This is a genomic window from Bradyrhizobium sp. B124 (assembly GCF_038967635.1).
Classification (GTDB): domain Bacteria; phylum Pseudomonadota; class Alphaproteobacteria; order Rhizobiales; family Xanthobacteraceae; genus Bradyrhizobium.
On record NZ_CP152413.1, the window covers coordinates 1975949 to 2087870 of the forward strand.

Genomic DNA, 111922 nt, shown 5'->3' on the forward strand with positions numbered 1-111922 from the left:
CGCGTAGCCCGTCAGGGCGAAGCGTGGTGGGGGAGGCAGGACTCGAACCTGCGAAGCCATGAGGCGGCTGATTTACAGTCAGCTCCCTTTGCCACTCGGGACACTCCCCCGTCCAACAGCATCAGACCGGCCGCGCGAGTGGCGGCGGACCGGTCATCGAAATGACGCTGATAACCGGCCGACCCGAAGCGGGTGCGCGGTCGGGCGCGTTTATGGGCGAAGGCGGTCCCCAAAGTCAACCAAGCGGGCCGCCTATTTGGCATACTTTTGCAGGCTGTCGCGATCTCTGTTCCAAACGAGCAATTGCGGCGGCTAGATTCTTGTTTTTGACGCGTTTTCTTCACGCGAACCGCCCTCCCACTTCGCTCGAAAACGCTGTGTAAATTGCCAATGATCGAGAGCCGTGACACAAGCCTCACATGAGCGACCGCGACCGCAAACCCAATTTCCGAGGCAAGGGCGGTAAGCCCTTCCAAAAAGGGCCGAAATTCGGCCGCCCGCCGGCCCGGCGGGAGCGCGAATCCGGTTCCGACGGGCCGGTGATTCTATATGGCTGGCACACGGTGGCGGCCGCGCTTGCCAACCCGGACCGCCAGATCCGCAAGCTTTACCTCACCGAGAACGCCGCCAAGCGCCTTGCCGACGAAAACATCGCGACCCGGGTCACCCCGGAGATCGTCCGGCCCGGCGATATCGACCGGCGCCTCACCCCCGATGCCGTGCATCAGGGCCTTTTGGCGGAGGCCGATCCCCTGCCCTCGCCCGGCATCGACACGCTGGCGCAGGAGGGCATCGTGCTGGTGCTCGACCAGATCACCGATCCGCACAATGTCGGCGCCATCCTGCGCTCGGCAGCGGCATTTGCGGTGAAGGCGATCGTCACCACCGCCCGCCACAGCCCGGAGGCGACCGGCGTGCTGGCGAAGTCCGCCTCCGGCGCGCTCGAGCTGGTACCGATGGTGACCGTGCAGAATCTGGCGCGCGCGCTGAACGAACTGAACGACCACGGCTTCCAGACCGTCGGCCTCGACAGCGAGGGCACCGAGGATCTCGGCAAGGTTCAGTTGCAGCAGCCGATCGCGCTGGTGCTCGGCGCCGAAGGCAAGGGCTTGCGACAATTGACGCGCGAGACCTGCCGCGTCGTCGCCCGCCTCGACATGCCCGGCGAGATCAAGAGCCTCAACGTGTCGAACGCCGCTGTGCTCGCACTCTATATCGGCGCCAGCCGGCTCGGGCTGATGTAAGCGAAAACGCCCGCTCGCTTGACACGAACGGGCGCTGATATCTTTTCGATCGATCGTTGGATCAGTAGTAGCGGCGCAGCACCGGATGGCCGTAGCGATGCGGCGCGTAGCCGTAGCGGTGCGGCGCGTAGCCGTAGCGATAGCCGTAGTGCGGACGGTAGGGCCGATAGTGATGGCGGTAGCCGTAGTGGCGATAGCCGTAATACGGGCGGCCATAACCTTGGCGGTAGTACGGACGCGGCGCCCAATTGCCCGGGCCGGTGTAGCTCGGTCCCTGGTTGACGTAATAGTACTGCTGCGCTGCATCGGGGTAGGCCGCATCCGGGTCAGGCAGGCGTTCGACTGCGCCGTAACCGCCATAGCCGTAGCCGTAGCCACCGCAGCCGCCGCAGCCATAGGTCACGGCAGGCGCGGCATAAACCGGCGCACCGCAAGGGTTGAAACCGCACGCCATTGCGGGCGCGGTCACCATGACGGCCACGGCCGCAATCAGTCCTTTGATCATTTGACGCATTACTCTCTCCTGATGGTCTCTCTGTTCGTCGCTTAGCTCTTGGTGGCTATGAAGGCGCCCCGCGAGGGGCTGTTGATTTGGGGCAGTTGATTTATGGTCCTCGGGGACGCGGTGGCCGCGGGACCGGTCCCGGCAGCGGCTGCGGCCCGTTGAATTGCGGCGCGTAGATCACCGGCGGCGGATCGACCGGCACGCTGGACTGCGCCGGCAGTGGCGCTGACCGGGCCGACCACGATTCATGATAGCTCTCGGCCGGCTGCGGCAGGCGGCGGTTGGCCGGCGGCTCGATCTCGAGGCGGCCGTAACCCGGCATGTGGCCGAGGCTCGGATAATAGTGGCCGACATTCGGCTGGGGATCGATCGGGCGGCCGCCATAGACGGTCGGCACCATCGAGTCGTTGCGGGCCAGCCCCATGGCGCTTTCGACCACGGCGTAGGACGCGTCGACGCCATTGATGATGATGGGCACGCCGGGGCGATTGGGCACGACGATGTCGAAACCGCCGCCGGCCAGCGCCGTCGAGGTCATCGCAGCCAATATCGCCAGCGCAAGACTTCCGCGCATGTTCTACCCAGCGTCCCGAATTGTTCCACCCGCAGCCTAATCCAACGGCTTGGCGGAAGGGTTAAGGACGCGGGCCAAACTGGCGGTAAGCCTAACGCGTAAGCATCGGCATGCGGTCAATGCGGCCGTGCGGGATCAGAAATCGTTAACGGCGGTCCGGCGCGGGAGCATGATCCGGAAAAGTGCGAAGCGGTTTTCCGAAGAGATCATGCTCAAACCAAGAGCCGTTGCTGCGTCAGGTGAAGGCATTCTCGATGATCGAGTGGATGCCGATCGCAATCGTGACCGCGCCGACCGCCATTTGCAGGCCGCGATTGGCCCAGGTCAGCCAGCGCGCGGAGGCCGCGAGCGGCACCGCGATCACGCTGGACAGCACGCCCATCCCGATCATCGAGCCGACGCCGAACAGCGCAACATAGCCGAGCCCGATCACCGGGTTTGGGGCCTGCGACATCGTCAGCACCAACAGCGCCGCCGAGCCCGCCATGCCGTGCATCAGGCCGACCAGCAGCGTCCGCCAGCGGAAGCCGTGGGCGTGGCTGTGCGCCGTGCGGACGTGCGGGCTGGTGGACGCAAGCGCCACGGTGGACGCACGCGCCACGGTTTCGCCGGCATGGCTGTGGGCGTGGAAATGCGTCATGCCGTCGCCATGCGAATGGGTGTGGAAGTGCACGCGATCGCGCCACAGCCGCCACCACACATGCGCGCCGAGACCGACCAGCATGACGCCGACCGCGGTCTCGATCGGCTGCGCCACCGTCGCGGGGATCGCGTGCCCGAGCAGGATCGCGGCGCCGGCGAAGACAAACAGAGTGAGCGTGTGACCGAGGCCCCAGGTCAGGCCGTGCCTGACAATGTCACCGACATGGGTACGGCGCGCCGCGATGCTCGATACCGCCGCGATGTGATCCGGCTCCAGCGCATGCTGCATGCCGAGCAGAAAGCCAAGACTCAAGATTCCGAACATCAATCCCCCGCGCTGGCGCGTGACGGCAGATCAAACACCACATCGCTGACCTTGTCAGGCCGGCACCTCGTCAAACCAGCACCTCGTCAAACAGGCCTTGCATCGCCGACCAGGCGCGGCGGTCAGCCCGCGCATCGTAGAGCGCCGCCTTCATGATCGAGCCGTCGGCGGCCGGGTTGGCAAAACCGTGCAGCGTGTTGCCGTAGCTGATCACCTGCCAGTCGGCAACCTTGGCGGCGCGCATCTCATTCTCGAACGCCGCGACCTGGTCGGAAGACGCCAGCGGATCGTCGGCTCCGGTCAATACCAGCACGCTCGCCCTCACCCTACCCGCTGCCGCAGGCTGCGTGGTCGAGAGCACGCCATGGAAGCTGACGACGGCCTTGAGATCGGCGCCGTCGCGTGCGAGCTCAAGCACGACCGTGCCGCCGAAGCAGAAGCCGATCGCCGCGCAACGGGTAGCGTCGACCTCGGGCAATGCCGTGAGCGTCGCGAGCGCGGCGCGGGCACGTGCGCGGAGCGTAGCGGGATTGGTGCGCAAATGACCGATCAGCGTCATTGCCTGCTGCAGATCGGCCGCCTGCCGCCGTTCGCCGAACATGTCGGCGGCGAACGCCACATAGCCACGCTCGGCAAGCCTGCGCGCCCGCTCCATCGCGAAATCGCCGAATCCGAGCCCTTCGTGGAACACCAGCACGCCCGGACGTTTCACGCCGCGGTCCTCGAACGCAAGATAGCCGCGCAAACTGGCGTCGCCGGCAGCGTAGTCGACGTCACCAGTGTGCATGCAATTCTCGTTAAAGACCGCATCATCCGGAACGCATCATGCGCGAGAGTTACGGAACTTCACACTGGTTTGAACGCAGGGCAAGACCGCGTCGGAACGGTCGCGGCACGGCGAGATTAGCTCTCCACGACGACAAGAGGAGAATCTCGCATGACACGACTCAAAATCCACGGTGCCTTCCTTGGCGCAGCGGCCCTGCTCGCATCCGTGCTGGCAGGCCCTACGATGGCGCAACAGACGATTGCCACGGCTATGCGCTGCTCGAACGCCAATCCGGACGCCCGATGCCAGGCGATGGGATCAGACACCGCCTATCGCCATCATATCTATCGGCGGGACCGCGACTGGCAGAATCCAGGCTGGCAAGACAGTTACAATCGGGTTGACCCTGGCCCGTTCGGGCCCGTCGACGCCGCGGCCGGCGTGGTCGGCGGCGCGGTCGGCACGGCGGCTGCGATCGCGACCGCCCCGTTCGGCGGCCCCGACTATGCCCGCACCCCGATCGGCGGCGAGGAATATGCCCGGCAGAACGGCTTTGTCTGCACCCCCGGCACCTGGTTCCGCGGCGGCGACGGCCTGCGACATCCCTGCCAGTAGTTCAGGCGAACCGCTGACGCGCAAAAGGCGGCCTTCGGGCCGCCTTTTTGCCGCCTGGCCGGTGGAGGCGAAGGGTCGATCCCAACCTCCCGGGTTCTGGCCTTCAGGTTCTGGCCCCGGCGCACCAAGTCTGCTATGCGAGCGCGCAAATCATACCCGTGTCGCCGGCTTAGCTCAGCGGTAGAGCAGCAGTTTTGTAAACTGAAGGTCGGGGGTTCAATCCCCTCAGCCGGCACCATCTTTTCACGAAATCAATGAAGCGGGTCAGTTGACCGTGCCCCGGTACGGGGTACCCAACGTGGTCGCTTTGGAGGCCGGAGCGTTGGACAACCGGTGGTGGAGGCTTGCACTCGCCGAAAACATCCCGCAAAATTGCGCAACAGGGAGCCACAAGCGGATTTCGGGCAGGCACCGGATGACGGAAAAGCAGTTGCGGGTGAGGACGTCGTTGCTGAAGGCAATGCTGCTGGTCTCTGCCCTGCTGATGGGCTACTCGGATCTCATCACCACCAACGAGATCCTGCAGCGGGGAATGGGCGAGCTGAACCCGTTCATGTGGCTCACCCAGGAGTGGCTGGGTGAATGGTGGCTTGTTGCCAAACTGGGATTGACCTACCTCGTGATATGGTTGCTTTGGCACGGCAACAGCGAACGTCAAATGGCTTATGTGGTGGCCCTCATTGCACTGCCCGTCTACAACAATCTGTTCATCCTCGCGGGCGCCAACTGAGCCGACCTTGCGGTTGTGCTGACGAGCCGCCGGTCGCGCTGCTTGGCAGAGTTGCCGAAGCTCGCTGTTTCACAATGGACACGGCCAGACGCGGTTCTGATAATGGACTGGTCCTACTATCTCGTCGGCGTTGCCGTTGTCCTGCTCCTGGTTGCCTATCGCCTGCATGGCGGGCTGTACAGGAAGGACAAGCTGCGCGACGAGCGACTGAATCGGCTGATCGATGAACGCATCGATCGCCTGGACCTGAAGCGCGACAAGCACGAGCCGTCCGAGCCATGAAGACCGGCGGACCAGGCCTCGTCGCGCGCAGCTTCAGTCGGCCGAGATCGACCGTCGACCGCAGCAGCCCCGCCAGCTCGTCGGAGAATACGGCAGCTCCGAGCATGGCGAAGCGGACTTTGTCGGCGGCGAACTGACCGCAGCACGGTTCTTCGACGCAGATGCCGACGCAGTCCGCTGCTGCAAATCTCTTGATGATCCCGTGAATGCCGACCGTGCCGCCGCCGGTGTTGCCTTCAAACCGAAGTGCCTGGGCATCGAGTCCTCCATCCATATCGACACGGCTTGCGCCGCGCGTTGTCCTTTGACCAAGCCGAGCATGTATTCGCGGTTCAATCAAAGAGACTCGCTTGGATTACCCACAACGTTTAACGGAGGCCGTAGTCTTCCGGTCTCCACGAGATGACTCACACCGTCTACGGCACGCACGGGAGTACGCAAGGCACGGGTGACTCGTCGAATGAGCCTCGCTCGCTCGCCAGCAAGGTTGGATGATGACCGTCATCTCAGCATGCTTCGCGAAACGCAACCCAAGCGCGCCGCGGATGTCGGCGATCATCCAGCCTAGCCGGTCGATATCGACCGCAGCCGGGAACAGCCGGACGCCCTGTGCATTGGCAGGAATCGTGGAATCGTCCCCGTAGCATCCCCCATCCCTTGCCTTGTTTCTGTCCTTGCAGCCCGAAACGCGGTATGCAGAATGTAGGATGGGACTCAGCCAATGACCTATTTGATCCTTGCCCGGGACGGCACCAGTCAAATCGTGCTGAAGCGCGACAGCGAAGACGCGGCCGAGAAGAAGGCGCGCGAGCTGAAGGAGATGGGTTGGTTCGAGGTCGAGGTCCGCGAGGACAAGGCCGGCCACCCGGTTACGGCTACGGTGACCGATCGGCCCAACACCCTTCAATGACGCCTGCCCTTCATGGCGTCTTCCCTCCATGACGGCTCGATGAACCTTTGCCGGACGGCCCTTACACATGTGTGAGGAGCCTACGATGTCCGACACAGCCCATTATCGCTTCCAGTCCGATCAGGCGCGACGGCTGGCCCGCCAGGTCACCGACGCCGCGGTGCGCGAAAAGCTGCTCGAAATGGCCGAGGAGTATGGCCGCTACGCCGACCAGATCGAAGCCCGCAGCATCGAACCGGCACCTGCCCAGGCGATGGCTCATTAGGCTCAGCCCGCCCGCTCCCGCCGGCGCACCGGGCCGATCGCGGCCAGGAAGCACCTCGCGAGACCGACGACCCAAGCTTTCAGGTCTGCTCTTGACGCACTTTCTAAAGCCTGCCGCCAAACCGCGCGAAAGCGTCTGAGGATTTGTTCGGAACATTATGCGCCCTCACGCGATTTTCCCCGCATGAGGGTTCGCGAAATCAACCGCAATTTACTCTTTCTGGGCAGCTTCACGCTGCTGAGCGTGGCCGCCGCCGGCATCGTCGCCCTGCTCGATCCGGCGCCCGCGCCGGCCAGCGCCGCGCCCCGGCCGGCCGCGAATCAGGCGCCGGTCCCAAGCCAAGCACCGGCCCAGACGCCGGTCCGGATCGTCGGTACCCCGTTCGTCCCGAACACCAATCCCCGCCAGCGCTGACCGCCCTCGCGCCCAGGCACGTCACAATTTTGTCACCGCGCCTGCAAAACAGGCGTCTTCATCAACCATCATGATGGCGAGTGCTTGATTCCGCGGGGTTGCTCTGATGCAATCCGCGCGCTCAAGGTGCGCCATGAAGTGGATGAAGGAACGCGATCTCCTGATCGCGCAGACAATGGCTTTCGTACAGTCGGTGAAGGGCAAGCTGCCCGACGCCGAGCTGCCGACGGCTGCCCCGCGGACCGCCGTGCCACCAGCACCTGCCCCGCTGCCCGCCACCGCGTCGGTCGAGGCAGCCTTTGACGCAGAGCCAGCCTTTGACGCAAAGCCCGCCGTGGAGGCAAAGCCCGCCCTGGAGATCAAGCCTGCGGCCGAGGTCCAAAGGGTGGTCATGCCGCCGCCGCTGCCGGTGCCGACCGTGCTCGAGGGCCTGCCCCCCGCGCCGCCGCCTTTGACGGTGACCGTCGTGGAAGTCCCGCCGCCGGCGCAGCCGCCGCAATTTGCCAAGCTCGACATCAGCGGCGACTTCGGATCCGAGGTGCGCGAGCGGGTGGCCAATTTCCGCGCGCAGCAGCAGCGTTTCCTCAAGGAGCGCGAGGAATACTGCACCACGACCATGGCCAAGGTCCGCGCCGCGATCCGCGACAACAGCGAGTTGCCGCGCTCCGGCAAGTAACCGGCCCCCGTTCTCCGGACGTTTTCCGAGCCTCAGCCCCGCGCGCCCGATTTCACCGGCTCGGTCAGGAAGCGTCCGCTCGATCGCGTCGGTGCCGGCTCTTCCATGGCATCATCGGCAGGCTGCTGGTCTTCCAGCATCGATCGCAAGCCGGCCACCGCCTGGGTCATGCGCTCGGCGAATTTGGCCGCGGCGCCATCGAGGAACGCCCTGTCCTTCGGCTTCGGCTTGGCGATCCGCAGCTCGAAACGGGACGTTCCGTCCGGGCCGTCCAGAACGGCGCGGGTCATGATGATGCGCGGCGCTCCGGGCACCGGCAGCGTGATCCCGACCGTGAAGTAATCGTCCGGACGCCAGTCGAGCGTCTCCTCGACGTTGGTATGGTTGCCGTGCGCGCAATGGTTTTTGGTGCCGACACCGCGTCGCCCCTTGCCTGACTCCTCGATGATGTCGTCGGCATCCCACCATTTCATCCATTGCCCGGGCACGGTGATGAACTCCCACACCGTTTGCCGCGGCGCGGCGATGTCAAACTCCAGGATCGCGTAGGCGTCTTCGCGCGTCACCTCCAGCCGCGTTTGCGCGTCGTCCTGCTGCCACGCCGTCTCGAGATCGCGGGCCCACAGCGTCACGTCGCCGATGATGTCGATGGTTTCCTGATGCGGGATCAGACCTTGCGCCACCGGGTCGACGCCCATGGCACGGATCGCCGCGTCGCTGTAGAGCGCGTAGGCACGCCCGCCGACCTTCTCCCCCACCGTGTTCTTGAGCAACCGGTGGACCAGAATGACGTCGCGCCCGGCGAGCTCTTCCCTGCCGCCCATCTTCTGCTTCACCATCTCGCCGTGATGGACGACGAATTTGAAATCGAGATCGCCCATCGCGACGCAGGCCTTGCACTCGCAGGTCGAGGCCTGGCGAACGTCGCGCAGGCGCCGGCGGAATTTGAAATAGGCGCCCTCGATCGCGTCCTGCAGCAGCGAGCCGTCGATTGTCCCGGTCGAGTAGACGAAGGCGGCGTCGCCCTCGAACTTGGCGAGGCGAAACGGCGGGCGCAGCCCTTTCACCACCACGTCCATGAAATCGGCGATGATATCCTGCGCGTGGTCGAGCTCGACCGCCGCGAGGAAGTTGGTATAGCCGGAAATATCGGCAATCGCGAAATATGCCGCTTCAGCCTTCGGAAGCATGGAGACCTCCCGCGTAACCTTTTCGTGCGATGACGCAGTCTGTCACACCGCGCCATACGAGGTCGAGGGCGGCGTTAGGGCGCGGTGAGATTGCGTCGAACAGCCACCGAGATGCCGCTGCGCTCCCTCTCCCCGTTCTTACGGGGAGAGGGTTGGGGTGAGGGGCCGCCGCCACGGATACGATGATAGCTGCGTTTGCGGAGACTCCCCCTCACCCGGAACGCATCTAACGATGCGTCATAGCCGAAGCTCGGCTTCGGCGTTCTTGAGAGCGGCCGCCGAAGGCGGCCTATGCCTCTCCCCGCACGCGGGGCGAGGTGAAGCCACCGCGTTTAGCCGCCGCCGATCTTCTCCAGCACCGGCAGCAGATGCTTCAAGAACTCGCCCGGGTTTTCGCTCATCGGGAAATGCCCGAGGCCCTTCATGATGGTGGCCTTGGCTCCGGCAATGCTGTTTGCCACCGCCAGCGTCTCCTCCGGCGTGCAGGAATAGTCGTACTCGCCCGACAGCAGGAACAGCGGGCAGCGCTGGGTGTCGATCTCGGCGACGCGGGCGCGGATATCGCCGTCGATCTTGTAGAAATAGAGGTCGCCCTTGAACACGCCGGGCCCGCCCTGCATGTAGTGCCACAGTGTCTCCCACCGCTCTTTGTCGGGCGCGTCGGGCCCGACCAGGCCCGAGACGATGGCGGCCGCGACCTCGCCGCCATGCACGTCCGGCCGGTGCAGGAAATTCAGGTCGTAATAGGGATCGACATGCGCGCCGGCCTGCAGGCCGATGATCGCACGGAAGCGTTCGGGATGCTCGAGCGCGAGATGCAGCGCGATCCGGCCGCCGATCGAGCAGCCGATCACGATCGGCCTGTGGAGGTCGAGCGCCTCCATCACGGCCAGGATCATCGCCGTGTATTGCGCCGAGGTGAGCTGGTATTCCTCGTCGTGCCAGCCCTGGGGCGGCGACGACTTGCCGTGCCAAGGCATGTCGAAGGCGATGACGCGATGGTTGCGCGTGACCCGCGGATCGTTCATCAGGCCGCGATATTGCCGCCCGTCGGCGCCCGCAGTGTGCAGGCAGAGCAGCGGCGTGCCCTCGCCAGCCTCCTCGACATAGACGCGGTGCGCCCGGCCGGACAGTTCGAGATGCATGTAGCGGCCGATGATCGGTTCGAATGTGGCGCTCATGCGGTCGCTCCCTCGCGGCGCAGCTTGCCGAGCGCCTCCTTGAAATAACGCAGGTTCGCCATGAAGATCTGCAGCTCGCCCTCGGCCTTCAGCACACGGCGCTTGATCAGCGCCATCAGGTCGTTCGAGCCCGGCGGCGGCCGCTTTTCGCAGAACCGGTCCCACTCCTCGTCCGAGGTGCGCAGCGCGAAGGACGACGACGGCATCACGAACGGGCCCCTCGTCACAGCGACGATGCGGCCCTCATGGATCGCGATCAGCCAGGCGGCCTTGCCGATCTCGAGCAGGAAAGTCGTGGTCAGGTAGCGGCCGCGCCGCACCAGGCCGGCGTCGCAATTGACCCGTTCCTTCAGCATCTCGATCATGACAGCTCCACCCCGATCGCGGCCCGTCCGCGCAGGCCGCAGCGGGCACTTCTGCCGACAATGATGGAAGGAATGGCTGGGCCGTCAATCGTTACAGGCGTCGCGCGGCCACCGCGTTTTCGCGTGGGCCGCTACATGCAGGCTTTGGCTGGAGCCAAATTTCCCTAGAGCCACGACCAGACCAGCGCCACGTTGGCGGCACAGGCTGCGAGCAGCACAACCGCAAGCGCGAGCTGCACGCGTTCGTAGGGGGGCTGGTGGATCGCTCTCATGGCTCGGAGCATCCGGCGATTCTACCCGAGGAGTCCCAGAGATTCTTTTTTCCGGGGTTTACCGCTCATTAAGGACTCAGGCCCTCCGGCAAAAGGTCCGAAATGACTCATGTTTTCAGATGCTTGCCCGAATCCAGCTCACGGTTCCGTGATCGGAACGGCGATCTCGTGTGAAACCCGGGACGGGGCCCTGGCGTTGTCGGTTGTTTGGGGAAACGACGAATGCCGTACGCGCTATTCTACCAAGACGCCAAGCTGAGCAAGGCCTACCCGACCGAGGCCGATGTCTGGAAGCTTGCCCGGAAGTCGGGCCTGGTGGTGGATACCGTCTCCGAGGAGGAGAAGTCCTCGCCGCGCCCGGTGCTGGACAATGACTACGAAATCCGGCCGTGCCAGCCCGAGCCGAACGAGGACCCGGCCAAGAACAAGGCCGATGCCGATCGCGAAGCACGTCTGGAGCCGCGGTTGAACTGAGGGACAGTGGGTCGTCCGGTGCGCATGGGCGGACCGGATGCCGGATGCAGCCGTCGTGCTGCCGTTACGGGGTCGCCGTCGCCAGCGACGCCTGTTCGGCGGCGAGCGACACGCAGATTTTCCGCCGATGCAGACCGCGGATCGACCCGGTCACCTTGAGCACCTTGCCGGCCGTGCAGGAGGCGTCCTGCACGAACACGACCTCGTAAGGCGCAAGCGCCAAGGGTTCGGATTTGAGGATGGTCTGGGCGAAGCACGGCACGGAGACCGCAGAGATGATCAGCCCTAACGCAAAGCTACGCATGTTTGTTTGTCCACCAGCCCGGCGATCCCACAATAGCGCATCACGATGAAAGTTCCGTGCAATGCAGGAAATTATTTTTTGCATTGCACGATCAGGCCTGAACATCGGGTGAATGTGGGTGCGCGGGCCCGCGGCAGGCCAACAAAGCGGCAGGCCAACAAAAAGGCCGACCCGAAGGCCGGCCTTTCGATCTCGATGATACGAAGACGCGATCAGTAGCGGGAGCCCACCGGACCGCCCCAGCCGAAGCGGTAGTTGACCCCGAGCTTGACGGTGTGCTCGTCGTTCCGGAAGCTCGCACCGACAATGTCGGCCGGACCGCTGGTGAAGGTCGTCTTGCCGAAATTGTAGTACTGGTACTCGGCCTTCGCCGACCAGTTCGGGGCGAACATGTATTCGAGGCCCGCGCCGACCGTGTAGCCGTCCTTGTGACCGCCATCGGTGGTGAAGGCCGCCGGCACGCCGCCGACCGACGCCGTGATGTTGTTGTTGTCGCGCCAGGCGTAGCCGCCCTTGGCGTAGAGCAGCGCCGGACCCCAAGTGTAGCCGAGGCGGCCGGTCACCGAACCGAGCTGGTCGGTATTGCCGGTCACGACCGTTCCGGCGGGGAACGTCAGGCCATTGTTCGAGGAGCTCGGCAGCCAAGAGTACTGCGCCTCGACACCCATCACCCAGTTGGGCGCGAACTGATAGTCGAAGCCGCCCTGCACGCCACCCATAAAGCGCGCGTCGCTGCCCATCAGATTGGTGCCGTCGGTGAACGCGCCGCCGACATGGCCGCCGATATAGAAGCCGGTCCAGTTGTAGACGAGCGCCGGGGCGGTATAGGGCGGCGGTGCCTTGGTATAGGTCCGGGCCGGGATATCAGCCGCAAATGTCGGGCCCGCAAGGGCGGCCAGCGCGACTGTGCCGAGCAAGAACGTCTTCATCTCTGATCCCCGTTACGAACGCTGCGCTGTTAAGCCAAACAACGTGACGCCAATTAGGTTGCTTTGGGGCAATGCCTGACCTGTGATGTTTCCGACCTGTGACAGGGTCGCAACAACGCCCGTTTGTTCCTTGGCACAGAAGGTTTTTTCACGGGTTAAGCAGCCGCATTTCGGCTGTATGTAAGTCGCAAACGGCTAAGGTGAAGTTCAGCGCTCCCCGAAAAGTGATCGGAGTTCGCTAACGGTCTGCTCAGGCTTGCTGCTGCGACGGCCCGCTGTGCCCCAAAGCGCGATGAGATCGCGCTTTGGCTCCTTGTTTGGGCATGATCTCCGCGCAAACGCTACACGTTTGTCGCGAGGGAAAACCGGTTCGCACTTTTCCGGATCATGCCTAGCGCGCCATTTTTTCCAGATCCGGAAATGCCGCGTAGGACGCGCCGGCGCAGGGCTCGGCGGCGTTGTCGAGGATGCGGTCGAGCCGGCCGTCGACGAACAGGACGCCGCGCTCCCGGGCCGGGCGGTAATTGCCGTCGGTATCCTTTGCGCTGTAGCGCAGGCAGACCACGTAGCGCAGCCGGCCGCCGACCGTGCGCTGCACCGGCTCGGCAATCCCGGCTTCGCGGACCCCGACCGGATTGTTCAGGTAGGTCCGCATGAAGGCCAGGATCTGGTCGCGGTACCGGTCCGGAAACGGCTGGTTGGCGACGCCGCGATCGTCGGTGAAAGTGGTCGAGCTTCCGCCGTCGTCGCTGGTGAGGCAGCCGGCAAGCGGGATCGAGAGCAGCAGGATCGCCGCCAGTTTTGATGAAGTCCGCAAACGACGCTGTTTCATGAGTCCCCGGCCGCGTCTCATAAACCGCCAGGCTGGGAATTCGCAACTCGCTTGTTCCTGCCGAGCCGGCGCCCAGCGTCGCAACGGAAGCCCCGACGCACTCCGGCCCGCCGCCATTGGGGAAGCAATGGACGGACGGGCCGGTTCTGCATCCAAGGGCGCAGCGGGGCAATGTGGATCGAACGACGCCCTTCGGATCAGGCTCAGCCGCGCTTGATCAGCCGCGCTTGGCCGGCACGACGTGCTTGGTGGCGACCTTCGCATGGATGTGCTTGGTCGCATGCTTCGGCGCCTTCACCTTCAGCATGCCCATGTGCTTGTGGTGGCGGTGATGGCGGTAGTGCTTGTGGTGCATCTTGGCGTTGGCGTTGCGCACCTTCGACGGCAGCTGCTCGCTCTTGATGACGGGAGCGGCCTTGGTCGCCGGGGCGGTCGTGGTCACCGGCGCGGGCGCAGCAGTCTTGCCGGCCTCAGCGGCGAGCGCGGGCGCTGCGATCACGGACATGGCGAGCAGCGCGGCGGAAATCGTCTTCAGCATGGTGGTCTCCTCTGCGGGATCGAGAGGTCTCCGGCCGGATGGTCGGCCTCACCGATCAATGCACGTGACCTTATGGGCCGCGCACTGAACCCGTTCTGAAGGGCGCTGACGGTATTCATTCATGTGAATGACATCTTGGTCATGTTGGCCGCCCCCTGCCGGCGAGGATCACGCAATCGTGGGACCGGGCGGGAATGTTCTGCACCCTCGGGTGTTCAAGTCAGCAGGCTTGGGTGTAGGATTACCGAGCACGATCAGGAACGATCAGGAGCAACCAGGAATGAGCAAGTCGCCGAAGTTTCTTTGGAAGTTTTTGGGCCTCGCAGTGCTCTCGATGACGCTCGCCGCCGGGCCGGTCATCTCGGCCTACGCCGCAGGCGGCGACAATCCCTCCCCGCCGGCTTCCGACAGCGGCAGCAAGAGCAAGAAGGCGAAGAAGGACAAGAGCTCCGCGATCGACGATCAGAAGTTCCTGGCCGGCTATCACGCCGCCTATGCCACGATCTACGACAAGCACGACTATACCGCCGCGATCGACCAGCTGAAGGCGCTCGGTCAGGATGACCGTGCCGACGTCGCCAACCTGATCGGCTATTCCTATCGCAAGCTCGGCGACTACAAGGTCTCGCAGATCTGGTACGAGCGCGCGCTCAAGGCCGACCCGGCCCATGTGCGCACCTGGCAGTATTACGGCCTCTGGCAGGTCGAACAGGGCAACCGCGACCAGGCGCAATATCACCTGAACCGCATCGCCCAGCTCGCCGGCACCAGCAGCGACGAATATCGCTCGCTCGCCGCAGCGCTGGAGAAGCCCCCGGGCACCGGCCTGGTTTACTGAGCAGGCGAACCGTTCAAACATCCAGCCGGCGCGGTCATGCAGGACCCGCCGGCTTTTTGCTGGGCCGTAAAGCCGCAGGATGGGTGGAGCGCAGCCTACGGGTAGTGCTCGAGGCGCCGGTCGGGCTTTTGCGGGCGACTCGCGCCGACCGTGCTGCCGTCAGCTGGCTTCGCCGGGTGCGCGGCCTTCGCGATCGGTGGCCCGCCGTCGCCGGTCTGCTTGCTGGTGTTGATCGCCTGGCCGGTGGTGACGTTGGCGGCCTGCCCGGCCCCCGCTGAGCCGGCCGACGGACCGGAGCTCTGCGCCAACACGGTTCCCGATAGCACCAATGCCGCCATCAGTATTGCCGCGTTGACTGTCATGGAGGGGGCCTTCTGCGCACGAATGATGCACAGCAACGCGCCGCTGCCGCGGACGTTCCCCCGGCACCATCATTTAAGGTAAATGCAAGGCGAATTCCCGCGCCCTTGCCACGCCTCGGGCAGCAGCACACGGGGCAGGTGCGGCTCAATCAGCCATGCGCCGCCGTCGGGCTGCGCAGCGCCGCCGCGCGATACTCGGCCCACGCCTGCCGCAGGATTTGCACCGACGAGGTGAGGAATATCATCGCCATCACCGCGGCGACCGCGAGATCGGGCCAGGCGGTGGCCGTTTCCCACACGCCGAGCGCGGCCACCATCACGATGAGATTTCCGATCGCATCGTTGCGCGAGCAGAGCCAGACCGAGCGAACATTGGCGTCACCGTTCTTGTAGGGCAGCAGCAACAGAACGGACGACAGATTCGCCGCAAGCGCCAACGTCCCTATCGCGCCCATCACCTCGGCCTTCGGCACACCGAGAATGAGGGTCTGGTAGACCGTGGAGCCGACGACCCAGAGCGCCATCAGGCTCAGCGAAGTGCCCTTCAGCAGCGCCGCCGACGCACGCATCCGCAGGCCGGCGCCGATCACCGCAAGACTCAGCCCATAGGTGACGGTATCGGCCAGGAAGTCGAGCGCATCCGCCTTGAGCGCCTGCGATCCGGCAAGCTGACCCGCGATCATCTCGGTCAGGAACATCGCGCCATTGATGGCGATGACGGTCCAGAGCACGCGCTTGTAGCGCGGATCGAGGCCGTCAAACACCGGAACGCCGCCCGAGCAGCCACACGCATCAGCCGTGAGGTTGCGATCCAACGCCGGCGCGCCGGCCTTCTTCGGCAACGTCAGCGGCGGTGGCGCACAGCATTCGGAGGTCTTCTGCTCGCAGCAATCGCTCATCGCCTGTCCTTCCAGACGACAGGATAAGGCCGTCCACATAGTGCATTCAAGCCGATCCGCCTGGAACAGCTCTGCTTTGACGATCATGTCTCGTGCTCGTTGCGGCTGCCGGCTGCGCTTCAGCCGACAGCCCATCGCGCGCGAAGCGACGATACGGGTGTCGCCTCACTTCGCCTTCTGGATCGCGGTGACGGTGTAGCCGCCGTCGCCCTCCTGGGCTTCGAACTTGACCTTGTCGCCGACCTTGACCTGCTTGAGCAGCGCGGGATCCTTGACCCGGTAGACCATCGTCATCGGCTCGTCCATGCCGAGGCTCTTGGCCGGGCCGTGCTTGAGCGTGATCTTGCCCGCGCCCTCGTCGATCTTCTTGACCTCGCCGTTGATGGCTGCGGCCTGCGCGAAAGCGCCGCCGAATGTCAGCGCCAGCAAAGCTGCGGCTGCAATCCGGATCATCCTGTTCATCGTTGTCGTCCTTTCCCTCGTTGCTGGTTTCATTTCACGATGACGCGGCCGGTCATCCCGTAGTCGCGGTGATCGGGGATCAGGCAGGAATATTCGAATGTTCCGGCCTTGGTGAACTTCCAGACGATCTCCGCGGTCTTCTTGGGCGCGAGGCGGACGCCGTTCGGATCGTCATGCTCCATATGCGGATGCTTCTTCATCACTTCGGCATGCTTCAAATTCTCCTCGGTGGTCGCGAGCAGGAATTCGTGATCCTCGGTGCCGGCATTCTTGATCACGAAGCGGATCTGTTCGCCGCGCTTGACCTCGATGCGGAACGGCGTGAACTCCATCTCCTTCATCTCGACCTCGACCGTGCGCGACGGCTTGCTCGGATCGCCGGGCTCGCCGGCCGAATAGGATTGGTGACCGTGTTTTTCGTGACCGCGCGACGGCGCCGCGGTGATCGACAGCGCAATGAGCGCAATGCCGATCGTGGTGCGGTGATTCATTGGATTCTCCATTCTGAGTTTGTTGCTTGCTTTTCGTTGGACGGCGCGTCGATCCGCTACATCTTCATTCCCTTCATCGATGGCTTGCTCTTCCGCTCGGGCGCGGCCGGTTGCTGCCGCGCGGGCTCGGCCACTGGCGCCTCGACCTCATAGGCAACGGTGCCCGGCGGATAGTTGTAGGGACCGGGATCGGCGTAATCGTCGCGGCCGAGCCCCTCGCGGATCTTCATCACCGTGAACATGCCGCCCATCTCGATCGGGCCGAATTGTCCGGTTCCGGTCATCATCGGCAGCGTGTTGTCGGGTGCGGGCATCTCCATGTTGCCCATCGCCATGCCGGTCGATCCCATCACCATCGCGTCGGGCGCGAGCTTGCCGACTGCCTTGGCCAGATCCTGGCGCGACACGCCGATGAAATTGCGCACGTCGTGGCCCATCGCATTCATGGTGTGGTGCGACTTGTGGCAGTGAAACGCCCAGTCGCCTGGATTATCGGCGAGCATGTCGAACGCCCTGACGGCGCCGACCGGCACGTCGGTCGTGGTCTCCGGATATTGCGCGCTCTGCGGCACCCAGCCGCCATCGGTGCAGGTCACCGCGAAATTGTGCCCGTGCACATGGATCGGATGATTGGTCATGGTCAGATTGCCGATCCGCACGCGGATCCTGTCGCCGAGCCGGATCGGCATCGGATCGATGCCGGGATAGACGCGGCTGTTCCAGGTCCACATGTTGAAGTCGGTCATCTCATTGACCTTCGGCAGATAGGTGCCGGGGTCGATGAGATAGCTGCTCATGATGAAGACGAAGTCGCGGTCGACGGGACGGAACGCCGGATCGCGCGGGTGCACGATGAACATGCCCATCATGCCCATCGCCATCTGCACCATCTCGTCGGAATGCGGGTGGTACATGAAGGTCCCGCTGTGCTTCAGCTCGAACTCGTAGACGAAGGTCTTGCCCGGCTTGATGTGTGGCTGGTTGAGGCCGCCGACGCCGTCCATGCCTGACGGCACGATCATGCCGTGCCAGTGCACCGTGGTATGTTCAGGCAATTTGTTGGTGACGAAGATGCGGACCTTGTCGCCTTCGACCGCCTCTATGGTCGGTCCCGGCGCCTGGCCGTTATAGCCCCACAGATTGGCCTTCATGCCGTGGGCGAATTCGCGCACCACCGGCTCGGCGACGAGATGGAATTCCTTCCAGTCGCCGTTCATCCGCCATGGCAGCGACCAGCCGTTGAGCGTCACCACAGGCCGGTAGTCGGGCCCGCTCGACGGATGCAGCGGCGGCTGCATCACCGCTCTGTCCATGGTCTGCGCTTCCGGAATGCCGGCAGCCTGGACGCGGCCGCTGACCGCGCTTGCCGTGACCAGCGCCGCGCTCCCCAAAAATCCTCGACGTGAAAACATCTACGTCTCCTCTTAATGATCGCCGGCCGCAGGTGCGGTCGAGGCGATGGCGGATGGTGTCGATGGCGCGGCCGCCGGGCCGCCGCCGTTGATCGCGGTCTGCAGGTCGGATTGCGCCAGCCAGAAGTCGCGTTTGGCATCGATCGCTGCGCGCAGCGAGCCGAGCCGCTGCCGCGCTTCGGTCAGCAGCGCGAACACGTCGACCTGCATGCTGGAGAAGCGCAGCTGCATCTCCTCGGTGATGATCTGCCGCAACGGCAGCACCTCGCGCTGGTAGTGGCTCGCGATGTCGTAAGTGGAGCGATAGACGCGGTACGCGTCGCGCGCCTCGGAGCGGACATTGATGGCCTCCTCGGTCAGCCGGTTCATGGCCTGCCGGTAGGTCTCGGCCGCCTGACGCACCCGCACCTCGCCGCCGTCGAAGATCGGGATCTGGAACTGGACGTCGAAGCCGCGCTCCCTGAACGGCGGGCCTTCCGGATCGCGCGTCCGCCTGTCGATGCCGGCGACATCGAGCAGCGTGACGAAGCGCGTCGCTTCGGTGAGATCGAGCGCCTTGGCAAGCGCGACAATCTCCATCCGCGCGATCTGCAGATCGACGCGATGACCGACCGCCGCGACCTCGATCGACGGCTGTTCCAGTGGCCGCTTCGGCAGCAATGGCAACTTGCTGGGGAGTCGGAAGCCGAGATCGCCGTCCCAGAGCCCGAGTAACCGCGCCAGCCGCTCGCGCGAACTCGCCGCGTTCTGCCGCGCGTTGGCGAGGTCGGCCGTGATCTCGGCGTAGAACACCTGCTCGCGGGCCTGGTCGAGCTTGTTCATGCCGCCGGTCTCGCCAAGTTTTTTGGCGAGCTGCGCGGTCGATTCGGCAGTCGCCTTCGCATCCGTCAGCAGCGCGATCGTCTCGTTCGCGGCCACAACAGCGACATGGGCACGCCGCACCTCGGCAGCGAGCCGCAGGGTAGCGAGCGCGGCCTTGAGCTGTGCCTGGCGGAAGCGCTCGCGCGCGATTTCGGAGCGGGCCGGCAGCGTCGCCAGCGCCAGGATGTCGCCGACCACCTGCCGCTCGACCTCGCTGGCGCCGTTTCCGGTGATGCGTTGTAACGAGAAGGTCGGATTGGGCGGCAGGCTGTCGGCGACGAGGTCCGTCTCCGCCAGCGCCAGATCGCTATAGGCTGCCTGCAAGCCCTTGTTGTTCAGCAGCGCGAGCTGGACGGCGGCATCCGCCGTCAGGTTGCGCGCCAGCAGCCGCTTCACCGCGGCGTCGACGGTCGTGGCTTCGTCTTTGGTACGAACGAAGGCAACGTCCTTGCCGATCGCCTGCTCGGTCACCTCGGAGACGACGCCCATGCCGCTGTCGGGCGAGAACGACGCGCATCCCGCGAGCGCGGATGTCAGCAGCAAGATCGGCACGATGGCCAGATGTCGCATGGCGCCCTCCTACCGATTCGAATTGGTCGGCGGCGTCACGCCGTCGTTGCGCGCGCGCCAGGGCAGCGGCGTCGCCGGACGCAGGCTGCTGTAGGGCGCGATCGTCGAGCGGTCGCCGACGCTGGCGCTGCCCGCCGACGGGTTTGCCGGATCGCCTGCGACGGCAAGCGGCCGGCCGTCGGCCATGCAGCCGGCGAGCGGCGCGGCCGCGATGACGGCGGCGGCCATCCGCGACAAGAATGTGGATGGCGTACGCCGGCCAAGCCTGTTGCCAAGCCGTGTGGCCACGGCGGCGAGTCTCGCCCCGAAATGCGAAAACATGGATCTGTCCCGATCGTCAGATGAATGACAGGCATGCGCACGCGAGCGCGCGGCGCAGCCACGATGTCAGCTGAGGATCAGGCGATGGGGGGACGATAGAGCCGCGCGGGCGCCTCGCTGTGCAGGCTCTGGAAGGCCTCGGCGAGACGGGTCGCGATCGGGTGCAAGGGAGCAGCGACGGACGGAAGATCGGCCGGCAGCGCCGACACGCACATCATCGCGCAGCACGGCCCCGGCGCGTTCTTGCCGTCGTGGCTGTGCTTCACCGGTGGTTCAGCGCCATCGGCGGCGTGATGCATATGCATGCCGCCATGATCGTGGGCGGCATGATCGTGCGCGGCGCCATCCGCATGCACCATCGAGGCATCATGCACCTGTACCGCGGCGGCCGGCTGGACCTCATCGGTCAGGCACGGAAACGGCGCCCCGAACGCGAGCGCGACGGACGGCGCGAGGACGCAAAACAGATAGGCCAGGATGATGGAACATCCCGCCCGTATCCGCCCTGACCTCGTCAATCGCACCAACACTTGCGTGATCGCCCCGAACTCGCCTCGCCCGCACCCCGACAGCAAATCAGTTGACCGCGAACCGCCATCTTATATACCCCCGCAGGGTATCATTCAATCCGGTTTGAACCAGCCGACGAATTCGCAACCCCTGCTACACGCGGTCGCACGACCGGCGCAACGACATCCGCTTCCGGCACCCTCGTGCGAAGCGCCAAGCCCTTCACGACGGCGAAGATCGCGGGAATCACGATCAGCGTCAGCAAGGTCGACGAGATCATACCACCGATCATCGGCACCGCGATGCGCTGCATGATCTCGGAACCGGTGCCGGTGCTCCACATGATCGGCAGCAGCCCGGCCATGATGGCAACCACCGTCATCATCTTTGGCCGCACCCGCTCGACCGCGCCCTCGATGATCGCGTGGTTGAGATCGTCGCGACCGATCGTGCGGCCCTCGGCGACGCGACGCGCGGTGATCTCGGCCAGCGCCTGGTTGAGGTACATCAGCATCACGACACCGGTCTCGGCGGCGACCCCGGCCAGCGCGATGAAGCCGACCGCGACCGCAACCGACAGGTTGAAGCCGAGCGCCCACATCAGCCAGAGCCCGCCGACCAGCGCGAACGGCAGCGACAGCATCACGATCATGGTCTCCGCCACCGAGCGGAAGTTGAGGTAGAGCAGCAGGAAAATGATTGTCAGCGTCACCGGCACCACGATCTTGAGCCGCGCCGCGGCGCGTTCGAGATATTCGTACTGACCGCTCCAGATCACGTAGGCGCCGGGCGGAAACTGCACGGCGGCCTGCACCGCGCGCTGCGCATCCGCGACATAGCCGCCGAGATCGCGATCGCGGATGTCGACATAGATGTAGGTCGCAAGCTGCCCGTTCTCGGTCCTGATCGTGGTCGGCCCGCGCGCCGGCGTGATATCGGCGACCTCGCCGAGCGGCACGGCGCCGCCCGCCGGCATCGGCACCAGGATGTCGCTCGCAATCGCGCCCGGATTGTCGCGCAGGTCGCGCGGATAGCGCATGTTGACGGTGAAGCGCTGCCGCCCCTCCACGGTCGTGGTCACGGTCTGACCGCCGAGCGCAGTTGCGATCGTGTCCTGCACGTCCTGCACCGCGATGCCGTAGCGCGACAACGCCTCGCGGTTCGGCGTGATCTCGAGGTAGTAGCCGCCGAGGCCGCGCTCGGCATAGGCCGACGAGGTGCCAGGCACGCCCTTCACGACCTGCTCGATCTGGCGGGCGAGCTTGTCGATCACCGCGAGATCGGGGCCGATCACCTTGACGCCGACGGGGGTGCGGATCCCGGTCGACAGCATGTCGATGCGCGCCTTGATCGGCATGGTCCAGGCGTTGGAGACGCCGGGGAATTGCAGCGCCTTGTCCATCTCGGCGATCAGGCCGTCGAGCGTGAGGCCCTTGCGCCATTGCTGTTTCGGCTTGAGGTTGACCACGGTCTCGAACATCTCCGACGGCGCCGGGTCGGTCGCGGTCGCGGCGCGGCCGGCCTTGCCGTAGACCGAGACGACCTCCGGAAAGCTGTGGATGATGCGGTCCTGCATCTGCAGCAGCTCAGCCGCCTTGGTCACCGAAATCCCCGGCAGCGTGGTCGGCATGTAGAGCAGCGTACCCTCGTTGAGGTCGGGCATGAACTCGGTGCCGAGCTGCCGGGCCGGCCAAATCGTGACGGCGATCGCTGCGAGCGCGAGCAGGATCACCAGCGTCTTGGCCCGCAACACGCCGTTGATGACGGGACGGTAGATCCAGATCAGGAACCGATTGATCGGATTCTTGTGCTCGGGGACGATCCTGCCGCGGACGAAGATCACCATCAGCGCCGGCACCAGCGTCACCGACAGCAGCGCCGCTGCCGCCATCGCAAACGTCTTGGTGAAGGCGAGCGGCGAGAACAGCCGCCCCTCCTGCGACTCCAGCGTGAAGATCGGCATGAACGACACGGTGATGATGAGCAGGCTGAAGAACAGCGCCGGTCCCACCTCCGCCGCGGCCTCGATCAGGATCGCGACCCGCGACCGGCCGGGCTCGGCCCGCTCCAGGCGCTTGTGCGCGTTCTCGATCATCACGATCGCCGCATCGATCATGGCGCCGATCGCAATCGCGATGCCGCCGAGGCTCATGATGTTGGAGCCGATCCCGAGCAGCTTCATCGCGCCGAACGCCATCAGCACGCCGACCGGCAGCATCAGGATCGCGACCAGCGCGCTGCGGACGTGCAGCAGGAACACGAAGCAGACCAGCGCGACCACGACGCTCTCCTCGAACAGTGTGCGCTTGAGCGTGTCGATCGCCGCATAGATCAGGTTGGACCGGTCATAGACCGGCACGATCTCGACCGACTTCGGCAGGCTGGTCGCGATCTCGTTGAAGCGTTTCTTGACGTTTTCGATCACGTCGAGGGCATTGACGCCGAAGCGTTGCAGCACGATGCCGCTCGCCACCTCGCCCTCGCCGTTCAATTCGGCGATGCCGCGCCGCTCGTCGGGGCCGAGCTCGACGCGGGCGACGTCGCGCAGCAGCACCGGCGTGCCGTTGTCGGTCTTCAGCACGATGTTGCCGAGATCGTTGATGTCCTTCAGATAGCCCTTGCCGCGAATGACATATTCGAATTCGGAGAGCTCGACGGTGCGGCCGCCGACGTCGGCATTGCTGGCGCGGATCGCATCGCGCATCCGCTGCATGGTGATGCCGCGGTCGCGCATCCGCTGCGGATCGAGGATCACATTGTACTGCTTGACGAAGCCGCCGACGCTCGCGACCTCGGCGACGCCTTCCGCTCTGGCGAGCGCGAATTTCAGATTCCAGTCCTGGATGGTCCGGGTGTCGGCAAGATTCAACTCTTTCGACATCACGGCATATTGGTAGACCCACCCCACCCCGGTCGCATCGGGACCGATGGTCGGCGACACGCCGGCCGGCAGCCGCGACGCCGCCCCGTTGAGGAACTCGAGCACCCGCGAGCGCGCCCAGTAGATGTCGGTGCCGTCCTCGAAGATGACGTAGACGAAGGAGACGCCGAAGAACGAGAAGCCGCGCACGACCTTCGACTTTGGCACCGTCAGCATCGCCGTGGTCAGGGGATAGGTGACCTGGTCCTCGATCACCTGCGGCGCCTGGCCGGGATACTCGGTGTAGACGATGACCTGGGTGTCGGAGAGATCGGGGATCGCATCGAGCGGCAGATGCAGCAACGCGTAGAGACCCGCGGCAGCCGCAAAGCCGGTGCCGAACAGCACCAACAGCAGGTTGCGCGCCGACCAGGCGATGATGCGGGCGATCATGGCCGGCCTCCGTCCGTCATCTGGCCGTCGGCTGTTGCCGCTTGCGCAGCGTCGGCCTCGGCGAAGCCCTTGATCGCGGCTTTCAGGTTGCTTTCGGCATCGATCAGGAAGGTCGCCGACGTGACGACCGCATCGCCCTCCGCGATCCCGTCGCGGATTTCGACATAGCCGTCGCCGCGCCGCCCGAGCTTGACCTCGCGCGGCTCGAACCGGCCGTTGCCCCGGTCGATCAGCACGGTCTGCCGGCTCCCGGTGTCGAGGATGGAGTTTTCCGCCACCGTCAGCACCGGCGCCGCGCTGCCAATGTCGATCTCGGCGTCGACATACATGTCCGGCAGCAGCGCGAGATCGGCATTCTGCAATTCGATCCGCACCCGCGCGGTGCGCGTGTCCTTGTTGACCTGCGGATAGATCACGCTGATCTGGCCCATGAACGCGCGGCCAGGATAGCTGCGGGCCCGTACTGCGACCTTCTGCCCGACCACGATGTTGCCGAGATCGCGCTCGGCGACATCGACCAGTGCCCACACGACGGAGACGTCGGCGATCCGGAACAGCACGTCGCCGGGCTGGGCACGCATGCCCTCGATCGCGGCACGCTGCAACACGATGCCGTCACGCGGCGACAGCCACTGGATCGCGAGCGGCACCGCGTGGCTTTTCTCCATCTCGGCGATGATGGACTCGGGAACGTCGAGATTGGTCAACCGCTGCTTGGAGCCGCGTCCGTAGGGCTCGATATTCGCGATCGCTTTCGAGGTCATGGTCGCGACATATTCGGCCGCGGCGGACGACACCGCCGGGCTGTAGATCTCCATCAACGGCTGCCCCTTGGTCACCCGGCTGCCGGTCGTGATGTCGGCGACCTTCTGCACGTAGCTCTCGGCCCGCATCGCGATGACGGAGACGCGCCGTTCGTCGAGCTGGATCGTGCCGGGGGCACGCACGAGCGTGCGGATGCGACGCATCTCCGCCGCTTCGGATTTGACGCCGGTGCGTTGGATTTTTCCGGGCGACAGCGTGATCGAGCCGTCGTCGCTGTCCTCGCCGTCGTAGACCGCGATGTAGTCCATCCCCATTGAATCCTTCTTCGGCACCGGCGAGGTGTCGGGAAGCCCCATTGGATTGCGATAATATTTGACCTTGCGCGCGCCCTTGGCGTCCGCCGGCATCGACATTGGCGCGTCCGGCTCGTCGAAGCTGAGATCGGCGCCGGCGGCGACGGGCTGGTAGTTGCGGCCGTCAGACGTCTTCTTCGGCGTCAGCGAGTAGGACGGCTTGCCGTCCGGATCGCGGAAATAGATCGGCGCGCCGGCTTCCGCCGCTTGCGCAGCAGGAGCAACGAGATTTGCGCCCGGCCACGGCGGCACGCCGCGACCGAGATATGCGACGCCTGCCGCTGCAACGATCGCAGCGGCAACGCCTGCCAGAGCGAGCCGGTTCATTTTCCGGCCGTGACCACGAGCTTGCTTTCGACCGTGCCGGTCTCGCCCTGCACCTTCGCGCCGAGCGACAGCTGCCAGCGCCCGGCCATGCCGAAATTCGCCTTGAACCGATAGGTGCCGGGTTCGGTCCCCGGCATCGGCGTGACCTTGGTGGCCATCTCCTGCATGCCGTCCGGGGCCATGTCGAGCCGCGTCGCGAAGATCACGGCGTCAGGTACGGCCTTGCCGGTCTTGGTGTTCGTCAGCCGGACGGTGACAACCTTGTCCGGACCGGCCTGAACCGTCTGGTCGACGAGCTGGAATTCGTAGTCCTTGATGTCGGCGAGCGCGACAGTGGCGGTGCCAGTCAGCGCGAGGCCGATGAGCGCGGCCGCTACGGCACGCGGCGTATTGAACGACGTCATTTCGTTTTATTCCTCGATTGGATTTGGTCTGCCGCTTGCGCGGCACGCGACGTCCACGCGCCCCAAAGGTCGCGCGGCAGCAACCGGCGCTTGCGGCGCCAGTCAGACCAAATGTCGAGGAGGATGGTCGGGAGGCGGACGGACCAGCCCGTCAGCGACCAGATCGTCATGCGGATGCAATTGCAGCTGCGTCGACGGCCGCACCGCGAGGCCGACGGTCGATGGTCCCTCGTGCAGGACCTTCAACATGCAAATCGCAACCAGCGGACAATCCCGGCAATCATTGCTGTTCTGCTTGTCGGGGCAGCACGGCATATCGGCCGCCATGTCCGACATGTCCGCCATCTGGCTCATACCGGTCAGCGCAGATCCGGCCGCCGCGGGCGTCGCCAGCGGCGCAATTGTCAGGCCTGCCGTCACGAGGACGGCGAGCAGCAATCTGAACAATTGGCGAACATTCATGTCGCCACAGTCTCACAAAGGACGGGCGCTGAAAAGGTCACCCTGTTCACAACTGCACTAGCGGGAGATTGGGTGGTTAATCGTTCATCCCGGCCTGGCGCCCGCATGCCTCGCCTATCGAGACTTCGGGCCGCCGTGATAGCGCCACGGCGTCCGGGCTGCGTCTTGCGCGGTTGCCGACGCCACCGCAAGCGGCGCGAGGATTGAGAAGGCAAGCAGGCATTTGTTGATCGACATCATCGGCTCCATCATTTTCCTGAAGCGCATTGATTTGCGCTTCTGATCATGAGTTCGGAGCCGATGTTTCCCCGGTTACACGCTCACGCCGACGTGAGAGGTCCGATCACTGCCTTTCACCAGCGCAGCAATCGCGGTCCCAATGCCGCGCCTGCAAGTGTGCACAGCACGATCGTGCCGCCGTACCACAGCGCGACAAAGGGCAACGAGTCATCGGTGCAGTGGAGTGCATAGGCGACGGCGCTGACGCCACCTGCGACAAGGCCGCCGAATGCCCCCGCCTGCACCAGATTGGTTGGAGCCGCCTTTCTGACTGCCCAGATCACCACGGCAAACGGCACGATCGCGATGATCGGAACCGAGATGAGGCATTCGAGCCATTGGTCTCCCATGACCATCCTGTCCCAGTGGGAGCTGGGCGCCTGTCCGAGGTTGATGGCGGCAAGCAGCATGATCGCCCCGAACGGGAGTGCGGCCAGTCCAAGCGAGATCTTTCGCTCGCCGCCCGGCCGCGCCAGCCGGGTCAGATAGACCGACGCCGCGCCGACAGTCGCCAGCGCGAATGCGAGCTTCAAAAAGAGGAAGGTCACGGCACGCGGCGTGGTCAGGTCGGCGCGGACGCCAAGCCCGGCAAACACGAGGCCAAGCGCGGCAACCAGCGCCAGCCCGAGCGCGATAGCGACGGCCCGGCCGACCGGCCGGCGATCGACCGGCTCGACATTGTTGCTCAGCGCCGCGATGAGTTCATCGGTCTTCATGGCTTCGTCCTCCCGGCGATCAACGCGGCCAATGCCTTCAGCCCGCGATGAATGCTGACCTTCACACTGGATTCCGACATGTCGCACCGCTGCGCCGCTTCTGCGACGCTCAATCCATCGAGCTTTACGGCCGCGATCGCGCACTGCATGTTATCAGGCAATTGCTTGAGCAATCGCCTGAGGTCGAAGCTGCTCTCGGCGCCGATATGGTCGTCATGGGCTGTGATGTCGTCGGCCTCATCGATCGGCACGTCGGCGCGCGAGGCCCGCGTGCGACGCAGGAAATCGATCAGCTTGTAGCGCGCGACCGCGTGCACCCAGGGCGTCAGTGGCTGTGCCGGGTCGTAGGTGTGCCGCTGCAGGTGAATTGCCAACACGGCCTCCTGCACCAGGTCCTCCGCCTCCGCCGCGCCGCGGCCGGTCCTCGCAAGCTTGCTCTTGTAGTAGGCACGCAAATGCCGGCTCAGGCGCTCGAGCAACGCCCGGTGGGCCGCCGCGTCGCCATCCTGGCTGGCAAGCATCAGTGGCTTGAGCTCGTTTTCCGCGGTCGTCATGCAGCGCTTCTATGGTCTGGTTCGCTGAGGCGACCGGTTTGGTTACAGCCCGATCGGCCGGACCACGAATATTTTCGAAGCCGCGACGGGTCGAGCTCAGTTCGCACATCATCCCGACAGTTTGCGGCTTCATCCCGGCTGGATGAGCCCGTCTTTGGCGGCCGCCGATCACAATCTTGCCAGATGGGGCCTTGACCTGTGCTATCGCCGAAATGACATGAGGGACTGACCAACGGACCCGCGGCCCATGCAACTCGTCTCGACCCTGACCTGTCCGGCCTGCGGATTCGCCGCGACCGAAACCATGCCGACCGATGCCTGCCAGTTCTTCTACGACTGCCGCGGCTGCGGCACCCGCCTCAAGCCGCTTGCCGGGGATTGCTGCGTGTTCTGCTCTTACGGGACGGTCCCCTGCCCTCCGGTGCAGACGCGCGGCGCATGCTGTGGCGGATCAGGGGCAGCCTGAGCCCCCGCCACCGATTTGCCCGGCGGCGCACGCTCCCGCGGCGAAGATGTTTCGGTTTGTCGGCTAGGCAAGCCCGGTCTCGCCGGGGCCAGCATGAAGTAAGCCCCGCGGCCGTCGATTCGAATGCGTCGCGTTAGTAGGACTGGGCGTAGGGTGCGGCATCCAACAGCAGCACACCAAAAAGAAGCACCAGATAGAGCATCGAAAACACGAACAAGCGACGAGCAGGCCGCCTCTCCCTGTCGTGGCTTCGACGCACTTGCCATGCGAGAGAGATCATGATCGCTCCCAGCATCGCCGCGGCCGCGCCATAGATGCCCCCCGCGAATCCCAGTGCATAGGGTAGCAGCGAGATCAGAGCCAAAAGCACGCTATAGAGAAGAATCTGGCGCTTTGTTTCAGTCTTGCCGGCGACAACCGGCAACATCGGCACCCCGGCGCGGGCATATTCTCCGGCAAGATTGAGCGACAATGCCCAGAAGTGGGGTGGCGTCCAAAGGAAGATGATCAAGAACAGGATGAGCGGCTCGAGCCCGACGCTTCCGGTGACCGCGACCCAGCCGATCACCGGAGGGAGTGCGCCAGCGGCACCGCCAATGACGATATTTTGCGGTGTTCGGCGTTTGAGCCACATCGTGTAGACGACGACGTAGAAGAAAATCGTGAAAGCAAGGAGTGCAGCAGCGGCCATGTTCAGCAAAGTGCCGAGGGCCAGGACGGCGCACGTCCCGAGCATCAATCCGAAAACCAGTGCTTCCGGGCGCGATACACGGCCGCCGGGGATTGGACGGATGGCGGTCCGCGCCATCACCGCATCGATGTCGGCATCGTACCACATATTGGGCGCACCTGCGGCGCCAGCTCCCGCAGCTATGCAAGCAAGAGCAACGACGGCGGTGACGGGATCGATGCCCCCTGGTGCGACCATGAGACCGACCAGTGCGGTGAAGACGACCAGCGACATGACGCGCGGTTTCGTCAGTGCGACGTAGTCTCCGATGTTGGTATAGCTCCGGCGAAGAATTGAACGATTGATTTGCACGAGATTGATTCCTCGTCAGTTCGATACTCAAAAGGCCATCGGTTGAAGGCCTTCTTCGCAGAGTCCCAGATGACGTGGCGAGTTCTCAGCCGTCCTGCTTCTAGCTCGCCGGCGCGAAAAACATGACCCGAAGCAGGTGCGTATAGTCGGATTCGAACACCATGATCCCTACAAAAACCAGCACGAGCACCGGCGGCAACAGGATGGCGTAGGCCAACGCCAACCGCTCCCAGGCCATGTGCATGAACACGGCAACGATCAGGCCGGCCTTCAGCACCATGAACAGCAGGATCAGTGACCAGCGGAGATGGCCATGGATGCCGAAGAAGTCGACGAGGTATGAGCAAGTGCTGAGCACGAACAGCCATCCCCAGACCACGAGATAGAGCTTGATCGGATGCTGCTGGCCCTTGGCGTGCGTGGCTCCTGATGCGACTGCGTCGTGCACATACGCGTGCAGCCCATGTTGCGTTGCCTGCCCTTCCACATGTACCGCTGCGTTTGTCATGCGCCAACCTCACCAGAGATAGAAAAAGGCAAAGATGAATACCCACACCAGATCGACGAAGTGCCAGTACAGGCCCATGATCTCGACGATCTCGTAATACCCCCTCCGGCTCGTGAAGAAGCCACGCCGCTCGACGTCGAAGTCTCCCCGCCAAACCTTTCGCGCGACGGCGATCAGGAAGATCACGCCGATGGTCACGTGGGTGCCGTGGAAGCCGGTGATCATGAAGAAGCATGCACCAAATTGCGGCGCGCCCCATGGATTGCCCCACGGCCGCACGCCCTCCATGATCAGCTTGGTCCATTCGAAGGCCTGCATTCCGACGAACGTCGCGCCAAATGCCGCGGTGGCCAGCATCAAGGCCGCCGTTTTGAGGCGATCCCGGCGGTAACCGAAGTTGACGGCCATCGCCATCGTTCCGCTGCTGCTGATCAGGATGAAAGTCATGATCGCGATCAGGATGAGCGGGATGTGCTTGCCGCCGAGATTGAGCGCGAAGACTTCGCTGGGATTGGGCCACGGCACGGTCGTCGACATTCGCGCCGTCATGTACGACAGCAGGAAGCAGCTGAAGATGAAGGTGTCGCTCAGAAGGAAGATCCACATCATGGCCTTCCCCCAGGACACGTGCTTGAAGGCACGCTGGTCCGAGGCCCAGTCGGCGGCGATGCCGCGCAATCCGGGTATCGTTCCGGGCGACGTCTGGGGGGGTGCAAGTGTGGTTTCCGTCATCGCTTCCCGCCTTCGCTAGGTGAGCAACTGGCGACAGATGTCGACCAAATTGTCGGTCCAGCCCGTCAGCAGACCGAGCAAGATCAGCCAGACCAACAACAGGAAATGCCAATAGATGGCGCAGAGCTCCACGCTCAGGCGCATCTGCATCATCGGCGCGCCACGCCACACCTTGGCGGTCGTCCTGCCGAGCGCCACCAGACCGCCCATCAGATGCAGTCCGTGCACCGCGGTGATCAGGTAGAAGAAGGAATTGGCCGGATTGGACGCCACGAAATAGCCGGCGGCCTTCAGCTGCTGCCAGACCAATAGCTGCCCGGCCAGGAAGGTCACGGCGGATGCTCCGCCGATCAGCAGGCCGACGATCAAGCCGTCAATATCGTCGCGTCGCGCGGCCATGTACGCCCATTGCAGCGCTACACTGCTGATGACCAGGACGCCCGTATTGAACCACAACAGCCTGGGCAGGGGCAGCTCCCGCCAGTCCACCATGCTGTTGCGCATCGAGTAAGCACTGATCAGGAGCGCGAACAACGAGCCGACGACCGCGAGAAATACGCCCAGTCCGATCTTCGCCGTCGGCACAGACGAACCGCGCTCCCCGCGAACATCGACGTCCACTCCTTGTTCGAGCCATGGTTTGGCCGCCAGCCGTTGCTGCGAGAGCCACCATCCCGCGATCGCTGCGATTGTAACAGTGAACAGGATGATGGCACTCACGGATGGGCTCCCTGCGTCGCCAATCCGGCCGGCGGTTCATTTTGCGGCACAAAGTCCCCCGCAGCGCCCGGCACGCTGTAATCGTAGGCCCAGCGATAGACGATCGGGAGGTCCTTGCCCCAGTTGCCATGTCCGGGCGGGGTTTCCGGTGTCTGCCACTCCAGCGAGGCTGCTCCCCAGGGGTTGCTGCCAGCCTCTTTTCCTTTGAGCAGGCTCCAGATGAGATTGAACAGGAAGACAAGCTGGGCGAAGCCGACAATCAGCGCCGCCACGCTCATGAACGCATTGAGGTCATGCGCGGATGCCGGGACAAAGGTTGTCTCGCCGATGTCGTGATAGCGGCGGGGCATCCCGAGCAGGCCCAGATAGTGCATCGGGAAGAAGACCGCATAGGCCCCGATGAACGTCACCCAGAAGTGGAAACGTCCAAGCGCCTCATTGAGCATGCGTCCGGTGACTTTCGGATACCAGTGATAGAGTCCGCCAAACACGGCCATGATCGGCGCGATACCCATCACCATGTGGAAGTGCGCGACAACGAACATCGTGTCCGACAGCGGAACGTCCACGACCACGTTACCGAGAAACAGTCCGGTCAGGCCGCCGTTCACGAATGTGATGATGAACGCGAGCGCGAACAGCATCGGTACCGTGAGATGGATGTCGCCGCGCCACAGCGTCAACACCCAGTTGTAGACCTTGATTGCAGTCGGGATGGCGATGATGAGTGTCGTGGTGGCGAAGAAGAACCCGAAATACGGGTTCATGCCGCTCACATACATGTGGTGCGCCCATACGACGAAGCTGAGCGCACCGATTGCCACGATCGCCCAAACCATCATGCGATAGCCGAAGATGTTTTTTCGCGCGTGGACGCTGATCAGATCGGAAATGATGCCGAAGGCCGGCAAGGCGACGATGTAGACTTCGGGGTGGCCGAAGAACCAGAACAAATGCTGGAACAAGATCGGGCTGCCGCCGCCATACTTCGTCAGCTGGCCCATCTCGACCAGCGTCGGCATGAAGAAGCTGGTTCCCAGGAGACGGTCCAGCAACAGCATCACCGAGGCGACGAACAGCGCCGGGAAGGCCAACAGCGCCATCACGGTGGCCGTGAAGATGCCCCACACCGTCAGGGGCATCCGCATCAACGTCATGCCGCGCGTGCGGGCCTGCAGCACCGTCACCACATAATTGAGCCCGCCCATCGTGAAGCCGATGATGAACAGGATCAGCGAGGCCAGCATGAGAACGATGCCCCAATCCTGCCCGGGGGTACCGGAGAGAATCGCCTGGGGTGGATAAAGCGTCCAGCCTGCGCCGGTCGGCCCGCCGGGCACGAAGAACGTCGCGACCAGCACCAGCACGGCGAGCAGGTAGACCCAGTAGCTCAGCATGTTCACGTAGGGGAAGACCATGTCCCGCGCGCCGACCATCAGCGGGATGAGGTAGTTGCCGAAGCCGCCGAGGAACAACGCCGTGAGCAGGTAGATCACCATGATCATGCCGTGCATGGTGATGAACTGAAGGTACTGATTGGCGTCGATAAAGGAGAATGTGCCGGGAAATCCCAGTTGCAGCCGCATCATCCACGACAGCACCAGCGCAACCATTCCGATCGACATCGCCGTGATCGAGTACTGGACGGCGATAACCTTGGCGTCTTGCGAAAAGACGTACCTCGTCCACCAGCTGTGCGGGTGATAGAGTTCGACCTCACCTACTTCGGCGGGCGGGATGCCTGCAACCTCATCAAACGGGATATCGACCATCGGAATAGCCTCCTTGGTCTTCCGCTCAGCGACGAGTTCACCTCATATCCGGCTGATCCTCGTCGGCATGTTCATTCGCGACCAGTCCTGTACGCGGCCTTCGCGACGTCGTGCTGCCCTGACAACTCCGCAAACGTCCGCTGCCTCTCGAGCCACGCGTGGTATTCTTTCGCTTCCTGCACGACGACCCTGCTCCGCATCTGCGCGTGCGCGGTACCGCACAGCTCCGCACAGAGGACGTCGAATGTTCCGGTGCGGGTGGGCGTGAACCAGTAATAGGTCACCGAGCCCGGTATCATGTCCATCTTGGCCCGGAACTCGGGCACGTAGAAATCATGCAGAACGTCAATTGAGCGGAGCAGCACCTTCACCGGCTTCCCAACCGGCAGATGCAGATCGTCGCTTTGAACGACGATGTCGTCTTGTCCGTTCGGGTCGTTGGGGTTCAACCCCAGAGGATTGTCGGGACTGATCAGGCGCGCATCTGACGTGCCGAGCCGGCCGTCTTTTCCTGGAAGCCGATAACTCCACATCCACTGTTGTCCAACGACCTCGACGTCGGTCGCGTCGTCGGGAACGGTGACGAACTGGTGCCAGACGACCAGGCCTGGCGCCAACATGGCGGCGACGCCGACTGCCGTCACGATGCTGAGCCACCATTCGAGCTTCTTGTTTTCGGGATTGTAGGCGGCCCGCCGTCCCTCCTTGTGGTGGAAGCGGAACACGCAGTAGGCCATGAACGCGATGACCGCGCAGAAAACCGCACCGGTGATCCAGAACGTCAGATTGATCGTGTCGTCGATGTAACGCCAGTTTGAGGCGATCGGCGTCCACCACCACGGGCTGTAGATATGAAACAGCACCGAGGCGACCGCAACCAGGAGCAGTACGAGCGCGACAGCCATCCCTCATTCCTCCTTGCCATTGAAGGCTACGGAGACGAACGAAAGGGCGGAGCTCACGTCAAAGGTATGGTGTCAAAGGTATGGTGCCACGTACACCATCACCGTGCCTTTTGCCTCGCCCATTCTGCCGGTCGCGACGCTGGGACATCATGACAAAGGATCAACGTCACGGCCGCAATCTCATCGGAGCTTGGGGGCGTTCAGTTCATTCAAGATGGTACTCGTCGAGCCCGGCGTCAATAGAGGAGTATGTCCCACCTCTGTCCGGCGCGCGTTGGCGCGAATGCATTGCGTGCCGGAGAGCACCGATCGGGACCCGCCATCAGATGGTGCATCGCAAAACCCGGCCTGTGCGATTGCACAATTCTCCCGACCGCGTTCGCCATCTTGCTTCTGCTGCGTATCGGACTAGTTTGATTGGACCGGTTGCGACAGATGTCGTCCGGCAAGCTCCTTCTGGTTGAATCTGATTTGCCGGACTCAGTCGCGATTTTCGCGCATGAGGCGGATGTGCGTGTGTTGATGGCGCTCCGTTCCCCTGCGGGCACAAGCAGCAAGGAGACCGGAACCATGACCACCGTATTCGCACGACCCAAACTGCAATTGTTTGGCGTCTCGACCGCCTTTGTCGTTCGCAAGATCAGCCTTTCCGACCTCGGCGACGCGCTGCGCCTCGGCTGGGAAGACTTCAAGGCCATCCCGACCCACGCCATCGTCCTGTGCGTGATGTACCCCGTCCTCGGACTTGTCCTGTTCAGACTTGTGATCGGCTATTCGGTGCTGCCGCTGCTGTTTCCGCTCGCCGCCGGCTTCGCCCTGATCGGTCCTTTCGCCGGATTGGGCCTCTACGAACTGAGTCGCCGCCGCGAGCGGGGAGAGGAGCCAGGAGCCTGGGATGCAATGCAGGTGCTGCGCGCGCCGTCGTTCGGCGCCATGCTCGAACTTGGCATTCTCCTGTTCGTTCTGTTCGGGGTCTGGATCGCCGCCGCGGACGCGATCTACATTGCGACTTTCGGCTATGCTCCGGCTGCGAGCATCCCTGATTTCGCAGAGCGCGTGTTGACGACACCCGAAGGCTGGTCGCTCATCGTCGTCGGATGCGGCGTCGGCTTCCTGTTCGCCCTGGTTGCTCTGTGCGTCAGCGTCGTCTCGTTTCCACTGATGCTCGACCGCCATGCGACAGCGATCGATGCGATCCGTACCTCGATACGGGCCGTGATGATGAATCCAATTGAGATGGCCGCGTGGGGATTGATCGTTGCGGTATTGCTCGCCGTGGGCTCGCTGCCATTCTTCGTCGGTCTCTGCGTCGTTCTGCCGGTGCTTGGTCATGCGACCTGGCATCTTTACAGGAAGGTGATCGAGCCTGACCCGAATCCTCCACAAGAGGAGCCCCGCCCGCCGATCGGTCACCGCTACGCGGCCGATTTCCCGGCCTCGCTCTTCCCGTGGAGCCGTGAGCGTTAGCGATACCGGCGCGAGCTTGATCGCTCGCAGGGCATGGCGGACGTAGTTGTTGTCGCGCCGATGGCGATTGACGTCTCCCGTTGATTGTCTCTTTGGCGGGAGGTAAAGCACTCGCGCAATCCGACGCTGATCGCGCCGGCGTCTTCCGGTGCGACGACCGCTCCGTTGCCAGGTGCTCATCATGGCTTCTTCCGATGCATTGGCTGCCGTCTTCACTCATATCGAAGCCAACCGCGACAGCTTCCTGCAGCGCCTGATCGCCTATCTGCGCCATCCGAGCATCAGCGCCGAGAACATCGGCATCGCTGAGGTCGGCGCCCTGCTGGTCGAGATGCTCACAGGGATCGGCCTCGAAGCCGGCCTTGTTCTCACGGAGGGTTATCCGATGGTGGTGGCGCGCTGGGAGAAGGCACCAGGCAAGCCGACCGTCCTGCTCTACGGACACTATGACGTACAGCCGGCCGACCCGCTCGAGAAATGGATATCGCCGCCGTTCGAGCCGACGATCCGGGACGGCCGGCTCTATGCACGCGGCGTCGGTGACAACAAGGGCCAGCACCTCGCCCAGATCCTGGCGATCGAATCCCATCTCAAGGTGCACGGCGAACTGCCCTGCAACGTCATCCTGCTGCTGGAGGGCGAGGAAGAGATCGGCAGCCCGCACATCGCCGGTTTCGTGCGCGCCAACGCGCATCTTTTGAAGGCCGATCTTGCCGTCACCGCCGACGGCCCGCGTCATGCCAGCGGCGCACCGACGATCAAATTCGGCTCGCGCGGCGTCGTCTCCTTCGAGTTGCGCTGCCGCCATGCCAGCCGCGACGTCCATTCCGGCAACTTCGGCGGCGTCGTGCCGAACCCGATCTGGACGCTGGTCCACCTTCTCGGCACGATGAAGAACGCGGCCGGTGAGATCACCATCGAGGGGCTGCATGATGCCGTCGAGCCACCGGCGGCTGAGGAACTGGCGGCGATCGAGCGCCTGCCGCTCGATATCGAGGCCGTCAAAGCGAGCCTTGCACTGAAGCGCCTCGACGCGCCTGCCGACCGCCCCTTCTACGACCGTCTCTGCTTCCAGCCGACGCTGACCATCAACGGTTTCCACGGCGGCTATGGCGGCCCCGGCACCAAGACGGTGCTGCCGAACGAGGCCTTCGTCAAATGCGACATCCGTCTCGTCGAGGCTCAGGACGCCGAGGACATCCTGCGCAAGGTCCGCGCTCACGTCGCCAAGCATGCGCCCGAGGTCGAGTTCGTCGCTGCAGACATGGGAATGCAGCCCTCGAAGACACCGATCGCCTCGCCCTACACCGCGCCGCTGCGCCGCGCCTTCGTTGCCGCCCATGGCCAGGAGCCGCTGCTGATACCGGCCGGCTTCGGCAGTCTGCCCAACTACGTTTTCACCAAGCTCCTGGGCATCCCCGCCTTCGTCACGCCCTATGCCAATCCGGACGAAGCCAACCATGCGCCGAACGAAAATATGACGCTGGACTGCTTCTACAGCGGCTTGCGGACCGGGGCTGCATTGTTGCACGAACTCGGCCAGTTCCGGCGCGAGGGCTAGACCCCGCCTGTCGAGGCAATAGAACAAGACCCGTAAGGCCATCGTGCAGGGAAAGCCGGATTGCTGCGGTTACACCTGTGGCCCTACCTCCCGTGCTTTTTGTTGCACCGGACTCATGGGTGCGATCGGCACCCGGCTTTCCCTGCGCCCTCTTCAAGCGAGAGAGCGGAATGAAGAGCAGAACTCGGACAATCATGTCGCGAGAATGCGGTGCCGCGCGCGAGCCGAAGTCACCCTCGGCCCGCGAAGCACAGCTGTGCCATCCCTCAATCGGTCACGTCCGCTTCAACACCGCCGGATCGACTGGCATCTTCCGCAGCCGCTTGCCGGTTGCCGCGAAGATCGCATTGTTGATCGCAGGCACGATTCCCGATGTCCCGGTCTCGCCCATGCCGCCGGGCGGCTCGGTGCTCGGCACGATATGGACCTCGATGGCCGGAGCCTGATCGATCCGCAGCATCTGGTAGCTGTCGAAATTGCTCTGCTCGATGCGGCCGTCCTTCAGCGTGATTTCGCCATAGAGCGCGGCGGTGACCCCGAAATTGATGCCGCTCTGCAGCTGCGCCTGCACCGTGTCGGGATTGACCACGGTGCCGCAATCCATCGCGCAGACGACGCGGTGGACGCGGACCGAACCGTCCTTGGCAACCTCGACCTCGGCGACCTGTGCGAGGTAGCTGCCGAACACGAATTGCAGCGACACGCCGCGGCCGCGCCCGGCAGGCAACTTGCCGCCCCAGCCGGCCTTGGCCGCCGCGAGCTCGAGCGCCGCCTTGGCGCGCGGCGACTTGCCGAGCAACGCCCGGCGATAATCGACCGGGTCCTGCTTGGCGGCCGCCGCCATCTCGTCGATCACGCTTTCGGTGACGAACACGTTGTGCGAGGGCCCGACGCTGCGCCAGAACGCGGTCGGAATGCCGGGCGGCTCGACCCGGACATATTCGACGTGGAAGTTCGGAATGTCATAGACGAGATCGATCGCACCCTCTGTCGTGTCGGGGTCGAGACCGTTGCGGAACGCCGGCGGTGCCCATCGCGCAATGACGGAAGAACCCGCGAACCGATTGTTCCAGGCGACCGGCTTGCCCGATGCATCGAGACCGACCGCAATCCGGTCGCACCAGTACGGCCGGTACATGTCGTGCTGGATGTCCTCCTCGCGGGTCCACACCACCTTGACCGGCGCATCGACCTGCTTTGCGATCTGCACGGCGCGAATGACGCCATCGACCTCGAGCCTGCGGCCAAAGCCGCCGCCGAGCAGATGATTGTGCACCACCACCTTCTCGGGCGGCAGGTCCAGCATCTTCGCGGCTACCGCCTGCACGCGCGAGAGCGCCTGATTGCCGACCCAGATTTCGCAGCCGTCGACGCGAACATGCACGGTGCAGTTCATCGGCTCCATCGTGGCATGGGCGAGGAACGGCAGCTGATAGGTCGCCTCGAGTTTGGTCGCCGCGCCCGCCATCGCCTTGTCGGCGTCGCCGATATTCTGCGCGACCGCGCCGGGCTTCGTGGTGGCGGCTTCGAGCTCGCGCGCGATATCTGACGTGGCGAGCTTGGCGTGGGGCCCTTCGTCCCACTCGATCGTGAGCGCCGCGAGACCTTTCTTCGCCGCCCCCATGTGATCGGCCACCACGGCGACCGCGTCATCGAGCTTCACGATCTGGCGCACGCCGTTGACGGCCTTTGCCGCCGCATCATCCACGCGCTTGACCCGCCCGCCGAACACGGGAGACTGAGCCAGCGTCGCGACCTTCACGCCGGGCGGCCGCGCGTCGATGCCATAGACCGCCGAGCCGTTGATCTTGGAGGGCGTATCGAGCCGCTTGGCCGGCGTGCCGATCAGCTTGAACTCGGCCGGGCTCTTCAGCGCCACGTTCTCCGGCACCGGCATCTGCGCCGCATCGGCCGCCAGTTCGCCGTAACCGAGCTTTCGTCCCGACGCTGCATGATGCACCTCGCCGTTCTCGGCGCGGCACGAGCCGGGTTCGACGTTCCAGCGCTTCGCCGCGGCTGCGACCAGCATCGCTTTCGCGGTGGCGCCGGCTTTGCGCATCGGCTGCCAGGCGCCGCGCATGGCATTCGAATTGCCGGTGGCCTGCACGCCGAGCAGCGGGTTGGCATAGAGCTTGTCGCTCGGCGGCGCGTGCTCGAGCTGAACCTGCGTCAGGCCGATCTCGAGCTCCTCGGCGATCAGCATCGGGATCGAGGTGTAGGTGCCCTGCCCCATCTCGACATAGGGCATCGTGAGCACGACCTTGCCGTCGCCGCCGATCCGAATGAAGGCATTCGGCGCGAAGTCACCGGCGGCCACGGCTCCGCTCTCGCGGCTCGCGAACGGCAGGCTCACGCTGAGCAGCAGGCCGCCGCCTGCGATCGCGCTGGCGCGAAGGAAGTTGCGGCGCGACAGATCGGCGGAGCGCTCAGACACATTGTTCATCAGCGTCATGATCAACCTCCCGACTGCGCGGCTTGCTTGATGGCTTCGCGAATGCGGACATAGGTCCCACAGCGACAGATGTTGCCCGACATCGCGTCGTCGATGTCAGCATCGGTCGGCTTCGGCTTGCCTGCGAGCAAGGCGGCGGCGGACATGATCTGCCCGGACTGGCAGTAGCCGCATTGCGGCACCTCATGCGCGAGCCAGGCGTCCTGGATCTTCTTGCCGGCCGGCGTGTTGCCGACCGCCTCGATGGTCGTGATCTTGGAGTCGCCGATGCTGTCGATCGTCGTGATGCAGGAGCGCACCGCGCTGTCATCGAGATGCACCGTGCAGGCGCCGCACAGCGCCATGCCGCAGCCGAATTTGGTGCCGGTCATGCCGAGCACGTCGCGCAGCACCCACAGCAGCGGCGTATCGCCATCGGCATCGACCGAATGACCGGTCCCATTGATCATGATCTGGAAAGGCATCCTGACACTCCTGTCCTGGTTCGAGACCCGCCCGGACTGCGCCCCTCCGGGCGCAACCGCGACATTCCGAAGCGATCGAACGCGCATTCGCGCCGATTACTCACTTGTGGTAATAAATCCAATTCCAATGCCGCATAAGCGGCGCGATGATGCGCAATGAAATAACCATTGGTTTATAATCCATGGACCGACTGACCAGCATGGCCGTGTTCGCCCGCGTCGCCGATCTCGGCTCCTTCACTGCGGCGGCCAAAGAGCTGCGGATCTCGCCGACCATGATCGGCAAGCATATCCGTTTTCTCGAGGACCGGCTCGGCTCGCAATTGATCAACCGGTCGACGCGGCGGCAGGGTCTCACCGAACTCGGCCGCAGTTATCTCGATCACTGCAAGCAGTTGCTGGAACAGGCCGAGGCCGGCGATGCGCTGGTCGAGGAGGCGTTGAGCGCGCCGCGCGGCAAGCTGCGCGTGGCGACCTCGGTCGCCTTCGGGTCGTACAGCCTGGCGCCCGCGCTCGTCCGTTTCATGAAGAGATATCCGGAAGTCTCGGTCGACCTCGTGCTCAGCGACGGGATGGTCGATCTGCTCGAGGAAGGCCTCGACGCCGCGATCCGCGTCGGCACGCTGACCGACTCCACCATGATGTCGCGCTCGCTGTCGCCCTACACAGGAGTGGTGTGCGCCGCGCCGAGCTATCTCGCCGAACGCGGCACACCAACGCATCCGGGAGATCTCACCCACCATGAATGCCTGCGCTATCCCGGCTGGTCGGACGGGCAGCGATGGACCTTCGTCGGACCGGAGGGCGAAGTGCATGTCGATGTCGCGAGCCGCTTCTTCATCAACAGCGCGTTCGGCATCCGCTATGCGGCGCTGGCCGGCGCTGGCATCGTGCTGATGCGCGACGAACTGCTGGCCGACGATATCGCCGCAGGCCGGCTGCAGGTGCTGCTGCCGAACTACTCGACGCAAGCCCGCGCGCGCCAGATCCTGTGGCCGAAGCACCGCAAGATGACACCGAAGCTCCGCGCCCTGATCGACTTCATTGTGGAGACCTATGGCTGAGACCAATTGACCCGGTGCAATTCGGAAGATCATGTCTCGAGAACGCGGATGTATGACTCACCGGCCAAGCAACACATTCGCTGTCGTCCCGGCGAAAGCCGGGACCCATAACCCCAAATAGCAGTTGTTGCGCGACGCTGGGGCCACGATCTCGTTCATAGTCGAATTCGGTGGTTATGGGTCCTGGCTTTCGCCAGGACGACGAGAATGTTTGCAGCGGGCGGCGCAACAAACTCACTGTCGTCCCTGCGAAAGCAGGGACCCATAACCACCAATGTAAATTGATGCGCGACGTTGGAACGACGAGTCCCGCCTACAGCATCCGCCGCGGCGTATGGGTCCCTGCTTTCGCAGGGACGACGGCGGTATACGTGGCGCCAGCGGCGCAACCCATGCCGCCACGCCAACCCTCACTTCACCAGCGCCTCGACCTCCTTGCGGAATGCCTGGCGCGAGCCGTCGCGGGAGTAGAACATGTGGCCGCCGGGATAGACCGCGAGCCTGGTGCGGCCCGGACCCGCGAAGGCCGGCAGCTGGTCGAGGATGATCTTCGAGGCGAAGTACGGCGTTGCGAGATCGAACAGGCCGTGACCGATCAGGAGCTTCAGCTTGGGGTCGAGCGCCAGCATCTGGCGCAGCTGCGTCACCGATTCCGGCGGGCTGATGCCGTGGCCGAACTCCCAGCCCTTGCTCACGCTTTCGCTGAGCAGATGATACGAACCGTCCGGCCGCCAGTTCAGTCTGCGCGTCGTGAGGTCGACGGCGGCGCTGGTCAGCGGCGCCATCAGCGGATCGCCGGACGGATCGTTGAAGCGGAAGGAGCTGGAGTCCGGATAGGGATCGAAGCCTTCGATCGAGGCATCGTAGCGGCCGGTCACCTTGCCGTTCTTGCGATCGAACTCGCGGCGGAATTCGCTGATGTCGAAGCGGCCGGCGAGCCTGCGGCTCACCGCCGGATCGATGCCGGTCAGGCTCGCGACCTTGTCGGCGAGCCGCGCGGTGGCCTCGGTGTCGGCCTGCCCTTTGACGAGATCGAGCAGGAAATCGCCGCGCGCGTAGCTCTCGACGTCGGCAAGATCCTCGCGCGTCACCGGCCCCTTCGCCTGCCGCGCGACCGCCGTCATGGTCGGCAGGCTCGCGACATATTGCAGGAGGCTGGAGCCGGTATAGTCGCGGAAATCGAGCACCGGCGAGATCAGGATCAGGCCGCGTACGCCGACACCCTGCTGCATTTGCAGATTGCGCACCACCTTGGGTCCGCGAATGCCGCCATAGCTTTCACCGGCAACGTATTTCGGCGAGGTCAGCCGGTCGTATTTCTCCAGCCAGCGGCGGATCACCAGCGCAACCGAATTGGCATCGCCATCGACGGTGAAGAAGCGCTTGCGCGCATCCTCCGAGGTGGTGACGAAACGGCTGTAGCCGGTGCCGACCGGATCGATGAAGACAAGATCGGTGAAATCGAGCCAGGTGTCCGCATTCGGCTGCAGCTCCGGCGAGGCCGAGGCCACCGCTCCGTCGAACGGCAGTCGCCACGGCCCAACATTGCCGAATTGCAGCCAGGCGGACGCGGAGCCCGGCCCGCCGTTGAACAGGAACGTCACCGGGCGGCTCGCCTTCTCGGCACCGTCGAGCTGATAGGAGGTGTAGGCGATGTCGGCGAGCGGCTCGCCCTTGTCGTCGAACACGCGGATCGAGCCCGCGGTCGCGCTGAAGGCGAGCGTGCGGCCGGGCAGCGCGACCGATTGCTTGGTCGTGGAATCCGGCGGCAGGCGGTGTTGCTCGGCGGCAGGCGCGTTGGCCGCGGCATTGGCGCCGGAGCCGGTCTCGCCGCGCCCAGCCCGTCCCTTCTGGCCGCTTGGGTTCTGACCGCTTGGGGCCTGCGCGCTCGGCGACGGCGACGGCTGCGGGGTCTCGTCGTCGGCCCGCACCGCGGTTGCGAGGCAGGCCACCAGCAACGCCGCGGTGAGCTGTGTCGCAAAACTGTTAGCCATGCCGTTCACTCCCTGGGCCGACATTTACGCCTATCACTAGCGAACTGCGCTAGTCTGGCGGCACCCGTTGGGCATCGGGTCTCTCACGGGACCATCTCGACAAGGCCGCCCGGGATGTATAGACGAGCGCGGCGTGTTCCGTGCCAAACGAGTTCGTGAGCGATGGCTAGCTCCAAGCGGTATGACAAGATCGCCTTCGTCGCCAGCGCCAGTGCGGAAGCGCAGACCGCGCTCGAGCAGCTGACCGCGATGTACGGCAACCATTCGGCCGCCGATGCCGACGTCGTGGTTGCGCTCGGCGGCGACGGATTGATGCTGCAGACGCTGCACGCCAACATGCGCAGCGGCAAGCCGATCTACGGCATGCATCGCGGCACCGTCGGCTTCCTGATGAACGAATATTCGACGCACGATCTGCGCACGCGGTTGGCCGCTTCGCGGGAGTCGCTGATCAATCCGCTCCTGATGCGCGCGACCGACATCCACGGCGCGGTGCATCTGCATCACGCCATCAACGAGGTCGCGCTGTTCCGGCAGACCTACCAGGTCGCCAAGCTGCGCATCCTGATCGATGAGCATGAGCGGATGCCCGAGCTGATGGCCGACGGCATCCTGGTGGCGACGCCGGCCGGGTCGACCGCCTACAACCTCTCCGCCCAGGGTCCGATCCTGCCGATCAACGCGGCGCTCCTGGCGCTGACCCCGATCAGCGCCTTCCGGCCGCGGCGCTGGCGCGGCGCGCTGCTGCCGAACTCCGCCTTCGTGGTGATCGAGGTGATCGAGGACGAGAAGCGCCCGGTTGCCGCGGTCGCCGACCATGACGAGGTCCGCGACGTCCGCCGCGTCGAGGTGCTGTCCGACAAGACGATCGCGATGCGGATGCTGTTCGATCCCGGCCACTCGCTCGAAGAGCGAATCCTGCGCGAGCAGTTCGGCTACTGACGGCGCGCCGCCCCACCCTGCCCGGCAACCAATCATTAACCCCGGGCGGGATATGGTTAACGCTGGGTAATACCGCATTGGCCCGGTATGCCCGTTCGGGACCGGACCATGTATCGCATCGATTTCAACAAGCTGCGATTTTTGATTTGCGACGACAATCCGCACATGCGCCGCATCCTGCGGACGCTGCTGCATTCGTTCGGCGCGCGCGAGGTCTATGAGGCCGAGGACGGCGCGACCGCGCTCGAGATGTACACCCATTACGTGCCCGACATCGTCATCACCGACTGGTCGATGCCGATCTTCGACGGGCTCGAGCTCGCGCAGATGATCCGGCAGCCGGAATCCAAGGGCAATCCCTACGCGCCGATCATCATGCTGACCGGCCATTCCGAGAAGCGCCGCGTCACCGTGGCGCGCGATGCCGGCGTCACCGAATTCCTGGCCAAGCCGATCTCGGCCAAGGGCCTCTACCAGCGCATCATGAACGTGGTCGCGAATCCGCGCCCGTTCATCAAGACCAAGACCTATTTCGGCCCCGACCGCCGCCGCAACACCACCAACACCTATATCGGCCCCGAACGCCGCGGCAGCGGCGAGGTCGAAATCCTGCAACAGCCGTCGCTGCTCGAGAAGGCGCGCTCGAGCATTTAGGATATCGCCATGGCGAAAGACAAACCCGGGACGATCGAGGTCAAGAGCTTCGGCACCCACCATGTCATCACGCAGCCGAACCCGCTGCGCAAGGTGCTGCTGCGCGTCCCCGAGAGCGATCTCGATGATCCGGTCGGCCGCGCCGAAAAGGCGCTCGCCGGGCTGTCGGGCGAATTCAAGGAATGGATGACGATCGAGGCCGACCGCCTCTCCGCCGCGCACGACACGGTGCAGCGCGAGGGCTTCAACGACAGGACGCGCGAGGAGCTGTTCCGCGCCGCGCATGACATCAAGGGCGATGCCGCGACATTCGGTTATCCCTCGGCGGCGGCGGCGGCCGAGAGCCTGTGCCGCATCATCGAGCACGCGCCTGACCTCGCCGCGGTGCCGCAACAGCTGATCGCGCACCACATCAATGCCGTTCAGGCGATCGTACGGAACCGCACCAAGCTCGACACCGCGGTCGTGGCCGGCGTGCTGAGCAAGCAGCTCCGCGGCATCGCCGACGAGTTCCTGACCCACGCCAACCGCGACCGCCCCGAGCATCTCGAGGCCATCCTCGCGCCGAGCATTGTGCCGGGCGAATAACAGCGCGCCGCGGCGGCGGCCACGGCTTCAACTATCGTCAATCTCGGGAAACGCGGCCTTCAGGCCGCGATCAGATCGTCGTCGTAAGGCAGCACCGCGATCGCGTCTTCCGCGGCGAGCTCCTCGCAGAACATGCGCGCATCCTCGCGGGCCGATTCCGTCGCAAAGCGGCGCAGCAGGATCAGCAGCGGCTCGGCGGCCGAATGATCGGTCTCGCAATGGGTCAGCACACGCTCGACCATGCGGCGATGCAGCCGCGCCGCACCGTCGCCGCTGTCGACATAGCCGACCTCGTGGCTGGCTTCGAGCGCGACGCGGAACGCCGCGTAGGTGGATTCCGGCAGGCCGGCGCGCCGCAGCAGCGCCTGCAGGCCGTTGCCGCCGCGGTCGTTCAACAGCGCGGAAACCCGGCCATAGGGCAGTCCGGACAGTTCGGCGAGCGCGGCTCCGAACAGGTCGAGATTGCCCGACAGCAGCGCGCGCAGGATCAGCCCGGCGGTGAGCTGGCCGGTGGCGCGCAGATGCGTGATCAGATTCTGCATGTCGTCGCCGAAGGCACGCGCGGCGATGTTCACCGTGGAGCGCTCCTTCGCCTCGCCGGCGATGCGGTCGGCGCGGTCGGCGCCGAGCCAGTTTCGCGCGACGACGAACTGCGCCAGCGTGTCGGAGAGCTTTGCGACCAGCGCGAGCCGCGTCGCCGACGGCAAATCTTCCAGCTGCAGCATCGATTCCCTGATGGCGGCGAGATGGCCGTGGCGCTCGACGATGCGGTCCCAGGAGAATGGCGCGAGGCCGGCATATGGATTTTCGATCAGCTCGAGCGCAGCCGCCGCCGAGCCAACCTCGGCGATCGCCGCGGCGACCGAGGCCGGCAGATTGGCGCGGCGCGCGATCGCGCACTGCATCTCGTCGGAGCCGGTCGCGACGATGTCGACCAGGTCGGCATCGATCAAGAGCGGTGAATGCTCCAGCACCGGCAGCGCGATCGCCGGCTGGTCGGCCGACAGCGCCTGCACGATCGTAGCCGGCGCCTCCGCGCTGTATGCAAACACCTCGGCCATCGCCTGTCGCACCAGCGGCGACGGGTCGTCGAGCAGCATCAGCAGCGCGCCTTCGGCCGCGATGCGGTTGTCCTCGGTGAGATCCGAAATGAGCCAGGCCCGGGCCAACGCCCGCGTCGCCTCTGCCCGCTCGCCCGCTGGTGCGGTCCTAATCCAACTAATGAACTGCCGAACGATCATGGTCCTGCCGGCTTACGCAACGAGACGGCATCGACATACGACGCCACTACAAGGAAAAATAAACCATGACGCTTAACAAAGGGTTCACCATAAACGTTTGGGATTATTGACGTTTCGTTAAGACGGCCACGGCGCAGGGCTTCGCGCGTGCAGCAAGACGGCGCTAGCCGCTGCTGTAGGTGCCGTTCGGGTCGCTGAACAGATCAAGCCGCCCGGGCGCGCGGACCTTTGGCGTCGCCGATGTGGTCAGCGATGCGGAATTGCCCCACAGTTCCTGCACCGCCGGCGAGATCGGCTCCGAACGGTCGCCGCCCTGGTAGAGCGAGCGGAAGGCCGGCGCCGGCTGCGCCGATGCGACGGCCGAGGTCGCACCGGCTGATGAGGCCGCGCGGGCATTCGGGAAGGTCGAGAGATAGGACGCAGTGTCCATGGCCTGCGCCTGTGTCGGCGCAGCGCTTGCGATCGCATTGGGGCTCATGGTGCCGCCGCCCGCCGCTGCAAAGGCCGTGCGCGTGTCGCTTGAATTCGCAGCCGCGGCGTAGCGTGTGGTCAACACCGAATAGACTTGGCTGACGCTGCGCGCGCTGCCCGACTTGTCATAGAAGATCGACTGGTTGGCGGCCGCAGCCTTCGGAAACATCGCAGCCGCATTGGCGCTCGGACTGTCCTCGGCGCTCGAGATCAGCTTGCCGGCGCCGCCGACGCCCATGAAATGCGCCATATAGAGCTCGGCATCGGTCGGACGACGGCCGAGCGTGCCGGTGAGCTTGAAGCTGTTGGATTGCGTCAGCACCGCCGCCATCGACGACGCCGCATCGGGATCGTCGCGCAGCTTCATGACCGCGCTTCGCGCGGATGGATCGCTGACCGAATAGCTGCCGTCGGAGTTCTTGGTGATGGCGTCGGCATACTGGCCGTAGCCGAGCTGGCTTCCGGCCTCCTTGACGGTGCCGAGCCAGGTCTGGTCGATGAATTGATAAAGCCCATGCGCCGACGAGGTCGTGGCGCCCGCCCGCGGATTGAAATTGGATTCCATCTTCGCGGTCGTGAGCAAATATTCGAAGCTGGTGCCGGTGGTCGCGGCCGCCTGCTTGATCGAACCGGCGACCTTCAGGCGCGAAGCATCGACACCTGCCGAAGCCGTCGCATTGAAGAGGTCGACCGCCATCTATCGGGTGCCTTGCCGGGCGCCGGCAATCGGCACCCATGTCCGTTCAACTTGCCGCAATTATGGTTAACGGCGCGTTAAGACTTCCGGCTCAGGGCTGGGCCTCGTAGTAGTGCGCAACCTGGTCGATCTCCTCGGCGGTCATCTGGCGGGCGATGTTGCGCATCTGCTGGCTGATGTCGTTGCGGCGGGCCCCGGACGCAAAGGCCTCGAGCTGCGCCTTGATGTAGACCGCCGACTGGCCGCCGAGCCAGGGGCTTCCCGCCTTGTTGTCGATGTCGCCGTGGCAGGAGCCGCAAGGCGGGATGTTGCGCATCGGGGCCCCCGTCACCACGACCGCCGGCGCGGCACGCCCGGTATCCAGATTGTCCGAAGGCACCCGCGGCAGATAGGCGTAATAGGCCGCAACGTCCTTCATGTCCTGGTCGCTCATCGCTGCCGCGAACGGGCTCATCACCACGTTGACCCGCGCGCCGGACTTGAAGTCGTTGAGCTCCTTGTACGTCACCGCGGCAAACTGCCCGGCAAGGTTCGGTGAATGGGCGTCGCTGACGCCCTGCGGTCCGTGGCAGATCGCGCAACGCTGCGCCAGCGTCGCGCCCCGCCCGATCGAGACCTGATCGACCTTGGTCAGCATCTCCGACGTCATGACGACATTGGAGGTCTTGAAATCCGGCTTGACGCCGGCCTCCTGCACGGCGGCACCCGGCACGCCGGCTGCGCTGCAGATCGCGTCCCAGACGCCTGCAAGCTTGAGGTTGGGTTGCGCCAGCGGCAACCAGATCAGGCCAGCGATGGCCGACAGCACGGCAATGGCGGCCGTGACGCCGACGCTGATGCCGAACCACGGATTGCGCGGGGAGAACAGCGGCTGATCACTCATCGGCCTGCTCCGACATAGACCGCAGGCACGCTGGTCTCCTTCAGCGCCATCAGCTGCACAATCGGGAAGCCATAGTTCACCACGGTGAGACCGACCATCAATGCGAGCCAGAGACCGAACGAGTTGAGCGCGACCGGAATCCGCGCCGGCATGTGCAGCGGTACCGCGAAACGGTAAGCACCCGCCTCGCCCCGCGCGCCGAATTGGCCGCGGATCAGCACAAGCAGGAACAGCAGCCCCGACAGCAGCAGGATGAACCCACCGATCACCGACATCACAACCGAGAAAGCCTGCGGCGAGATCGCCGGGTTGGCATAGTCATAATATGCCATGCGGCGCGGCATGCCGAGAATACCGACATAGTGCCACGGGAAGGTGGTCACGATCATGCCGATGAACCACAGCCAGAGCTGCGTGCGCATCATGCCGAAACTGTCCAGCGCCCGCCCGGTCAGATGCGGCCACAGATCATAGGCGATGGCAAAATACATGATCACGATGGCGCCACCGAAGATCAGGTGGAAATGGCCGGTGATCCACTGCGTGTTGTGCACGGCGGCATCGAGCTGATAGCTCATGTTGATCAGGCCGCCGGCGCCGCCGAAACCGAGCATGACCAGCGACAGCGCCGTCGCCAGCATGATCGGATTGGACCACGGCAGAGCACCGACCCAGCCGAATGCGCCGCGGCCACCGCGCAGGCGGCTCGCGATCTCCGCCGATGCGCAGATCGTGAACACCGTGAGCAGCGTCGGCAGCGCGACGAGGCCGGTGAACACCGAGTGCATGAACTTGAACCCGGCACCGACCTGCGGATCGGCAAACAGATGGTGCACGCCGATCGGCATCGCCACCACGACGAACAGGATGAACGAAATCCGCGCCATCGCGTCGCTAAAGAGCCGGCCGCCGATCGCGCGCGGGAAGATCGTGTAGTAGGCGATGTAGGTCGGGATCAGCCAGAAATAGACGATGGCGTGCAGGGTCCACGAGAAGAAAACGCGCGCCAGCCCCGCATCGATCGTGGACTTGAGCCCGAGCGCGACGGGCAGGATCTGGAACAGGATTTCCAGCGCGGCACCGACCGCGGTCCAGCCCCAGAGCAACGAGCCCGCGACATTGGCGTACATCGCAAGCGGCACCGGCTTGCCCGGATTGTCGCGCTTCCAGATCACGAAATTGGTCACCATCAACGCGACCCAGATCCATGAGCCGACCACGACCATGACGACGCCGATGTAATAGAAGGGATTGCCGACCATCGGCGGATAGAAGGTGTAGAGCACCGAGGCGAGCCCGAGCGACACCGGGATCATCGCGACAACGGCGCCGACGGCGACCAGGAAGAAGCCGGCCCAGGCCCAGCGCCGTCCAACCAGCGCCTTCTCCAGCGAGGCTTCGGTGATCGCGTAGCCGAAGCCCATTGCGATCAGCGTCGGGAATACGTAGCCCATCGCCGAGCCGTGCGCGGTGACCGAGCGATAGTAGAATTCCGGGTTGAAGTGCCAGGCGTTCAACGGGCTGCGCACGAACATCTGCCAGGCGCCGAGCACCAGCGCGACGCCGAACACGATGAAGGCGAGCCAGAAATGCGCCGCGATCAGCCGTCTGTTAGTCAACACAGGTCAGCCTCCGCTTCGCTGCGGCCATGTCGCGGAACGCGGCCTTGTCGATCACCTTGACCTTGCCCCACATGCCCTGGTGGCCGATGCCGCAGAATTCCTGGCATGGCATCACGTGATCGCCCGGCGCCTTGAAGCGTACCGGCAGGGCCGTGACGTAGCCCGGCACCAGCATCGTGTTGATGTTGGTGCCCTCGATCAGGAATCCGTGGACGACATCCGCGCTGGTGGCGCGGAAGGTGATAGGGGTCTCCGCCGGCACCACAACGCATTGCGGCGTGAAGGAATATTGCTGGCCGATGGCGCGCACGGTGACCGAGCCGTCGGCCTCCATTTCGCTGCCGAGATTGCTCTCGATGAATTCGCCGGACAGATGCAACGCCTTGGGATCGGCGGTTTCGACCCGGCCCTGCGGCATCGTCGCCTGATGAATGCCGATATAGGCCGCCACGCCGACCAGCAGGCCGACGATGACGATCGACAGCGTCGCCCAGCGCCGCTCGATCCGTGCGGCAACCGCCTCGCCGGGGCTATGGTCCGTCTCGGTCGCCATCAGGGAGCGCTCCGCGGCAGGAAGACGAGCAGATAGAACGCAAACCACAAGCCAACCACGATGGCCGTCGCAACGCCTGCGACCGCGACCGCGCCGCTCGGGCCCGCGCGAACGATGGTCTCGACGGCCTCGTCTTCCGAGACGGATGCAGGCGGTTGCGGCGAAGATGAGTTGATCATGATCGCTTTCCCCTAGAGCGCGATGGGATCAGGTTGAATCGTCATCACGCCCTGGCTCCTTGTTTGAGCATGATCTTTTCGGAAAACCGCATCGCACTTTTCCGGATCATGCTTTAGTTCAGCGTTGCTGCACGCAATTCGTTGGCCTGCCGCGCCGACACCGGTTCGCCGCGGTTGCCCCACGCCGTTCGAATGTAGGTCACGACCGCCGCAACCTCGTCGTCCGACAGCTTCTGCGCGAATGGCGGCATGCCGTGCGGCATCGGATTGCCTGATGTGCCCGGCGGATAGCCGCCATTGAGCACCATGCGGATGGGGTTGACGGCGGAAACCATCTGGATTGACTGGTTGCCGGCGAGCGGCGGATAGTCCGGCGGCATGCCCTGCCCGGTCGCGCCATGGCAGCTCGCGCATTCACGGTCATAGATCGGCTTGCCGAAGGAGAGCAGCAGGCTGCTCTCGGCCGACGGCAGCGGCGTCGACGGCTTCTCAGGCGAACCGCGCTGCGCAAGGCCCTTCAGATAGATCGCCATCGCGTGCACGTCGTCGTCATTGAGATATTGCAGGCTGTTGTAGACGACCTCGGCCATCGGCCCGTACACGGCGCCCTTGGCGGAGACGCCCTTGCGCAGATAGTCGACGATCTCCTCGATCGTCCAGTCGCCGAGGCCCGTCTCCTTGTTCGAGGTCAAGGAGGGCGCGTACCAGTTCTGCATCGGGATCAGGCCGCCCTCGAAGGCCTGCGATTGCGAACTGCCGCCGAGCGCGTTGATCGGGGTATGGCACATGCCGCAATGGCCGAGCCCTTCGACGAGATATGCGCCCCGGTTCCACTCGGCGGACTTGCCCGGATCCGGCTTGAACTCGCCTTCCCTGAAGAACAGCGTGCGCTAGCCGAGGATCAGCGAGCGGTTGTTGAACGGGAATGTCAGGTCATGCGGCTTGTTGAGCTGCCTGACCGGCGCCACGGTGCGCAAATAGGCGTAGATCGCATCGCTGTCCTCGCGCGTCACCTGGGTGTAGGACGCGAACGGCATCGCCGGATAGACCAGCCCGCCATCGGGAAAGCGGCCATTATGCATCATCTGGTAGAACTGATCCGACGTCCACGTGCCGATCCCGGTCTGCGGGTCGGGCGTGATGTTCGAGGTGTAAAGCGTGCCGAACGGCGTCTTCATCGGAAGGCCGCCGGCGAAGGTCTTGCCTTCACGCGCCGTGTGGCAGGCGATGCAATCGCCGGCACGCGCGAGATACTCGCCCTTGGCGATGACGGCCGGATCAGCCGCCTTCTGCTGTGCGAGTGCGGCGACGGGCGCGAATGCCAGCATCAGTCCGACCAGCAGTCCTGTGGAGGTTCGCGACATCGGCACGATCCCTTCAGTGCGGTTCGCTGCCGCATTCCAGCGGCATCGGAAGGCTGCCTCGCGGCGCGAAGGACGGATCTGCCGGCGCCGGGCGCGACGACAAATAGGCAGCCACGGCCTTCACGTCGTCCTCCGTCAGCAGGCTCGCGACGATCTGCATGCAATCGGGGGCGAGCGCGGTCCGCGTGCCGTAGCGCCAGCCGCCGAGCTGGCCGCTGATATAGGCCGCGCGCAAGCCGAGCAGGCCCGGAATGCCGGGCTCCATACCGCCCAATGCCGGACCATGACAGGCAGAACAGGGCGGAATGCCGTGCTGCGGGTCGCCGTTCTTCACGATCGCTTCGCCGCGCGCCAGGATCTCCTTGCTATCGACCGGCGGGACCGGCGGCGGAAATGCCGGCCTGAGCGAAGCGAAATACTCGGCGATCTTCTTCAGATAATCGTCGGTCTGGAACTCCAGCAGATAGTTCATCGGCGGATATTTCCGCCGTCCATCCCTGAACGCGATCAGCTGGTTATAGAGGTAGCCGGCCGGCTTGCCGGCAAGGCGCGGGAAATAAACGTCGCTGGTGCCCTCGCCTTCGGCGCCGTGACAGGGCGCGCAGGCAAGAACGCGGGCGGCCATGGTGTCGGGTGCGCGCTCGGTTGTCTGCGATTGCGCCGCACCGATCGGCAACCCAGCCCAGGCAAGAAGCGCAAGCAGCGGTATCAGACGATGCGCCACAGTTCACCCCCAGCGCGACGACGATGGGGAATTATAGGCACATCGCGAAAGGGCGAGCAACGGAGCTCAATGCTTCGACGCGCCGCGGCTTGAGTGCGACGCAACGAATTTGATTCAGCTCGACGCGTCGCAATTGATTCATATCCATGCGCTATTTGCGATAGACCTGCGCCGGATCGAACAGCCGCTCGGCGTCGACGAAGGCCAGGCTGACATTGCCACCCTCGCCCTTCACGGCGCGATAGAAGCAGGAGCGCCGTCCGGTGTGGCAGGCCGCGCCGATCTGCTCAACCTTGATCCACACCGCGTCCTGATCGCAATCCATCCGGATCTCGATCACGCGCTGGGTCTGGCCCGAGCTCTCGCCCTTGCGCCACAGCGCATTGCGCGAGCGGCTGAAGTACCAGCCTTCGCCGGTCGCGATGGTCTTGCGCAGGGCTTCGTCGTTCATGTGCGCGACCATCAGCACGTCGCCGGTCGCGGCATCGGTCGCGACGCAGGTCACAAGACCTGTCGCGTCGAATTTGGGCTGGAAGGCCAGCCCTTCTTCGCGGTCGTGATCGTGGGTCGATGCGGACACGGAAAACCTCGCTCGAGAAAACGCGAGGTTACCGGCTCGGTCCTCGCACCAGGGACAGGAAACGCTGCTGCTCCACCGGATTGTCGCGGAACATGCCGGTGAAGCGGCTGGTGAAGGTCGATGCACCATGCTTGGCGACGCCGCGCACCGACATGCAGGTATGCTCCGCCTCGATCAGCACGGCAACGCCACGGGGCTTCAGCACCTCGTCGATCGCGGCCGCGACCTGCGCGGTGAGATGCTCCTGGGTCTGCAGGCGGCGGGCGAAGATGTCGGTCAGCCGCGCTAGCTTGGAGAGACCCACGACGCGCTCCACCGGCGTGTAGGCGATATGCGCCCTGCCGTAGAACGGCATCATGTGATGCTCGCACTGCGAGGTGAATTCGATATCGCGGACCAGGACGAAATCGTCGTAGCCGGCGGTCTCGCCGAAGGTGCGGTTCAGCACCTCGGCGGGGCACTGATGATAGCCCTGATAGAGCTCGTCATAGGCCTCGACGACGCGGCGCGGCGTGTCGAGCAGGCCCTCGCGGCCGGTGTTCTCGCCGATATAGGCGAGCAGCGTCTTCACGGCGTCCTCGGCCTCCGCCCGCGACGGGCGCGGCTGATCGGCACGGACGGCCGCCGCCATGAATTCTGCAGGGTCGAGCTCGCTGGCCTTCGCGTCGGCCGGCTTGTTGGGGCGAATCGGTTTGATCAAGGCGTCCATGTCTTCTCCGTTCGACCGGCCCTGGCATTTGCCCTTGGACCGGATGTGTCACCGGGCAGACGGGGCGGATCGTCGAACCGCCGGGCGCCTGAGTCCCATCTTTGTAGCACCGCCGCGGCGCAAGTGGCCCGCGGTGGAAGCATAGCCGGGCTATGTTTCGGACGATGCGGTTCATATATAGGACGGTGAGACCCAGCCGCCAAGAGCGCCCGGCGCAGCCGGAACCAGGCATCTACCCCCATGCTGAACGACATTTATAACAAGCGGATCATTGAGTTGGCCGGCAATATTCCGCGCCTCGGACGGCTGGCCGAACCGGACGCCAGTGCCACCGCTCATTCGAAATTGTGCGGTTCGACCGTCAAGGTCGACCTCAAGATGGACGGCCCCGTCGTGACGGACTTCGCCCATGACGTGAAGGCCTGCGCACTCGGCCAGGCTTCCTCTTCGATCATGGCAAGCCATGTGGTCGGGTCGACCGCGGATGAGCTGCGCGAATTGCGCGAGACCGTCCGCAAGATGCTGAAGGAAAATGGCCAGCCTCCACAGGGCGGCAAATGGGCCGACATCGCGCTGCTCGAGCCGGTGCGCGACTACAAGGCCCGCCATGCCTCCACCCTGCTGACTTTTGATGCCGTGGTCGACGCGATCGGCCAGATCGAGGCCAAGGCAAAGCAGCCGGCGTAAGCCCGACCGCCAGCCTCAACCTTACTGCCAACCTAGACTACTGCGAAGGCTGGACCGGCGCCGGCGCTGCGGTGCCGCCGGTCGGCACCACGGCCTCGGCGGTCTTGGTCGCCTTCGCGGCCTGTGGCAGCGCCTCGCCTTCCATCGCGCTGCTCGCGAAGCGATCGGGGTTCTTCGGCTTCGCATCGGCGACCGGGATTGCGTTGTCCTGATGCGGCAGCACGTCGGCGACTGCATCCGTGGTGACGAGATTGGTCAGCCGCAATTCAGTCGCCGACAATTCGTGCAAATCTTCCCACGGCGGCACGCTGAGTGCGAGCGACAACAGCTCACCCGCACCACCCATCTCGAAGGTGTATTTGGCAAGACGGCCGATATCGCGCTCGACGATCATCAGGTCCTGCGCGGTGTAGCTGGCGGCCTTGGCGTCATCGGCGCGATCGCCCATCCAGATTTGATGCACCCGGATGTGCGCGGCCGGTGGAACATAGCGCGTCTTGCCCGACAACAGCAGGAACACGCACATCGACTCGCAATAGGCATCCGGCAGCACGCTGGCGCGGTCGCCTTGCGCGGCCGCATTGACAACGCTGGTGCCGACCGTGGTCAGAGCGCCGAGACCGCGGAAGCGGCGGCCGAGCGCGATCGCGTCGTTGACCGAGCCGCCGCTGGAGTCGAGCACGATGGTAGCGCCGCCAAGCTGGCGGCTGCGCGCGAACTCGTCGAATTCCTTGGGGCTATCGGCCGTGATGATGCCGACCGCCGACACCCAGCCGCGGCAATTCGGCTGGCAGGCGATCCAGCTGAACTTCATCGGCAGCTTGCGTTCTTCGAGGGTCGAGCTGGTCTGCGTGGAGTTACCCGCCCATGCGGCGGTGCCGGAAACCGCGAAGCAAAGGGCAACGGCGCCGGTGAGCACCCAACTGCGCAATGAAAGCGAGTTCGCGAGCCTCAATTTGGTTCCTTCCCCCAAGCCCTTGGTGATGCGAGCGGTGGCAATGGCCCCATGGCAATGCGCCACGAATCTGTCATCGGCGCGTAATGGGAACGGTAGCGTTGCTGCCTTGGACCGTCCATAGAGCCCTTGCTGCAGCGCGACCGGTGCTGTGCAATAGTGGCCAACTGTGGCGTAAATATCTGCAATTGAACAGTTCCTTAGCTTGGAACCCCCGCAAGATTACGTACATAGTTGCGTATGTCACCGACCGATCATTCAACGACACACCAACCGCGATGCATGGACTGTGCCACCACCATGCGCCGCATGCCGCGCAACCTTGGCCGCGCCTTGATCTGGATCTACCGGCACACGCTGTCGCCGCTGGTCGGCTACAACTGCCGGCATCTGCCGACCTGCTCGGTCTATGGCGATGAAGCGATCGAGCGCTTCGGACTCTGGGCCGGCGGGTGGATGACGCTGGCAAGATTGCTGCGCTGCCAGCCCTGGGGAACCTCCGGCATCGATAATGTCCCGCAGACGAGGCCGCCGGGGGCACACTGGTATCTGCCCTGGCGCTACGGCCGCTGGCGCGGCGTCAACGACGCCTGATCTGTTGCGGCGCTCCCAAACGCCACGCGCATAGCTGTTCCGGCGGAACTGTGGCGATACTTGGCGTTTGTTTCATCGTCCCCTTGGGGAGGAAACAACAATGCGCTGGAAACTCAGCCACAATGGGCACGATCCCCGGCAGATCGATTTGCTGGCCGTGCTTGCCCTGCTCCTCGTGATCGTTGCCGCCTACGGCTACTTCACCCACAATCCGAACAAGCCGAGCACGACGGCATTCATCGTGCCCAGCCAGAGCGTGAAGTGGTGACGCGCAGAGCGAGCAGCCACAGCGCCGAGCCCCGGACCAGGCGCTGACCTCACCCCATGTGGTGTTGACCACCGAGCGATCTGCGCCGCGCGGCATTGTCTGCATCCCGCATGCACCATAGGCTTCAACCATTGGGACAGATATTTTTCTCGGGGGTGGGCATTGCAGGAAGGCTTGTACAAGCTCGAATTTCATACCGTTCACGGCACCGGCACCGGTGTGCTCTACGCGACGGGCGGCAAGCTGCGCGGCGGCAACTCGGCCTTTGCCTCCGTCGGCAACTACACCCACCGCGGTGACGGCATTCATGTCAAGGTCTCGACCCAGCGGCACAATGCCGATCCCGCCTTCCGGCCGCTGTTCGGGACCGACATGATCACGTTGATGCTGAAGGGCACCGCGAACGGCGACATGGTCGACTTCGAGGGCGAGGCCCTGCAACTGCCGGGCGTGAGCTTCAAGGCGTTCCTGACTCGGATCGCCGATTAACTCACTCAGCGGCGGCAGCGCGCGCGGCCGGCCGCGGCCGCGTCATGACCACGACCGCAAGGGCCGCCGCGACGAAGGCCGTGGCCACATAGCCAGCGCTGTAGAGCCATTCGCGCGCGAACAGCAATCCGCCGACCGCTGAGCCGATGGCCTGGCCGATATACAGCACCGAGGTGTTGAGCGAGACCGACGCCGACGCGAGCGTCGGCGCCGCACCGACCAGACGAACCTGCTGCATCGAATTGGTCGACGCAAAGCCGAGGCCCCACACCGCAACCGAGGCGGCCATCAATGCGTAGGCACCGGCGCTCAGCGCCCAGCCGGCAACGCCTGCGAGCAGCAGCACCGTGAACAGCACCGACGTCTTCCAGGCCCCCCAGGAATCCACGATGCGGGTCGCGATCGCAATGCCGACGAACCCGAAGATGCCGTAGAGCGCGAACACGATGCCGACGCCGTCCGCGTTGGCGCCGGTCAATTTGCCGAGCAGCGGCCCCATGAAGGTGAACACCACGAACTGGCCGGACATCTGCAACGTCGTGATCGAGAGCAGCAGGATGACGGTCGGATTGCGGCCGAGATCGGCCCAGGTCCTCAGGTCGACCGGCGCACCATGCAACCCGCCGGGCAACCGCCACCACAGCAGCAGGCAGCTCACGAGCCCGGTCAGCGCGATCGCGCCATAGGTCACGCGAAAACCGTAACGGCTTGCGATGAAGGTGATCAACGGCAGCCCGATTGCAGCGGCGAGCGACCAGCCGAGGAAGATATAGGCGATCGTGCTGCCGCGCTTCTCCACCGGCACGATCAGCGCCGCGGTGCCTGCCGCCTGTGGCGTGTAGAGGACACCGACCGCGAGCATGACCAGGCGGATGATCAAGAGACTGTCGTAATCCGGCGCGAAGGCCGATGCCGCGTTGGTCAGCGTCAGCACCAGGAGCGTCGCCGTCAGCAGCGCCCGCCGTTCGAACCGGCTGGTCAGCCACGCCGTCACCGGCGAGCCCACGCACAGCACGATCGCGCCGAAGGTGATCAGGAGACCGGCGGCGTGGATCGTGACGCCGAGCCCGTTGGACAGCTCCGACAGCATGCCGGCCGGCGCCAGCACCGAGCAGCCGGTGACGATATTGCCGAGCATCAATGCGGTGGGAGCGAAGCGTTTCACGCCGCGTTGATAGCAGACCCCGAAATCAATGCAACTGCATCTAAATGCATAGCACGTGATCGATGGCACGTGATCGAATGGCGCCGGTTGCGCTCATGGCGACGGCGATGCGGCCGGCACCGCGTTGACGCTCGGCGACACAGCGGCTGGCAACGGGCTCGCAGGCTTCGGGCCGGCGCTCGTTGCCGGGCACGACGCCAATAGCTGCGTCCAGCCCTGCTCCAGCCCGGTCGTGTCGAGATCGAATGTCGCGAAGTCAGGCTTGAGATCGGACTTGATATCGGACTTGGGATCGGCCTTGCCGTCCGACAACGGCGTGCTTTCGCCGATCTGCAGATGCGGGACCGCCAGCATCGTCTTGACGATGTCCGACCCCACCGGGTCGCTCCAGACCTCGTATTTGCCGAACCGCGCCGGCAACCTGCCGAATGCGATCGCCTTGGTGGCGCCGGCCATCATCACCACCGTGCCTTTGCCGACGGCGCCCTCGTCGAACTCGCGCACGAACATCAGCCGCCCGCGATCCCTGTTCTCGCAGAACAGCCGCCACTCCATCATGCGGAACGAGCTGCCGTCGCCTTTTCTCTGCTGCGCGATCTTGCGGACATAGGGCCGGGTTTCCTTCTCCACCGCCCACAGCGTCTCCGGCAACGGCCGCGTATCGATTCCAAATCGATAGAGCTCCGGCCGCGTCAGCACGTGCAGGCTTTCGAACTTCACCGTCCGGATCAGCTCGCTGAGCTCATGGCTGATTCCCATCGCCGCGAGGAACAGGTTGCGATCGCGATCGGCACTCACCATCTCGCGCCGCCTGAAGTCGGCGACAACCTGCGGCGGCGGATTGCCGTGGACCACGAACATCAGCCTGGAGTTATGCACCGCGAGCACCGAGTCGGGCGCCACTTCACGATCGGTCGCGCCCAGGAACAGATAGGCACAGGCCGAAACGCACATCGCGTTGCGCGTGGTGAGTTCGGCCTCGACCTCGCCTTTCACAGCCTTGATCTTCTCGCAGGCGGCGTCGATCTGCGTGCCCGTGGAACAGGCCGGCACGCTGGTGCGGCCGACCCGGGCAATCGCCTTGCGTGCACGCAGAAACCGCGCGATCGCATAGGACTGCTCGACGTTTCCGCCCGGCGAATGGAGGTAGATCGGAAGCTGCGGGTCCTTGACGGCAAGCAGGAAGCTGCGAATCCGCGCCGCGGCATTCCGATCGATCTCGCCTTCGATCGCGATCCAGCGATCGCAACCGGCGCCGCAGGCATTCGCCGGGCCCTTGGCGAGATAGATGGTCAGCCTTTTCGCAAAGCCGGCCTTCTCGACCGGTGCTTCTTCCGCCCGCAAGACGCAGGGGACCAGAAGCAACGCCACGAAAAGCAGGAGACGGGAAAACATGAACCTTGCGGATCGCACGATGGCGGGAAAGTGGACATTCGACGTTAGACGATGATCGGCAGCGTCGCAACGCTTGGTGCCGTCAGGTGCAGGCGAGCTTCTCTCGAATCGGTGCGGCCGGAGGCCCATTTTCTTGATATTGCCGGATTGCAGGCGTCAAATCCCCTGCTATACCGCTGCTTTCCGCTTACCTGCGCTCGTTCGCAGGAGTGAGCTACAGGAGACATCGATGGCAGACACGCCCAAATCCGGTTCCGGATTCCAGTACAGCCTCTCCAACCTCAAGCCCGCAGAACCCGTGAACAAGATCGCCCTCACCTTCCCTGATGGAGCGAGGCGCGATTTCCCGAAAGGGACCACCGGCCTCGACATCGCCAAAGGCATTTCGCCCTCGCTCGCCAAGCGCACCGTCGCGATGGCGCTCGACGGCACGCTCGCCGATCTCAACGATCCGATCGAAGCCGACGCCAAGATTGAGTTGATCAGCCGTGAAGACCCCCGCGCGCTGGAACTGATCCGGCACGATGCCGCGCACGTGCTCGCCGAAGCCGTGCAGTCGCTGTGGCCGGGCACCCAGGTCACGATCGGCCCGGTGATCGAGAACGGCTTCTATTACGACTTCTTCCGCAACGAGCCGTTCACCCCGGAAGATTTTGCCGCCATCGAGAAGCGGATGCGCGAGATCGTCGCGCGCGACAAGCCGTTCACCAAGGAAGTCTGGGATCGCGAGAAGACCAAGCAGGTGTTCCGCGACAAAGGCGAGGCCTTCAAGGTCGAGCTGGTCGACGCGATTCCCGGCAACGAGCCGATCAAGATCTATTTCCAGGGCGACTGGTTCGATCTCTGCCGCGGCCCGCATATGACGTCGACCGGCAAGATCGGCAACGCCTTCAAGCTGATGAAGGTGGCCGGCGCCTATTGGCGCGGCGATTCCAACAATCCGATGCTGACCCGCATCTACGGCACCGCATTCGCCAGGCAGGAGGACCTCGACGCTTACCTCAAGCAGATCGAGGAAGCGGAGAAGCGCGATCACCGCAAGCTCGGCCGCGAGCTCGACCTGTTCCACTTCCAGGAGGAAGGCCCCGGCGTGGTGTTCTGGCACCCGAAGGGCTGGACCATCTTCCAGCAGCTGATCGCCTATATGCGACGCCGGCTGCTCGGCGACTACAGCGAGGTCAACGCGCCGCAGATCCTCGACAAGGTGCTCTGGGAGACCTCGGGCCATTGGGACTGGTACCGCGAGAACATGTTCGCGGCGCAGTCCGCCGGCGACGAGGCCGAGGACAAGCGCTGGTTCGCGCTGAAGCCGATGAACTGCCCCGGCCATGTGCAGATCTTCAAGCACGGACTGAAGAGCTACCGCGACCTGCCGCTGCGGCTCGCCGAGTTCGGCGTCGTGCATCGCTACGAGCCGTCGGGCGCGATGCATGGCCTGATGCGGGTGCGCGGCTTCACCCAGGACGACGCCCATGTGTTCTGCACCGAACAGCAGCTCGCCGACGAGTGTCTCAAGATCAACGAGCTGATCCTGTCCACCTACGCCGATTTCGGCTTCGACGGCGAGCTCACGGTCAAGCTCTCGACGCGGCCCGAAAAGCGGGTCGGCACCGACGAGATGTGGGATCACGCCGAGCGCGTGATGGCGACCGTGCTGTCGGAGATCAAGGCCAACGGCAGCAACCGGATCCGGACCGAGATCAACCCGGGCGAAGGTGCGTTCTACGGGCCGAAGTTCGAATACGTTCTGCGCGACGCCATCGGCCGCGACTGGCAATGCGGCACGACCCAGGTCGACTTCAACCTGCCAGAACGGTTCGGCGCGTTCTACATCGATCACGACGGCTCGAAGAAGGCGCCGGTGATGGTGCACCGTGCGATCTGCGGCTCGATGGAGCGCTTCATCGGCATCCTGATCGAGCACTATGCCGGCAACTTCCCGCTCTGGCTGGCGCCAACCCAGCTCGTGGTCACAACCATCACCTCCGAGGGCGACGAGTACGCCAAGGTGGTGGCGGCCGCGGCGCGCCGCGCCGGCCTCCGCGTCGAGATCGACCTGCGCAACGAGAAGATCAACTACAAGGTCCGCGAGCACTCGCTGGCCAAGATCCCGGCCCTGCTCGTCGTCGGCAAGAAGGAAGCCGAGACGCATTCGGTCTCGGTCCGCCGCCTCGGCAGCGAGCGCCAGACCGTGATGCCGACCGATGAGGCGATCGCAGCGCTAGTGGATGAAGCGACACCACCGGACGTGAAACGGGCGCGATCGGTCGCCTGATCTTCACAATCGGTCTAAACTGGCTTTCGTCGGCTTGGTCGTGCCCCCATCTTGGGGGCACGACTCCACTTGAAGGACATTTCCGTGCCCGATGCCATTGAACTCCTGAAGACACGCCGCTCGATGAAACCGCGCGAGATGACCGGCCCGGGCCCGTCCGCGGCCGAGCTCGAGACTATCCTGACCATCGGTGCGCGCGTGCCCGACCACGGCAAGCTGGCGCCCTGGCGCTTCATCGTGTTCGAGGGTGAGGCCCGCGCCCGCGCCGGCGACGTGATCGCAAAGGTGTTTGCCCGCAAGAACCCCGGCGCGCCCACGACCGACATCGAGGTTGAGAAGAAGCGCCTGACCGATGCGCCGCTGGTGATCGGCGTGGTCTCCTTCACCAAGCCGCACCCGAAGGTGCCACCGTGGGAGCAGGAATTGTCGGCCGGCGCGAGCGCCATGAACATCGTCACCGCGGCGACCGCGCTCGGCTACGGCGCCTGCTGGCTGACCGGCTGGTTCGCCTTCGACCGCGACGTGCTCGACGGTCTCGGCCTGAAACCGGACGAGAAGCTCGCCGGGCTCATTCACATCGGGACGCCGACCAAGCCGAGCGAGGACCGCCCGCGCCCGGCGCTGTCGGATATCGTGACGCGGTTCTGAAACCGTAAACCTGTCATTGCCGGGCTCGACCCGGCAATCGATCCACCGAAAGACTCTTCTGAAGCTATGTAGCCCGCATGAGCGCAGCGATATGCGGGACCCTCGCCCCGGGTGTCGCTTCGCTCACCCGGGCTACGAGTTCCGTCGTCATTGCTGGGCATGACGAGTTGAACGCGCCTAAGCCGCCTTCGACGCGCGCTCCGCAAAGCCGCGCAGCAGGGCCGCAATCTCGTGCCCGGGCCTTGCGGCGCTGAACAGGAAGCCCTGGACCTCGTTGCAACCTTCGGCGCGCAGCCAGTCGAGCTGGTCGGTTGTCTCGACGCCTTCCGCGGTCGTGGTGATCTTGAGGCTGCGGCCGAGGCCCGAGATCGCGCGCACGATCGCCAGGCAATCGGAGCGCCGCGCCAGGTCCTTCACGAAGGAGCGATCGATCTTGATCTTGTCGAACGGGAAGCTGCGCAAATAGCTCAGGCTGGAATAGCCGGTGCCGAAATCGTCCATCGAGATGCTGACGCCGAGCTCGCGCAGCTGATGCAGGATGGCGAGATTGGCCTCCGTCTCCGCCAAAAACACCGACTCCGTGATCTCGAGCTCGAGCCGGCGCGCCGACAGGCCGGAATGCGCCAGCGCCGAAATCACCGCCTGGACCAGATTGCGGCTGCGGAACTGCACCGGCGACAGATTGACCGCGACCTTCACGTCGGCGGGCCACTTCATCGCCTCGGCGCAGGCTTCGCGCAGCACCCATTCGCCGAGCGCGACGATCAGGCCGATGTCTTCCGCAACCGGGATGAACTCCGCGGGCGAGATCATGCCCTTTTGCGGGTGCTGCCACCGCAGCAGTGACTCGAAGCCACTGATGCGGTCGGCGGCGATGTCGACCAGCGGCTGGTAGTGCAGCTCGAATTCGCCGTTGCTGAAAGCCGCGCGCAGATCGCGCTCCATGTCGCGGCGCTTCTGCGCCTGCTGATCCATCTCCGGCTCGAAGAAATGATGCACGCCGCCGCCGTCGGACTTGGCGCGATACAACGCCATGTCGGCATTGCGCATCAGGTCCTCCGACGTCGTGCCGTCGCCCGGCGACAGCGCGATCCCGACGCTGGCGCCGACCACGACCTCGAGCCCGTCGATCTTGTAGGGCGCGCTCAGGGCATCGATCAGCCGCTCGGCGAAAGCGCTCGCTTCGTTGGGCGAGACATCCGCGGCAAGCACGATCGCGAACTCGTCGCCACCGAGACGGGCCGCCACGTTGTCGTCGCGGACCACCTCGCGCAGCCGCTCCGCCACCAGCTTGAGCAGCCGGTCGCCCATCGGATGCCCGAAGGAATCGTTGACGTTCTTGAACAGATCGAGATCGATGCACATCACAGCGACGCGCCGATTGCCGGAGCGGCCGCGCTCCAGCGCCTCGCGCAGGCGCTCCTGGTAAAAATCGCGGTTCGGCAAGTTTGTCAGACCGTCATGGTGCGCCATGTGCGCGATCCGCGCTTCGGCGGCACGGCGTTCGGTGATGTCGACCACCGCGACCAGATAGCCGTCGCGGCCCTCGAACGCCACCCTGCGTCCAAAGGTCAGCACATGGATCTCGGTGCCATCAGCCTTGATGTGCCGCCAGTCGCGGCTCGACTGATAGACGTTGCCGACCTCGCGCAAGGCGGCGCTGTGCATGGCCCACTCATCCTCCGGCCAGATCTGGCGCAGCGTCATGCCGAGAAATCTCTCCCGACTGTACCCATAGTGCTGAACGGCAGCGTCATTGACGCTGAGGAACTCCATCGTGCCGGCGTCGAATACCCACATCGGCATCGGGTTGTTCTCGAACAGCAGACGGAACGACTGCTCGCGCTGCTTCAGCGCGGTGACGTCGGAGACGGTCAGCGACAGCATGTCGCCGAACGCCGTGACGCCGAGCCGCAGGCAACGATCGCCGCTGTCGATCTCGAACTGGCCGCCAGGACCGTTGCCGACGAATCCGCTTCCGACGAATCCGCGCAGGCGGTTCATCACCGCCGGCGCCGCCAGCGGATTGCCGCCGGCACTGAGCCGGCGCCACAGCAATTCGGTCGCGGGCTGCATCAGGAGCCTTGCGGCGCCCTGGTTGAGGTGCACGATCTGGAAGTCGGCCGCCTCGCCCCGCGCGTCGCGGATCGCGGCGAGCGACAGCACGCCCTCATCGGTGGCCGAGAAGATCGTATCGAGAAGATTGTACTGCGCATTGCGCTCGTTGACATAGACGCCGACCAGGATGCCGCCCCAGCGCGACCGCGTCGGCAGCGCCAGCACGTCGAAGGTCCGCACCAGACCGTCGCGCACGCAATGCGCCGCCGCGAGATAGGGCCGGCAGTTCTCGCGCGCATTCGCGGTGGCTTCGGTCAATGCCGTCGCGCAGTCCGGCGGCAGCGCGCTGAGCGGAATGTCCCAGCGCTCGTCGTTCAGCCAGGTCTGGACGTAGCGGCCGGTGTGCGAGACGCTGAGCACGCCATCGACGTTCCGCAGCAGCACGATGTGATCGGCGAGCCGGCCGAGACTGCCGAGCATCACGTCTTCATAGTGCGGCAGCTTTTCACCGGGACGGACTGCCGCCTGCCACTTGCGTTGCAGGACCGGAACGTCGGCGAACATCTCGGAACTGAACTTGGCCGATGTCTTTGAATTCTTGTTGGCCATGATCATGGCACGCCCCGTTCACGCAAACGCCGGAGCATGATCCGGAAAGTGCGAAACAGCTTTCCGATGGGATCATGCTCAAGCAAAAAGCCAAGGCGCGATGACGACACAATTTGAACTCAGCGCGCTTTAGTCCCCGTGGCATCCAAGTCATGCCGCGGCTTAACGCCATGTAAAAATAGCGAGCCCGTGCGTCGCCGCCAGCGATTATGACAGCTCAAACTGGCGCGATGGTTAGTTCACGTTAGAGACTATGACAGCTGCATGAATGCAGCGCGGTCGGACGTCAGCGCGCCACGACCTCGACTTCGCCATCGACGCCGTTGACGACGTTGAAGGGACGCTCGAACACCTTGCCCTCGTTCTTGGCGATCGCACGATACTCGCCTTCGGAGAGCACGACGCGCGGGAACGCGCCGATCGATTCCTTGATCACGTCGCCGCCCGGCGTGATCACCGACCATGCGGTGTTGGCGAGCGCCTCGCCGCCCTTCTCGCTGACCAGTTTGAGGGTGATCACGGCCGCGCGATGCGTGACCGTGACATCAGTCAGCTTGCCCGCTCCGACGCGAATGTCGGAGCGCACCACCGAGTTGGCGTCACCATAGTTGGAGACGATGTAGTAAGTGCCCTCCGGCAGCAGCGCGACGTCGCCGGCGGACACGTTGGGCACCAGCGGGCCACGGTCCGAGCCGTCGAACTGGCTGCCCTTGTAGATCGCGAATGAAATCTGGTTGGCCGGGATCTTGCTGGAGCCGACCCGGCCTTCGATCCGCAGGCCCCCGGCCGGCAGCACGAAGGACTCGCGGTCGGTCTCCGACTTCAGGCTGACGGCGCGGACCGCGCTGACGAGACCGAGCGCGACATGGACCACATAGTTGCCGGGCGGCAGCACGACGTTGGGCGTCGCCCCGCGCTCCTCGCGGATCAGCTTGTAGGTGCCGTTGTCATCCGGCTTGTCGGCGAACACCCGCCACACCAGCCCGGCATTGATCACCGGCAGGTCCTTGCCGTATCGCGCCGTCAGCGACAGCACCGCCTGCCCGGCGGTCGGCGAGCCGGCCGGCGGCGTCACCGGAGGCACGGTCGCGATCGACGGCTGGACGATGGTCGGCTGGGTCAGCGGACCGGGCAGAACGGGCCCCGAACCGGGTCCGGACGGCGGCGCCAAATTGAGCGCCGGGCCGGACGGTACATCCGGAACCGAGGCAGGCGGGATTGGCGGCGGCCGGTCGCTGAAGAACTGCGCCGACACCGAAGTCGGGACCAGGGCCAGCAAAAATGCCGCAAGCGTCAATAGCGGAAGGAGCCGCATGCCCCGCCCGCATCCGCCGATGCCGTTGCCCCTTGAAGTCATCACCATGCTTTTCAACGAAAACGCGGCAAATTCAAGCCTTCGTCCAATGCTTTGTCACAGTCCCGGGGGCGCCGTCCCCGGTTTGGAACCGCTCGATCAAGCCGATGTTAGTCCTATCGTCGCGGTCAAGTCACATTCCCTGCCTACCGCGGTCCACCCGGGGCATGAATCATGCCTGTGGGGAATAACCATGAAACCGGACGACGCTGGCGCAGCGATGCCGCGCGGCCTAGTCTCGCGCTGGCAGGAGATTTGCCGTGTTGGATAGCTGGATGGGCCGAGGCCAAAAGAGCTCCGACGGCCCCGACAAGGTAGGACTGGGAACGGTTCGCCGGCCGGTGATCGGGCTTGCGCTCGGCGGCGGCGCCGCACGCGGCTTTGCCCATATCGGCATCATCAAGACCCTGCTCGCCCATGGCATCGTCCCCAACGTCGTGGTCGGCACCTCGATCGGGTCAGTGGTCGGCGGCGCCTATGCGGCCGGCCATATCGACAAGCTGGAGCAGTGGGCCCGCAGCCTGCAGCCGCGCAGCGTGCTCGGCTACCTCGACATCCGCCTCAACGGCTCCGGCCTGATCGGCGGCGCCAAGCTGGCCGCCGAGATCGAGGCCGCGCTGGGCCAGGTCATGATCGAGGACCTCACGGTCAAGTTCGCCAGCGTCGCAACCGAAGTCCGCACCGGGCACGAGATCTGGCTGACCCAAGGCCGTGTGGTCGACGCGATGCGCGCCTCCTACGCTTTGCCAGGCATCTTCGCGCCGGTGCTGATCGGCGACCGTTGGTTGGTCGACGGCGCGCTGGTCAATCCGGTGCCGGTTTCGGCCGCCCGCGCCCTCGGCGCCGAGATTGTCATTGCGGCGAACCTCTCCAGCGACGTGTTCGCGCACTCGACCACGATCTACAATCACGGGCCGTCCGCCGCGCCCGAGGTGACGGTCGCGGTGACTGCCGAGGCCGAGATCGAGCCAGAACCGCCGAAGCGGCGGTTCGGCCGCTTCTTCTCCGCCGAACGGACCGTGAAGCGGGAATTTTTCGGCAGCGCCAGCCGGCCCGGAATCTCGAGCGTCATGGTCGACGCCTTCAACATCATGCAGGACCGCATCACCCGTGCGCGCCTCGCCGGCGATCCGCCCGACATGCTGATCTCGCCGCGCGTCGGCCAGATCGGCTGGTTCGACTTCCACCGCGCCGACGACCTGATCGCGCACGGCATTCGCGCGGCCGAACGCGCCATCGGAGCGATCGAGGAAGCCATCGATATCCTGGTGCCGCCGTCCAACGGCACGGGCACCACCGGGAAGTAGCGCTTAGGCGGTCTTGATGTAGTCGCGCAGCGCTTCCTGCTCGTGCTCATATTCCTGCACGCGGCGCTTGACGACGTCGCCAATCGAGATCAGCCCGACCACCTTGCCGTCCTCGACGACAGGGAGATGGCGGAACTTGCCGGTGGTCATCATCTCCATCAGGCCGCTGACGGTATCGGACTCGCGGCAACTCACGACCTTCTTGGTCATCACCGCGCTCACCGGTTCCTCCAGCACGCCCGCGCCGCGCTCTGAGAGCACGCGCACGATGTCGCGCTCCGACAGGATGCCTTCCATCCGGCCCTGCTCCATCACCAGCACGGCGCCGATCTTACGCTCGCCGAGCAGTTTGACCGCGGCCGAAAGCTTCGCGCCGGGCGCGACGCTCATGACCTGATGGCCCTTTGCATCGAGAATGGAACGTACCGTCATTGTCGTCTCCCTGAATCCGTTCGCTCCCCGCATCAGCGGGGTCGAGCCTGTTCGCCAGAGTCTTCAATCAACAGTTCCGCGCAGATTTCGGTTTCGGGGCGCGGTCGGTAGCTGGGCTCGATGTGTCGGCCCGCTTTGTTCTGTGTCGCAAAGATGATGGAGGAATTCGAACCGAGCCGCAAGCGGCGATCAGACGCGGCCGGACTGGTCCAGCGACGACGCATCCGCAGCATCATCTCGCGCACGCGGAATCGGATCGAACAGCGAGAACAGCAACAGCCCGGCGAGGAAGCCGCCGATATGCGCCTGCCAGGCGACGCTCGTGTCCTCAGCACCGAGCGACAGCGAAGTGGCGCCGAACAGGATATTGACGCCGAACCAGATCGCCAGGAACGCGAGCACCCGTCCATTGCGCAGCGCCCGCCATAGCGACAGCGCGGGCACCTTGGCGGCCGCGTCGGCATCGCCGCGGCTGAACGATAGGAAGCTGCCCTTCACAAAGGCGAAGCGCATCGCCGCCGCCATCGTCCCCGACACCGAGGCTGACGCGCCGATCATCGGCGCAATGGCGTGCTCATGGGTCAACAGATGCGCGAGCGCGCCTGCGGCCGCCGTCACCGCCATGAAGACAAAAAACCGCACCGCGCCGAAGCGCCGCGCCAGCGCGCTGCCGAACGGCAGCAGCCACAGCACGTTGAAGCCGATATGGGTGAGGTTGGCGTGCAGCAGCGAATAGGTGACGAAGGTCCAGACCTTGGCGCCGTCTCCGCCCGGGAAGGTGATGTCGAGCAGCGTCGAATCGTAGCGCTTCGGGATGAAGCCGAAGACGTCGATGGTCCAGTTTTCCATCTCCGGCGGCAGCAGCACCCGCAGATGGATCACCGCGATCAGGAGGATGTAGGCGGTGAGCGCCGGCGGCAAGGTCAGGATCGGCTCGCGCGGCGCCTCCGGCGGCGGCTCGAGCGGGGATTCGGGATGGGAGTCCAAGGGGTCGGCGACCTCGCACGCGGCTGTGCATCCCAGATAGGCGGCTTTCATACCGCTGTGCAAGTGCACAATCCCGAAATCGGACACGGGGTGTCGCGCGGCACCAGGATCAAGACAAAAGCGATCGGGACAAAGAAAAGGGAGGGCGCTGAGAACGCCCTCCCTGATCGGCTGGTCTTCTCGTGCCCCAGAGGGATCGGGAGAACATCCCCACCCCTCCCCGCACGGTGACCAAACTGTTTGACGCCACCTATGTACCAACCACGCCGGCGCTTGGGGCAGCCGGCAAACGGGAACGCGCGGACCCTACGCGCAGGTTCCACCGACGCCAAGAACATAGTTAAATTTACGTTAACAACACAAAGCTGCCGATAAGCCGCCCAAACCGCGGCCACGGCATGGACGCTGCACAGCCTTCCCTGCACAACAGAGAAGGGAAGGCGCCTGAGCAAAACCGGGACAGATGTGTCCCGCCGAGCCAGGTGCCGGGCAAGGTTCTTTATATGAAACACAGCTCCAGCCGCGAATTCTTCGCCTATTGGAATGCGAAGCGCGGCACTGCGCGTGCACCCGACCGGAGTGAATTCGAACCGTCCGCGGTGCGCGAGCTGCTGTCCGACATCTTCGTGCTGTCCTATGACGGCGAAACCCGCTTTCCGTTCCGCGTCGCCGGCACCCGCACCTCCGCCCTGCTCGGCTGCGACCTCAAGAACCGCAGCTTTTCCGCCCTTTTCACCGGCGAAAGCCGCGGCGAGATCGAAGACATCATCACCTGTGTCGTCGAAGAGACCCTGCCGGCCATCGCCGGTGTCACCGCCACGACCGAAACCGGCTCCAAGGCGCACCTTGAATTGCTGCTGCTGCCCTTCACCGCCCGCGTCCATATGCCGGCGAGCCTGACCGGCCTGCTCGCCCCGTTCGAGGACGATGTCACCCCGCTGCACGACCTCGTCCTGACCTCGTGGCGCTACCTGCATCCCCAGGAGCGGCTGGTGCCGCGGACCCTGCGCAAGCTCGCAATCGCGCGCGGCCTGATGGTCTACGAAGGACTGCGCTAGCCCCCGATGCCAGCCGCCGCCCGGCGACGGGACAGGCCACGCCGGTCGCTTGCACCGCGGGCCGCGGAACTCTATTAGCTGGTTCGCCGCCATGGCGGGGGTGATCCGCTTATTGCAGCTGCGGCCGGGCTGGGCATGTTTCGCAATTCGATCAGGCAGAAGATCGTCGGCATCGCCGCGGGACTCATCGTCCTCGCGGTGATCACCTCGCTGCTGTCGATGGTGATGGCGGGCCAGGTCGGCCATCTCCTGGATGAGCTCACCAACCGCTACATCCCCGCCTATGGTCATCTCGCCCGCGTCAACATCCGCTCGCTGGAGCGGTCTTTGGCGATGCGCCGGATGATGATGGCGAAGATGCAGGCGCCGGGGGAAGCCAGCGGCTACGACGCGGCGCGCAAGACCTTCGACGAGATCGAGCCGACGATCAAACGCGAGGCCGATGCAGCGCGCGTGCTGATCGATTCGATCATCGCCGATCCCTCGACCCCGTCGGACAACGCCGCCCTCGGGCGCCTCGATGACCGCATCGACAATGCCGTCAACGATCTCTTGATGCGCCTGAATGCCGAGAACAAGACGCTGCTCGACCAGCTCGACGCCCAGGACTTCGCGGCCGCGAAAGCGACCACGCTCCGCGCCGACGTCCTGCGCGACGACTTCAACAACAAGATCGAAGGCATTCGTACCGACATGCTGGCGCAGGTCGCTTCGGCCGCGGCGAAGGTAATGAGTGCCCAGCAGCGGGCGATCATCATCTCCGGTGTCGTGACCGCGATTGCCGCGATCCTCGGCTTCGTGTTCGCGATGCTGGTCGGCAGCGGCATCACGCGCCCGGTGATGCGGCTGCTGGAAGGCACCCGCGAGGTCGAGGCGGGCCGCCTCGACGGCACCATCGCGATCACGACCCAGGACGAGATCGGCCAGCTCTCCGCCGCCTTCAACCGCATGATCGAGACGCTGCGTCACAACCAGCGCATCCGCGAGACCTTCGGCCGCTACATCAATCCGCGGATCGCCGAGGGCCTGCTCGAGCAGCCGGCGATCGCCGCCACCGAAGGACAGCGCCGCATCATGACGGTGATGTTCTGCGACATGAAGGGCTTCACCAGCCTGAGCGAAGGCGTGACGCCGCGCGGTCTCGTCAAGATCATGAACCTGTATCTGTCGACGATGTCCGCGCCGGTCCATGCACATCGCGGCATCATCGACAAATATATCGGCGACGCCATCATGGCCTATTGGGGCGCCCCCTTCGTCGAGGAAGCCGAACAGACCCATCTGGCCGCGCTTGCCGCCATCGACATGATCGGCCAGGTCAACCAGCTGCGCAAGGATCTGCCCGAACTGCTCGGTGTGCGCGCCATCCCGGCCGATTGCGACATCCGGATCGGGATCGCCACCGGTGAAGTGCTGGTCGGCAGCATCGGCTCCGAATTCATGATGAGCTACACCGTGCTCGGTGACACCGTGAACCTCGCCTCGCGGCTGGAAGGCGCCAACAAGTTCTACGGCAGCCGCAGCCTGATCTCGGAAGCCACCGCGAGCGCCTGCGCCGCGACCATCGAGCTGCGCGAGATCGACCGCCTCGTCGCCGTCGGCCAGACCCAGCCGGTCGCTGTGTTCGAGATACTCGGCAAGAAGGATCAACTGACGCCGGCGCAGACCGAGTTGCGGCAGCGCTACGCCGATGGTCTCGCCGCCTATCGCGACCGCCGCTGGGACGACGCCGAGCAAGCTTTCACTGCCGCACTGGCTGCGGCGCCGGTCGACGGACCGTCGATCGCCATGAAGGCGCGCGTCGCAGCGTTCAGGCAAAATCCGCCGGCGGCGGATTGGGACGGCGCCTGGTACCTGGAGCAGAAGTAGCGGCGGAAGTAACGGCGGTTGTAGCCCGCATGAGCCAACGGCTCGCGCGACATGCGCGCCCGATGACGGGCTCCGCGATATGCGGAAAGAAAGATCCCGGATATCGCTTCGCTCATCCGGACTACACGCATTGACGCTGACCTGCCCTTCACACTGCCCATGTGCGACCGGCCCAATTCTAACACCGATGTTAGTTTCCACTCCGCCATTCGATGGTGCGAACAAAACATTCGGCGCACGTGCACGCGCGACGTTCGGAAGCGACAGTGCGATTGCCGCATCGGCAAACAATTTTTCAGAACGCGCGGAATGTCTCTCGCGATCGGGAGTTAGTGCTTCAGATCAATGACTGTCCACGTCTAGTCGGGAGGTGCGCATGATCAAGTCACCGATGAAGCTCGCAATGCTTACGGCATTTCTGACAGCGCCGATCATCCTGTTCCCACCGCACACTGCCCTCGCCGCCGGTGGAGGTGGTGGTGGCGGCGGAGGAGGAGCAGGCGGCGGAGACTTCTACGGGTCGAGCTACAGCACGCCTGCGCCGGCCTATCCCCAGCAGAAGGACAGAAAGACCACGCACAGGGTCAAGAAGCCGATCAAGCAATCCGGCTTCGATGATCCGGCATTCCGCGACAGCTATCGCGCGGCCTATGCGACGATCTACGAACGCAACGACTACGCCGCCGCGATCGATCAGCTGAACGCGCTCGGCCGCGATGATCATCCTGATGTCGCGAACCTGATCGGTTACTCCTATCGCAAGCTCGGCGACTACAAGCAGTCGCAGGTCTGGTACGAGCGCGCGCTGAAGGCCGATCCCAACCACGTGCTGACGTGGAACTACTACGGTCTGTGGCAGATCGAACAAGGCAACCGCGACCAGGCGCAGTATCATCTGCAGCGGATCGGCGAGATCTGCGGCACCGACTGCGAGGAGTATCGCACGCTGGCAGCCGCACTGGAGAAGCCGCCGGGTACGAACCTCGTCTACTGAGCGCACCGGCGCGGAGCCGACATGAGCGGAATACGGGATCACTAGATCCGGCCCGGACATCGCATCGCGCGTCCGGGCTGCACGCGCCGTTGGCTTCCTTCGGCGCCGTCCGCTATCGTGGGCACCCGAACCATTTGCGAGTCCGTCATGCCCGATCTGATTGACTTCGGTACGTTGCAGCTCAAATTCCTGCAGAGCAAGGAGACCACCGGCGGCAGCGTCGATCTGTTCGAGATGACGCTGCAACCGAATGCCCGGATGCCGATTCCGCACTATCACGAGAGCTGGGACGAGACGATCTACGGGCTTTCGGGCGTCTCGACCTGGCGGGTCGACGGCAAGGAGATCCACATCGGGCCCGGCGAGTCGGTGTTCATCAAGCGCGGTGTCGTGCACGGCTTCACCAACCGCTCGAACGGTCCGGCGACCTGCCTCTGCCTCCTCAGCCCCGGCGCGCTCGGACCGCAATATTTCAAGGACATGGCGGTCCTGATGGCGGGGGGTGCCCCCGATCCAGCCAGGATGAAAGAGACGATGCTGCGCTACGGCCTGGTGCCGGTCGCTTCCTGACCGCTCGACGCAAGAAGCCTGCACCGCCGGCGGCCCTGCTTAAAACCGCGTCGTGCCGAGCGGCAGGCCGAGTTTTACGCGGCCAACCAGCCCGTAGCTGATCGGGGTCATCGCGACATGCTTGATCGCGGCCTGGACGTCGCGGATCGAACGTTCCAGCGTACCGGTCTCGAAGATCGCGGCCGTGCCGGCGGCCGCCGCGATCATCTCGACGACACGCGCGGCGGTTTCGCCGGCATTGGCGCAGGCGATCCGGTGCAGCAGCCGCGCTTCAATCAGCCGCTCGCCTCCGGCCTCGCTCGCCGCCATCAGCTCCGTCATGTCCTCGACCAGCAGCGCCCGCGCGGAGCGCAGCGCCGTTTCGGCTCGGCCGACCATCGACTGGACCAGTTCACCGTCGCGCAGCTGGCCGACGCCACCGAGCCGGGGCTTCTTGCCCGCGAGCGCGATGAAGGCGTCGAGCGCGCCGCGCGCGATCCCGAGCGGCACGACCGAGACCGTCCAGGAAAACGCCGCGAGACCCGGCAGCCGGTACGGGATACCCGGCTGGGTCGGCTTGAAGTCGACCAGCGGATGGGTGTGGCTGTCAGGCACGAAACAGTCCTGCATCTCGAAGTCGCAGCTTCCGGTGGCGCGCAGTCCGGACACGAACCAGGTGTCGTGGAGGCGGACGTCGGCGCGATCGACGTAGCAGCAGATCGGCGGGCTGTCCTTGCCGTCGGGCCCCTTGACGCTCGCCAGCCCCATGAACCTGGTCGCGTGGGGCGCGCCGCTGCCGAACGGCCAGCGTCCGCTGACGCGATAGCCGCCCTCGACCTCGACCGCCGTCCCGATCGCCCCGGTGGCGCTCGCGATGAACGCCAGCGGATCGGCGAACCAGCCCCGCACCACCTCCTCCGGCAGATAGCCGCCGGCCCGGCTCATGCCGCCGCCATTACCGACCAGCCAGCCGACCGAGCCGTCGAGCGCGGCGGCCGCCTCGACGATCGTCATGAAGTCGAGCGGCGAGAATTCCGGCCCGCCCAGCGCTTTCGGCAGATACAGCCGAAACATTCCGGCCTCGGCCAGGGCGCGGACCACGGCGTCGGGAAGCCGGCGCTCCCGGTCGAAATCCGCCCGTTGCTCGGCAATCAGCGGGGCAAGCCGCTCGAGCGCGGTCAAATGGTCCGCAACGCTGGATCTGGCAGGATCTTTGGCAGGCTGGGGCATGACGCCTTCCTTTCCGAGAGCTGGCAATATCGGGAATTCAGCGCGTGGACGCGAATTTGACCATCGGGCTTGGCGTCGCAGAGGGACCGTCATCTCTTTGTCATGAATTGTGCAGACAGGTTCAGCGGACCAGTTTCGGGGACATGCATGGACTATTTCAAACGCTTCAACTTCCTGTTCGCGGCGCCGGTTTTCGAGGCCGACGACCTCGAAGGCATCCGCTTCAACCAGATCATCGCCGAAATCGAGCGCTCCGGCTTCGAGGTGGTCCGCGCCCGCAAACTGGAAGATGCCGAGATCGCGGTGCAGACCGATGCGGCGATCGGCTGCATGGTGGTCGACTGGGGCAAGAAGGGTCTCGAGGGCAAGACCGCGGCGCTGATCAATCTGATGCGCCGGCGCGGCCTCGACTTCCCGATCCTCCTGCTGATCCGCCGCAAGCGGTTCGAGGACCTGCCGGTCGAGGTGCTCGATTTCATCGACGGCTACGTGTTCCTGTCCGAGGAAACCCCGCCCTTCATCGCCAAGAACCTGATCTCCAGGCTGAAGCAATATGCCGAGAACCTGAAGACCCCGTTCTTCGGGGCGCTGGTCGACTATGCCGAGGAAGGCAACCAGCTCTGGACCTGCCCGGGCCACAATGGCGGCGTGTTCTACAGCCGCAGCCCGATCGGCCGGGTGTTCGTCGAACATCTCGGCGAGGCGGTGTTCCGCGACGACCTCGACAATTCCGTGCTCGATCTCGGCGACCTTCTCACCCATGAGGGGCCGGCGCTGCGGGCGCAAAAGGAAGCCGCCAAGATCTTCGGCGCCGAGAAGACCTATTTCGTGCTCAACGGCACCTCGACATCCAACAAGGTCGCGCTCGGCTCGCTGGTTACCGACGGCGATCTCGTGCTGTTCGACCGCAACAACCACAAGGCCGCTCATCACGGCGCGCTCCTGATCGGCGGCGGCATCCCGGTCTATGTGCCGACGGTGCGCAACGCCTGGGGCCTGATCGGCCCGATGCGCTGGGACCTGCTCGACGAGGGCGCACTGCGCGACCAGATCCGCAAGCACCCGCTGGTCAAGGACGAGAACGCCTGGAAGAAGGAGCGTCCGTTCCGCGTCGCCGTGGTCGAGCAGTGCACCTATGACGGCACCATCCACTCCGCCGAGATGATCCTCAAGCGGATCGGCCATCTCTGCGACTACATCCTGTTCGACGAGGCCTGGGCCGGCTTCATGAAGTTCCACCCGATCTATTCCGGCCGCTTCGCGATGGGGCTCGCCAATCTCGGCCCCGAGGCGCCTGGCATCATCGCCACCCAATCGACCCACAAGCAGCTCGCGAGCTTCTCGCAGGCCTCGCAGATCCACATCCGCGACCGCCACATCAAGGGCCAGAAGCGCCGGGTCGAGCACCGCCGCTTCAACGAAAGCTTCATGCAGCACGCCTCGACCTCGCCGTTCTATCCGATCTTCGCTTCGCTCGACGTCGGCGCGCAGATGATGAAGGGCCGCTCCGGCGAAGTGCTTTGGGACGACACGATCCGGCTCGGCATCGAGCTGCGCAAGAAGATCCGCGCGGTGAAGCGCGAGTTCGAGGAGAAGGAGACGCGCGCCGAGCGGCGCTGGTTCTTCGAGCCGTTCGTGCCGGACCGCGTGATGATCCCCGACGTCGCGCGCGAGAACGGCGTGCACAATGTCGCCTGGGAGACGATCTCGACCGATCAGCTCGCGACCAATCCGTCCTACTGGCAGCTCAGCCCGGGCGAAACCTGGCACGGCTTCCCGGAGCTGACCGCGGGATTTGCCATGACCGACCCGAACAAGCTCACCTTGCTGACGCCGGGGTTCGACCACGCCACCGGCGCCTATGCCGATCACGGCATCCCCGCCCCGGTCGTCGCGCAATATCTGCGCGAGAACCAGATCGTCGCCGAGAAGAACGACCTCAACTCCCTGCTCTTCCTGCTGACGCCGGGCGTCGAGGCCAGCAAGGCCGGCACGCTGGTGTCCGGGCTCGTCGCCTTCAAGAAGCTGCACGACGACAACGCGCTGGTCGAGGACGTCATCCCCGAATTCTTCCGCCGCCGCCCGCAACGCTACACCGGAGTGCGGCTGCGCGACCTCTGCGGCGACATGCACCGCTTCTTCCGCGACGGCGGCGTCAGCACGCTGCAGGCCAAGCAATTCCTGCCCGAGCATCTCCCGGAGATCGCGATGTCGCCGCGCCAGGCGGCGCAATATCTGATCCGCAACGACGTCGACTATCTGCCGATCGACCAGATCTTCGGCCGCATCGCCGCGACGCCGTTCGTGGTCTACCCGCCCGGCATCGCCACCATCGTGCCCGGCGAGCGACTGTCGGAACGCAGCAAGCCGATGATCGACTACTTGCGGATGTTCGAGGCGAGCTTCAATGCGTTCCCGGGCTTCGAGGTCGAGGTCCAGGGCATCTACAAGGAGATAGACGACGCCGGCCGGGTCCGCTTCTACACCTATGTCGTGTCCGAATAGGCCAGCGAACGCAACACAATGGAGAATGATCACAAGATCACCGTCCGACCCTCGCGCGACAGCGACGTCGATGCGATGCTGTCGATCTACCGCTATCACATCCGCCACGGCATCGAGGAGAGCGTCGACGACAGCGGCACGCCGGAGCCCGACGACCTGCGCGACCGCCGCAAGAATCTGCGCAACACCCGCCTGCCGCATCTGGTCGCGCTGTGCGAGGGCGAAGTGGTCGGCTATGCCTATGTGGTCCAGTTCCGCAAGCGTCCGGCCTATCGCTACACGGTGAAGCATTCGATCTATATTCACCACGGCTTCACCGGCAAGGGCGTCGGCGGCCGGCTGTTGCAGGAATTGATCGACACTTGCGCCGCTTCCGGCTTCCGCCAGATGATCGGCTACATCGACAGCGACAACGCCGCGTCGCTGGCGCTGCACGACCGCTTCGGCTTTGCCCGCGTCGGCCATCTGCCCGGTGTCGCCTATCGCTACGGCCGCTGGTCCGACACCGTGATGGTGCAGCGCTCGCTCGCCGCCGGCTCGACCGCCCCGCCGCCACCCGCGCCGCTGTCGCGGCGGTGATGGGTGATGGGGGCTGCGCGGCTCCCTGCCATTCGTCGTCCTGGCGAAAGCCAGGACCCATAACCACCGCATTCGGTGATGAACGGGACAGCGGCCCCAGCGTCGCACAACAATTGACATTTGGGGTAATGGGTCCTGGCTTTCGCCAGGACGACGATGAGGATGGTTCTCGATTCAAGGCCTCACACACGCGGTGTCATCACCCGCGCATGCGGGTGATCCAGTATTCCAGAGACGGCTGTGCTTGAGCCGAGAAGCCGCGGCGTACTGGATCGCCCGGTCGAGCCGGGCGATGACAGATGAGGATGCGATTCAGCCTCGCGCTCTCGCGATAAGCTGCCTAAGCGCCCTATTCCAGCGTGAACCCGACCCGCAGCGCCACCTGGTAGTGGCGGACCTTGCCGTCTTCGATATGGCCCCGGGTCTGCACCACCTCGAACCATTTCATTTCCCGGACCGTCTTCGACGCGCGGCTGACGGCGTTCTCGATCGCCGCCTCGATGCTCTTGTCCGATGATCCGACCAGTTCGAGGATCTTGTAGACGTGGTCCTTGTCGTGCGTGGTGGGCATGTCGACCTCCTTGGGTGGATGCGCGATCCGGACAATTTGCACTCCGATCCGGACAGTCCGTCGTCCGGTACGGGCTGTCGTCAAACGACGAATGCTGCGCGGCAACACACCGGTTGACTTGAATCAACGTGTTGCGGCGCCTTTGGTGCCAGCATGCATTTGGTGCCAGCCGGGCGCCTGCCCTTGTCCGCGCCATGACCTATGGTAGCATGGTTTGACCAAGTATTCGGGAGCGATACGATGTCGACAGCGTCCAGCTCACCCGCCACACCTCCTCACAGCCTCGGATCCGGGCTTGCCAACCTTCGCGCCAAGTGGGGTTGGATCGTCGCCCTTGGCGTGATCTACCTGATCGCAGGCGTGCTCGCCTTCGGCAGCGTGTTCTTTGCCACCGTCGTCAGCGTGCTGTTCGTCGGCGCGATGATGATCGTCGCCGGCGTTGCCGAGATCATCAACGCATTCCAGTTCAAGACCTGGGGCAAGTTCCTGTTCTGGCTGCTGCTCGGCGCGCTCTATGTCGTCGCGGGCTTCATCACCTTCGAGAACCCGCTGCTCGCCGCAGCGACCCTGACGCTATTCCTCGGCATCGCGCTGGTGGTCTCCGGCATCGTCCGCATCTTCCTGGCGTTCGGCATGAACTCGGCGGCGCCGTGGGGAATGGTCGCGATCTCCGGGCTGATCACGCTGGTGCTCGGGGTCATGATCCTGGCGCGCTGGCCGGTGTCGAGCCTTTACGTGCTTGGCATCTTCCTCAGCGTCGACCTGATCTGCGCCGGCGTCAGCTGGATCAGCATGGGCATGGCGCTGAAGCAGCGAGCGTGACGCGCGAATGTAGGGCGGGTTAGCGACAGCGTAACCCGCCGCAAATCTCACAGGCGGAACGATGGCGGGTTACGCTTGCGCTAACCCGCCCTGCAGTTCTCCCTGCAATGCTCAGGGCTGCGCGAGGTGCCAGGCGCCGTTGAGAAAGCCGTCGCCGGTGATGTCGCCGGCCTTCTGGTCCTTGGCGAAGGTATAGAGCGGCTTGCCCTTGTAGGCCCACTGCTTCGAGCCGTCGTCACGCGCGATGATGGTGTAGCCGCCTTCGGCCTTGTCGCTGGCTTCCGCCTTCAGCACCGGCCAGTTGGTGGCACAGGGGCCGTTGCAGGCCGATTTGCCGTCGCTGTCCTTGTCGAAGGTGTAGAGCGTCATGCCCTTGGCGTCGGTCAGGACTGAGCCCTTCGCCGTGGTGCCGGTCTTGGTCGGCGGCGCGGCAAAGGCGGCGGACGCGAGCGCAAACGAAGCGGCAGTAGCGAACGCGAGTGCGAGCGTTGTCTTCATGGTGTCTCCCTTTCGAATGCAAATGGCTTGCATGCGTAGGACGCCGGAGGACGCACCGTATTCCGTTGGCTGCGCGCGAAGAATTTTCGGCCGAGAGACGGGCGTGAGGGGAATAAAGGCGAGAGCGCGTGCCGATACCGGCCCGTAGCCCGCATGAGCAAAGCGATATGCGGGAGACTATCCCGGATATCGCTTCGCTCATCCGGGCTACAGCACTTGATGCTTACCGTCTGATCTCCTCTGCCGCGCGCACCAGCGGGCGGTCGGAGAGCTGGATCGGGCCGGAGAACGGCGTGCTCATTTCGAGGATCAGATAGATCGCGGCCGAGATCAGCGCCGCGGCGGCGATATAGGTCGAGACCACCACCGCATTGCGCGGCGCGCGAAACCCCAGCGTCGCGAACATCAGCGTCAGCCACCCGACCAGGATGCAGATCAGCGGTGACGGGAACGACCCGTCGGACTGCTCGACAAAGGTCCAGCGCTGCTGCACCGCCTGCCGATAGACCGAGCGGGCGTCGTTCCAAAGCGCAATCTTCTGCTCGTCGTTGAACTTCAGCTCGCGGAGACTGTTGCCGACCTCGTCGAGCAGATGTTCGGACACCTCGTTCGCGCGCGAGATCGGGGCATCCTTGAGCGCCTGCTCGACATAGGCGAGCAGCCGCTTGCGCGGCTCGTCGGCGCTGGGGCCGAGCGGCCGCAGGCTGCGGTCGAGCAGGATGAGGTCGGTCGCGAAGACGTGCAGGTTGCGGTCAACCGCCGCATAGGTGTTGGCCGAATTGTTCATCATCAGACCGAGCAGCAGCGACGGCATGGTGACGAACAGGGTCGCGACCAGGCGTACCGAGGTATTGGTCTCGTCGCTGCGGTGGTGCTCGCCGAGCCGGCCATGGATCGCCATGGTGGCAAGCGCGGCGCCGCCGAGCAGCATGAAGATCAGGATCGCGACGACAACTGCAACCACGGCTTGCAAGGACCTGCGAGAGAATCAGGTGCGCAGGATAGCAAGTGCCGCGCGGCGGCGCATGTCCGGTTGACTGGCCTTCCCTACGCGCTATCAGTCCGGAGCGCTTTTGGGGCGTCCGGCGCGCCCGAGGAGAGAAACAGTGCATATTGTCGACGACCGCGAGGTCAACCGCGTCCTGACCTTTCCGATCCTGATCGAAGCGATCGAGGCCGCGCACCGGCGGCCGAAGATCGCGGTCAAGGACGGCTATCTCGGCGACGACAGGGGCCAGCAGCTGGTGACCCGCAGCGCGGTCGATGCCGGCCGCTTCATGATGACCAAGCTCTACACCAGCTTCCCGGGCAACCTCGCGCACGGCAAGCTGCCGGCCGTGCAGGCGGTCTGCGTGCTGTTCGACGGCAATGACGGGCGGCCGCTGGCGGTGATGGACGCCGCCGAGATCACCCATTGGAAGACCGCCGCGGACTCCGCGCTCGGCGCCAAGCATCTGGCGCGGCCGGATGCCGCGACGCTGCTGGTGGTCGGCGCCGGCGAGATGGCGCACTGGCTGGTGCGCGGCCACCGCACGGTGCGGCCGTCTCTGAAGCGGGTGCGGATCTGGAACCGGACGGTCGAGCGCGCGCACGAGCTCGCCACGCTGCTGGAAAGCGACGGCATCGCCGCGGATGTCGTCACCGATCTCGATGCCGCGACGCGCGAGGCCGACATCATCACCACCTGCACCCGCTCGCGCGAACCGCTGGTCAAGGGCGCGAACCTGAAGCCCGGCATCCATCTCGATCTGGTCGGCGGCTTCACCCCCGAGACCCGCGAGTCCGACGACGAGGCGGCGCGGCGCTCGCGCATCTTCGTCGACCGAAGGGAATCCGCCTTCGACGGCGTCGGCGACATTCTGGCGCCGATCGCGAGCGGCGCGATCAAGGAAAGCGACGTGCTCGGCGATCACTATGATCTCGCAACCGGCAAGGTCAAAGGCCGCCTGTCCGCCGACGACATCACCTTCTTCAAGAACGCCGGCGGCGGGCATCTCGATCTGATGACCTGCGAGGCGGTGCTTGCGCAGTTGGGGAAGAAGTTAGGGTGACGGCGAAAACGTAGGGCGGGTTAGGCGAAGCCGTAACCCGCCGCGCCGCAGCGCATGGAAAGACGGCGGATTACGCCTTCGGCTAATCCGCCCTACACCCTACGTCTCCCGCAACCAGACCTCGCCGATCGAATGGTCGGAGCGCTTGCGCAGTACGATGTCGGCCCGCGTCCGCGTCGGCAAGATGTTCTCCCTGAGATTGGCGCGATGATGCTCGCGCCACAGCCGCTCCGCGACCTCGCGCGCGTCGCCGGGCGGCAGGTCCCTGTAATGGTGGAAATAGGAGGCGGGGTTTCGGAACGCGGTCGGCTGCAGCCTGAGGAAGCGCTCGACATACCAGGATTGGATGTCGGCCTCATCGGCATCGAGGTAGATCGAGAAGTCGAAGAAATCCGAGACCACCACCGGCGCCGTGCCGCGTGCCAGCAGCACGTTGAGGCCCTCGAACACCAGGATGTCCGGCTGCTGGATGACCTGCCGTTCCGACGGCACGATGTCGCCGATCAGGTGCGAGTAGACCGGCAGCTCGAGCTCACCTTCACCCGCCTTGGCTGCCGCGAGAAACCGCAGCATCCGCGGCAGATCGTAGCTCTCGGGAAAGCCTTTGCGCCGCATCAGGCCGCGCTCTTCCAGAACAGCGTTGGAATGCAGGAAGCCGTCGGTCGTCACCAGCTCGACGTGCGGGTGGTCTGCCCAGCCGACCAGCAGCGCACACAGCACACGGGCAAAGGTGCTCTTGCCGACGCCGACACTCCCGGCCAACGCGACGATGTAGGGCGATGGGCGGGCCGGCCGGCCGAGAAACTCCGCCTTGACCTGCATCAGATTGCGGGCCGCCGAGAAATGCAGGTTCAACAGGCGCGTCAGCGGCAGATACACGTCGCTGACTTCGGCGGACGTAATCGGCCCGTTCAAGCCGCGTAGCGCCGTGAGATCGGCATCCGACAGTGTCAGCGACGTGCTGGAGCGCAATGCCGCCCAGTCGCCGCGGCCGAACATCATGTAGGCGGAGAGCTCGTCGGGGTGGGTCATTCTCATCCGTTCACGGTGAGCCTGATGCATCCGATCGATCTTGCCGAGGTGAAGCCAGCGGCGTCAATGGCCCTGCGCCGGAGGCTTGATGGCAAACGAGTAGCCCGCATGAGCGAAGCGATATGCGGGAAGGTCTCTCCCCGGATATCGCTTCGCTCATCCGGGCTACAAGGTGACTGTCTCGGCCAGAATCGTAGGGCGGGTTAGCGCAAGCGTAACCCGCCGCATCTCGATGCACGGAAGGACGGCGGATTACGCCTTCGGCTAATCCGCCCTACACAATCACTCCGCGGCTTGCTGCGCCGGTGCGTCCAGTGCCGCCGAGACCTTCGGCGGCGACATCGGCAGGCTGTAGAAGCGCTTGCCGAGGGCGTTGTGGACGGCATTGGCGACCGCGGCCATGACGGGGACCAGCGGCACCTCGCCGACACCCTTGACGCCCTGCGGATGCTTCGGGTTCGGCACCTCGACCAGCGCGCAGTCGAGCATCGGGAGGTCGGAGCAGACCGGCATCCGGTAATCGAGGAAGCCCGGATTATCGACCTTGCCGTCCTTGTTGTAGATGTACTCCTCGTTCAGCGCCCAGCCGATGCCCTGCGCGACGCCGCCTTGCAGCTGGCCTTCGACATAGCTCGGATGCACGGCGCGGCCGACATCCTGCACGGCGGTGTAGCGGATCACGCGCACGATCCCGAGATCGACGTCGACCTCGACGTCGCAGATATGCGTGCCGAAGCCGCCCTCGGCGCCCTGGGTGTTGAGCTGCACGCTGGCGCCGATCGGGCCGCCCTGCGACGGCGCCTTTTCGGCAAGGTCCGCGAGCGTCAACGGCTCGAACTGGCCGGCATTCGGGCTCACCGGATGCGCGGCGCCGTTCTCCCATTTCACCGCTTCAGGGTCGATCTCCCAGATCTTCGCCGCGCGCTCGCGCAAGGTGGCGATCACCTTGTCGGCCGCCTGCGTCACCACCATCGAGGAGGCGAACAGCACGCGGCTGCCGCCGGTGAGGTTGGAGAAGCCGACCGTCTGGGTGTCACCGATGATGACCGAGATCCGCTTGTAGTCGATGCCGAGCAGCTCGGCGCAGATGTTGGCGATGCCGGCGCGCGAGCCGCCGATATCTGGATGCCCTGTGGTGACGACGACATTGCCGTCCTCGGTGATGTTGACCTGCGCGGAGGATTCGCCACCGGCGTTGAACCAGAAGCCGGAGGCAACGCCCCTGCCCTGATATTTGCCGAGCGGCGCGGCGTAATGCGGATGGTTCTTGGCGGCCTCCAGCGTCTCGATATAGCCGATGCGCGGAAACACCGGGCCGTGCGCGGCCTTGGTGCCTTCCTTGGCCGCATTCTTCAGCCGCAGCGCCAACGGATCGATCTTGAGGCGTTCTGCGAGCTCGTCGAGCACGCATTCCACCGCATAGGCGCCGATCGGCGCGCCGGGTGCGCGATAGGCCGCGACCTTGGAGCGGTTGGAGCAGACGTCAAAGCCTTCCGACAGCACATGCGGAATGTCGTAGGGCGCAAAGCTGCATCCGACCGCACCGCGGATCGGCGAGCCCGGGAAGGCGCCGGCCTGCAGGTAGAAGCTGCCATGGGCGGCGACGATGGTGCCGTCCTTCTTGGCGCCGATCTTCACCGTGCTCTTCGAGCCCGAGGTCGGCCCGGTGGCGCGCATCACCTCCTCGCGGGTCATCACCATCTTGACCGGGCGGCCGGATTTCTTGGCGAGCAAGGTCGCAAGCGGTTCGAGATAGACGATGGTCTTGCCGCCGAAGCCGCCGCCGATCTCGGCGGGAATCGCGCGGATGTCGCTCTGCGGGATGCCTGTGAGCATCGAGGTCATCGCGCGCACCATGAACTGGCCCTGGCTCGACGACCAGATCGTGGTCTTGCCGTCGGCCGCGACCGAGATCAGGCAGGCATGCGGCTCGATGTAGCCCTGGTGCACCGGTCGCGTGGTGAAGGAGCGCTCAACGACGATGTCGGCGTCCTTGAAGCCTTGCGCGATGTCGCCCTTCTTGGATTCGATGCGGCCCATGATGTTCGAGGGCTTGCCGTCGAATCTGTTGAACTCGTGCAGGATCGGCGCGTCAGGCCTCAAGGCGTCGTCGATCTCGATCGCCCAGGGCAGCACCTCGTAGTCGACCTCGATCAGCTTGCAGGCTTCCGCGGCGATCGCCTCCGTGGTCGCGGCGACGGCGGCGACGGGATGGCCGGGGAACAGCGCCTTGTCGCGCGCCATCACGTTGCGGCACATCCAGCGCATGTCCTGGATGCCGAGCATCACGGCGCCCTTCTCGATCGTGAAGTCGACGATGTCACGCGAAGTGACCACCGCTTTCACGCCGGGCAGCGCCTCGGCCTTGGTGGTGTTGATCGACTTGATGCGGGCATGCGGATGCGGGCTGCGCAACACCTTGCCCCAGATCATGCCGGGCATGGTGGTGTCGGCGGCGAACGCCGCGCGGCCGGTCACCTTGTCGACGCCATCGGGCCTGATGGTGCGCTGACCGATCCATTTGTTGTTGACGACGTTCATGGCCGCATCTCCCGCATTTCGGCGGCGGTCTCCATCACCGCGCGGACGATCTTGTCGTAACCGGTGCACCGGCAGAGATTGCCGGCGAGCCAGAAGCGGACTTCCTCTTCGGTCGGATTTGAGTTCTTGGCGAGCAGCGCCTCGGAGGCGACCAGCATGCCCGAGGTGCAGATGCCGCACTGAAGCGCGGCATGCTCGAGGAACTTCTGCTGCAAGGGATGCAGCCTGTCGCCCGTGGCCATGCCCTCGATGGTCCGGATCTCGTGGCCCTCGGCCTCGGCCGCGAGCATCAGGCAGGAACAGATCAGGCTGCCGTCGAGCGTGATCGAACAGGCGCCGCAATCGCCGGAGGCGCAGCCCTCCTTGGAGCCGGTCAAGCCCAATTGTCCGCGCAAGGCGTCGAGCATGGTCTCATACGGCTCGCACAGGAATTCGACCGGCTCGCCGTTGACCGAGGTGGTGACGTGCAGTTTCGGCATGGTGCTAGTGTCCTCCGGCGCGCTGGGCGGCGATCGCGGCGGTGCGCTTGAGCAGCACGCCGGCGGTCTTTGTCCTGTAAGCAATGGTGCCGCGCTTGTCGTCGATCGGACGGCAGGCGGCGCGGCATGCCGCAGCAGCCGCCTCCAACGCGGCGTCCTCGAGCTCCGAGCCGATCAGCGCCTTTGCCGCCGGTTCAACCAGCAGCGCGGTCGGCGCCACCGCGCCGAGGCCGACGCGAGCCGCGGTGCAGACGCCGTCCTTCAAGGTCAGGCTGACGCCGATGCCGACCACCGCGATGTCCATCTCGGTGCGCGGGATCATCCGCAAGTAAGCGTCGCCCGAGCCTTTGGGCCGCGGCGGCAAGGTGAAGCTGACGAGGATCTCGCCCGGCTTGAGGTTGGTCCGTCCCGGTCCGGCCGGCACATCCTCGACCTTGAGCTCGCGGCGGCCGTTCGGGCCCTGCACGGTGACGACGGCGCCCGCCGCGATCATCGCCGGCACGCTGTCGCCGGCCGGCGAGCCGTTGCAGAGATTGCCGCCGGCGGAAGCGCGGCCCTGCACCTGCTTGGAGCCGATCAGGTTCACCGCCTCGAGCACGCCGGGCCAAACCTTGCCGAAGCGTGCGTGGTCGGCGAGCTCCATGCCGGAGACGGCAGCGCCGACGCGGAAACCGCCATTGGCGGTTTCGGTGATCTCGGTCATCTCGCCGATCTTCTTGATGTCGACGATCAATCCCGGCCGCACCAGGCCGGAGCGCATTTGCACCAATAAGTCGGTACCCCCTGCCATAATGCGGGCGGCACTCCCGGCGGCAGCAAATGCGCCGATCGCTTCATCAAGCGTGCGCGGTGCTACGTATCGGATATCGGTCATGACGGTTCTTCTGGTCTCCCTCGGCTGCTTGTTCCCTCAGGGATGTGCGGGATATGGCCTTATCGCTGGCCGGCAGACCGCAAGCCTACACGGCGGATCGCCGTCCGAACAGCCTGCGAGGTGCGGCAGGAAGCGCAGGCTCCTATGCAGGATGCGCGCTTGCGCGGTGCCGGCGGTGGCGCGCGACGCGGCCGCGGTCATCGAACGTTCACGTCACGGTCCACGCGAACCCGCCGCCGAAATCCTGAGATTGGCGGCATGGCCCTTGCTTGCTTTGCGTCACGGATTGGTGAAGCATGCAGGCCGCTGCGGCCTACGTGCCGGCGCAACGACAAAATCGGGGGACGGCGAATGGTCGATGTTTCGCGCAGAACGCTCCTCAAGCTCGCGGCCAGCGTGCCGCCGGCGATGGCGGCCCCGGCTATCCTCTCATCGAGAGCCATCGCCGCCGGCAAGGGCAAGACCATCTCGGCGGTGATGCACTCGGACCTACGCATCATCGATCCCGGTTTCACCACCGCCTACATCACCCGCGACCATGGCTACATGGTCTACGACACGCTGCTCGGCATCGATTCAAGCTTCAAGGTCCGGCCGCAGATGGCGGACTGGACGATCTCCGACGACAAGCTGACCTACACCTTCACACTGCGCGACGGCCTGAAATGGCATGACGGCGCGCCGGTCACGGCGGAGGACTGCATCGCCTCGCTGAAGCGCTGGACCGTCGTCGACGGCATGGCGCAGAAGCTGGCCGAATTCACCGCCTCCCTCGAGGCCGGCGGACCGAAGACGATCGTGCTCAAGCTCAAGGAGCCGTACGGCCTGGTGCTGGAGTCGCTGGCAAAGCCCTCCTCCTACGTCGCCTTCATGATGCCGAAGCGGCTCGCGGAGACGCCACCGGGCAAGCAGATCGCCGAGCAGATCGGTTGCGGGCCGTTCAAGTTCGTGCAGGCCGAATTCCAGCCGGGCGTGAAGGCGGTCTATGAACGGAACGCCGACTATTTGCCGCGCAAGGAAAAGCCGGATTGGCTGTCGGGCGGCAAGGTCGCGAAGGTCGATCGCGTCGAATGGATCACGATGCCCGACGCGCAGACCGCGATCAACGCGCTGCAATCCGGCGACATCGACTTCCTGGAACAGCCCTCGATCGACCTGGTGCCGGTGCTCGAAGCCAATTCCGATCTCACCGTGGCCGTGCTGAACAAGTTCGGCTTCCAGATCGAGGGCCGGATGAACTTCCTGCACCCGCCGTTCGACAATCCCAAGATCCGGCGCGCGGCATTCCTGGCGATGAACCAGAAGGACGTGCTCGACGCCACCGTCGGCAACGCAAAGTACTACGAGATCTGCGGCTCCTATTTCGCCTGCGACACGCCGCTCGCCAGCGACGCCGGCGCGGAGACGCTGATCAAGGGCAACGGCATGGCCGAGGCGAAGAAGGCGCTGGCCGCCTCGGGCTATGACGGCACGCCCGTCGTGATCATGATCCCCGGCGACGTGCAGACGCTGAAGGGGCCGCCGACCGTCGCGGCGCAGCTGTTGCGCGCGGCCGGCTTCAATGTCGATGCGCAGGTGACCGACTGGCAGACCGTGGTGAGCCGCCGCGCCAGCCAGAAGCCGCCCAAGGAAGGCGGCTGGAACCTGTTCTTCACCTTCACGGGCGCCACCGAGGTGATGAACCCGATCGTCAACAACCAGATCGCCGCCAACGGCAAGCGGGCCTGGTTCGGCTGGCCCGAGGACGGCAAGCTCGAGCAGATGCGCGACGCCTACGCCCGCGCCACCTCACCTGAAGAGCAGAAGAAGCTCGCGGTGGAGATCCAGAAGCAAGCCTACGAGCAGGTGATCTATGTCCCGCTCGGCCAGTTCCGCTTGCCGAGCGCCTGGCGCAAATCGCTCACCGGCGTGCTGGAAGGCCCGGCGCCGCCGGTGTTCTGGAACGTCGACAAGACCGAATAGGATCGGCGGCGCGATCTTTGCGCCGCAGATCATCGTTCGGTTAGCCGCAGCACGCAGGCAGGTTGATCGGCTTTCTCCACAACCTGGCTCGCGGAGCGAGCCTCCACCCCGGGCCGCCCCGCTGCGCGCCGCTAAAATATCGAAAACAACCCCATGCAAAGTAGCCGACGGCCGCCACCGGGCAACTTGACACGTCGGGCAAATCACCAATATATTTCTAATATTCCGAATTCATGCAAATGCCCCCTCCCCCGCAAGCGCAGGGCTATCGCATATGCGCTCGATCCCTCCACAAACTCGTCATGCCCGGCCTTGTGCCGGGCATCCACGTCTTGGTTTCCGCGTGAAACAAGACGTGGATGGCCGGGACAAGCCCGGCCATGACGATGTGGAAATAGCAGCGCCAAGCTTTCGCTGCCATATGCGATTGCCCCTCCCCCGCAAGCGGGAGAGGGAGCGCACTTCCCTGCTATTCGATTTCGCCTGAGTATCGCCGCCTCACTGGCCGTTGGTGCGGCGCGCGGCCTTCGGTGCCTCGCCCTTCAGCTTCTCCAATGCGCCGGGCATCATCTGCCCGAACATCGAGCTCAGCATCGCGGTCGGGATCAGGCCCGCGCTGTTGCCCTCCTGCCCCTGCCCGCCCGACATCAGGAATTGCGGCACCAGCGGCTGGTTGATCCGCGTCAGCGCATCGGCGAACTTCGCGAAGTTCTGCTCGGCAAGGCGATACTCCGGCCCGCCATAGGCATCGACCGACAACTTGGTCGCCTGCGCGTTGGCGGTACCGACCGCCAGCACCCGGTCGGCCTCGCCCTGGCCTTCGAGCCGCGACTGCTCGCCGACCGCCGCTGCCGTCACCTTGCGGGTCTCGGCATCCTTCTGCGCACGGGCGAGCGCAGCCGCGCCCTCGTTCTCGTTGACCTTGACCTGGATCAGCGACTGCGTGAGTGCGGTCTGCGCCGCCGCCGTCGCCTTGGCTTCGTTGAGCGCGCGCTCCTGCACCGCGGCCTTCTCCTGCTCCTGATAGGTCTCGATCTGCTCGCGCGCGATCTGGCGCGAGCGGAGCTGGATCAGGATGTTCTCGATGGTGTGGTCGTTCACGGCCGCGCGCGGCGTGCCGATCAACACCTCCTGTAGGTCGAGCGAATAGCCCTCGAACTTCGCTTTCATCACCTGCGCCGATTCCTCCTGGATCGCGGCGCGGTTCTGCAACAGCTCGATCAGCGTCATCTTCTGCGCGATGTTCTTGAAGAACGCGCTGACCATCGGGTCGAGCGTCTGCTCGACCAGCTTCTTCACGTCGCCGAAGCGCTGGATGATCATCGGCGCCTTCTTGTAGTCGATATGCATCACCACCGAGAGCGGCAACGTCGGCTCGAACGCGTCCTTGGTGATCAGCGAGATCTCCGACAGGTTCTCGTCGAGCTTCATCGAACCGACCTCACCGCGTACCCATTTCAGGATGAAGTTGACGGTCGGGATCACCTCGATCTTGCCGGCATAGGTGTTGAAGGCGTACTTGCCGGGCAGCAGCGGGTCCTTCCAGACGCCGCGGCCGCCGTTGAGCACCAGCTCGCCATGGCGATACTGCTCGCCCGAGACATCGTCGGTGCGCGGGCCGGTGTAGAAGATGACGACGCCGACATTACCGACCGGGATCACCGTCTTCGGCACCGCCTCGACGGTCGCGAACAGGCGGTTGATGTACCAGGTGCCCTCGACGATGACCTGGAGCTGGCGGCCCCGATAACCGCCGGCGCGCAGGAATTTCTCGGGCTCCTGGAAATTGTTGTGGAAGGTCGCCGCGTCGCGCAGTTCGATGCCGACTTCGGGCGCGATGATCTCGCCCGGAGGCAGCGACGGGCCGTCATGCACGGTGACGATGCCGACCAGATCGTGATCCGCCGCCAGCACGACCGGCGCAAAGCCCCAACGCTCGGTGATCGTGAGTTGCATGCTCTCCAGCACGCCGCGTTCCCGCTCGCTGAGCGCATGGCCATAGACACGCTCGTCGGTGATGACGGCGAACTGCGTGGTGTTGATCGCATAGGTGCCTTCGCGCAAGATCTTGCGCTGCGGTCCCTTCTGGCCGCCGCCGAGCAGGAAGCGGCGCGCGTCCTGGAAGTCCGACTTGTCTTCGCTGTCGTTGGCGCCGAGCACCTGCGAAGGCTCCAGCGGCGCGCCGTCGCGCGCGAACACATAGGCGATCTTGCCCTGGCCGACGGTCACGAGGTCCGAGCGGTGGATCCGGTACATGAAGGGAAACATCACGTGCAGGCCGCCGCGCAGCACCTCCGGCTCGTAGCCGGCCTCGCCGTTCAGCGCGATGAAGCCGCCGTCGATCGAGCCCTTGATCGCCCACAGCTTCTCGACGATGCCGACCTGGTTGTTGGGAATGTAGCGAAATACGTTCGATATGCGCAGCAGGATCACACACGCGACCGCTGCAGCGATCCAAATGGCAGGCTGGGTTAAACCTGAACCATTAAGAAAACCGAGGAAGTCCATAGTCCATCTCCACAATTCGCAACTGGGCGGTTTGGGAGCCCAAACCTGCACCCAAGAATTGCGATGCGGAGATGTGATGCGAGGGCTAGGTGGCGCAAGGCGTGAACATTATTCGCACCGCCAATCTTTTTTTGATGACAGCATGAACCGCTGGACTGATCGCGCGACATCGATCGGCGCGAACGGCGTGCTGCGATTGCACATCATTCGCAGCGGCGCGCTTGACGCGGCGTTGGCGCGCAAGAGGCGCGAAGTCCCGGCCGGGGAGCTCACGCCTTCATAGCAATGTGGCTCGCTGATCAGCCGGGAATATGTCGACGCCGCTTCGGGCAAAACGCCCGACACATCGCGAGACCGCATGCGCGCGCCAATGCTATGGAGTCTGTTTGCTGAACCGGCGTCGCGAGAAACCGGCATGGAAGCACGCGGATTCTACCATGAGGGAATGCTTGCGTTGCAGCAGGCCGGCGCGCGCGACGTCCCGTCGACGACATCGGCAGCCGTAGAGCCGCGTGATGCGTAAGAGCTGGTACAGACCGGCAGCCGGAGCCGCAATCATCAGCCTCAGTCTGTTTGCTGCGGCCGACCTGCTCGCCGAAGACCGCAAATACGATCCCGGCGCCAGCGATAGCGAAATCAGGATCGGACAGACGATGCCCTATAGCGGCCCGGTGTCGGCTTTCTCCGTCATCGGCAAGGTGCAGGCCGCCTACTTCCGGATGATCAACGACGGCGGCGGCATCAACGGCCGCCGGATCAACCTGATCTCCTATGACGATGCCGCAACGCCGGCCAAGACGGTCGAGCAGGTTCGCAAACTCGTCGAGCGCGACGAGGTCCTGTTCACGTTCCAGGGCGTCGGTAACGCCTCAAACATTGCGGTGCAGAAATATCTCAACGACCGCCATATCCCGCAGCTGTTCGCGGGTGGGCGCGCCACGCGGTTCGAGGATCCGGTCAACTTTCCCTGGACCATGGGATTCGCGCCGAACCTGCGGACCGAGATCCGCGTCTATGCGCGGTTCATTCTCGACAATCATCCGAACGCCAGGATCGGCCTGCTCTACCAGAATGACGAGAGCGGAAAGGAGTATCTCGCGGGGCTGAAGGACGCGCTCGGCGCGCGGGCGCCGGCCATGCTGGCATCCGAAGCCCCTTATGATGCGACGGACCCGACCATCGATACGCAGGTGGTCCGGCTCAAGGCCGCAGCGGTCGATGTGCTGATCGACATGGCTGCACCGAAATTCGCCGCCCAGGCCATCCGCAAGACGGCCGAGCTCGGCTGGCAGCCGCTGCATTTGCTCGGCGTCGGCTCGTCCTCGATCGACGCGGTGCTGGTGCCGGCGGGAGTAGAGAATGCCAAAGGGCTGATCTCGGCAAGCTCGTTCAAGGAGGCCGCCGACCCGACCTGGGCCGACGATGCGGGCATGAAGCGATGGCGCGCGTTCATGGACTCGTATTATGCGGACGGCGACAGGAAGAGCCTCTTCACGGTCTACGGCTATAGCGCAGCCGAGCTCTTGGTGCGCGTGCTGCAACAATGCGGCGACGATGTCTCGCGCGACAACATCATGCGTCAGGCCGCCAGTCTGAAGGACGTCAAGCTCGACCTGCTGCTGCCGGGCCTTGCCATCAACACCAGCCGCACCGACTATCGTGTGATCAAGCAGTTCCGGATGATGCACTTCACCGGCGAACGATGGGAACCGTTCGGGCCAATCGTCGCCGACTAGAGGATCCACCGGTCATCTCGGATGCTCAACGTTTCGGGTTGCGCCCGCGAATGTGGTCGAAGCCTTGCTTGATTGCGGCGAAGCGCGCGTCGACCATCGGCTCGAATTCGAGGTCGGTGAAGATATAGGGCCAGTCGTTTTCGACGCCTTCGCGGACGAGTTCACCGACATAGTTGGGTTCTATGCCCTGAGAGATGCGCTCCCGGATCAGACTGATCTGCTCGGCACGTGGGCCTGAAGTCGGCAAGGCACGGACCGCCCCATCGAAGCGCTTGGGGAGGTTGCGCCTTGAGTCCACGATTTGAGTGCGGATGAACCCGGGACACAGCACCGATACGCCAATCCCTCGGGGCGCGAGTTCACGCCGCAGGCCCTCGGACAGCGCGACGACGCCATACTTGGAAACGTTGTATGCATTGCTCTCCCCTGAAATAAGGCCAGCGATCGAGGCTGTGGAGACGATGTGTCCACCCTCGCCATGCTGCTCGATCAACGGGCCGAAAATCTCGATCCCCCAAATGGTCGCCATCAGGTTGACGCCCATGGTCCAATCCCATGCCGCGTCGGTCCAGGCGCCATAGGGCCCACCGCCGCCGACGCCCGCGTTGTTGACGAGGATATGCACCTTGCCGTAGCGGGCAGTCGTGGCTTCGGCGGCCGCCGCGAGTTCGGCTTTGAGTGAAACGTCCGCTTTCACGCCGTCGACATCGACGTTGGTGAGCCTCAGTTGCTTGAGCGCTGCGGACAGAGCCGCTTCATCAATGTCGCAAAGCATGACCTTCGCCCCGGCCTGGGCCAAAGCGGTCGCGATCCCCAATCCGATGCCTGACGCTGCACCGGTCACGAACGCGGTCTTTCCAGCGAGATCCTTCACGCGCATTCTCCCCCGTTGCAAGCGGACACCGTCGCCCCAAGACGCGAAGTGTCAAACGTCCAATGTCAAAGGTCCAAGTGTCACCGGACGCCATATCACCGCACTTTCAAGCGATTGGGAAGTGTGCGGGATGTCTATCTCGGATACCACCAGCGACCGCCGATCACGACGCCTTCGGAGACGATCTTGCGATCGCCGGTCAGGTGCTCGCCGACCACGTCGACATAGTCGAACTGCCCTTCCCGGATCGAGATCAGCGTGGCGTCGCCGACACTGCCCGGCTTGAGGCTGCCGAGCTCCGGCCGACGCAGCGCCATCGCGGCGTTGACGGTGGACGCAGCGATCACGTCCGGCAGCGACATCCCCATGCAGAGGAATTTCGACATCGTCGTCACCTGGTCGAAGGCGGGACCGTCGATGCAGAGCTGATGGATGTCGGAGGAGATGGTGTCGGGGTAGAAGCCGTTGGCGAGCATCGCGCGCGCGGTCTTGAAGGCGAACGAACCCTTGCCATGGCCGATGTCGAACAGCACGCCGCGCTCGCGCGCCTGCAGCACCACTTTCTTCACCGTGCCCTGCGCGGTCGCGGGCGTGTTGGGGAACGGTCGGAACGCATGGGTCAGCACATCGCCCGGGCGCAGGCGCGCGAGCACCTCCTCGTAGCTCGGCGGCGGATGGTCGATATGCGCCATCAAGGGCATGCCGACCTGCTCGGCAACCTCGAGCGCGATCTCGAGCGGCACCAGCCCCGAGGTACCCGAGGCGAACAGGCCGACCCGCACCTTGATGCCGACGATGAGGTCGCGGTTCTCATCCGCCACGCGCGCCGCATCGACCGGATTCATCAGCCGCAATTCCTCGCTCTCGCCGACCATCACGCGGTCCGAGAAGCCGAAAATGCCGGCATGCGAGACATGCAGATAGGCGAGGATGCGGACCTGGCTCGGCTCGATCACATGCTTGCGGAAGCCGGCGAAATTGCCGGGACCGGCGCTGCCGGTGTCGACCGAGGTGGTGACGCCGGAGTTGCGGCAGAACTCCTCCGCGTCGATGCCCAGCGAGGTGCCGCCCCAATAGACATGGGTGTGCAGGTCGATGATGCCCGGCGAGACGATCAGCCCCGAGACGTCGCGGACCTCGGTTGCGGGATCGGCCTTCTGCTCCCGGCCGACCGCGGCGACCTTGCCGCCGGCAAAGGCGACATCCGTCACCGCATCGAGTTCTTGCGACGGGTCGATCACCCGTCCGCCACGCAGAATCAAATCGAAAGGCATCGTCATCTCCGGATTTCGGCCGGCACGATGATCGACTTCGACGCCGCCTGCAAGACGTTCAGCCGACGCGGGCCTGGTGGGAAATGGGTGCGGTCACCGTCGTCGTCTGATCCGCGCTGTTGTTCGCGGCCAACTCCGCACCCGTGTCCGTCCCCTTGGCCGACGCGACGATCGCTGCAACGGCCGGATGATGCGCCGCCTCCGAGGCGGCGATAGTCTCCTGAGCCCAGCGGTACGAGGATTCGAAGATTTCCTGATGACGGTCGAAATCGGTCACGTCGACGCCATCCGGCGTCGGCGGGCGCATCACGAAGTCGAGCGGCGTCGTCGGCAGCGTATCGTAGCGCTGATGCGCAACGAGACTCCGCCACAGCACGTTGACGGCGCTCGGCGCCGCCGGCAGCGCCTTCCGCCGGAACGGCGTCAAGAGCGACGCGAGCAGCTCGAACCTTCCCGGCAGCGCGGCATAGTCGACGTCGAACATCTCGGTCGCCGGCTCGCCGAAATGGACCACCAGGTTCGGTCCGCTCTTCATCTGATGCATTTGCGCCAGCGGAACGTTGTCGACGAGACATCCGTCGACCAGCATTGAACCGTCCTTCGTGTAGAACGGCGGCAGCAGGCCGGGGATGGCGCTGGATGCCCGCACCGCCTGCCAGAGCAGACCGGTCCGGATCAATTCGAGATTGTGCGTCGACAGATTGGTCGCGACCGCCGCGAACGGCCGCCAGCAATCCTCGATCCGGCAGGTGTGGCCATATTGATCGGCAAGCGCCCGATCGAAGGCCTTGTGGTCAAGCAGCGCGTAGCGCGGCCAGGTCGGGCGGCGGAAGCTGCGGCTGGAGACGAAGATCTCATGCGTGCCGCGCTCGAGATGCTCGGCGTCGTAGTTCTTGGCAAAGCCTGCCGCCATCGCCGAACCGACACTGGTGCCGACGAAGATGTCGAACATCGCGCCGCGCTCGCGGAACGCCTTGTAGATGCCGACATGCGCGGTGCCGAGGCTGCCGCCGCCGCCGGCGACAAACCCGACCGCGCGGCCGCACAGGAAGCGAACCAGGCTCTCGATATCGATCTGGTCTTCGAGCGCGACATGGTGATGCATGAAGCAAGGCAGCCGCGCCAGCCAGGCCGCGGTGCCGCTGACCTCGTGCTGCCTGATATCATGAACGCGAACCAGGCGCCGCGCCGACGCCGGATGCACGGCGCAGGCGAAGCTTTCGATCTCGGTGAGAACCGGCGGCGGAGCATCACCGCGGCAGGCGAACACCACGAGGTCGGCCTGGCGAATGGTCTTGCGCGCCCATTCGGATGCTTCCGCACCACCGAAATAAGCCACCAGCGGCGCGTCGTACTCGATCCGGTTGAGCCAGTCGGCGACCTCGGATGAATCCAGCGCGCGGCCGGGGAACATGGCCTGAATGCGCGCGAGATCGACGATCTCGGCACCTGCGGCGGCAAGGCTCAGGCGCAGCCTTTGTTCAAAGGCAGCCGGCACCGGCTCCCGTCCGCCCGCAATCAGCGCGACGGTGCGCGCCTTCGGTGACGCCCGGGACGGCAACAGCCGCGCGGTCTGGACGGCAAACCGCTGCGCAAGCGCGGCAAGCAGCGCCTCGACGATGCCAGGCGCTTCCTGCACAAGCCGCGCGTAGGCCGCGCGCGTCAGCACCAGCACGCTGGAATCGCGGATCGCGATCACATTGGCCGTGCGCGGGATGTTGGCGAAGAAGCCGATCTCGCCGACCAGCTCGCCGGCGCGAAGCTCAGCAATCGGCTCGGGATGATCGGTCCGGTGCACGGCGAGCGCGCCGTGCAGCACCAGGAACAATGAATCCGAGGCGCCGCCCTGCTCGACCAGCAGCTCGCCACGCACCAGGTCGCGCCGGGTCATCGCGCCAAAGGCGATCAGCCGCTGCTCCGCGCTGAGCGTACGGAACAGCGCGAAGTCCTCGGACAGGTTTCCCCACGCAAACGTTGCGCTCGGCGGCACACGGTTCGATTGCATGCACGGATGTTAGCGCCGGGCCGCCGTCCCGGCGAGCGATATCAGGCCGGTCCTGACGGCGCCTGGCCGGCATTCCTTGGGAGCACTGCAACAGGAATAGCGAGGCTTCCATTGGCCTGCATCACCCGACCAGCTCCGGCCACGGCACGATGGTCGACTTCACCGTCTTCATCGCCATCGCGTCAGCCACCGCGCGCGCGACGCCGTCCTCGGTGAACGGATAGATCGTCTGCATGTCGAGCCACGGATATTTGTTGCGCGTGCGGTAGAGCATGTCGACGCCGAGCGGCAGGTCGTTGCCGGTAAAGCCCCAGGAGCCGAGCACGTTGAGGTCCTTGGTGCAGATGCGGTGCCACGACGTATTGATCGAGCCGGCGTCGGTGAACTGTCCCATCTCGACATAGGTGCCGCCGTCGCGCAGCATCTCGATGCCCTCTGGGCCGGCGGTCGGATGGCCCGAGCAATCCATCACGAGGTCGGCGCCAAAGCCGCCGACGATGTCGCGCACCGCCTTGATGCGCTCCTCAGGCGTCTTCAGCCGTTCGATATCGACGGTCGCCTCGGCGCCGAACTTGCGCGCCAGCGCCAGCCGGGGCGTTTCCGGCGCGCCGACGCAGATCACCCGCCCCGCTCCCATCTCCTGCGCGGCCGCGACCGCGAGGATGCCGATCGGCCCGGAGCCCTGGATCACCACGGTGTCGCCCCAGCTGAAGCCGCCGGTGCGGGTGGCGCGGTTGAAGGCGCGAATGCAGGAGGTCAGCGGCTCCGAGAGTGCGCCCAGCCGCAGCGACATATCGTCAGGCAATTTGTAGATCTTGGTGCCGGGCAGCATGTCGAGATCGACATAGACATATTCGGCCCAGCCGCCCCACATGTGCGGCGCCTTGTCGAAGCCGAGATAGCGGCCGTAATACACCGGCGTCAGGCACTTGTTGGCGCTCTCGGGATAATGGATGCAGTAATAGCACCGGCCGCACGGCATCAAGGGCGGGATCATCACCTTCGATCCCACCTGCAGCGGCTTGCTCATGAAGTCTTCGGTGAACTCCGGGCCGCATTCGACGATCACACCGCCGAGCTCGTGGCCGAGCGTGAACGGCCATGGCAGCGGCTTCGGCCAGTGTCCCTTCAGGATGTGCAGGTCGGTTCCGCAAACGCCGCAGGCGCCGACCTTGATCAAGGCCGCCTTTTTGCCGACATCCGGCCATGGCACGGTCCGGATTACAGGCTTGGCTCCAGGTCCGTCATGCGTGCATACGCGGATCTGCTGCATCGGTTCGCTCTCCCCGTCCTTGTCATTGGGCCGGGTTCGGCCGCACCGACTTTAGGTCAGGACGATCGGGATGTCATGAACGCCTGTCATGTAGGTCTTCGTGACTGGTCTTGGCGGGACGAGGCGCTTCAAGTCTTGACGGGAGTATTTTTCCGCAAGGAAGCATCGATTTGTGAACGCTACTGAGGGCAAACAGGATTGTAGCATTGCGGGGAACGGCACCATGAATCCCGGGATCGAAGGCATCGTCGGCATGTACGTCAAGCTGGGCGAGCTGGACACACTGCAACGCATGAGGGAGCATCGGCAGAACCTGCTCGACCAATGTGTCGACACCGCGCATTTCAGCTTCGACGTCACGCGATCGATCTACAAGAGCGACCTCGAGGTGATCGAAGCCGGCATCGAGAGCCTCTCGGGCGAGGTCACCGGCCATGTCGACGTCTTCAACGAGAACCGGATCGCCGGCTGGGCCTTGTACGACCAGCACCCCGACAAACGGGTCACGATCGATATCTATTTCAACGGCGGTCATGTTGCCGAAGTCGTCGCCGATCAATTCCGCAGGGATCTGCTCAAGCTCAACAAGGGCGATGGGCACCACGGCTTCATGTTCGAACCGCCAGCCGGCTCCTATCAGCCGCCTTTGCAGCTCGAGATCCGCGCGGCGAAACGCAAAGTGCTAAAGGCCGTGACCGTTGAACCACCGGCGGCGCCGGCCGAGCCGGCCATGGACACCGAAGCCAAGTAACCCGCCGCGCCGCCTTCGCACGGCGATCGTCACTTCATCGCAGTGCCGTCGGGTGCGAAGGCCTCGACCTTGTCCGAGATCACGAACGACATCAGGTCGTGCCCGATCTGCTGCGACATGATGGAGGTGCGCGGCGGATTGACAGCAACGGCCGCTTCACCCCAACCTTCAGCACAATTTCAGGTTACGGAATGAAGCTGCAACCCGGGTCCGAGCGCATCTTCGCGGACGACAGCACCGACCCGCTCGACGGGCGCGTGCAATGGGCGCCGGCAAAGTCGTTGTGGCTCGGCGGCATGACCGCGGTCGCGATCGTGTTCGGGCCGCTGCTGTTCTCGTGGAGCGCGTTCGCGCTGTTCGTCGTGACCAGCGCGATCACGCTGTGCTTCGGCCATTCGGTCGGCATGCATCGCCGCCTGATCCATGCGAGCTTCGACTGCCCGCTATGGCTCGAACGGCTCTGCGTCTATCTCGGCACGCTGGTCGGAATGGCCGGCCCCTACGGCATGGTGCGGCTGCACGATTTCCGCGACTGGGCGCAACGCCAGGCGGCCTGCCACGACTACTCCCGCCACGCTGCCGGCTTCTGGCGCGATGCCTGGTGGCAGCTGCACTGCACGCTCGTGCTGAAGCAGCCGCCGGTCTTCCGGGTCGAACCGCGGCTCGCCAACGACCGCTTCTATGCCTTCGTCGAACGAAGCTGGATGTGGCAGCAATTGCCCTGGGCGCTGCTGTTCTTTGCGATCGGCTCGTGGAGCTGGCTGGTCTGGGGCATCTGCGTCCGGGTCGCCGTCTGCGTCACCGGTCACTGGTTGATCGGTCACTACTCGCATCGCAAGGGCGGACAGACCTGGGTCATCGAAGGCGTTGCAGCCCAGGGCTACAATGTCGGCATCGCCGGGCTGATCAGCATGGGCGAGAGCTGGCACAACAATCACCACGCCTATCCCGGCTCGGCCAAGCTCGGGCTGTTGCCGGGCCAGATCGATCTCGGCTGGTGGCTGATCAAAGCGTTCGAGGCCGCGGGCCTCGCCAGCAACATCAAGACGCCGGACAATCTTGCACCGCGCCCGGGCTCGCGCCGCGTCGGCGGTCCTGATAACGCCGATGCGGTCGCACATCGCGGCCCTGCGTTGTTCCCATAACCTGCACGCACGGATCGCCATTGCGGAGCTGTCGCGATGCCGCTATATCGCCCGTGTCGGAAAAGGCAGACTTGGTTTGGTAAGCCCAAGTCCTTTCGAAATCGAAGTCGTTTCGAAAACGAAAGCTCTGGTCTCCCGCTGCGTGCATGAGATCCCCACGACGAACACCGGACGCTATCGAGGCGTCCATTGTTCGTCCGTGTGGTTCTCAACCCGACGAACCGCTCCGGTCGAACATCGACAAAGGAGCAGTTCATGCACAACCACCACCCCCCTCCCCATGATGTCGTCATCGCCGGCGCCGGCCCGGTCGGCCTGCTGCTTGCCTACGAGCTGCGGCTCGCAAAGCTCTCAGTCCTGGTGCTGGAGCAGGCCACAGACCCGCGCTCGCCGTTGAAACGGCTGCCGTTCGGCATGCGCGGCCTCTCGGCGCCCAGCATCGAGGCCCTCTATCGTCGCGGGATGCTGGACGAGATCGCGGCGCCGCCGCGTGCGAATGATGGCTCGGGCAGCAATGCGTCGAACGGCGCGCATTGGATGCAGCAGCCGCGCCGCCCGGCGGGCCATTTCGCCGGCATCCAGTTTTATCACGACGATATCGACACTGCGAAATGGCCGTTTCGCCTGCCGAGTCCGGCCGGCACCAGCATGGCGGTCGACATGGAGTCGCTCGAATCCGCGCTCGCCGCGCGCGCAATCGCGATGGATGTCGAGATCAGGCGCGGCGCGGCCGTCGAGGCGTTCGATCAGTCGGATGACGGCGTGATCGTTCGCGCCGGCGGCGGGACGTTTCATGGACGCTGGCTGGTCGGTTGTGACGGCGGGCGCAGCACGGTGCGCAAGACAGGCGGCTTTGAATTTGTCGGCACCGATCCGGAGTTCACCGGCTATTCGGTCGAGGTCGAGATTGCCGATCCGGACAAGCTCCGCCCGGGCCGCCACTACACGCCGACCGGCATGTATACCTACGCGCGGCCCGGCACCATCGCGATGGTCGATTTCGACGGCGGCGCCTTCCACCGCACCCAAGAGATCACACGCGAGCATGTGCAGGCGGTGCTGCGCCGTGTCTCCGGCACCGACGTGACATTGACGGCGCTCCAGCTTGCCACCACCTGGACGGATCGCGCCTGTCACGCGACGACTTACCGGAGGGGACGCGTGCTGCTCGCCGGCGACGCCGCGCACATCCATTCCCCGCTGGGCGGCCAGGGCCTCAACCTCGGGCTCGGCGATGCGATGAATCTCGGCTGGAAGCTTGCCGCCACGATCCGCGGCGACGCGCCGGCCGGTCTGCTCGACAGCTATTGCAGCGAACGGCATCCGGTGGGCGCGCAGATCCTCGACTGGTCGCGCGCCCAGGTCGCGCTGATGCGGCCGAGCCGGAGCTCGCGCGCGCTCGAACCCATCATCCGCGATCTGATCGCGACGCCCGACGGCGCGACCTATTTTGCCGAGCGCGCGTGGGGCGTCTCGCTGCGCTACGATCTTGGCGGCGACCATCCGCTGGTGGGCCGCAGCGCGCCCGACTTCGAGCTCGCCTGCGGGACGAGGCTCGGCGAATTGCTCAGAGACGGGCGCGGCCTGCTGCTCGACTTCGAGCCGCGCTCCCCTCTGCGCGCGTTGGCCGAGCGTTGGTGCGGGCGGATCAGCTATCTCACTAGCGATGCCCTGGATCGGCTGGGCTTGAACGCGGTGCTGGTGCGCCCCGACGGGTTTGTGGCTTGGGCCACAGACATCGAACCGGATCTGGAGGAGACTGCTCAAGCCGCAGCGCGATGGTTCGGAGAACCTGACGCGGCATCTGAATGAGCCTAACGTCCCTGGATACGGCGCACGTGAGCTTCACTTGTCACTCTCGCTCCGTGTCCGGGTTCCCTTTCACAACCGTAACGCCCCGTTAACCCTATCAGCCTTAGGGTCGTCGGGGCTCCGAATGGACGGTGGCCGGGTTTGTTGTGATGTCGTTTGCACAAAAGAAAACTACCGTCGTCCCCGTTGCCGAGGAGCGGCGGCGCTTCCAGCGCGTCAAGGTGCACCTGCTCGGCCGCTACATGCTGCCCGACCGGCGCGAGTTTCCCTGCCAGATTATCAACATGTCCCCGGGCGGCCTCGCGCTGTTGGCGCCCGGCATCGGCAATGTCGGCGACCGTGTGATCGCCTATCTCGACCATATCGGCCGGGTCGAGGGCCGCATCACCCGCATCATCGACAACGGCTTTGCGATGACGATCGGCGCCACCGCGCGCAAGCGCGACAAGCTCGCCGCACAGCTCACCTGGCTCGCCAACCGCGACATCCTCAATCTGCCCGAGGATCGCCGCCACGACCGTATCGTGCCGCGCAACCCGATCGCCCTGCTCACCCAGGAAGACGGCTCGCGGATGACCTGCCGCATCATCGACCTTTCGCTGTCCGGTGCTGCGATCGCCGCGGAGAACCGCCCGCCGCTGAAGTCGCTCGTGATGCTCGGCAGAGTGCAGGCGCGTGTGGTGCGAAATCTCGAGGAAGGCTTCGCGCTCGAGTTCGTCCACGAGCAGTCGGCGGAAACGCTCGAAGAGAGCGTTACCGCGAGGTAAAGCGAAAAACCGCTCAAGCCCCCCGTTTTCAGCCCGCGAAGGCGGCCTCCGGTGCACCCGGTGGCCGCCTTCGGCGCGTTTGGCGCAGTAAAATCGGCGGTTAACAGCCAGAGCGTTTGAGGCAACAAACCGTGCAAGCGCAGCGTTTGCCGCGTTAATAGATAAAATTTGAATCAATTGCAGATGTTTCAAATTTTACGCAAATTAGATTCAAGTAAAGATCGAATTCGCCGCAGCTTTTACCAGTATTCGCGTCAAATCTACTTCGCGCACTTAGCGGCGGCGCAAAAGCTTTGTGCGAAACGTGGTCCCAACAAGAAGAACGGGGGCCACGATGTTTGGGTTCAGGGGACAGGGGAAAGGTTTGGCGGTTGCCGCCATTCTGTTTGCGACGTGCGTGTCGGCCAAGGCCGGCGACGTGGTCTACGCCAGCCTGGGTGACGTTGCGCGCTCGCCGATCGGCTGGGTCGAATTCTGCGCCGACAATCCCGCCGAGTGCCGCGGCGGCAAGACGCAACCACGCGACATCGTGTTGTCGCAGACCGCTTGGCGCGACCTCGTGCGGGTCAACAAGTGGGTCAACGAATCCATCAAGCCGATGACCGACATGGATCATTGGGGCGTGATCGAGAAATGGTCGTTGCCATCAGACGGCTACGGCGACTGCGAGGACTACGTGCTCCTGAAGCGCAAGATGCTGATGGACGCCGGCTGGCCGCGCGAGGCGCTGTTGATCACGGTGGTCCGCGACAAGAAGGGCGAAGGCCACGCGGTGCTGACCGTGAAGACCGACAAGGGCGAATTCGTGCTCGACAATCAGAACGAGAGCATCGTCGCCTGGACGGAGACCGGCTACCGCTTCGTCAAGCGGCAATCGCAGAGCGATCCCAACGTGTGGGTCTCGCTCGGCGACAATCGCCCGGCAGTTTCAACCGCAAGCTCGCGCTGAGCGGCAACAAGGAATCGAGTTCGCGACCCGGTCACATCCCCACCCCTCCCCGTCCCAGACCGGTTCGCGCGCGGCCAGGCTTCCCCCAAAGCCTGGCCGCAACTTTTTCAAGAACATGAATTTCCTGAGAACCGGGACTTCAGGGGTGAGTTGGCGTAACGGCCGCCAGTATCCCGCGCGGCGGCAAGCTGTAGCTGCGAGATGACGATGAGCGCGGCGATGCCGATCGCGAAGCGCGACATGGATTATCCTTTCGTTGAATAGCGGGGCCCGCACACGGCGGGAACTCGGATTCTCGCGGCTGTGAGCAACCGAACGCCGGGACATCTTCCGGTTGATTTCAGCCCCGGGTTGCGTCAGCTTCCGCAGGTTTTTTAGGGGTTGGCGATTTGAACTTTGGAATGCAGGGCCGAGCGCCGGTTGAGCGCGCCGGTTTCCGATGCGATATCAATGCTTTGCGAGCTCTCGCGGTGATCGCTGTCCTTGGCTATCACCTGAGGATCCCGGGCTTTGCCGGCGGTTTCGTCGGTGTGGACGCGTTCTTTGTCATCACCGGATACCTCATGACCGGCAAGGTCGTCGCCGATCTTGCAGCGGGCCGGTTCTCCTATGGCGACTTCGCCATGATGCGGCTGCGGCGCATCTACCCGGCCCTTCTTGTGGTTGTCGCAACCACCGCGGCGGCTGGATGGTTCCTGACGCTGCCGGGCGAATACTTCCGGCACGTCCGCCAAGCCTGCTACGCGATCTTCTTCTTGTCGAATTTCGCATTCGACAACGACAACGGCTATTTCGCGATGGCCGCACAGACCAAGCCGCTGTTGCACACCTGGTCGCTCGCGGTGGAGTGGCAATTCTACATCTGGATGCCACTGGTGGTGCGTTTCGTTTGGTCCCGATCACCGAGATCGAAGGCGCCGGCTTCGATAATGGCCACGTTATCAGCCGTCGCCGTCGTGTCCTTTGCCTGGTGCCTTTGGCAAAACCAGCATGACGAGATGGGGTCGGCGTTCTTTTCGTTACGCGCGCGGGCGTGGGAGCCGCTGGCCGGCGGCATGATCGCCATAGCCGAAGTCTGGTGCCAGGCGAGCGGCCGCGCTCCTCGCTCCGAGGCCTTCAGTAGCACCGCCGCCCGCATCGGATGGATCCTGACAGCATTCTGCGTGGCCTATCCGCTGCCGGAAGCACGCTGGCCGGGCGCCTTGACTCTCCTGCCCATCGTCGGCGCGGCTCTTGTCGTTGCGGGCGGACTTGAGACCTCGAGACTCGTTCAGTCGTCGGTCGTGCAGCGCATCGGTGACTGGTCTTATTCGATCTACCTTTGGCACTGGCCGATCTGGGTGTTAGCTGGCGGATGGCTCACCGCGCGTGGCTATGAGGTCGGTGCTGTCTCGAAAGCTGCGATGGCCGCAGCCTCGATAGCGGTCGGCGCCGTCGCCTACTACGTCGTCGAACAGCCGTTCCGCCTGCGGCGCGACACCTGGACGCCGCAGCGGCTGTTGGCCGGTACAGGCGCCGCGGCGGCGTGCTTCGTTGCCTTTACGATCGGCTCACTGGTGACGACCGGCTACCCGGGGCGGCTGCCGGCCTATCTCCTGCCCGCCGAGATGGCCCGCAAGACGGACACGCCACGCGATGAATGTTTCCGCAATGCCAACTCGAAGAAGGCCGCAAGCGAGAGATATTGCACCTTCGGCGTCGGCAACGCCGATCACGCTACGGTCATGCTGTGGGGCGATTCCTTTGCAAACCAGTATCTTGAGCCGATCACGACGGCCGCAACCAGGCTCGGCCTCACCGGTCTTATTGCGACACAGAGCGCCTGCCGACCCTTTGCCGACCATCCCGATCGCAATGCCGCCGACAGCCAGCCGTGCCGCCAGTTCAACACCGAGACGCTGCAATATTTGGGCGACCGCGCCGAGCCGACCATCATTGTTCTCGCCGGCAACTGGAGCAACGCCATCGAGATCGCGCCACTTGTCGACACGCTGCTCTCAAACGGCAAGACCGTCATTATAGTGATGCCGCTGCTCAATATCGGCTTCGACGTGCCGCAGAAGTGGATCGAAAGCCAGATCAGGGCAGGAAAGGCCATCACCGAGTGGAAGGTCGCGGCCGATCCGACCTTGACGATGCGCGATCTGCGCCAAAAGATCGACCGGACTGTACTGTCACCCCGTAAGGGCAATCCGTGGCTAATCTCGATCGACCCGCAAGCGGAAGTCTGCGACGACAGTTCGTGCCACCTGGTTCGATCAGGTCAGGCCAACTTCCGGGACACCGCTCACATTTCGAACGTTAACGCGCAGCAATACGAACACCTCTTTGAGACTGCGCTCGGCTCGGCCGTACACGCTGGCGTGCACGCCGAGCGCTAGGCGGAAAAGCTCGCGCGGCGCTGGATCGGCACCGCGCGGGCCCGTCTCCGGCCGGCCGAGGAGACATCGCGACAGCCGGTGGCATCACGCGCCAGGGTGCGAACTTTATTGCTGCCTGTTCCAGCGGCTGTCATTGCAGCGATTGAGCGGCGAGCGTCTGCTCGGCCATCCGGCGCCCCAAGCTTGACATCCTAACATCCGCTCTATTGAATTGAATTCAATTCAAGCAACGGGCAAGCGATGGGCGTAACGAGCCAGGGGACACGCGAGCGGCTGCTCGCCGCAGCCCAACGGGAGCTGATCGAAGGCCAAGGGCATCTCGAGATGCAGGCCGTCGCGAGACGGGCCCAGGTCTCGGTCGGGCTCGCCTATCACCACTTCGGATCGAAGGCCGGCCTGATCGCCGCCGTGGTCGAAGACTTCTATGAACATCTGGATGAGGCCGCCTTCGGCGGCGCCAAACTGGCCGCCAGCAACTGGGCCGACCGGGAGAAGGCGCGGATCGGCGCCTATGTCGCCTTTCACTATGAGCACCCGTTTGCGCCGCTGGTGATCGGACCGCTGAGCCGGGCGCCCGAAGTGCTTGATGTCGAGACCGCCTTCACCAGCCGCCAGCTTGCAGGCGGTGCGCGCATGCTGGAAGCCGCGCAGCGCGACGGGATCGTACCTGGCAACCTCGACCCTCACCTCACCATCGCGCTGATGATCGGCGGCATCCGCCAGGCGCTGATCGGCGCGCTCACTGCCGACCGGCGGCCGGATCCGGCAAGGCTGACCGGCGACATCTGGGCCTTCATGGCCGCGGCGCTGCGCCTGACTGCCAAGTCCCCGCCGGTGAGGCCAAAAGCCACGCGGCGCAGCCGCTTCTAACGTTCAACTATAACGCCAAGGTCGGTGGCCATCTTGTTCAACCCGCATGATTTTCACACGCCGCAATCGTCCTACAGCAAGCCGGATCTGCTGCGCTCGAGCGCGGGCGGCTATTTCGGCCCCGGCAATGCGCAGCTGCCGGCGCCACCGATGCTGATGATGGATCGCATCACCGACATCGGCATCGACGGCGGCGCCTTCGGCAAGGGCCGCGTCGCCGCTGAACTGGACGTTGCACCGGACCATTGGTTCTTCGCCTGTCACTTTGCCGGCGACCCCGTGATGCCCGGCTGCCTCGGGCTCGACGCGATGTGGCAGATCATCGGCTTCTGGCTCGGCTGGTCGGGCTCGCCGGGCAAAGGCCGCGCGCTCGGGGTCGGCGAGGTCAAGTTCAGGGGCCACATCACGCCGGGCGTCAGGCTCGTGCGCTATGAGGTCGACATGCGTCAGATCAGGCGCGGCCGGCTGGTGCTGGGCATCGCCGACGGCCGCGTGCTCGCCGACGGCGCGTGCGTCTATCTGGCGAAGGACATGAGGGTCGGCCTGATCGCGCCTACGGACTGAGCCACGGACGCGCGCCGGACAGTCCCGTTTTGAGGCAGGAGCCCCCCGGAATTTGCGGCGAGTTTTGCACTCCCCTCGCCACCTGCTTGAATCCCCGGGGGTTTTGCCCGCGCCGAGGTTGTGCTATTCGGAACCTTTCAATTGATGTCCGGTTCTGGTCGCATGGTCGAACTTGCCCCCCGGAATGCACAAGCCAGCAGCCTGATCGGCGTGCAGCCGATCGCGATCGGCGCCGTGGCGCTGGTGCTCGTGCTGTTCGGGATCGGCTCGATCACGCTGTGGCGCGCCTTCAGCGGCAACGTGCCGGAGACCGACCGGATGGTCGCCGTCCGTCAGTTGCAGGCGCGGACCGCGCAGGTCTCCGAGGCCCTGGTTGAAAAGACCAAGGGGATGGAGTTGACCCAGCAGGAATCCATCGACCAGTTGCAGGAGGTGCAGGACCAGCTGTTGGCCATGCGCAAACAGTTCGCCGCGCAGCAGGGCGACGCCAAGAAGCTCTCCGACCAGGTCGCCGCACTGACTGAACAGGTCGAGGGCCTGCGCCAGTCGCTCGCGAGCGCGCAGGCCAATGAGCCGGTCGCGGAGTCCGAGCCGCGCAAGCGGTCGAAGGCCACCCGCAGCGCCAACCGGAAGCGCCACAGATCGCGCAGTTGACGACCGAAGACCGAAGACGCCGAGCGCGGTCACCAGCGCGGCCATCAAAATGTACCAAATCCCGAACAACATCAGGAGCTAAGGTGGAATTTCCGGCTCCAGGCCTGCCGGCAGCAGCCCCGCATGAGTGCCCGTTACCGTGAATTAATCCGGACTTTGTGAACTGGTTCACATATCCGACTTCGAATCCGAGTCATCTTTAATCACCGGATGGCGTGAGCCGATTTCAATATCCGGGGCTGGCAAGGTCGTTGACGGTATACTACGTCGACGGCCTTGTTTTTTGGGGCCGCCCACCCCGGAAACATCTGACTCCCGACATCGAGAGCGGCCTTCACGCGCGCGAGGTCGGCAAGCCGGCTTGCGCTCGCCACCCCACAAGGAAGCGGCCGAGGACGAATGGAATCAGATGCAGGCGCAGCTGAAGAAATAAGGCGTGCTCGGGTGACGGCTCTGCACGCGCGACATCGCTGCCGCTGAAGCCGCAGCGATCCGCGTTGCCGCCTACCTGGTGCGGTCGCGCAGGACGCGATCGCTTCGCTGCCGCAGCCGTGCAAGCTTCGGCTCGAGCTCGTGGAGCATGTAGACGAATGCGATGGCGAGGCCCGAAACAACAACCATGAACAACAATGTCAGATCAGGAATGGTCAGCATCTCTGATATCCTCTGAGGCCCGGCTCCAATCGCAGCCGGACCGTTTGTTTTCGCGACGCGTTCACACACAGACTGCTGCAATGTGCTGCAAGCAGCGTACCAATGCGCGACGGCCCCGGCATCAAGACACCGAGGCCGCGCCGATCATTCCAAGACCATCAGCATGGCGATCCGATGGACCGGCCATGCGTCGGCAGATGTCTCAGTTGCAAACCTGCACCGGTCGCACCTGCCAGCCATACGGCGTCAGCATGCGACGGCGCACGACGTAACAGCCGCCGTCACCATAACCATAGCCGTAGCCATACCCGTCGTCGTAGCCGTAACCGGCGTAGTACGGGTTGCCGTAGTAGCCGTCATAGTAATCGTAGGCGCCATAGCCCAGGCCGAACCCGATCGCGGCCGCCGCGAACGGATAGCCCCAGCCGCGCCGATGCCAGCCTCCGCCGTGCCAGCCTCCACCATGCCAGCCGCCGCCGTGCCAACCACCGCCGATTGCAGCCGACCGGAAGCCACCGCCCGCGCCCATGGCGCGGAAGGCGCCGCCGCCACCGTGGAAGCCGCCAAAGCCGCCGCCACCATGGAAGCCACCACCGCCGTGAAAGCCGCCGCCACCAAAACCACCGCGCGCCGACGCGGCATCGACCGTGAACAGGCCGACCGTGGCCGTCGCCAGCAAGGCAATCATCGTTTTACGCAACATCACCCGTTACTCCTCTTTCCAAGGCTTTTTTTTTCAAGCCTCCTCTGCCGCGTCCCGCGCATGCTAACTCAATGTAGGACCGTGGCTTCGACCGCGCGCCTGTGTCACGCTCACATCTGCGCGACCCGCGTTCATCAAGGCGCAGCCATCAAAAGTTAGCAGCCGCGGCAGATGCCATTGACCCGGCGGTCGACCGTCCTGTTCTCGTCGGCGATCGCCCTGTCGATGCTCTCGCTCGACGCCGAGCCGGTGGTGACGCCCTCACCGGTATTCAGCCGGCCGGAGGATTGCGCCGTGCCGGCGCTGTTGGTGCCAGGCGGCGGTGGCGCGACTTGCGGCGATGTCGGGCTGGCTGACAAGGGGCTCCCGCTCCCAGTGCCGCTCCCGGTGCTTTGAGCGACGGTAACCGTGGGCGCCAGCAGAATGGCGATTGTCGCGACTGCGGCGGTGACGGATAATTTGCGCATGGCAATTCTCCCTTGCGGACATCAACGGGTCCGCAAAACGCCGGTTCCCACAGGCGTTGGGGCAATACAGTTTGGGAGCAATGCAATTTGCGCAAGCTGATCGAATTTGACGACGACACTGCCGACAAGCTGAAGCAGCTTGGGCGCGACCGGATGGCGACGTTGCAGGAGCTGGCGGACGAGGCCTTCGCCGACCTCCTCAAGAAGCACGGTATTCCGATCGACCTGAAGGATGCGCTGCGCAAGAGCGCAAGACTTCAGGAAGCAGCGAGACCGCGGGAGGCGGCAAAGCCAGGCCCCGCAACACCGAAGCGCGCACGTAAGCAGGGCCGGAAGCGCTGAGGCTTCAGCCGATCTTCTTCAGTCCGGCTTTGTACTGCGGGCCCCGGATCGCATAGGACTTCGCCGGCCGCGACAACGCCTCGGCCTGCGCGGCGTCCAGCGTACGCACCACGCGCGCGGGCGCGCCGATGATCAGGGAGTTTTCCGGAAACTCCTTGCCCTCGGTGATGACGGAGCCGGCGCCGACGACACTGCCGCGCCTGATGCGCGCGCCGTTCATCACGATCGATCCCATCCCGATCAGCACGCCGTCTTCCAGCGTGCAGCCGTGCACGATCGCATTGTGGCCGATCGTGACGTTGTTGCCGATGGTCAGGGGAAAGCCGGGATCGACATGCAGGGTCGAATTGTCCTGGACGTTGGAGCCTTCGCCGATCTCGATCCACTCATTGTCGCCGCGCAGCACGGCGCCGAACCAGACGCTCGCCGCGGATTTGAGGCGCACCTTGCCGATCACGACGGCATTGTCGGCGATGAAGTAGCTGCCGTCGGCGGGAAGATCGGGCCCCTGCCCGTCGAGTTCGTAGATCGCCATGAAGGTCTCCCTGGAGCGCTTTCGAGCGAAGTGGACGCCGCCTCGCGTGAAGAAAACGCGTCGAAGCTCAGATCAAAGTGACCTTGGCACAGCGGACGACGTGGATTCAAGCAAGCCCGCCCATGATCCGGACACGGATCAGGATCCGGCGCGGATCACCCGATCACGCCGGCAGCGCGCAGCGTCATCACGAAGAAGGTGCCGGACATCAGGCTCCAGAAGCCGGAGATGACGGTTGCCATCATCACGAACTCGAAACGGCGGCGCTCGATGCGCGCACCACGCAGCGTGTTGCGCATGATGATGAACGGTGCAGCGAAGACGAGAAACGGGACCGCGGCAAAGGTCCTCGGCGCCACGCCCTCCTGCAGCAGGCCGAAGCCGGCCGGACGCTCCGCCATCGCCTGATAACCGCTGGCCAATGCGCCGGCGAGCGCGAAGCCGATGAAGAGCGAGAACAGGGAATTCAAGGTATCGGGCGACATCGGAACTTCCGCTACGCAACAGGCCACTCACCCTGCTTCGCAGAATT

The 111922-nt window shown here is 64.7% G+C and carries 113 protein-coding genes, 2 tRNA genes and 1 pseudogene; 45 read left to right on the plus strand and 71 right to left on the minus strand.

The genetic code is table 11. The features are described from left to right. Window positions 1-24: 24 nt before the first annotated feature. Window positions 25-110: transfer RNA gene (locus tag AAFG13_RS09470), tRNA-Tyr, on the minus strand. Window positions 111-419: 309 nt separating this feature from the next. On the opposite strand from AAFG13_RS09470, the gene rlmB reads away from it, so the two are divergent. Next, the gene (gene rlmB / locus AAFG13_RS09475; protein ID WP_342711857.1) at window positions 420-1244 is read left to right on the plus strand and encodes a 23S rRNA (guanosine(2251)-2'-O)-methyltransferase RlmB; all 825 of its coding nucleotides are present in this window, start codon (window positions 420-422) and stop codon (window positions 1242-1244) included. A 61-nt stretch (window positions 1245-1305) separates the two neighbouring features. Here the strand turns inward: rlmB and AAFG13_RS09480 are convergent, their stop codons facing one another. The 4 genes from AAFG13_RS09480 to AAFG13_RS09495 all read right to left on the minus strand — a co-directional run bounded on the left by AAFG13_RS09480 (window position 1306) and on the right by AAFG13_RS09495 (window position 4077). Continuing rightward, window positions 1306-1758: a hypothetical protein gene (locus AAFG13_RS09480; protein WP_342711858.1), complete on the minus strand. Its 453-nt coding sequence runs from the start codon at window positions 1756-1758 to the stop codon at window positions 1306-1308. Between the two features lie 91 nt (window positions 1759-1849). Then, window positions 1850-2323, minus strand: a complete 474-nt coding sequence (locus tag AAFG13_RS09485) for a hypothetical protein (protein ID WP_212309782.1) — start codon at window positions 2321-2323, stop codon at window positions 1850-1852. A gap of 235 nt (window positions 2324-2558) precedes the next feature. Then, window positions 2559-3290, minus strand: a complete 732-nt coding sequence (locus AAFG13_RS09490; RefSeq protein WP_342711859.1) for an urease accessory protein — start codon at window positions 3288-3290, stop codon at window positions 2559-2561. A gap of 70 nt (window positions 3291-3360) precedes the next feature. Further along, entirely contained in the window at window positions 3361-4077 is a 717-nt protein-coding gene (locus AAFG13_RS09495) for a dienelactone hydrolase family protein (RefSeq protein ID WP_342711860.1), read from the minus strand. Between the two features lie 150 nt (window positions 4078-4227). Here AAFG13_RS09495 and AAFG13_RS09500 point away from each other — a divergent pair, with 150 nt between their 5' ends. The 8 genes from AAFG13_RS09500 (at window position 4228) to AAFG13_RS09535 (ending at window position 7951) form a co-directional block, all read left to right on the plus strand. Then, a complete protein-coding gene (locus AAFG13_RS09500) occupies window positions 4228-4674 on the plus strand; it encodes a hypothetical protein (protein WP_342711861.1) in 447 nt (148 codons plus the stop codon). A 163-nt stretch (window positions 4675-4837) separates the two neighbouring features. Continuing rightward, window positions 4838-4912 (plus strand) — tRNA-Thr (locus AAFG13_RS09505). Between the two features lie 177 nt (window positions 4913-5089). Then, window positions 5090-5404, plus strand: a complete 315-nt coding sequence (locus AAFG13_RS09510) for a DUF5658 family protein (RefSeq protein WP_249131577.1) — start codon at window positions 5090-5092, stop codon at window positions 5402-5404. A gap of 102 nt (window positions 5405-5506) precedes the next feature. Continuing rightward, on the plus strand, window positions 5507-5686 hold the full coding sequence (locus AAFG13_RS09515; protein WP_212309786.1) for a hypothetical protein: 180 nt from the start codon (window positions 5507-5509) through the stop codon (window positions 5684-5686). Window positions 5687-6407: 721 nt separating this feature from the next. Beyond that, window positions 6408-6596: a hypothetical protein gene (locus tag AAFG13_RS09520; protein WP_212309787.1), complete on the plus strand. Its 189-nt coding sequence runs from the start codon at window positions 6408-6410 to the stop codon at window positions 6594-6596. A gap of 85 nt (window positions 6597-6681) precedes the next feature. Continuing rightward, window positions 6682-6861, plus strand: coding sequence for a hypothetical protein (locus tag AAFG13_RS09525; RefSeq protein ID WP_212309788.1), 180 nt, complete (start codon window positions 6682-6684; stop codon window positions 6859-6861). Window positions 6862-7044: 183 nt separating this feature from the next. Further along, complete coding sequence (locus AAFG13_RS09530; protein ID WP_212309789.1) at window positions 7045-7275, plus strand: hypothetical protein; 231 nt, start codon at window positions 7045-7047, stop codon at window positions 7273-7275. A gap of 133 nt (window positions 7276-7408) precedes the next feature. After that, a complete protein-coding gene (locus AAFG13_RS09535) occupies window positions 7409-7951 on the plus strand; it encodes a hypothetical protein (RefSeq protein ID WP_342711862.1) in 543 nt (180 codons plus the stop codon). Window positions 7952-7983: 32 nt separating this feature from the next. Here AAFG13_RS09535 and AAFG13_RS09540 read toward each other — a convergent pair whose 3' ends face one another. The 3 genes from AAFG13_RS09540 to AAFG13_RS09550 all read right to left on the minus strand — a co-directional run bounded on the left by AAFG13_RS09540 (window position 7984) and on the right by AAFG13_RS09550 (window position 10687). Next, on the minus strand, window positions 7984-9141 hold the full coding sequence (locus tag AAFG13_RS09540; protein ID WP_342711863.1) for a DUF2652 domain-containing protein: 1158 nt from the start codon (window positions 9139-9141) through the stop codon (window positions 7984-7986). A gap of 332 nt (window positions 9142-9473) precedes the next feature. Continuing rightward, window positions 9474-10322 carry an alpha/beta hydrolase gene (locus AAFG13_RS09545; protein ID WP_342711864.1) on the minus strand — a complete coding sequence of 283 codons (849 nt, stop codon included), beginning with the start codon at window positions 10320-10322 and terminating at the stop codon, window positions 9474-9476. Beyond that, window positions 10319-10687 (minus strand): hypothetical protein, encoded by a 369-nt coding sequence (locus tag AAFG13_RS09550; protein ID WP_342711865.1) that lies wholly within the window; start codon window positions 10685-10687, stop codon window positions 10319-10321. Before AAFG13_RS09550 ends, AAFG13_RS09545 begins: the two co-directional genes overlap by 4 nt. A gap of 494 nt (window positions 10688-11181) precedes the next feature. On the opposite strand from AAFG13_RS09550, the gene AAFG13_RS09555 reads away from it, so the two are divergent. Continuing rightward, window positions 11182-11433 carry a hypothetical protein gene (locus AAFG13_RS09555; protein ID WP_342711866.1) on the plus strand — a complete coding sequence of 84 codons (252 nt, stop codon included), beginning with the start codon at window positions 11182-11184 and terminating at the stop codon, window positions 11431-11433. Window positions 11434-11497: 64 nt separating this feature from the next. On the opposite strand, the gene AAFG13_RS09560 is transcribed toward AAFG13_RS09555, so the two are convergent. The 4 genes from AAFG13_RS09560 to AAFG13_RS09575 form a co-directional block, all read right to left on the minus strand. Then, entirely contained in the window at window positions 11498-11737 is a 240-nt protein-coding gene (locus AAFG13_RS09560; RefSeq protein WP_050402822.1) for a DUF6719 family protein, read from the minus strand. Window positions 11738-11949: 212 nt separating this feature from the next. Next, the gene (locus AAFG13_RS09565) at window positions 11950-12666 is read right to left on the minus strand and encodes an outer membrane protein (RefSeq protein ID WP_342711867.1); all 717 of its coding nucleotides are present in this window, start codon (window positions 12664-12666) and stop codon (window positions 11950-11952) included. Between the two features lie 391 nt (window positions 12667-13057). Further along, window positions 13058-13498, minus strand: coding sequence for a hypothetical protein (locus AAFG13_RS09570; protein WP_249131579.1), 441 nt, complete (start codon window positions 13496-13498; stop codon window positions 13058-13060). A gap of 217 nt (window positions 13499-13715) precedes the next feature. Continuing rightward, window positions 13716-14036, minus strand: a complete 321-nt coding sequence (locus AAFG13_RS09575; RefSeq protein ID WP_212309794.1) for a hypothetical protein — start codon at window positions 14034-14036, stop codon at window positions 13716-13718. Between the two features lie 280 nt (window positions 14037-14316). Between AAFG13_RS09575 and AAFG13_RS09580 the strand changes: the two genes are divergently transcribed. Continuing rightward, entirely contained in the window at window positions 14317-14874 is a 558-nt protein-coding gene (locus AAFG13_RS09580; protein ID WP_342711868.1) for a tetratricopeptide repeat protein, read from the plus strand. A 95-nt stretch (window positions 14875-14969) separates the two neighbouring features. Here AAFG13_RS09580 and AAFG13_RS09585 read toward each other — a convergent pair whose 3' ends face one another. The 14 genes from AAFG13_RS09585 to AAFG13_RS09650 all read right to left on the minus strand — a co-directional run bounded on the left by AAFG13_RS09585 (window position 14970) and on the right by AAFG13_RS09650 (window position 27935). Continuing rightward, window positions 14970-15236 carry a hypothetical protein gene (locus AAFG13_RS09585; RefSeq protein WP_342711869.1) on the minus strand — a complete coding sequence of 89 codons (267 nt, stop codon included), beginning with the start codon at window positions 15234-15236 and terminating at the stop codon, window positions 14970-14972. 149 nt (window positions 15237-15385) lie between these two features. Continuing rightward, on the minus strand, window positions 15386-16135 hold the full coding sequence (locus AAFG13_RS09590; RefSeq protein ID WP_342711870.1) for a cation transporter: 750 nt from the start codon (window positions 16133-16135) through the stop codon (window positions 15386-15388). Between the two features lie 165 nt (window positions 16136-16300). Continuing rightward, window positions 16301-16597, minus strand: coding sequence for a copper-binding protein (locus AAFG13_RS09595; protein ID WP_212309798.1), 297 nt, complete (start codon window positions 16595-16597; stop codon window positions 16301-16303). Window positions 16598-16626: 29 nt separating this feature from the next. Continuing rightward, window positions 16627-17088, minus strand: coding sequence for a cupredoxin family protein (locus tag AAFG13_RS09600; protein WP_249131580.1), 462 nt, complete (start codon window positions 17086-17088; stop codon window positions 16627-16629). Window positions 17089-17144: 56 nt separating this feature from the next. After that, window positions 17145-18500 carry a copper oxidase gene (locus tag AAFG13_RS09605; protein ID WP_342711871.1) on the minus strand — a complete coding sequence of 452 codons (1356 nt, stop codon included), beginning with the start codon at window positions 18498-18500 and terminating at the stop codon, window positions 17145-17147. A gap of 12 nt (window positions 18501-18512) precedes the next feature. Beyond that, complete coding sequence (locus AAFG13_RS09610) at window positions 18513-19931, minus strand: TolC family protein (RefSeq protein WP_342711872.1); 1419 nt, start codon at window positions 19929-19931, stop codon at window positions 18513-18515. A gap of 9 nt (window positions 19932-19940) precedes the next feature. Then, on the minus strand, window positions 19941-20252 hold the full coding sequence (locus AAFG13_RS09615) for a hypothetical protein (protein WP_212309802.1): 312 nt from the start codon (window positions 20250-20252) through the stop codon (window positions 19941-19943). Window positions 20253-20329: 77 nt separating this feature from the next. Then, on the minus strand, window positions 20330-20776 hold the full coding sequence (locus AAFG13_RS09620) for a hypothetical protein (protein WP_312014571.1): 447 nt from the start codon (window positions 20774-20776) through the stop codon (window positions 20330-20332). A gap of 95 nt (window positions 20777-20871) precedes the next feature. Continuing rightward, window positions 20872-24075: an efflux RND transporter permease subunit gene (locus AAFG13_RS09625; protein ID WP_342711873.1), complete on the minus strand. Its 3204-nt coding sequence runs from the start codon at window positions 24073-24075 to the stop codon at window positions 20872-20874. Continuing rightward, window positions 24072-25520, minus strand: a complete 1449-nt coding sequence (locus AAFG13_RS09630; protein WP_342711874.1) for an efflux RND transporter periplasmic adaptor subunit — start codon at window positions 25518-25520, stop codon at window positions 24072-24074. Before AAFG13_RS09630 ends, AAFG13_RS09625 begins: the two co-directional genes overlap by 4 nt. Then, window positions 25517-25924, minus strand: a complete 408-nt coding sequence (locus AAFG13_RS09635) for a FixH family protein (protein WP_212309804.1) — start codon at window positions 25922-25924, stop codon at window positions 25517-25519. The genes AAFG13_RS09630 and AAFG13_RS09635 overlap by 4 nt, the downstream gene beginning before the upstream one ends. 102 nt (window positions 25925-26026) lie before the next feature. Beyond that, window positions 26027-26386, minus strand: coding sequence for a hypothetical protein (locus AAFG13_RS09640; protein WP_212309805.1), 360 nt, complete (start codon window positions 26384-26386; stop codon window positions 26027-26029). Window positions 26387-26739: 353 nt separating this feature from the next. Beyond that, window positions 26740-27381 (minus strand): DUF1109 domain-containing protein, encoded by a 642-nt coding sequence (locus AAFG13_RS09645; protein WP_342711875.1) that lies wholly within the window; start codon window positions 27379-27381, stop codon window positions 26740-26742. Beyond that, window positions 27378-27935 (minus strand): sigma-70 family RNA polymerase sigma factor, encoded by a 558-nt coding sequence (locus AAFG13_RS09650; RefSeq protein WP_212309808.1) that lies wholly within the window; start codon window positions 27933-27935, stop codon window positions 27378-27380. The genes AAFG13_RS09645 and AAFG13_RS09650 overlap by 4 nt, the downstream gene beginning before the upstream one ends. Before the next feature lie 247 nt (window positions 27936-28182). Here AAFG13_RS09650 and AAFG13_RS09655 point away from each other — a divergent pair, with 247 nt between their 5' ends. Beyond that, window positions 28183-28401 (plus strand): GDCCVxC domain-containing (seleno)protein, encoded by a 219-nt coding sequence (locus AAFG13_RS09655; RefSeq protein WP_342711876.1) that lies wholly within the window; start codon window positions 28183-28185, stop codon window positions 28399-28401. A 133-nt stretch (window positions 28402-28534) separates the two neighbouring features. Here the strand turns inward: AAFG13_RS09655 and AAFG13_RS09660 are convergent, their stop codons facing one another. The 6 genes from AAFG13_RS09660 to coxB all read right to left on the minus strand — a co-directional run bounded on the left by AAFG13_RS09660 (window position 28535) and on the right by coxB (window position 34080). After that, complete coding sequence (locus AAFG13_RS09660) at window positions 28535-29443, minus strand: heme o synthase (RefSeq protein ID WP_342711877.1); 909 nt, start codon at window positions 29441-29443, stop codon at window positions 28535-28537. A 100-nt stretch (window positions 29444-29543) separates the two neighbouring features. Next, complete coding sequence (locus AAFG13_RS09665; RefSeq protein WP_207830629.1) at window positions 29544-29951, minus strand: cytochrome C oxidase subunit IV family protein; 408 nt, start codon at window positions 29949-29951, stop codon at window positions 29544-29546. A 9-nt stretch (window positions 29952-29960) separates the two neighbouring features. Beyond that, window positions 29961-30683 (minus strand): heme-copper oxidase subunit III family protein, encoded by a 723-nt coding sequence (locus AAFG13_RS09670; RefSeq protein WP_212309812.1) that lies wholly within the window; start codon window positions 30681-30683, stop codon window positions 29961-29963. Window positions 30684-30698: 15 nt separating this feature from the next. Further along, the gene (locus AAFG13_RS09675; protein ID WP_342711879.1) at window positions 30699-31403 is read right to left on the minus strand and encodes a cytochrome c oxidase subunit 3; all 705 of its coding nucleotides are present in this window, start codon (window positions 31401-31403) and stop codon (window positions 30699-30701) included. After that, window positions 31400-33175, minus strand: a complete 1776-nt coding sequence (gene ctaD / locus AAFG13_RS09680; protein WP_342711880.1) for a cytochrome c oxidase subunit I — start codon at window positions 33173-33175, stop codon at window positions 31400-31402. Before ctaD ends, AAFG13_RS09675 begins: the two co-directional genes overlap by 4 nt. 71 nt (window positions 33176-33246) lie before the next feature. Next, window positions 33247-34080: a cytochrome c oxidase subunit II gene (coxB, locus tag AAFG13_RS09685; RefSeq protein WP_229168327.1), complete on the minus strand. Its 834-nt coding sequence runs from the start codon at window positions 34078-34080 to the stop codon at window positions 33247-33249. A gap of 570 nt (window positions 34081-34650) precedes the next feature. Here coxB and AAFG13_RS09690 point away from each other — a divergent pair. Both AAFG13_RS09690 and AAFG13_RS09695 read left to right on the plus strand, forming a co-directional pair. Continuing rightward, window positions 34651-35547, plus strand: coding sequence for a DUF2189 domain-containing protein (locus tag AAFG13_RS09690; protein WP_212309816.1), 897 nt, complete (start codon window positions 34651-34653; stop codon window positions 35545-35547). A 181-nt stretch (window positions 35548-35728) separates the two neighbouring features. Further along, window positions 35729-37108 carry a M20/M25/M40 family metallo-hydrolase gene (locus AAFG13_RS09695; RefSeq protein ID WP_342711881.1) on the plus strand — a complete coding sequence of 460 codons (1380 nt, stop codon included), beginning with the start codon at window positions 35729-35731 and terminating at the stop codon, window positions 37106-37108. A gap of 274 nt (window positions 37109-37382) precedes the next feature. Here the strand turns inward: AAFG13_RS09695 and AAFG13_RS09700 are convergent, their stop codons facing one another. Together AAFG13_RS09700 and AAFG13_RS09705 are read right to left on the minus strand one after the other, a co-directional pair. Then, a complete protein-coding gene (locus tag AAFG13_RS09700) occupies window positions 37383-39560 on the minus strand; it encodes a xanthine dehydrogenase family protein molybdopterin-binding subunit (RefSeq protein WP_342711882.1) in 2178 nt (725 codons plus the stop codon). A 2-nt stretch (window positions 39561-39562) separates the two neighbouring features. Further along, complete coding sequence (locus AAFG13_RS09705; protein ID WP_342711883.1) at window positions 39563-40024, minus strand: (2Fe-2S)-binding protein; 462 nt, start codon at window positions 40022-40024, stop codon at window positions 39563-39565. A 182-nt stretch (window positions 40025-40206) separates the two neighbouring features. Here AAFG13_RS09705 and AAFG13_RS09710 point away from each other — a divergent pair, with 182 nt between their 5' ends. Beyond that, complete coding sequence (locus AAFG13_RS09710; RefSeq protein ID WP_212309820.1) at window positions 40207-41088, plus strand: LysR substrate-binding domain-containing protein; 882 nt, start codon at window positions 40207-40209, stop codon at window positions 41086-41088. Window positions 41089-41498: 410 nt separating this feature from the next. Here AAFG13_RS09710 and AAFG13_RS09715 read toward each other — a convergent pair whose 3' ends face one another. Then, a complete protein-coding gene (locus AAFG13_RS09715; RefSeq protein WP_342711884.1) occupies window positions 41499-43082 on the minus strand; it encodes a peptidase S10 in 1584 nt (527 codons plus the stop codon). A gap of 162 nt (window positions 43083-43244) precedes the next feature. Between AAFG13_RS09715 and AAFG13_RS09720 the strand changes: the two genes are divergently transcribed. The 3 genes from AAFG13_RS09720 (at window position 43245) to AAFG13_RS09730 (ending at window position 45266) form a co-directional block, all read left to right on the plus strand. Beyond that, window positions 43245-44024, plus strand: coding sequence for an NAD kinase (locus AAFG13_RS09720; protein WP_176530474.1), 780 nt, complete (start codon window positions 43245-43247; stop codon window positions 44022-44024). A gap of 108 nt (window positions 44025-44132) precedes the next feature. Further along, the gene (locus AAFG13_RS09725; RefSeq protein WP_194460645.1) at window positions 44133-44678 is read left to right on the plus strand and encodes a response regulator; all 546 of its coding nucleotides are present in this window, start codon (window positions 44133-44135) and stop codon (window positions 44676-44678) included. A gap of 9 nt (window positions 44679-44687) precedes the next feature. Further along, window positions 44688-45266, plus strand: coding sequence for an Hpt domain-containing protein (locus AAFG13_RS09730; protein WP_212309822.1), 579 nt, complete (start codon window positions 44688-44690; stop codon window positions 45264-45266). A gap of 59 nt (window positions 45267-45325) precedes the next feature. On the opposite strand, the gene AAFG13_RS09735 is transcribed toward AAFG13_RS09730, so the two are convergent. From AAFG13_RS09735 to folE, 10 genes and pseudogenes are all read right to left on the minus strand, one after another. Beyond that, window positions 45326-46507: a DUF2336 domain-containing protein gene (locus AAFG13_RS09735; RefSeq protein ID WP_212309823.1), complete on the minus strand. Its 1182-nt coding sequence runs from the start codon at window positions 46505-46507 to the stop codon at window positions 45326-45328. Window positions 46508-46670: 163 nt separating this feature from the next. Beyond that, complete coding sequence (locus AAFG13_RS09740) at window positions 46671-47675, minus strand: transglycosylase SLT domain-containing protein (protein WP_212309824.1); 1005 nt, start codon at window positions 47673-47675, stop codon at window positions 46671-46673. Window positions 47676-47766: 91 nt separating this feature from the next. Next, window positions 47767-48558: a c-type cytochrome gene (locus AAFG13_RS09745; protein WP_342711885.1), complete on the minus strand. Its 792-nt coding sequence runs from the start codon at window positions 48556-48558 to the stop codon at window positions 47767-47769. Next, on the minus strand, window positions 48555-50180 hold the full coding sequence (locus AAFG13_RS09750) for a b(o/a)3-type cytochrome-c oxidase subunit 1 (RefSeq protein WP_212309826.1): 1626 nt from the start codon (window positions 50178-50180) through the stop codon (window positions 48555-48557). Before AAFG13_RS09750 ends, AAFG13_RS09745 begins: the two co-directional genes overlap by 4 nt. Then, complete coding sequence (locus AAFG13_RS09755) at window positions 50170-50733, minus strand: cytochrome C oxidase subunit II (RefSeq protein WP_212309827.1); 564 nt, start codon at window positions 50731-50733, stop codon at window positions 50170-50172. Before AAFG13_RS09755 ends, AAFG13_RS09750 begins: the two co-directional genes overlap by 11 nt. Beyond that, window positions 50733-50912, minus strand: a complete 180-nt coding sequence (locus tag AAFG13_RS09760; RefSeq protein WP_212309828.1) for a hypothetical protein — start codon at window positions 50910-50912, stop codon at window positions 50733-50735. Before AAFG13_RS09760 ends, AAFG13_RS09755 begins: the two co-directional genes overlap by 1 nt. A 113-nt stretch (window positions 50913-51025) precedes the next feature. After that, window positions 51026-52240, minus strand: a pseudogene (locus AAFG13_RS09765) (cytochrome c). A 49-nt stretch (window positions 52241-52289) separates the two neighbouring features. Beyond that, entirely contained in the window at window positions 52290-52901 is a 612-nt protein-coding gene (locus AAFG13_RS09770) for a c-type cytochrome (RefSeq protein ID WP_212310730.1), read from the minus strand. A gap of 250 nt (window positions 52902-53151) precedes the next feature. Then, window positions 53152-53580, minus strand: a complete 429-nt coding sequence (gene hisI / locus AAFG13_RS09775; protein WP_212309829.1) for a phosphoribosyl-AMP cyclohydrolase — start codon at window positions 53578-53580, stop codon at window positions 53152-53154. 28 nt (window positions 53581-53608) lie between these two features. Next, on the minus strand, window positions 53609-54289 hold the full coding sequence (gene folE, locus AAFG13_RS09780; protein ID WP_342711886.1) for a GTP cyclohydrolase I FolE: 681 nt from the start codon (window positions 54287-54289) through the stop codon (window positions 53609-53611). A 240-nt stretch (window positions 54290-54529) separates the two neighbouring features. Between folE and AAFG13_RS09785 the strand changes: the two genes are divergently transcribed. After that, window positions 54530-54976, plus strand: a complete 447-nt coding sequence (locus AAFG13_RS09785; RefSeq protein WP_029080129.1) for an iron-sulfur cluster assembly scaffold protein — start codon at window positions 54530-54532, stop codon at window positions 54974-54976. Between the two features lie 37 nt (window positions 54977-55013). Here the strand turns inward: AAFG13_RS09785 and AAFG13_RS09790 are convergent, their stop codons facing one another. Further along, window positions 55014-55931 carry a hypothetical protein gene (locus AAFG13_RS09790; RefSeq protein ID WP_342711887.1) on the minus strand — a complete coding sequence of 306 codons (918 nt, stop codon included), beginning with the start codon at window positions 55929-55931 and terminating at the stop codon, window positions 55014-55016. Window positions 55932-56213: 282 nt separating this feature from the next. On the opposite strand from AAFG13_RS09790, the gene yidD reads away from it, so the two are divergent. The 3 genes from yidD to AAFG13_RS09805 all read left to right on the plus strand — a co-directional run bounded on the left by yidD (window position 56214) and on the right by AAFG13_RS09805 (window position 57282). After that, complete coding sequence (yidD, locus tag AAFG13_RS09795; RefSeq protein WP_207830661.1) at window positions 56214-56525, plus strand: membrane protein insertion efficiency factor YidD; 312 nt, start codon at window positions 56214-56216, stop codon at window positions 56523-56525. A gap of 100 nt (window positions 56526-56625) precedes the next feature. Continuing rightward, window positions 56626-56793: a hypothetical protein gene (locus AAFG13_RS09800; RefSeq protein WP_212309832.1), complete on the plus strand. Its 168-nt coding sequence runs from the start codon at window positions 56626-56628 to the stop codon at window positions 56791-56793. A gap of 162 nt (window positions 56794-56955) precedes the next feature. Then, window positions 56956-57282: a GrlR family regulatory protein gene (locus tag AAFG13_RS09805; RefSeq protein WP_342711888.1), complete on the plus strand. Its 327-nt coding sequence runs from the start codon at window positions 56956-56958 to the stop codon at window positions 57280-57282. A 1-nt stretch (window position 57283) separates the two neighbouring features. Here AAFG13_RS09805 and AAFG13_RS09810 read toward each other — a convergent pair whose 3' ends face one another. Then, a complete protein-coding gene (locus tag AAFG13_RS09810) occupies window positions 57284-58420 on the minus strand; it encodes an MFS transporter (RefSeq protein WP_342713574.1) in 1137 nt (378 codons plus the stop codon). 120 nt (window positions 58421-58540) lie between these two features. Then, window positions 58541-59842 (minus strand): ATP-dependent Clp protease proteolytic subunit, encoded by a 1302-nt coding sequence (locus tag AAFG13_RS09815; protein ID WP_212309834.1) that lies wholly within the window; start codon window positions 59840-59842, stop codon window positions 58541-58543. A 229-nt stretch (window positions 59843-60071) separates the two neighbouring features. Here AAFG13_RS09815 and thrS point away from each other — a divergent pair, with 229 nt between their 5' ends. Together thrS and AAFG13_RS09825 are read left to right on the plus strand one after the other, a co-directional pair. Further along, window positions 60072-62117 carry a threonine--tRNA ligase gene (thrS, locus tag AAFG13_RS09820; protein ID WP_342711889.1) on the plus strand — a complete coding sequence of 682 codons (2046 nt, stop codon included), beginning with the start codon at window positions 60072-60074 and terminating at the stop codon, window positions 62115-62117. Between the two features lie 84 nt (window positions 62118-62201). Next, window positions 62202-62765, plus strand: coding sequence for a nitroreductase (locus AAFG13_RS09825; protein ID WP_212309836.1), 564 nt, complete (start codon window positions 62202-62204; stop codon window positions 62763-62765). A 177-nt stretch (window positions 62766-62942) separates the two neighbouring features. Here AAFG13_RS09825 and AAFG13_RS09830 read toward each other — a convergent pair whose 3' ends face one another. Both AAFG13_RS09830 and AAFG13_RS09835 read right to left on the minus strand, forming a co-directional pair. Continuing rightward, on the minus strand, window positions 62943-65438 hold the full coding sequence (locus tag AAFG13_RS09830) for an EAL domain-containing protein (protein WP_342711890.1): 2496 nt from the start codon (window positions 65436-65438) through the stop codon (window positions 62943-62945). A 280-nt stretch (window positions 65439-65718) separates the two neighbouring features. Next, entirely contained in the window at window positions 65719-66789 is a 1071-nt protein-coding gene (locus AAFG13_RS09835) for a hypothetical protein (RefSeq protein ID WP_212309838.1), read from the minus strand. Between the two features lie 257 nt (window positions 66790-67046). Between AAFG13_RS09835 and AAFG13_RS09840 the strand changes: the two genes are divergently transcribed. Then, window positions 67047-68093, plus strand: a complete 1047-nt coding sequence (locus AAFG13_RS09840; RefSeq protein WP_212309839.1) for a patatin-like phospholipase family protein — start codon at window positions 67047-67049, stop codon at window positions 68091-68093. 3 nt (window positions 68094-68096) lie between these two features. Here AAFG13_RS09840 and AAFG13_RS09845 read toward each other — a convergent pair whose 3' ends face one another. Together AAFG13_RS09845 and AAFG13_RS09850 are read right to left on the minus strand one after the other, a co-directional pair. Further along, a complete protein-coding gene (locus AAFG13_RS09845) occupies window positions 68097-68525 on the minus strand; it encodes a CBS domain-containing protein (RefSeq protein ID WP_092115142.1) in 429 nt (142 codons plus the stop codon). A 189-nt stretch (window positions 68526-68714) separates the two neighbouring features. Beyond that, window positions 68715-69512, minus strand: coding sequence for a rhomboid family intramembrane serine protease (locus AAFG13_RS09850; RefSeq protein WP_342711891.1), 798 nt, complete (start codon window positions 69510-69512; stop codon window positions 68715-68717). Between the two features lie 503 nt (window positions 69513-70015). On the opposite strand from AAFG13_RS09850, the gene AAFG13_RS09855 reads away from it, so the two are divergent. The 4 genes from AAFG13_RS09855 (at window position 70016) to AAFG13_RS09870 (ending at window position 74003) form a co-directional block, all read left to right on the plus strand. Continuing rightward, the gene (locus AAFG13_RS09855; protein ID WP_212310732.1) at window positions 70016-70570 is read left to right on the plus strand and encodes a PAS domain-containing protein; all 555 of its coding nucleotides are present in this window, start codon (window positions 70016-70018) and stop codon (window positions 70568-70570) included. Window positions 70571-70705: 135 nt separating this feature from the next. Further along, window positions 70706-72439 (plus strand): adenylate/guanylate cyclase domain-containing protein, encoded by a 1734-nt coding sequence (locus tag AAFG13_RS09860; protein ID WP_342711892.1) that lies wholly within the window; start codon window positions 70706-70708, stop codon window positions 72437-72439. A gap of 403 nt (window positions 72440-72842) precedes the next feature. Continuing rightward, window positions 72843-73433 (plus strand): tetratricopeptide repeat protein, encoded by a 591-nt coding sequence (locus AAFG13_RS09865; RefSeq protein WP_342713575.1) that lies wholly within the window; start codon window positions 72843-72845, stop codon window positions 73431-73433. A 147-nt stretch (window positions 73434-73580) separates the two neighbouring features. Continuing rightward, the gene (locus AAFG13_RS09870) at window positions 73581-74003 is read left to right on the plus strand and encodes a cupin domain-containing protein (protein ID WP_342711893.1); all 423 of its coding nucleotides are present in this window, start codon (window positions 73581-73583) and stop codon (window positions 74001-74003) included. A 39-nt stretch (window positions 74004-74042) separates the two neighbouring features. Here AAFG13_RS09870 and AAFG13_RS09875 read toward each other — a convergent pair whose 3' ends face one another. Further along, window positions 74043-75212, minus strand: coding sequence for an acyl-CoA dehydrogenase family protein (locus AAFG13_RS09875; protein WP_212309844.1), 1170 nt, complete (start codon window positions 75210-75212; stop codon window positions 74043-74045). 147 nt (window positions 75213-75359) lie between these two features. On the opposite strand from AAFG13_RS09875, the gene AAFG13_RS09880 reads away from it, so the two are divergent. After that, window positions 75360-77717 (plus strand): Orn/Lys/Arg decarboxylase N-terminal domain-containing protein, encoded by a 2358-nt coding sequence (locus AAFG13_RS09880; protein WP_212309845.1) that lies wholly within the window; start codon window positions 75360-75362, stop codon window positions 77715-77717. 18 nt (window positions 77718-77735) lie between these two features. After that, entirely contained in the window at window positions 77736-78296 is a 561-nt protein-coding gene (locus AAFG13_RS09885) for an N-acetyltransferase family protein (RefSeq protein ID WP_342711894.1), read from the plus strand. A gap of 349 nt (window positions 78297-78645) precedes the next feature. On the opposite strand, the gene AAFG13_RS09890 is transcribed toward AAFG13_RS09885, so the two are convergent. Beyond that, the gene (locus AAFG13_RS09890; protein WP_212309847.1) at window positions 78646-78867 is read right to left on the minus strand and encodes a dodecin; all 222 of its coding nucleotides are present in this window, start codon (window positions 78865-78867) and stop codon (window positions 78646-78648) included. A 240-nt stretch (window positions 78868-79107) separates the two neighbouring features. Between AAFG13_RS09890 and AAFG13_RS09895 the strand changes: the two genes are divergently transcribed. Next, on the plus strand, window positions 79108-79689 hold the full coding sequence (locus AAFG13_RS09895) for an HdeD family acid-resistance protein (RefSeq protein WP_212309848.1): 582 nt from the start codon (window positions 79108-79110) through the stop codon (window positions 79687-79689). A 111-nt stretch (window positions 79690-79800) separates the two neighbouring features. On the opposite strand, the gene AAFG13_RS09900 is transcribed toward AAFG13_RS09895, so the two are convergent. Together AAFG13_RS09900 and AAFG13_RS09905 are read right to left on the minus strand one after the other, a co-directional pair. Continuing rightward, on the minus strand, window positions 79801-80187 hold the full coding sequence (locus AAFG13_RS09900) for a hypothetical protein (protein ID WP_212309849.1): 387 nt from the start codon (window positions 80185-80187) through the stop codon (window positions 79801-79803). A 223-nt stretch (window positions 80188-80410) separates the two neighbouring features. Continuing rightward, window positions 80411-81151 (minus strand): hypothetical protein, encoded by a 741-nt coding sequence (locus AAFG13_RS09905; protein ID WP_342711895.1) that lies wholly within the window; start codon window positions 81149-81151, stop codon window positions 80411-80413. A gap of 142 nt (window positions 81152-81293) precedes the next feature. Between AAFG13_RS09905 and AAFG13_RS09910 the strand changes: the two genes are divergently transcribed. Further along, on the plus strand, window positions 81294-82238 hold the full coding sequence (locus AAFG13_RS09910) for a dehydrogenase (RefSeq protein ID WP_342711896.1): 945 nt from the start codon (window positions 81294-81296) through the stop codon (window positions 82236-82238). Window positions 82239-82337: 99 nt separating this feature from the next. Here the strand turns inward: AAFG13_RS09910 and coaA are convergent, their stop codons facing one another. The 4 genes from coaA to AAFG13_RS09930 all read right to left on the minus strand — a co-directional run bounded on the left by coaA (window position 82338) and on the right by AAFG13_RS09930 (window position 87155). Next, complete coding sequence (coaA, locus tag AAFG13_RS09915; protein ID WP_342711897.1) at window positions 82338-83270, minus strand: type I pantothenate kinase; 933 nt, start codon at window positions 83268-83270, stop codon at window positions 82338-82340. Window positions 83271-83552: 282 nt separating this feature from the next. After that, on the minus strand, window positions 83553-85811 hold the full coding sequence (locus AAFG13_RS09920; RefSeq protein WP_342711898.1) for a xanthine dehydrogenase family protein molybdopterin-binding subunit: 2259 nt from the start codon (window positions 85809-85811) through the stop codon (window positions 83553-83555). Further along, complete coding sequence (locus AAFG13_RS09925) at window positions 85808-86290, minus strand: (2Fe-2S)-binding protein (protein ID WP_212309855.1); 483 nt, start codon at window positions 86288-86290, stop codon at window positions 85808-85810. The genes AAFG13_RS09920 and AAFG13_RS09925 overlap by 4 nt, the downstream gene beginning before the upstream one ends. Before the next feature lie 4 nt (window positions 86291-86294). Continuing rightward, window positions 86295-87155: a xanthine dehydrogenase family protein subunit M gene (locus AAFG13_RS09930; protein ID WP_212310733.1), complete on the minus strand. Its 861-nt coding sequence runs from the start codon at window positions 87153-87155 to the stop codon at window positions 86295-86297. A 417-nt stretch (window positions 87156-87572) separates the two neighbouring features. Between AAFG13_RS09930 and AAFG13_RS09935 the strand changes: the two genes are divergently transcribed. Further along, window positions 87573-89126 carry an ABC transporter substrate-binding protein gene (locus tag AAFG13_RS09935; protein WP_342713576.1) on the plus strand — a complete coding sequence of 518 codons (1554 nt, stop codon included), beginning with the start codon at window positions 87573-87575 and terminating at the stop codon, window positions 89124-89126. Between the two features lie 498 nt (window positions 89127-89624). Here the strand turns inward: AAFG13_RS09935 and AAFG13_RS09940 are convergent, their stop codons facing one another. Further along, the gene (locus AAFG13_RS09940) at window positions 89625-91634 is read right to left on the minus strand and encodes an SPFH domain-containing protein (protein ID WP_342711899.1); all 2010 of its coding nucleotides are present in this window, start codon (window positions 91632-91634) and stop codon (window positions 89625-89627) included. Between the two features lie 515 nt (window positions 91635-92149). Here AAFG13_RS09940 and AAFG13_RS09945 point away from each other — a divergent pair. Beyond that, the gene (locus tag AAFG13_RS09945; protein WP_212309858.1) at window positions 92150-93370 is read left to right on the plus strand and encodes an ABC transporter substrate-binding protein; all 1221 of its coding nucleotides are present in this window, start codon (window positions 92150-92152) and stop codon (window positions 93368-93370) included. Between the two features lie 25 nt (window positions 93371-93395). Here the strand turns inward: AAFG13_RS09945 and AAFG13_RS09950 are convergent, their stop codons facing one another. The 4 genes from AAFG13_RS09950 to AAFG13_RS09965 form a co-directional block, all read right to left on the minus strand. Then, on the minus strand, window positions 93396-94244 hold the full coding sequence (locus AAFG13_RS09950; RefSeq protein WP_342711900.1) for an SDR family NAD(P)-dependent oxidoreductase: 849 nt from the start codon (window positions 94242-94244) through the stop codon (window positions 93396-93398). Between the two features lie 134 nt (window positions 94245-94378). Further along, on the minus strand, window positions 94379-95518 hold the full coding sequence (locus AAFG13_RS09955) for an amidohydrolase/deacetylase family metallohydrolase (RefSeq protein ID WP_342711901.1): 1140 nt from the start codon (window positions 95516-95518) through the stop codon (window positions 94379-94381). A 58-nt stretch (window positions 95519-95576) separates the two neighbouring features. Continuing rightward, window positions 95577-97523 carry a cyclic nucleotide-binding and patatin-like phospholipase domain-containing protein gene (locus tag AAFG13_RS09960; RefSeq protein WP_342711902.1) on the minus strand — a complete coding sequence of 649 codons (1947 nt, stop codon included), beginning with the start codon at window positions 97521-97523 and terminating at the stop codon, window positions 95577-95579. Between the two features lie 121 nt (window positions 97524-97644). After that, window positions 97645-98796 carry a zinc-binding dehydrogenase gene (locus tag AAFG13_RS09965; protein ID WP_342711903.1) on the minus strand — a complete coding sequence of 384 codons (1152 nt, stop codon included), beginning with the start codon at window positions 98794-98796 and terminating at the stop codon, window positions 97645-97647. A 223-nt stretch (window positions 98797-99019) separates the two neighbouring features. Between AAFG13_RS09965 and AAFG13_RS09970 the strand changes: the two genes are divergently transcribed. The 5 genes from AAFG13_RS09970 to AAFG13_RS09990 all read left to right on the plus strand — a co-directional run bounded on the left by AAFG13_RS09970 (window position 99020) and on the right by AAFG13_RS09990 (window position 104220). After that, the gene (locus tag AAFG13_RS09970) at window positions 99020-99547 is read left to right on the plus strand and encodes a hypothetical protein (protein WP_342711904.1); all 528 of its coding nucleotides are present in this window, start codon (window positions 99020-99022) and stop codon (window positions 99545-99547) included. A gap of 191 nt (window positions 99548-99738) precedes the next feature. Further along, window positions 99739-100692 (plus strand): acyl-CoA desaturase, encoded by a 954-nt coding sequence (locus AAFG13_RS09975; RefSeq protein WP_342711905.1) that lies wholly within the window; start codon window positions 99739-99741, stop codon window positions 100690-100692. Between the two features lie 255 nt (window positions 100693-100947). Then, complete coding sequence (locus AAFG13_RS09980) at window positions 100948-102504, plus strand: FAD-dependent monooxygenase (protein WP_342711906.1); 1557 nt, start codon at window positions 100948-100950, stop codon at window positions 102502-102504. Window positions 102505-102653: 149 nt separating this feature from the next. Then, window positions 102654-103271, plus strand: a complete 618-nt coding sequence (locus tag AAFG13_RS09985) for a PilZ domain-containing protein (protein ID WP_092115166.1) — start codon at window positions 102654-102656, stop codon at window positions 103269-103271. 334 nt (window positions 103272-103605) lie between these two features. Continuing rightward, complete coding sequence (locus AAFG13_RS09990; protein WP_092115167.1) at window positions 103606-104220, plus strand: transglutaminase-like cysteine peptidase; 615 nt, start codon at window positions 103606-103608, stop codon at window positions 104218-104220. 107 nt (window positions 104221-104327) lie between these two features. Here AAFG13_RS09990 and AAFG13_RS09995 read toward each other — a convergent pair whose 3' ends face one another. Then, the gene (locus AAFG13_RS09995; protein ID WP_342711907.1) at window positions 104328-104462 is read right to left on the minus strand and encodes a hypothetical protein; all 135 of its coding nucleotides are present in this window, start codon (window positions 104460-104462) and stop codon (window positions 104328-104330) included. A gap of 159 nt (window positions 104463-104621) precedes the next feature. Here AAFG13_RS09995 and AAFG13_RS10000 point away from each other — a divergent pair, with 159 nt between their 5' ends. The 4 genes from AAFG13_RS10000 (at window position 104622) to AAFG13_RS10015 (ending at window position 108689) form a co-directional block, all read left to right on the plus strand. After that, window positions 104622-106601: an acyltransferase family protein gene (locus AAFG13_RS10000; RefSeq protein WP_342711908.1), complete on the plus strand. Its 1980-nt coding sequence runs from the start codon at window positions 104622-104624 to the stop codon at window positions 106599-106601. 240 nt (window positions 106602-106841) lie between these two features. Beyond that, window positions 106842-107471, plus strand: coding sequence for a TetR/AcrR family transcriptional regulator (locus tag AAFG13_RS10005; RefSeq protein ID WP_342711909.1), 630 nt, complete (start codon window positions 106842-106844; stop codon window positions 107469-107471). 33 nt (window positions 107472-107504) lie between these two features. Then, window positions 107505-108035, plus strand: coding sequence for a bifunctional 3-hydroxydecanoyl-ACP dehydratase/trans-2-decenoyl-ACP isomerase (gene fabA / locus AAFG13_RS10010; protein ID WP_212309867.1), 531 nt, complete (start codon window positions 107505-107507; stop codon window positions 108033-108035). A 162-nt stretch (window positions 108036-108197) separates the two neighbouring features. Beyond that, window positions 108198-108689: a hypothetical protein gene (locus AAFG13_RS10015; RefSeq protein ID WP_212309868.1), complete on the plus strand. Its 492-nt coding sequence runs from the start codon at window positions 108198-108200 to the stop codon at window positions 108687-108689. Between the two features lie 504 nt (window positions 108690-109193). On the opposite strand, the gene AAFG13_RS10020 is transcribed toward AAFG13_RS10015, so the two are convergent. The 3 genes from AAFG13_RS10020 to AAFG13_RS10030 form a co-directional block, all read right to left on the minus strand. Next, window positions 109194-109343 (minus strand): hypothetical protein, encoded by a 150-nt coding sequence (locus AAFG13_RS10020; RefSeq protein ID WP_212309869.1) that lies wholly within the window; start codon window positions 109341-109343, stop codon window positions 109194-109196. Between the two features lie 202 nt (window positions 109344-109545). Continuing rightward, a complete protein-coding gene (locus AAFG13_RS10025) occupies window positions 109546-110046 on the minus strand; it encodes a hypothetical protein (protein ID WP_212309870.1) in 501 nt (166 codons plus the stop codon). A 155-nt stretch (window positions 110047-110201) separates the two neighbouring features. Then, complete coding sequence (locus AAFG13_RS10030) at window positions 110202-110513, minus strand: hypothetical protein (protein ID WP_342711910.1); 312 nt, start codon at window positions 110511-110513, stop codon at window positions 110202-110204. A gap of 87 nt (window positions 110514-110600) precedes the next feature. Here AAFG13_RS10030 and AAFG13_RS10035 point away from each other — a divergent pair, with 87 nt between their 5' ends. Further along, entirely contained in the window at window positions 110601-110855 is a 255-nt protein-coding gene (locus AAFG13_RS10035) for a hypothetical protein (RefSeq protein ID WP_212309871.1), read from the plus strand. Between the two features lie 4 nt (window positions 110856-110859). On the opposite strand, the gene AAFG13_RS10040 is transcribed toward AAFG13_RS10035, so the two are convergent. Together AAFG13_RS10040 and AAFG13_RS10045 are read right to left on the minus strand one after the other, a co-directional pair. Further along, window positions 110860-111390, minus strand: a complete 531-nt coding sequence (locus AAFG13_RS10040) for a gamma carbonic anhydrase family protein (RefSeq protein ID WP_092115174.1) — start codon at window positions 111388-111390, stop codon at window positions 110860-110862. 155 nt (window positions 111391-111545) lie between these two features. Continuing rightward, window positions 111546-111875, minus strand: coding sequence for a hypothetical protein (locus AAFG13_RS10045; protein ID WP_092115175.1), 330 nt, complete (start codon window positions 111873-111875; stop codon window positions 111546-111548). Window positions 111876-111922 lie beyond the last annotated feature (47 nt).

Coding starts and splice junctions, on each gene's coding strand:
- rlmB (WP_342711857.1), top strand. CDS start 420: ATGAGCGACCGCGACCGCAAACCCAATTTCCGAGGCAAGGGCGGTAAG.
- AAFG13_RS09480 (WP_342711858.1), bottom strand. CDS start 1,758: ATGCGTCAAATGATCAAAGGACTGATTGCGGCCGTGGCCGTCATGGTG.
- AAFG13_RS09485 (WP_212309782.1), bottom strand. CDS start 2,323: ATGCGCGGAAGTCTTGCGCTGGCGATATTGGCTGCGATGACCTCGACG.
- AAFG13_RS09490 (WP_342711859.1), bottom strand. CDS start 3,290: ATGTTCGGAATCTTGAGTCTTGGCTTTCTGCTCGGCATGCAGCATGCG.
- AAFG13_RS09495 (WP_342711860.1), bottom strand. CDS start 4,077: ATGCACACTGGTGACGTCGACTACGCTGCCGGCGACGCCAGTTTGCGC.
- AAFG13_RS09500 (WP_342711861.1), top strand. CDS start 4,228: ATGACACGACTCAAAATCCACGGTGCCTTCCTTGGCGCAGCGGCCCTG.
- AAFG13_RS09510 (WP_249131577.1), top strand. CDS start 5,090: ATGACGGAAAAGCAGTTGCGGGTGAGGACGTCGTTGCTGAAGGCAATG.
- AAFG13_RS09515 (WP_212309786.1), top strand. CDS start 5,507: ATGGACTGGTCCTACTATCTCGTCGGCGTTGCCGTTGTCCTGCTCCTG.
- AAFG13_RS09520 (WP_212309787.1), top strand. CDS start 6,408: ATGACCTATTTGATCCTTGCCCGGGACGGCACCAGTCAAATCGTGCTG.
- AAFG13_RS09525 (WP_212309788.1), top strand. CDS start 6,682: ATGTCCGACACAGCCCATTATCGCTTCCAGTCCGATCAGGCGCGACGG.
- AAFG13_RS09530 (WP_212309789.1), top strand. CDS start 7,045: ATGAGGGTTCGCGAAATCAACCGCAATTTACTCTTTCTGGGCAGCTTC.
- AAFG13_RS09535 (WP_342711862.1), top strand. CDS start 7,409: ATGAAGTGGATGAAGGAACGCGATCTCCTGATCGCGCAGACAATGGCT.
- AAFG13_RS09540 (WP_342711863.1), bottom strand. CDS start 9,141: ATGCTTCCGAAGGCTGAAGCGGCATATTTCGCGATTGCCGATATTTCC.
- AAFG13_RS09545 (WP_342711864.1), bottom strand. CDS start 10,322: ATGAGCGCCACATTCGAACCGATCATCGGCCGCTACATGCATCTCGAA.
- AAFG13_RS09550 (WP_342711865.1), bottom strand. CDS start 10,687: ATGATCGAGATGCTGAAGGAACGGGTCAATTGCGACGCCGGCCTGGTG.
- AAFG13_RS09555 (WP_342711866.1), top strand. CDS start 11,182: ATGCCGTACGCGCTATTCTACCAAGACGCCAAGCTGAGCAAGGCCTAC.
- AAFG13_RS09560 (WP_050402822.1), bottom strand. CDS start 11,737: ATGCGTAGCTTTGCGTTAGGGCTGATCATCTCTGCGGTCTCCGTGCCG.
- AAFG13_RS09565 (WP_342711867.1), bottom strand. CDS start 12,666: ATGAAGACGTTCTTGCTCGGCACAGTCGCGCTGGCCGCCCTTGCGGGC.
- AAFG13_RS09570 (WP_249131579.1), bottom strand. CDS start 13,498: ATGAAACAGCGTCGTTTGCGGACTTCATCAAAACTGGCGGCGATCCTG.
- AAFG13_RS09575 (WP_212309794.1), bottom strand. CDS start 14,036: ATGCTGAAGACGATTTCCGCCGCGCTGCTCGCCATGTCCGTGATCGCA.
- AAFG13_RS09580 (WP_342711868.1), top strand. CDS start 14,317: ATGAGCAAGTCGCCGAAGTTTCTTTGGAAGTTTTTGGGCCTCGCAGTG.
- AAFG13_RS09585 (WP_342711869.1), bottom strand. CDS start 15,236: ATGACAGTCAACGCGGCAATACTGATGGCGGCATTGGTGCTATCGGGA.
- AAFG13_RS09590 (WP_342711870.1), bottom strand. CDS start 16,135: ATGAGCGATTGCTGCGAGCAGAAGACCTCCGAATGCTGTGCGCCACCG.
- AAFG13_RS09595 (WP_212309798.1), bottom strand. CDS start 16,597: ATGAACAGGATGATCCGGATTGCAGCCGCAGCTTTGCTGGCGCTGACA.
- AAFG13_RS09600 (WP_249131580.1), bottom strand. CDS start 17,088: ATGAATCACCGCACCACGATCGGCATTGCGCTCATTGCGCTGTCGATC.
- AAFG13_RS09605 (WP_342711871.1), bottom strand. CDS start 18,500: ATGTTTTCACGTCGAGGATTTTTGGGGAGCGCGGCGCTGGTCACGGCA.
- AAFG13_RS09610 (WP_342711872.1), bottom strand. CDS start 19,931: ATGCGACATCTGGCCATCGTGCCGATCTTGCTGCTGACATCCGCGCTC.
- AAFG13_RS09615 (WP_212309802.1), bottom strand. CDS start 20,252: ATGTTTTCGCATTTCGGGGCGAGACTCGCCGCCGTGGCCACACGGCTT.
- AAFG13_RS09625 (WP_342711873.1), bottom strand. CDS start 24,075: ATGATCGCCCGCATCATCGCCTGGTCGGCGCGCAACCTGCTGTTGGTG.
- AAFG13_RS09630 (WP_342711874.1), bottom strand. CDS start 25,520: ATGAACCGGCTCGCTCTGGCAGGCGTTGCCGCTGCGATCGTTGCAGCG.
- AAFG13_RS09635 (WP_212309804.1), bottom strand. CDS start 25,924: ATGACGTCGTTCAATACGCCGCGTGCCGTAGCGGCCGCGCTCATCGGC.
- AAFG13_RS09640 (WP_212309805.1), bottom strand. CDS start 26,386: ATGAATGTTCGCCAATTGTTCAGATTGCTGCTCGCCGTCCTCGTGACG.
- AAFG13_RS09645 (WP_342711875.1), bottom strand. CDS start 27,381: ATGAAGACCGATGAACTCATCGCGGCGCTGAGCAACAATGTCGAGCCG.
- AAFG13_RS09650 (WP_212309808.1), bottom strand. CDS start 27,935: ATGACGACCGCGGAAAACGAGCTCAAGCCACTGATGCTTGCCAGCCAG.
- AAFG13_RS09655 (WP_342711876.1), top strand. CDS start 28,183: ATGCAACTCGTCTCGACCCTGACCTGTCCGGCCTGCGGATTCGCCGCG.
- AAFG13_RS09665 (WP_207830629.1), bottom strand. CDS start 29,951: ATGACAAACGCAGCGGTACATGTGGAAGGGCAGGCAACGCAACATGGG.
- AAFG13_RS09670 (WP_212309812.1), bottom strand. CDS start 30,683: ATGACGGAAACCACACTTGCACCCCCCCAGACGTCGCCCGGAACGATA.
- ctaD (WP_342711880.1), bottom strand. CDS start 33,175: ATGGTCGATATCCCGTTTGATGAGGTTGCAGGCATCCCGCCCGCCGAA.
- coxB (WP_229168327.1), bottom strand. CDS start 34,080: ATGGCTGTCGCGCTCGTACTGCTCCTGGTTGCGGTCGCCTCGGTGCTG.
- AAFG13_RS09690 (WP_212309816.1), top strand. CDS start 34,651: ATGACCACCGTATTCGCACGACCCAAACTGCAATTGTTTGGCGTCTCG.
- AAFG13_RS09695 (WP_342711881.1), top strand. CDS start 35,729: ATGGCTTCTTCCGATGCATTGGCTGCCGTCTTCACTCATATCGAAGCC.
- AAFG13_RS09700 (WP_342711882.1), bottom strand. CDS start 39,560: ATGACGCTGATGAACAATGTGTCTGAGCGCTCCGCCGATCTGTCGCGC.
- AAFG13_RS09705 (WP_342711883.1), bottom strand. CDS start 40,024: ATGCCTTTCCAGATCATGATCAATGGGACCGGTCATTCGGTCGATGCC.
- AAFG13_RS09710 (WP_212309820.1), top strand. CDS start 40,207: ATGGACCGACTGACCAGCATGGCCGTGTTCGCCCGCGTCGCCGATCTC.
- AAFG13_RS09715 (WP_342711884.1), bottom strand. CDS start 43,082: ATGGCTAACAGTTTTGCGACACAGCTCACCGCGGCGTTGCTGGTGGCC.
- AAFG13_RS09720 (WP_176530474.1), top strand. CDS start 43,245: ATGGCTAGCTCCAAGCGGTATGACAAGATCGCCTTCGTCGCCAGCGCC.
- AAFG13_RS09725 (WP_194460645.1), top strand. CDS start 44,133: ATGTATCGCATCGATTTCAACAAGCTGCGATTTTTGATTTGCGACGAC.
- AAFG13_RS09730 (WP_212309822.1), top strand. CDS start 44,688: ATGGCGAAAGACAAACCCGGGACGATCGAGGTCAAGAGCTTCGGCACC.
- AAFG13_RS09735 (WP_212309823.1), bottom strand. CDS start 46,507: ATGATCGTTCGGCAGTTCATTAGTTGGATTAGGACCGCACCAGCGGGC.
- AAFG13_RS09740 (WP_212309824.1), bottom strand. CDS start 47,675: ATGGCGGTCGACCTCTTCAATGCGACGGCTTCGGCAGGTGTCGATGCT.
- AAFG13_RS09745 (WP_342711885.1), bottom strand. CDS start 48,558: ATGAGTGATCAGCCGCTGTTCTCCCCGCGCAATCCGTGGTTCGGCATC.
- AAFG13_RS09755 (WP_212309827.1), bottom strand. CDS start 50,733: ATGGCGACCGAGACGGACCATAGCCCCGGCGAGGCGGTTGCCGCACGG.
- AAFG13_RS09760 (WP_212309828.1), bottom strand. CDS start 50,912: ATGATCAACTCATCTTCGCCGCAACCGCCTGCATCCGTCTCGGAAGAC.
- AAFG13_RS09770 (WP_212310730.1), bottom strand. CDS start 52,901: ATGGCCGCCCGCGTTCTTGCCTGCGCGCCCTGTCACGGCGCCGAAGGC.
- folE (WP_342711886.1), bottom strand. CDS start 54,289: ATGGACGCCTTGATCAAACCGATTCGCCCCAACAAGCCGGCCGACGCG.
- AAFG13_RS09785 (WP_029080129.1), top strand. CDS start 54,530: ATGCTGAACGACATTTATAACAAGCGGATCATTGAGTTGGCCGGCAAT.
- yidD (WP_207830661.1), top strand. CDS start 56,214: ATGGACTGTGCCACCACCATGCGCCGCATGCCGCGCAACCTTGGCCGC.
- AAFG13_RS09800 (WP_212309832.1), top strand. CDS start 56,626: ATGCGCTGGAAACTCAGCCACAATGGGCACGATCCCCGGCAGATCGAT.
- AAFG13_RS09810 (WP_342713574.1), bottom strand. CDS start 58,420: ATGCTCGGCAATATCGTCACCGGCTGCTCGGTGCTGGCGCCGGCCGGC.
- AAFG13_RS09815 (WP_212309834.1), bottom strand. CDS start 59,842: ATGTTTTCCCGTCTCCTGCTTTTCGTGGCGTTGCTTCTGGTCCCCTGC.
- thrS (WP_342711889.1), top strand. CDS start 60,072: ATGGCAGACACGCCCAAATCCGGTTCCGGATTCCAGTACAGCCTCTCC.
- AAFG13_RS09830 (WP_342711890.1), bottom strand. CDS start 65,438: ATGATCATGGCCAACAAGAATTCAAAGACATCGGCCAAGTTCAGTTCC.
- AAFG13_RS09835 (WP_212309838.1), bottom strand. CDS start 66,789: ATGACTTCAAGGGGCAACGGCATCGGCGGATGCGGGCGGGGCATGCGG.
- AAFG13_RS09845 (WP_092115142.1), bottom strand. CDS start 68,525: ATGACGGTACGTTCCATTCTCGATGCAAAGGGCCATCAGGTCATGAGC.
- AAFG13_RS09855 (WP_212310732.1), top strand. CDS start 70,016: ATGAAACACAGCTCCAGCCGCGAATTCTTCGCCTATTGGAATGCGAAG.
- AAFG13_RS09860 (WP_342711892.1), top strand. CDS start 70,706: ATGTTTCGCAATTCGATCAGGCAGAAGATCGTCGGCATCGCCGCGGGA.
- AAFG13_RS09865 (WP_342713575.1), top strand. CDS start 72,843: ATGCTTACGGCATTTCTGACAGCGCCGATCATCCTGTTCCCACCGCAC.
- AAFG13_RS09870 (WP_342711893.1), top strand. CDS start 73,581: ATGCCCGATCTGATTGACTTCGGTACGTTGCAGCTCAAATTCCTGCAG.
- AAFG13_RS09875 (WP_212309844.1), bottom strand. CDS start 75,212: ATGCCCCAGCCTGCCAAAGATCCTGCCAGATCCAGCGTTGCGGACCAT.
- AAFG13_RS09880 (WP_212309845.1), top strand. CDS start 75,360: ATGGACTATTTCAAACGCTTCAACTTCCTGTTCGCGGCGCCGGTTTTC.
- AAFG13_RS09885 (WP_342711894.1), top strand. CDS start 77,736: ATGGAGAATGATCACAAGATCACCGTCCGACCCTCGCGCGACAGCGAC.
- AAFG13_RS09890 (WP_212309847.1), bottom strand. CDS start 78,867: ATGCCCACCACGCACGACAAGGACCACGTCTACAAGATCCTCGAACTG.
- AAFG13_RS09895 (WP_212309848.1), top strand. CDS start 79,108: ATGTCGACAGCGTCCAGCTCACCCGCCACACCTCCTCACAGCCTCGGA.
- AAFG13_RS09900 (WP_212309849.1), bottom strand. CDS start 80,187: ATGAAGACAACGCTCGCACTCGCGTTCGCTACTGCCGCTTCGTTTGCG.
- coaA (WP_342711897.1), bottom strand. CDS start 83,270: ATGACCCACCCCGACGAGCTCTCCGCCTACATGATGTTCGGCCGCGGC.
- AAFG13_RS09920 (WP_342711898.1), bottom strand. CDS start 85,811: ATGAACGTCGTCAACAACAAATGGATCGGTCAGCGCACCATCAGGCCC.
- AAFG13_RS09925 (WP_212309855.1), bottom strand. CDS start 86,290: ATGCCGAAACTGCACGTCACCACCTCGGTCAACGGCGAGCCGGTCGAA.
- AAFG13_RS09935 (WP_342713576.1), top strand. CDS start 87,573: ATGGCGGCCCCGGCTATCCTCTCATCGAGAGCCATCGCCGCCGGCAAG.
- AAFG13_RS09940 (WP_342711899.1), bottom strand. CDS start 91,634: ATGGACTTCCTCGGTTTTCTTAATGGTTCAGGTTTAACCCAGCCTGCC.
- AAFG13_RS09945 (WP_212309858.1), top strand. CDS start 92,150: ATGCGTAAGAGCTGGTACAGACCGGCAGCCGGAGCCGCAATCATCAGC.
- AAFG13_RS09955 (WP_342711901.1), bottom strand. CDS start 95,518: ATGCCTTTCGATTTGATTCTGCGTGGCGGACGGGTGATCGACCCGTCG.
- AAFG13_RS09960 (WP_342711902.1), bottom strand. CDS start 97,523: ATGCAATCGAACCGTGTGCCGCCGAGCGCAACGTTTGCGTGGGGAAAC.
- AAFG13_RS09965 (WP_342711903.1), bottom strand. CDS start 98,796: ATGCAGCAGATCCGCGTATGCACGCATGACGGACCTGGAGCCAAGCCT.
- AAFG13_RS09970 (WP_342711904.1), top strand. CDS start 99,020: ATGAATCCCGGGATCGAAGGCATCGTCGGCATGTACGTCAAGCTGGGC.
- AAFG13_RS09975 (WP_342711905.1), top strand. CDS start 99,739: ATGAAGCTGCAACCCGGGTCCGAGCGCATCTTCGCGGACGACAGCACC.
- AAFG13_RS09980 (WP_342711906.1), top strand. CDS start 100,948: ATGCACAACCACCACCCCCCTCCCCATGATGTCGTCATCGCCGGCGCC.
- AAFG13_RS09985 (WP_092115166.1), top strand. CDS start 102,654: ATGTCGTTTGCACAAAAGAAAACTACCGTCGTCCCCGTTGCCGAGGAG.
- AAFG13_RS09990 (WP_092115167.1), top strand. CDS start 103,606: ATGTTTGGGTTCAGGGGACAGGGGAAAGGTTTGGCGGTTGCCGCCATT.
- AAFG13_RS09995 (WP_342711907.1), bottom strand. CDS start 104,462: ATGTCGCGCTTCGCGATCGGCATCGCCGCGCTCATCGTCATCTCGCAG.
- AAFG13_RS10000 (WP_342711908.1), top strand. CDS start 104,622: ATGCAGGGCCGAGCGCCGGTTGAGCGCGCCGGTTTCCGATGCGATATC.
- AAFG13_RS10005 (WP_342711909.1), top strand. CDS start 106,842: ATGGGCGTAACGAGCCAGGGGACACGCGAGCGGCTGCTCGCCGCAGCC.
- AAFG13_RS10015 (WP_212309868.1), top strand. CDS start 108,198: ATGGTCGAACTTGCCCCCCGGAATGCACAAGCCAGCAGCCTGATCGGC.
- AAFG13_RS10020 (WP_212309869.1), bottom strand. CDS start 109,343: ATGCTGACCATTCCTGATCTGACATTGTTGTTCATGGTTGTTGTTTCG.
- AAFG13_RS10025 (WP_212309870.1), bottom strand. CDS start 110,046: ATGTTGCGTAAAACGATGATTGCCTTGCTGGCGACGGCCACGGTCGGC.
- AAFG13_RS10030 (WP_342711910.1), bottom strand. CDS start 110,513: ATGCGCAAATTATCCGTCACCGCCGCAGTCGCGACAATCGCCATTCTG.
- AAFG13_RS10040 (WP_092115174.1), bottom strand. CDS start 111,390: ATGGCGATCTACGAACTCGACGGGCAGGGGCCCGATCTTCCCGCCGAC.
- AAFG13_RS10045 (WP_092115175.1), bottom strand. CDS start 111,875: ATGTCGCCCGATACCTTGAATTCCCTGTTCTCGCTCTTCATCGGCTTC.